The sequence below is a fragment of the Nonomuraea sp. NPDC049695 genome (genome assembly GCF_040674955.1).
GTDB lineage: Bacteria > Actinomycetota > Actinomycetes > Streptosporangiales > Streptosporangiaceae > Nonomuraea > Nonomuraea helvata.
This window is the reverse complement of record NZ_JBFANV010000037.1, coordinates 1-98,064: the sequence shown is the minus strand read 5'-3', so window position 1 is coordinate 98,064 and position 98,064 is coordinate 1. Positions and strand designations below refer to the sequence as shown.

The 98,064-nt window shown below is 70.9% G+C and carries 93 protein-coding genes and 1 pseudogene; 45 read left to right on the top strand and 49 right to left on the bottom strand.

The features are described from left to right. Positions 1-160: 160 nt before the first annotated feature. From AB0J64_RS29315 to AB0J64_RS29305, 3 genes are all read left to right on the top strand, one after another. A complete protein-coding gene (locus AB0J64_RS29315) occupies positions 161-1,297 on the top strand; it encodes a histidine kinase (RefSeq protein ID WP_364033578.1) in 1,137 nt (378 codons plus the stop codon). Then, positions 1,294-1,950: a response regulator transcription factor gene (locus tag AB0J64_RS29310; protein ID WP_364033575.1), complete on the top strand. Its 657-nt coding sequence runs from the start codon at positions 1,294-1,296 to the stop codon at positions 1,948-1,950. The genes AB0J64_RS29315 and AB0J64_RS29310 overlap by 4 nt, the downstream gene beginning before the upstream one ends. 78 nt (positions 1,951-2,028) lie before the next feature. Continuing rightward, complete coding sequence (locus AB0J64_RS29305) at positions 2,029-2,418, top strand: hypothetical protein (RefSeq protein ID WP_364033572.1); 390 nt, start codon at positions 2,029-2,031, stop codon at positions 2,416-2,418. Positions 2,419-2,495: 77 nt separating this feature from the next. On the opposite strand, the gene AB0J64_RS29300 is transcribed toward AB0J64_RS29305, so the two are convergent. Both AB0J64_RS29300 and AB0J64_RS29295 read right to left on the bottom strand, forming a co-directional pair. Next, the gene (locus tag AB0J64_RS29300; protein WP_364033569.1) at positions 2,496-2,759 is read right to left on the bottom strand and encodes a DUF2306 domain-containing protein; all 264 of its coding nucleotides are present in this window, start codon (positions 2,757-2,759) and stop codon (positions 2,496-2,498) included. Positions 2,760-3,147: 388 nt separating this feature from the next. Next, entirely contained in the window at positions 3,148-3,807 is a 660-nt protein-coding gene (locus tag AB0J64_RS29295; protein ID WP_364033566.1) for a rhomboid family intramembrane serine protease, read from the bottom strand. A gap of 66 nt (positions 3,808-3,873) precedes the next feature. Here AB0J64_RS29295 and AB0J64_RS29290 point away from each other — a divergent pair, with 66 nt between their 5' ends. After that, positions 3,874-4,521: a carboxymuconolactone decarboxylase family protein gene (locus tag AB0J64_RS29290; RefSeq protein WP_364033564.1), complete on the top strand. Its 648-nt coding sequence runs from the start codon at positions 3,874-3,876 to the stop codon at positions 4,519-4,521. Positions 4,522-4,599: 78 nt separating this feature from the next. Here the strand turns inward: AB0J64_RS29290 and AB0J64_RS29285 are convergent, their stop codons facing one another. The 6 genes and pseudogenes from AB0J64_RS29285 to AB0J64_RS29260 form a co-directional block, all read right to left on the bottom strand. Next, positions 4,600-5,592, bottom strand: a complete 993-nt coding sequence (locus tag AB0J64_RS29285; RefSeq protein ID WP_364033584.1) for a LacI family DNA-binding transcriptional regulator — start codon at positions 5,590-5,592, stop codon at positions 4,600-4,602. Between the two features lie 38 nt (positions 5,593-5,630). Beyond that, positions 5,631-6,452 carry a carbohydrate ABC transporter permease gene (locus AB0J64_RS29280; protein ID WP_364033561.1) on the bottom strand — a complete coding sequence of 274 codons (822 nt, stop codon included), beginning with the start codon at positions 6,450-6,452 and terminating at the stop codon, positions 5,631-5,633. Then, positions 6,449-7,381, bottom strand: a complete 933-nt coding sequence (locus AB0J64_RS29275; RefSeq protein ID WP_364033558.1) for a sugar ABC transporter permease — start codon at positions 7,379-7,381, stop codon at positions 6,449-6,451. Before AB0J64_RS29275 ends, AB0J64_RS29280 begins: the two co-directional genes overlap by 4 nt. A 1-nt stretch (position 7,382) precedes the next feature. Beyond that, complete coding sequence (locus AB0J64_RS29270; RefSeq protein WP_364033556.1) at positions 7,383-8,618, bottom strand: extracellular solute-binding protein; 1,236 nt, start codon at positions 8,616-8,618, stop codon at positions 7,383-7,385. Positions 8,619-8,638: 20 nt separating this feature from the next. Beyond that, positions 8,639-9,562 carry a family 43 glycosylhydrolase gene (locus tag AB0J64_RS29265; RefSeq protein ID WP_364033553.1) on the bottom strand — a complete coding sequence of 308 codons (924 nt, stop codon included), beginning with the start codon at positions 9,560-9,562 and terminating at the stop codon, positions 8,639-8,641. Positions 9,563-9,722: 160 nt separating this feature from the next. After that, positions 9,723-10,064 (bottom strand): annotated as a pseudogene (locus AB0J64_RS29260) (hypothetical protein); the annotation flags it as partial. On the opposite strand from AB0J64_RS29260, the gene AB0J64_RS29255 reads away from it, so the two are divergent. Further along, complete coding sequence (locus tag AB0J64_RS29255; RefSeq protein WP_364033550.1) at positions 9,965-10,963, top strand: IS3 family transposase; 999 nt, start codon at positions 9,965-9,967, stop codon at positions 10,961-10,963. The pseudogene AB0J64_RS29260 and the gene AB0J64_RS29255 overlap by 100 nt on opposite strands. A 422-nt stretch (positions 10,964-11,385) precedes the next feature. Here AB0J64_RS29255 and AB0J64_RS29250 read toward each other — a convergent pair whose 3' ends face one another. Then, entirely contained in the window at positions 11,386-11,997 is a 612-nt protein-coding gene (locus tag AB0J64_RS29250) for an NAD(P)H-binding protein (protein ID WP_192787231.1), read from the bottom strand. Between the two features lie 135 nt (positions 11,998-12,132). On the opposite strand from AB0J64_RS29250, the gene AB0J64_RS29245 reads away from it, so the two are divergent. Then, the gene (locus AB0J64_RS29245) at positions 12,133-12,798 is read left to right on the top strand and encodes a TetR/AcrR family transcriptional regulator (RefSeq protein ID WP_364033547.1); all 666 of its coding nucleotides are present in this window, start codon (positions 12,133-12,135) and stop codon (positions 12,796-12,798) included. 126 nt (positions 12,799-12,924) lie between these two features. Here AB0J64_RS29245 and AB0J64_RS29240 read toward each other — a convergent pair whose 3' ends face one another. Both AB0J64_RS29240 and AB0J64_RS29235 read right to left on the bottom strand, forming a co-directional pair. After that, positions 12,925-13,539, bottom strand: a complete 615-nt coding sequence (locus AB0J64_RS29240) for a TetR/AcrR family transcriptional regulator (RefSeq protein WP_364033544.1) — start codon at positions 13,537-13,539, stop codon at positions 12,925-12,927. Continuing rightward, complete coding sequence (locus AB0J64_RS29235) at positions 13,539-14,387, bottom strand: oxidoreductase (protein WP_364033541.1); 849 nt, start codon at positions 14,385-14,387, stop codon at positions 13,539-13,541. The genes AB0J64_RS29240 and AB0J64_RS29235 overlap by 1 nt, the downstream gene beginning before the upstream one ends. Before the next feature lie 60 nt (positions 14,388-14,447). On the opposite strand from AB0J64_RS29235, the gene AB0J64_RS29230 reads away from it, so the two are divergent. Next, positions 14,448-15,314: a hypothetical protein gene (locus AB0J64_RS29230; RefSeq protein WP_364033538.1), complete on the top strand. Its 867-nt coding sequence runs from the start codon at positions 14,448-14,450 to the stop codon at positions 15,312-15,314. A gap of 89 nt (positions 15,315-15,403) precedes the next feature. Here AB0J64_RS29230 and AB0J64_RS29225 read toward each other — a convergent pair whose 3' ends face one another. The 4 genes from AB0J64_RS29225 to AB0J64_RS29210 all read right to left on the bottom strand — a co-directional run bounded on the left by AB0J64_RS29225 (position 15,404) and on the right by AB0J64_RS29210 (position 20,189). After that, positions 15,404-15,526, bottom strand: coding sequence for a hypothetical protein (locus tag AB0J64_RS29225; protein ID WP_364033535.1), 123 nt, complete (start codon positions 15,524-15,526; stop codon positions 15,404-15,406). Between the two features lie 463 nt (positions 15,527-15,989). Beyond that, positions 15,990-16,928, bottom strand: a complete 939-nt coding sequence (locus AB0J64_RS29220) for an alpha/beta hydrolase (RefSeq protein WP_364033532.1) — start codon at positions 16,926-16,928, stop codon at positions 15,990-15,992. A 112-nt stretch (positions 16,929-17,040) separates the two neighbouring features. After that, a complete protein-coding gene (fumC, locus tag AB0J64_RS29215; protein ID WP_364033529.1) occupies positions 17,041-18,519 on the bottom strand; it encodes a class II fumarate hydratase in 1,479 nt (492 codons plus the stop codon). Beyond that, positions 18,516-20,189, bottom strand: coding sequence for an NAD-dependent malic enzyme (locus tag AB0J64_RS29210; RefSeq protein WP_364033526.1), 1,674 nt, complete (start codon positions 20,187-20,189; stop codon positions 18,516-18,518). The genes fumC and AB0J64_RS29210 overlap by 4 nt, the downstream gene beginning before the upstream one ends. 914 nt (positions 20,190-21,103) lie before the next feature. Here AB0J64_RS29210 and AB0J64_RS29205 point away from each other — a divergent pair. After that, positions 21,104-22,063, top strand: a complete 960-nt coding sequence (locus AB0J64_RS29205) for an ankyrin repeat domain-containing protein (RefSeq protein ID WP_364033523.1) — start codon at positions 21,104-21,106, stop codon at positions 22,061-22,063. 148 nt (positions 22,064-22,211) lie between these two features. On the opposite strand, the gene AB0J64_RS29200 is transcribed toward AB0J64_RS29205, so the two are convergent. Together AB0J64_RS29200 and AB0J64_RS29195 are read right to left on the bottom strand one after the other, a co-directional pair. Continuing rightward, complete coding sequence (locus AB0J64_RS29200) at positions 22,212-23,258, bottom strand: substrate-binding domain-containing protein (RefSeq protein ID WP_364033520.1); 1,047 nt, start codon at positions 23,256-23,258, stop codon at positions 22,212-22,214. Then, positions 23,242-25,665 carry a glycoside hydrolase family 3 N-terminal domain-containing protein gene (locus AB0J64_RS29195; RefSeq protein WP_364033517.1) on the bottom strand — a complete coding sequence of 808 codons (2,424 nt, stop codon included), beginning with the start codon at positions 25,663-25,665 and terminating at the stop codon, positions 23,242-23,244. The genes AB0J64_RS29200 and AB0J64_RS29195 overlap by 17 nt, the downstream gene beginning before the upstream one ends. Before the next feature lie 360 nt (positions 25,666-26,025). On the opposite strand from AB0J64_RS29195, the gene AB0J64_RS29190 reads away from it, so the two are divergent. From AB0J64_RS29190 to AB0J64_RS29180, 3 genes are read left to right on the top strand one after another with little or no spacing between them, the layout of a single operon-like run. Continuing rightward, a complete protein-coding gene (locus AB0J64_RS29190) occupies positions 26,026-27,390 on the top strand; it encodes an extracellular solute-binding protein (RefSeq protein WP_364033514.1) in 1,365 nt (454 codons plus the stop codon). Positions 27,391-27,425: 35 nt separating this feature from the next. Beyond that, on the top strand, positions 27,426-28,313 hold the full coding sequence (locus AB0J64_RS29185) for a sugar ABC transporter permease (protein WP_364033581.1): 888 nt from the start codon (positions 27,426-27,428) through the stop codon (positions 28,311-28,313). A 1-nt stretch (position 28,314) separates the two neighbouring features. Further along, entirely contained in the window at positions 28,315-29,205 is an 891-nt protein-coding gene (locus AB0J64_RS29180) for a carbohydrate ABC transporter permease (protein WP_364033511.1), read from the top strand. A gap of 72 nt (positions 29,206-29,277) precedes the next feature. On the opposite strand, the gene AB0J64_RS29175 is transcribed toward AB0J64_RS29180, so the two are convergent. Next, positions 29,278-30,231 carry a LysR family transcriptional regulator gene (locus AB0J64_RS29175; protein ID WP_364033508.1) on the bottom strand — a complete coding sequence of 318 codons (954 nt, stop codon included), beginning with the start codon at positions 30,229-30,231 and terminating at the stop codon, positions 29,278-29,280. A 70-nt stretch (positions 30,232-30,301) separates the two neighbouring features. Here AB0J64_RS29175 and AB0J64_RS29170 point away from each other — a divergent pair, with 70 nt between their 5' ends. Beyond that, positions 30,302-31,189, top strand: a complete 888-nt coding sequence (locus AB0J64_RS29170) for an NAD(P)H-binding protein (RefSeq protein WP_364033505.1) — start codon at positions 30,302-30,304, stop codon at positions 31,187-31,189. A gap of 12 nt (positions 31,190-31,201) precedes the next feature. Here the strand turns inward: AB0J64_RS29170 and AB0J64_RS29165 are convergent, their stop codons facing one another. After that, positions 31,202-31,561 (bottom strand): hypothetical protein, encoded by a 360-nt coding sequence (locus AB0J64_RS29165; RefSeq protein WP_364033502.1) that lies wholly within the window; start codon positions 31,559-31,561, stop codon positions 31,202-31,204. 136 nt (positions 31,562-31,697) lie between these two features. Between AB0J64_RS29165 and AB0J64_RS29160 the strand changes: the two genes are divergently transcribed. Both AB0J64_RS29160 and AB0J64_RS29155 read left to right on the top strand, forming a co-directional pair. Beyond that, complete coding sequence (locus AB0J64_RS29160; RefSeq protein WP_364033499.1) at positions 31,698-32,612, top strand: hypothetical protein; 915 nt, start codon at positions 31,698-31,700, stop codon at positions 32,610-32,612. After that, positions 32,609-33,703 (top strand): hypothetical protein, encoded by a 1,095-nt coding sequence (locus AB0J64_RS29155; RefSeq protein ID WP_364033496.1) that lies wholly within the window; start codon positions 32,609-32,611, stop codon positions 33,701-33,703. The genes AB0J64_RS29160 and AB0J64_RS29155 overlap by 4 nt, the downstream gene beginning before the upstream one ends. A gap of 6 nt (positions 33,704-33,709) precedes the next feature. Here AB0J64_RS29155 and AB0J64_RS29150 read toward each other — a convergent pair whose 3' ends face one another. Further along, on the bottom strand, positions 33,710-34,150 hold the full coding sequence (locus AB0J64_RS29150) for an Lrp/AsnC family transcriptional regulator (RefSeq protein WP_364033493.1): 441 nt from the start codon (positions 34,148-34,150) through the stop codon (positions 33,710-33,712). Between the two features lie 234 nt (positions 34,151-34,384). Between AB0J64_RS29150 and AB0J64_RS29145 the strand changes: the two genes are divergently transcribed. Next, on the top strand, positions 34,385-34,525 hold the full coding sequence (locus tag AB0J64_RS29145) for a hypothetical protein (protein WP_364033489.1): 141 nt from the start codon (positions 34,385-34,387) through the stop codon (positions 34,523-34,525). Continuing rightward, entirely contained in the window at positions 34,518-34,844 is a 327-nt protein-coding gene (locus AB0J64_RS29140; RefSeq protein ID WP_364033486.1) for an AzlD domain-containing protein, read from the top strand. Before AB0J64_RS29145 ends, AB0J64_RS29140 begins: the two co-directional genes overlap by 8 nt. A gap of 24 nt (positions 34,845-34,868) precedes the next feature. Here the strand turns inward: AB0J64_RS29140 and AB0J64_RS29135 are convergent, their stop codons facing one another. After that, positions 34,869-35,048: a hypothetical protein gene (locus tag AB0J64_RS29135; protein WP_364033484.1), complete on the bottom strand. Its 180-nt coding sequence runs from the start codon at positions 35,046-35,048 to the stop codon at positions 34,869-34,871. Positions 35,049-35,156: 108 nt separating this feature from the next. Here AB0J64_RS29135 and AB0J64_RS29130 point away from each other — a divergent pair, with 108 nt between their 5' ends. Then, positions 35,157-35,630, top strand: coding sequence for a MarR family transcriptional regulator (locus AB0J64_RS29130; protein ID WP_364033481.1), 474 nt, complete (start codon positions 35,157-35,159; stop codon positions 35,628-35,630). Positions 35,631-35,636: 6 nt separating this feature from the next. Here AB0J64_RS29130 and AB0J64_RS29125 read toward each other — a convergent pair whose 3' ends face one another. Continuing rightward, on the bottom strand, positions 35,637-36,152 hold the full coding sequence (locus AB0J64_RS29125; protein ID WP_364033478.1) for an XdhC family protein: 516 nt from the start codon (positions 36,150-36,152) through the stop codon (positions 35,637-35,639). A gap of 92 nt (positions 36,153-36,244) precedes the next feature. Then, positions 36,245-36,979: a dienelactone hydrolase family protein gene (locus AB0J64_RS29120; RefSeq protein WP_364033475.1), complete on the bottom strand. Its 735-nt coding sequence runs from the start codon at positions 36,977-36,979 to the stop codon at positions 36,245-36,247. Between the two features lie 234 nt (positions 36,980-37,213). Between AB0J64_RS29120 and AB0J64_RS29115 the strand changes: the two genes are divergently transcribed. Next, a complete protein-coding gene (locus AB0J64_RS29115) occupies positions 37,214-38,260 on the top strand; it encodes a glycosyl hydrolase 53 family protein (protein WP_364033472.1) in 1,047 nt (348 codons plus the stop codon). 16 nt (positions 38,261-38,276) lie between these two features. Continuing rightward, entirely contained in the window at positions 38,277-40,805 is a 2,529-nt protein-coding gene (locus tag AB0J64_RS29110) for a sugar-binding domain-containing protein (RefSeq protein WP_364033469.1), read from the top strand. 51 nt (positions 40,806-40,856) lie between these two features. Here the strand turns inward: AB0J64_RS29110 and AB0J64_RS29105 are convergent, their stop codons facing one another. The 6 genes from AB0J64_RS29105 to AB0J64_RS29080 all read right to left on the bottom strand — a co-directional run bounded on the left by AB0J64_RS29105 (position 40,857) and on the right by AB0J64_RS29080 (position 48,648). Continuing rightward, positions 40,857-42,554, bottom strand: a complete 1,698-nt coding sequence (locus tag AB0J64_RS29105) for a CBM35 domain-containing protein (protein ID WP_364033466.1) — start codon at positions 42,552-42,554, stop codon at positions 40,857-40,859. A 4-nt stretch (positions 42,555-42,558) separates the two neighbouring features. After that, entirely contained in the window at positions 42,559-44,445 is a 1,887-nt protein-coding gene (locus AB0J64_RS29100) for a beta-L-arabinofuranosidase domain-containing protein (RefSeq protein ID WP_364033463.1), read from the bottom strand. Between the two features lie 28 nt (positions 44,446-44,473). Continuing rightward, positions 44,474-45,280 carry a carbohydrate ABC transporter permease gene (locus AB0J64_RS29095; RefSeq protein WP_364033460.1) on the bottom strand — a complete coding sequence of 269 codons (807 nt, stop codon included), beginning with the start codon at positions 45,278-45,280 and terminating at the stop codon, positions 44,474-44,476. Beyond that, positions 45,277-46,254, bottom strand: a complete 978-nt coding sequence (locus tag AB0J64_RS29090; RefSeq protein WP_364033457.1) for a sugar ABC transporter permease — start codon at positions 46,252-46,254, stop codon at positions 45,277-45,279. The genes AB0J64_RS29095 and AB0J64_RS29090 overlap by 4 nt, the downstream gene beginning before the upstream one ends. Before the next feature lie 4 nt (positions 46,255-46,258). Next, on the bottom strand, positions 46,259-47,527 hold the full coding sequence (locus tag AB0J64_RS29085; protein WP_364033454.1) for an extracellular solute-binding protein: 1,269 nt from the start codon (positions 47,525-47,527) through the stop codon (positions 46,259-46,261). An 83-nt stretch (positions 47,528-47,610) separates the two neighbouring features. After that, positions 47,611-48,648, bottom strand: a complete 1,038-nt coding sequence (locus AB0J64_RS29080) for a LacI family DNA-binding transcriptional regulator (protein WP_364033451.1) — start codon at positions 48,646-48,648, stop codon at positions 47,611-47,613. A 364-nt stretch (positions 48,649-49,012) separates the two neighbouring features. Between AB0J64_RS29080 and AB0J64_RS29075 the strand changes: the two genes are divergently transcribed. Beyond that, complete coding sequence (locus AB0J64_RS29075) at positions 49,013-49,372, top strand: hypothetical protein (RefSeq protein WP_364033448.1); 360 nt, start codon at positions 49,013-49,015, stop codon at positions 49,370-49,372. Here AB0J64_RS29075 and AB0J64_RS29070 read toward each other — a convergent pair. Then, the gene (locus AB0J64_RS29070) at positions 49,366-50,850 is read right to left on the bottom strand and encodes an MFS transporter (protein WP_364033445.1); all 1,485 of its coding nucleotides are present in this window, start codon (positions 50,848-50,850) and stop codon (positions 49,366-49,368) included. The two genes, AB0J64_RS29075 and AB0J64_RS29070, sit on opposite strands and share 7 nt — an antisense overlap. A 61-nt stretch (positions 50,851-50,911) precedes the next feature. Here AB0J64_RS29070 and AB0J64_RS29065 point away from each other — a divergent pair, with 61 nt between their 5' ends. The 3 genes from AB0J64_RS29065 to AB0J64_RS29055 all read left to right on the top strand — a co-directional run bounded on the left by AB0J64_RS29065 (position 50,912) and on the right by AB0J64_RS29055 (position 53,496). Continuing rightward, positions 50,912-51,883: a WYL domain-containing protein gene (locus tag AB0J64_RS29065; protein ID WP_364033442.1), complete on the top strand. Its 972-nt coding sequence runs from the start codon at positions 50,912-50,914 to the stop codon at positions 51,881-51,883. Positions 51,884-52,298: 415 nt separating this feature from the next. Then, positions 52,299-52,652, top strand: a complete 354-nt coding sequence (locus AB0J64_RS29060; RefSeq protein ID WP_364033439.1) for a hypothetical protein — start codon at positions 52,299-52,301, stop codon at positions 52,650-52,652. 52 nt (positions 52,653-52,704) lie between these two features. After that, a complete protein-coding gene (locus AB0J64_RS29055; RefSeq protein ID WP_364033436.1) occupies positions 52,705-53,496 on the top strand; it encodes an SAM-dependent methyltransferase in 792 nt (263 codons plus the stop codon). A 9-nt stretch (positions 53,497-53,505) separates the two neighbouring features. Here the strand turns inward: AB0J64_RS29055 and AB0J64_RS29050 are convergent, their stop codons facing one another. Next, complete coding sequence (locus AB0J64_RS29050) at positions 53,506-54,807, bottom strand: protein kinase (RefSeq protein ID WP_364033433.1); 1,302 nt, start codon at positions 54,805-54,807, stop codon at positions 53,506-53,508. Positions 54,808-54,963: 156 nt separating this feature from the next. On the opposite strand from AB0J64_RS29050, the gene AB0J64_RS29045 reads away from it, so the two are divergent. Both AB0J64_RS29045 and AB0J64_RS29040 read left to right on the top strand, forming a co-directional pair. Continuing rightward, positions 54,964-55,938 carry a pirin family protein gene (locus AB0J64_RS29045; RefSeq protein ID WP_364033430.1) on the top strand — a complete coding sequence of 325 codons (975 nt, stop codon included), beginning with the start codon at positions 54,964-54,966 and terminating at the stop codon, positions 55,936-55,938. 1 nt (position 55,939) lies between these two features. Then, positions 55,940-56,260 (top strand): tetratricopeptide repeat protein, encoded by a 321-nt coding sequence (locus tag AB0J64_RS29040; protein WP_364033427.1) that lies wholly within the window; start codon positions 55,940-55,942, stop codon positions 56,258-56,260. Between the two features lie 9 nt (positions 56,261-56,269). Here the strand turns inward: AB0J64_RS29040 and AB0J64_RS29035 are convergent, their stop codons facing one another. After that, positions 56,270-58,984, bottom strand: a complete 2,715-nt coding sequence (locus AB0J64_RS29035; RefSeq protein WP_364033424.1) for a LuxR family transcriptional regulator — start codon at positions 58,982-58,984, stop codon at positions 56,270-56,272. Between the two features lie 63 nt (positions 58,985-59,047). On the opposite strand from AB0J64_RS29035, the gene AB0J64_RS29030 reads away from it, so the two are divergent. From AB0J64_RS29030 to AB0J64_RS29005, 6 genes are all read left to right on the top strand, one after another. After that, positions 59,048-59,776: an ABC transporter ATP-binding protein gene (locus AB0J64_RS29030; protein WP_364033421.1), complete on the top strand. Its 729-nt coding sequence runs from the start codon at positions 59,048-59,050 to the stop codon at positions 59,774-59,776. After that, positions 59,770-62,304, top strand: coding sequence for an FtsX-like permease family protein (locus tag AB0J64_RS29025; RefSeq protein WP_364033418.1), 2,535 nt, complete (start codon positions 59,770-59,772; stop codon positions 62,302-62,304). Before AB0J64_RS29030 ends, AB0J64_RS29025 begins: the two co-directional genes overlap by 7 nt. 61 nt (positions 62,305-62,365) lie before the next feature. Next, complete coding sequence (locus AB0J64_RS29020) at positions 62,366-63,142, top strand: SDR family oxidoreductase (RefSeq protein ID WP_364033415.1); 777 nt, start codon at positions 62,366-62,368, stop codon at positions 63,140-63,142. A gap of 202 nt (positions 63,143-63,344) precedes the next feature. Beyond that, positions 63,345-66,134, top strand: coding sequence for an FAD-binding and (Fe-S)-binding domain-containing protein (locus AB0J64_RS29015; protein ID WP_364033412.1), 2,790 nt, complete (start codon positions 63,345-63,347; stop codon positions 66,132-66,134). Positions 66,135-66,192: 58 nt separating this feature from the next. Next, a complete protein-coding gene (locus AB0J64_RS29010; protein WP_364033409.1) occupies positions 66,193-66,705 on the top strand; it encodes a SigE family RNA polymerase sigma factor in 513 nt (170 codons plus the stop codon). Beyond that, on the top strand, positions 66,702-67,895 hold the full coding sequence (locus AB0J64_RS29005) for a hypothetical protein (protein ID WP_364033407.1): 1,194 nt from the start codon (positions 66,702-66,704) through the stop codon (positions 67,893-67,895). The genes AB0J64_RS29010 and AB0J64_RS29005 overlap by 4 nt, the downstream gene beginning before the upstream one ends. A 163-nt stretch (positions 67,896-68,058) precedes the next feature. On the opposite strand, the gene AB0J64_RS29000 is transcribed toward AB0J64_RS29005, so the two are convergent. Next, complete coding sequence (locus tag AB0J64_RS29000; protein ID WP_364033404.1) at positions 68,059-68,778, bottom strand: phosphotransferase; 720 nt, start codon at positions 68,776-68,778, stop codon at positions 68,059-68,061. 66 nt (positions 68,779-68,844) lie between these two features. On the opposite strand from AB0J64_RS29000, the gene AB0J64_RS28995 reads away from it, so the two are divergent. From AB0J64_RS28995 to AB0J64_RS28980, 4 genes are read left to right on the top strand one after another with little or no spacing between them, the layout of a single operon-like run. Continuing rightward, positions 68,845-69,372: a PadR family transcriptional regulator gene (locus AB0J64_RS28995; protein ID WP_364033401.1), complete on the top strand. Its 528-nt coding sequence runs from the start codon at positions 68,845-68,847 to the stop codon at positions 69,370-69,372. Further along, on the top strand, positions 69,369-70,061 hold the full coding sequence (locus AB0J64_RS28990) for an ABC transporter ATP-binding protein (RefSeq protein WP_364033398.1): 693 nt from the start codon (positions 69,369-69,371) through the stop codon (positions 70,059-70,061). The genes AB0J64_RS28995 and AB0J64_RS28990 overlap by 4 nt, the downstream gene beginning before the upstream one ends. Then, entirely contained in the window at positions 70,058-72,271 is a 2,214-nt protein-coding gene (locus AB0J64_RS28985) for an FtsX-like permease family protein (protein WP_364033395.1), read from the top strand. Before AB0J64_RS28990 ends, AB0J64_RS28985 begins: the two co-directional genes overlap by 4 nt. Before the next feature lie 7 nt (positions 72,272-72,278). Beyond that, positions 72,279-74,591, top strand: a complete 2,313-nt coding sequence (locus tag AB0J64_RS28980; protein WP_364033392.1) for a penicillin acylase family protein — start codon at positions 72,279-72,281, stop codon at positions 74,589-74,591. Between the two features lie 12 nt (positions 74,592-74,603). Here the strand turns inward: AB0J64_RS28980 and AB0J64_RS28975 are convergent, their stop codons facing one another. Then, a complete protein-coding gene (locus AB0J64_RS28975) occupies positions 74,604-76,094 on the bottom strand; it encodes an FAD-dependent monooxygenase (protein WP_364033389.1) in 1,491 nt (496 codons plus the stop codon). Positions 76,095-76,169: 75 nt separating this feature from the next. Between AB0J64_RS28975 and AB0J64_RS28970 the strand changes: the two genes are divergently transcribed. From AB0J64_RS28970 to AB0J64_RS28950, 5 genes are all read left to right on the top strand, one after another. Beyond that, positions 76,170-76,781: a TetR/AcrR family transcriptional regulator gene (locus AB0J64_RS28970; RefSeq protein WP_364033386.1), complete on the top strand. Its 612-nt coding sequence runs from the start codon at positions 76,170-76,172 to the stop codon at positions 76,779-76,781. 183 nt (positions 76,782-76,964) lie between these two features. After that, positions 76,965-77,399: a hypothetical protein gene (locus tag AB0J64_RS28965; RefSeq protein WP_364033383.1), complete on the top strand. Its 435-nt coding sequence runs from the start codon at positions 76,965-76,967 to the stop codon at positions 77,397-77,399. Continuing rightward, positions 77,396-78,625 carry a divalent metal cation transporter gene (locus tag AB0J64_RS28960; protein WP_364033380.1) on the top strand — a complete coding sequence of 410 codons (1,230 nt, stop codon included), beginning with the start codon at positions 77,396-77,398 and terminating at the stop codon, positions 78,623-78,625. Before AB0J64_RS28965 ends, AB0J64_RS28960 begins: the two co-directional genes overlap by 4 nt. Beyond that, positions 78,622-78,999 carry a hypothetical protein gene (locus AB0J64_RS28955; protein WP_364033377.1) on the top strand — a complete coding sequence of 126 codons (378 nt, stop codon included), beginning with the start codon at positions 78,622-78,624 and terminating at the stop codon, positions 78,997-78,999. The genes AB0J64_RS28960 and AB0J64_RS28955 overlap by 4 nt, the downstream gene beginning before the upstream one ends. Continuing rightward, positions 78,986-79,345, top strand: coding sequence for a hypothetical protein (locus tag AB0J64_RS28950; RefSeq protein WP_364033374.1), 360 nt, complete (start codon positions 78,986-78,988; stop codon positions 79,343-79,345). The genes AB0J64_RS28955 and AB0J64_RS28950 overlap by 14 nt, the downstream gene beginning before the upstream one ends. An 81-nt stretch (positions 79,346-79,426) precedes the next feature. Here the strand turns inward: AB0J64_RS28950 and AB0J64_RS28945 are convergent, their stop codons facing one another. Further along, entirely contained in the window at positions 79,427-79,990 is a 564-nt protein-coding gene (locus AB0J64_RS28945) for a hemerythrin domain-containing protein (protein WP_364033371.1), read from the bottom strand. Between the two features lie 140 nt (positions 79,991-80,130). On the opposite strand from AB0J64_RS28945, the gene AB0J64_RS28940 reads away from it, so the two are divergent. Further along, entirely contained in the window at positions 80,131-80,556 is a 426-nt protein-coding gene (locus AB0J64_RS28940; protein ID WP_364033368.1) for a nuclear transport factor 2 family protein, read from the top strand. Between the two features lie 28 nt (positions 80,557-80,584). Here the strand turns inward: AB0J64_RS28940 and AB0J64_RS28935 are convergent, their stop codons facing one another. The 4 genes from AB0J64_RS28935 to AB0J64_RS28920 all read right to left on the bottom strand — a co-directional run bounded on the left by AB0J64_RS28935 (position 80,585) and on the right by AB0J64_RS28920 (position 84,998). Then, complete coding sequence (locus tag AB0J64_RS28935) at positions 80,585-81,562, bottom strand: sugar-binding transcriptional regulator (protein ID WP_364033366.1); 978 nt, start codon at positions 81,560-81,562, stop codon at positions 80,585-80,587. A gap of 103 nt (positions 81,563-81,665) precedes the next feature. Continuing rightward, positions 81,666-83,168, bottom strand: a complete 1,503-nt coding sequence (locus AB0J64_RS28930; protein ID WP_364033363.1) for an FGGY family carbohydrate kinase — start codon at positions 83,166-83,168, stop codon at positions 81,666-81,668. Then, positions 83,161-84,114 carry a transketolase C-terminal domain-containing protein gene (locus AB0J64_RS28925; RefSeq protein ID WP_364033360.1) on the bottom strand — a complete coding sequence of 318 codons (954 nt, stop codon included), beginning with the start codon at positions 84,112-84,114 and terminating at the stop codon, positions 83,161-83,163. The genes AB0J64_RS28930 and AB0J64_RS28925 overlap by 8 nt, the downstream gene beginning before the upstream one ends. Then, the gene (locus AB0J64_RS28920) at positions 84,111-84,998 is read right to left on the bottom strand and encodes a transketolase (RefSeq protein WP_364033357.1); all 888 of its coding nucleotides are present in this window, start codon (positions 84,996-84,998) and stop codon (positions 84,111-84,113) included. The genes AB0J64_RS28925 and AB0J64_RS28920 overlap by 4 nt, the downstream gene beginning before the upstream one ends. A 195-nt stretch (positions 84,999-85,193) precedes the next feature. Here AB0J64_RS28920 and AB0J64_RS28915 point away from each other — a divergent pair, with 195 nt between their 5' ends. Then, positions 85,194-86,186 carry a sugar phosphate isomerase/epimerase family protein gene (locus AB0J64_RS28915; RefSeq protein ID WP_364033354.1) on the top strand — a complete coding sequence of 331 codons (993 nt, stop codon included), beginning with the start codon at positions 85,194-85,196 and terminating at the stop codon, positions 86,184-86,186. Continuing rightward, a complete protein-coding gene (locus AB0J64_RS28910) occupies positions 86,186-87,730 on the top strand; it encodes a DUF4038 domain-containing protein (RefSeq protein ID WP_364033351.1) in 1,545 nt (514 codons plus the stop codon). The genes AB0J64_RS28915 and AB0J64_RS28910 overlap by 1 nt, the downstream gene beginning before the upstream one ends. Before the next feature lie 55 nt (positions 87,731-87,785). Here AB0J64_RS28910 and AB0J64_RS28905 read toward each other — a convergent pair whose 3' ends face one another. The 3 genes from AB0J64_RS28905 to AB0J64_RS28895 form a co-directional block, all read right to left on the bottom strand. Then, the gene (locus tag AB0J64_RS28905) at positions 87,786-88,415 is read right to left on the bottom strand and encodes a Rid family hydrolase (RefSeq protein WP_364033348.1); all 630 of its coding nucleotides are present in this window, start codon (positions 88,413-88,415) and stop codon (positions 87,786-87,788) included. A 14-nt stretch (positions 88,416-88,429) separates the two neighbouring features. Further along, positions 88,430-90,016: a flavin monoamine oxidase family protein gene (locus AB0J64_RS28900; RefSeq protein ID WP_364033345.1), complete on the bottom strand. Its 1,587-nt coding sequence runs from the start codon at positions 90,014-90,016 to the stop codon at positions 88,430-88,432. Positions 90,017-90,134: 118 nt separating this feature from the next. Then, the gene (locus AB0J64_RS28895; RefSeq protein WP_364033342.1) at positions 90,135-91,118 is read right to left on the bottom strand and encodes a DMT family transporter; all 984 of its coding nucleotides are present in this window, start codon (positions 91,116-91,118) and stop codon (positions 90,135-90,137) included. Between AB0J64_RS28895 and AB0J64_RS28890 the strand changes: the two genes are divergently transcribed. Both AB0J64_RS28890 and AB0J64_RS28885 read left to right on the top strand, forming a co-directional pair. Next, positions 91,117-91,260, top strand: a complete 144-nt coding sequence (locus AB0J64_RS28890; protein ID WP_364033339.1) for a hypothetical protein — start codon at positions 91,117-91,119, stop codon at positions 91,258-91,260. The two genes, AB0J64_RS28895 and AB0J64_RS28890, sit on opposite strands and share 2 nt — an antisense overlap. Continuing rightward, complete coding sequence (locus tag AB0J64_RS28885; RefSeq protein ID WP_364033336.1) at positions 91,257-92,096, top strand: AraC family transcriptional regulator; 840 nt, start codon at positions 91,257-91,259, stop codon at positions 92,094-92,096. The genes AB0J64_RS28890 and AB0J64_RS28885 overlap by 4 nt, the downstream gene beginning before the upstream one ends. 39 nt (positions 92,097-92,135) lie before the next feature. Here AB0J64_RS28885 and AB0J64_RS28880 read toward each other — a convergent pair whose 3' ends face one another. The 7 genes from AB0J64_RS28880 to AB0J64_RS28850 form a co-directional block, all read right to left on the bottom strand. Next, the gene (locus AB0J64_RS28880) at positions 92,136-93,137 is read right to left on the bottom strand and encodes a substrate-binding domain-containing protein (protein WP_364033333.1); all 1,002 of its coding nucleotides are present in this window, start codon (positions 93,135-93,137) and stop codon (positions 92,136-92,138) included. Between the two features lie 11 nt (positions 93,138-93,148). After that, positions 93,149-94,144 (bottom strand): ABC transporter permease, encoded by a 996-nt coding sequence (locus AB0J64_RS28875; RefSeq protein ID WP_364033330.1) that lies wholly within the window; start codon positions 94,142-94,144, stop codon positions 93,149-93,151. Next, positions 94,141-95,634 (bottom strand): sugar ABC transporter ATP-binding protein, encoded by a 1,494-nt coding sequence (locus tag AB0J64_RS28870; RefSeq protein ID WP_364033327.1) that lies wholly within the window; start codon positions 95,632-95,634, stop codon positions 94,141-94,143. Before AB0J64_RS28870 ends, AB0J64_RS28875 begins: the two co-directional genes overlap by 4 nt. Positions 95,635-95,647: 13 nt before the next feature. Continuing rightward, a complete protein-coding gene (gene rbsD / locus AB0J64_RS28865; protein WP_364033324.1) occupies positions 95,648-96,052 on the bottom strand; it encodes a D-ribose pyranase in 405 nt (134 codons plus the stop codon). Continuing rightward, a complete protein-coding gene (locus AB0J64_RS28860; RefSeq protein WP_364033321.1) occupies positions 96,049-96,990 on the bottom strand; it encodes a ribokinase in 942 nt (313 codons plus the stop codon). Before AB0J64_RS28860 ends, rbsD begins: the two co-directional genes overlap by 4 nt. Before the next feature lie 77 nt (positions 96,991-97,067). Beyond that, positions 97,068-97,889: an aldehyde dehydrogenase family protein gene (locus AB0J64_RS28855; protein ID WP_364033318.1), complete on the bottom strand. Its 822-nt coding sequence runs from the start codon at positions 97,887-97,889 to the stop codon at positions 97,068-97,070. Beyond that, positions 97,882-98,064 (bottom strand): aldehyde dehydrogenase family protein (locus AB0J64_RS28850; protein ID WP_364033315.1); only part of this gene is annotated, 183 nt, incomplete at its 5' end. The genes AB0J64_RS28850 and AB0J64_RS28855, both read right to left, overlap by 8 nt.

Genomic DNA, 98,064 nt, shown 5'->3' with positions numbered 1-98,064 from the left:
GCGGCACGACGGCTCGTACGGCGTCGTCGTGCCCGCCTCGGTCACCTTGGTGATGGCCATGGGCGCGCAGTACGTGCCGCGCGCCACCTGGTCCTGCACCGTCCGCGCCCGTGCCGTCGCATCTACCCTTGCGCCATCGCCCCCGAAGAGAAGGTCCGATATGGCCGTCCCCTTTCCGCAGCGTGCGCCCGCTCCGGTCCGCCACTCTGCCAGGCTGCTCGATCTGGCGCTGGCCCTCATCACCGTCGTCGGCGTCGTCACCGGTGTCATGGCGGCCGAGGTCCACGAGTCACCGTGGCAGGGGCTGATCCCCCTCGCGCTGTTCCTCGGCGGGCTCCTGCTGTTCAGGCGTCGCCTGCCGATGACCGTCCTGCTCCTGTCGATCGCCGCGATCTTCCTCTACCGCTTGAACAGCCACTTCGAAGGCGGCTGGATATGGCCGGCGTCGGCCGCCTACTTCAGCGCCGCCTGTACGCCGCGCGTACGGTGGGTGGCGCTCGTCGGCGTCGCCCAGCTCGTCTACGCCGCCGCCGACTTCTGGTGGGTCCTGCAGAGGAACGTGCCCCGCTTCGTCATCCACATCGCCGGCGAGGCGCTGCTGCTGGCGATGCTCATCGGCGCGGGGCTGGTGTGCGCCGCCGTCATGCGATGGCGCGGGCAGCTGCGGGAGACCGACAGCCGCGCCCGGGCGGCCGAGGAACGGCTCCAGGTCTCGCGCGAGGTGCACGACATCGTCGCCCACACCCTGGCGGTCGTCGGCGTCCAGCTGAACGTCGCCGCCGACGCCCTCGAGGAGGACCCCGCCGAGGCCGCCGCCGCGCTGCGCGTGGCCAAGGACGTCAGGAACCGCGCGATGGCCGACCTCTCCTCTCTCATCGGCGTCCTGCGCGACCGGGCCGACGGCGCCGCGCCTCAGCCCGATCTCGCCGCCCTCGGCGCGCTCGTCGCGGACGCCCGCGCCGCCGGCCTGCAGGTGACCCTCGACGAGCGCGGCGACCCCTCGGCCGTCCCCGCCGCTCCGGCCGTGGCCGTCTACCGGATCGTCCAGGAGACGCTCACCAACGCACTGAAGCATTCGGGGGCGGCCAAGGCCCAGGTCACGATCGCCTGCGGGCCGAGCTCGGTCGTCGTCGAGGTCACGGACGACGGCCGGGGGTGCGGCGAGATCGTCGAGAGGCACGGCCTGGCCGGCATGCGGGAACGGGTGAGCGCACTCGGGGGAACGCTCACCGTGGATTCGGGGCCGGGCGCCTTCTCGGTCCGAGCCGAGATCCCTGTGGCAGGCTCGCCCGTATGACGATCAACGTGCTCCTCGCCGACGACCAGGCACTGGTACGGGCCGGCTTCCGCAGCCTGCTGGCCCGCTCCCGGGACGTCGCCGTCGTCGGCGAGGCGGCCACGGGCGACGAGGCCGTGCGGCTGGCCGCCGGTACGCGCCCCGACGTCGTCCTCATGGACATCCGGATGCCCGGGATGGACGGCATCACCGCCACCCGCCACATCGTGTCCGGCACCGGCTGCCGGGTGATCATCCTGACCACGTTCGACACCGACGAGCACGTCTTCGACGCGCTGTGCGCCGGCGCCAGCGGCTTCCTCACGAAAGAGGTCGAGCCGAGCGAACTGCGCCGCGCGGTCGCCGCCGTCGCGGCCGGCGACGCGCTGCTGTCGCCCGGCGTCACCCGCCGGGTGGTGGAGCAGTTCGCCCATCGGCAGGGGCCGGCCCCGGTCGCCCGGCAGCGGCTGACCGCCCTCACCTCCAGGGAGTTGGAGGTGGTGCGGCTGGTCGCGCTCGGCCTGTCCAACGACGAGATCGCCGAACGCCTCACGATCAGCCCGTTCACCGCCAAGACCCACATCACCAGGGCCATCTCCAAGGTGGAGGTACGCGACCGCGTCCAGCTGGTCATCCTGGCCTACGAGAGCGGCCTGGTCCGGCCCGGCGGCTGAAGCCCGCCAAATTTCTCTGAACTTTGCCGGCGAACTCATCGTCATTTCCTACGGAAAACATCACCGACAGGGGGCAAAGTGAGAAAACTGCTGCTCATCACCGCCATTGCCGGACTGGGTGTCACCGTCATGGGATCGACCGCCGCGTCGGCCACCGCGCGCGACGACTACCCCGGCGCGCATGTCGCCAACAGTCACGGGGACTGGCTGGCCGAGGCCCAGTTGTCCAAGCACCACAACAGGATCATCATTTGTGACCGCAGCACCGACCACCGGTACGCGATGGCCAAGGTGCGGTACCAGGGCCACACCTACCAGTACGCCAACTACTACAAGAACCAGGACTGCATCGAGCAGAAGACCATCAACATGCCGCATGGCACGATCGAACTATGGGCCTGCGTGAGCAAGCCGTACAAGGTGAAATTCGCCTACTGCGGGCCCAAGCAGACGATAGTCAGGAAGTGACATCGACGGGTCGCCGGTCCATTCCGGCGACCCGTTCTCCGCTTTTCCGATAAACGCAGCTTGAACACTCGCTGCCTTTATCGCGGAGAGCGCCGGCGGATGACCCATTCGGCGACGGCGAGGTTGATGATCCAGCCCATGCCGTGGAATATCGCCCGGTTCACCCCTTCGGGCGCGGCCCCCGTGGCGAGGACCCAGAGGAGCTGGGTCACCGCCTGGGTGCCCGCCCCCATGCCGATCGCGTAGCCGCGGATCATCCAGGCGCGGTGCCGGGCGACGTCGCGCCGCAGGATCGCGGCGAAGCCGAGCACGATGCAGCCGGCCATCGCCGAGCCGAACACCAGCCGGAACCCGGCCAGCAGCCCGGTGCCACGTGGGCCTGCGGCGGCGGAACCCGGGTGCGAACTGGAAGGCTCCCAGGACGCTGTAGACGGTGACGCCGGCGATGTGCAGCATCACGGGCACGGGGGCGGCGAGGAAACGCGCGTCATCCGGCATGATGCCGGCGCCCAGGGTCAGCTCGGTCATGCGGACGGCACCCACCACCACCGGGATGGAGCTGAGAGCGAGCAGCCCGGCCGGGATGAGCCGGCCCGCCCTCGTGTCGGTCATGTCTCGATGGTGGCGACGGCGGCGGGCCGGGACATCGGCGGAACGGCTCGCGCAGGTTCGGCCTCTCAGCCACCGGCGAGGTCGTACTTTCGGCCACGCCCCCGCCGGACGCGCGGCTCAGAGCCCGAGATCGTCCAGTTCCTTCAGCAGCGCGGCCCTGGTGTCCTGCTGCGGGGCGGCCGGCGCCGGCCGGGGAGGCTTGCGGTCGCGGAACAGCCAGCCGCCCGCCACGCCGCCGACGAAGCCGAACACGTGAGCCTGCCAGCCGATGCCCTCCTGGGGCAGCAGCCCGGCGAACGTGTAGGCGAAGCACAGGGCCATGACCACGCCCACCACGATGTCGATCAGATGCCGGTCGAACGCGCCGCGCACCAGGATGTAGCCGAAGTAGCCGAAGACGACGCCGCTCGCGCCCGCGCCGATGCTCTGCGGGCTGGCGGTGAACCATTCGCCGAGGCCGCTGACCACGATGATGAGCCCCGTGACGCTGAAGAACTTGGCGACGCCCCGATAGGCGGACAGGAAGCCGAAGATGAACAGCGGCCCCGAGTTGGCCTCGATGTGCTCCCAGCTCCAGTGCAGGAACGCCGACGGGACGATGTCGCCCAGCCGTGCCAGGTTCCATGGCTGGACGCCGTACTGATAGCTGAGCGCGTAGCCCGACAACCAGTTGGGGATCTGTACGATCCAGATGATGGCCAGGAACCCGACCATCACCCAGAACGCCTTGCGCGCCTCCGCGACCATGATCTCGGCGGTACGACCCTTGGCCTCCACCCCGGCTCCTCCTCGACAGGTCCCACGTACTGCACCGGGAACCAGTATCAGGACGGAAGGTCACGAATGCAGCAGCATGACGATCAGGATGAGCGTGAGGGCGCCGTGCACGGACGGATCCCCTGGCACGACCCGCGTGCCCTGACCGCGGACCAGCGCGCGCTGTACGACGAGATGGCGTCAGGGCCGCGCGCCGCGGGTCCGTTCCGGTTGACGGACCCGGAGGGCCGTCTGGAGGGCCCGTTCAACGCGATGCTCATCGCCCCGGGCGTCGGCGGGCCCCTGCAGCGGCTGGGCGCGGCGATCCGGTACGCGACGGACCTGCCGGACCGGTGGCGCGAGATCGCGATCCTGGAGGTGGCGGTCGCGCGCCGCAGCGACTTCGAGTGGTACGCGCACGAACACGTGGGCCGCAACGCGGGCCTGACCGCGGAGGAGCTGTCCGCGCTGCGCTCGGGGGCGGACGCCGAGACGTTCGACGAGGCCGAGCGGACCGTGCGCGCCGCCTGCCGGGCCCTCGTCCTGCGCCGCGGCCTCGACGACGACCTCTACGCCCGTGCCGAGGCCGCCCTCGGCACGGCACGCCTGTACGAGCTGGTCGTCCTGGTCGGCTACTACGACACGCTGGCGCTGTCGCTGGCCACGTTCCGCACACCGCTGCCACCGGGCGAGCCACCGGTCTTCGGTCAGGGTCCGCCGTCCCAGGCCCTGTGATCGAAGCCGTGCTGCCCGGTGTGGAGCGTGGCACGCTCGCCGGCGCGTGCGGGAGCGCTTCAAGACGAATGAGAGCGTCTATCCGCCGGTCGATTGGCGGGCGACGAGGGAGAAGCGGCTGATGAACTCGCGGGCGACCTGCTTCTTCTTGCCCTTCTCCGCGATCCGCCCGACCAGGAACCCGACGGCCGTGCCGGCCATGAGGGAATGGTCGGGGTCGATCGACGACAGCGAGGGCACGGTGTAGGAGCTTTCGGAGATGTTGTCGAAGCCGATGACCTTGACGTCCTGCGGGACGCGCAGCCCGCTGTCGGCCAGGCCGCGCAGGGCCCCGATCGCGACCGTGTCGGTCACGCAGAACACGCCGTCGAAGGCGACCCCGGAGTCGGCCAGCCGCCGTGCGGCCACCGCCCCGTGCTCCATGGTCAGCTGCTCGATCGGAGCCACGAGCTCCGGGTCGTACGGGATGCCGGCCTCGTCGAGGGCTTTGCGGTAACCGTCGCAGCGCAGGCTGGAGACGTCGACCTCGCCGTTCTGCAGGCCGTCGATGAGCGCGACGCGGCGGCAGCCCCGCTCGATGAGGTGCGCGGTCGCCGCCCGCGCACCCTCGACGTTGGGCATGGCCACGTGGTCCACCGGCCCGTCGAAGATCCGCTCCCCCAGGATGACCATGGGGTACTCGACCTTGAGCAGATCGGTGTCGGCCGGCCCGAGCCCGACCGTGCTGAGGATGAGGCCGTCGTAGAGCCGGTTGCGGGACAGGGCGAGCGCGGCGAGCTCACCCTCGCGCGAGGCGCCGGTCTGCTCGATGGCCACCTTGAGATCACGCTTGGCCGCCTCCGCGATGATCTCGGCGGCGAGCTGCCCGTAGTAGGGCCGGTCGACCTCCGGGACGGCCAGCCCGATCAGCCCGGTCCGCCCGGTGCGCAGGTTGCGCGCCGCCACGTTGACGCGGTAGTCGAGCTCGGCGATGGCCCGCAGCACGCGCTCGCGCGTCTCGCTCTTGACGTGCGGATGGTCGTTGATGACATGGGAAACGGTCATGGCAGAGACCCCGGCGGCTTTCGCCACGTCCTGTATTGTCACCACCTCGACATCCTTTCACGGGCTCAGCCCTTGACACTGCCCCGCAGGAGCCCGTTGACGATGTGACGCTGCATCGCGATGAAGAAGATCACGACGGGGATCAGCACGATCACGCTGAGCGTCATGAACGCCGGCCAGTCCACGCTGTACTGTCCGACGGCCTTGTAGACCTGCAGGACCAGGGTCTGCTTCTCGGGCGAGCTGATGAACACGTTGGGCGTGATGAAGTCGTTCCAGATCCACATGGTCTGGAACACGCCGACCGTGATGAGGATGGGCCTGATGAGGGGCAGCACGATCCGCCAGTAGATCTGCCACGGCCCTGCTCCGTCGATGCGCGCCGCCTCGAAGATCGAGATCGGCAGCGACCGCAGGTAGCCCTGGATGAGGAAGTAGCAGAAGATCGAGCCGGCCGCGTACAGGAGGATGAGCCCCTCGAGGCTGTCCACCAGCCGCAGCCCCACGAGCAGCCGGTAGACCGGGATCAGCGTGGCCTGCCCCGGCACCAGGAACGCGATCACGAGCAGCACCGCGGCCACCCGGTTGACCAGGGTCTTGCGCAGCAGCATCGCGTACGCCGCCATCGAGCCGATGACCAGCATGATCACGATGGAGACGACGGTGACGTACAGCGTGTTGAGGAAGGCCTGCAGGATCGGCGTGTTCTCGAAGACCCGCACGTAGTTGTCGAGATACAGGCTCGTCGGCGGCGCGAGCGGCGAGGCCGACGTCTCCTGCTGCGTCTTGAAGGTGTTGACGACGATGTAGTAGAACGGCACGCCGACCACCGCGGCGGCCAGGATCATGAACAGCGGAAGGAGCGGCGAGGAACGTTTCTCCCTCATGAGACACGTCCTTCGAGGCGGCGGGACAGGACGAGCTGGACGGCCACGATCGCGCCCACGATCAGCATGAAGACGACCGCCAGCGCGGAGGCCTGTCCGAACTTGGCCTGCGCGATGCCGCTCTGGATGATCGACTGGGTGATGGTGAAGGTGGCGTAGCCCGGGCCGCCCTTGGTGAGGGTGTAGGGCAGGTCGTAGACCTTCAGGCCGCCGGTCATCAGCAGCAGCGAGCTGACGGTGACGGCCGGCGCGAGCAGCGGCAGCGTGAGCCGGAAGAACGCCTGTCGCGGCGAGGCGCCGTCCACCCGCGCGGCCTCGTAGTAGTCGTCGGGGATCGACTGCAGGTACGCCAGGTAGAGGATCGCGTGCCAGCCGGTGGAGGACCAGACGGCCACCATGATGACCGACAGCTGGGCCAAGGTGCCGTTCGACAGCCACGGGACAGGGCCGAGACCGCCGACCGCGTCGAGAGTCCAGTTGATCGCCCCCGAGCCGAGCGGCGACAGGATGAACCCCCACACCAGCCCGAGGATCGCGATGCTGGGGATGGCGGGGAAGAAGAAGACGGCCCGCACCACGTTCCTGCCGAAGAAGCGCCGGTTGAGCAGCACGGCGAGCGGGATCGCCAGCACCGTGACGATCACCGTGGTGCCGATCGCGTACATCAGCGTGAACCCGAGCCCGGCCAGCATGGACGGGTCGGAGAAGATCTTCCGGTAGTTCTCCAGCCCGACGAAGTTGACGTCCAGCGAGTAGCCGTTGAAGTCGGTGACGCTGAAGTAGAGCGACTGCGCCAGCGGGATCGCGAACAGCACCGCGAACACGATCCCGATCGGCACCAGGAACGCCTGCAGGCGCAGCCCTTCCAGCCTCTTCGGCGCCATCACCCAGGCCAGGGCGGGGGGCAGTCGTCGATCGAGCGTGGCCATGTCAGCCCTGCGACTTCAGCCGGTTGTCCAGCGCGGCGGCCACGGCCGCGGGCTGGGCCTTCCCCTGGATCATGAGCTGGAGCTGCGCCACGGCCTCGGTGTTGAGCGCGTCCTGGTCCCGCGGCCAGGCGATCTGCGGCAGGTAGAAGAGGCCCTCCTTGAGCGCCTTGAGGTTGGGCTCGAGCACCTTGTCGATCGTGGGGGTGAAGTCCGAGGTCGTGGTCATGGCGGCCGTCTGCTTGTTGAACAGCGCGACGCCGTCCTTGCTGCCGAGGTACGTCAGGAACGCCTCGGCCTCCTTCTCGTGCTCGGTCTTGGCGTTGATGGCGAAGCCGGGCGAGGCCGCGCCGGACCAGAACGGCTTGCCGTCGGGGGTCGGCACGGCGGCGAAGGCCATGTTCAGGTTGGGCGCCTTCTCCCGCAGCGTGGGGACGTTCCACGGGCCCGCGGCCATCATCGCGACGCGGCCGTTGGCGAACTCGTCCACGATCTGGTCGCCGCTCAGGCCGACGACGTCCTTGGTCATCACGCCGGTGGTGAACAGCTGGTTGTAGGTGGTCAGCGGCCCGGTCCACAGGTCGCCGAACGTCTTCTTGCCCGCGAAGATCTGGGCGTCCACGTCGCCGCCCTGCTCGGCGTTGGCATGGCCGACCAGGGCGCCGAGGGTGCCCGGAAGGCCCGTCGCCGACTCGAGGTACGGCGTGACGCCGGCCGCCTTGAGCTTCTGGCACAGGGCCAGGAAGTCGGCCCACTTCGTGGGGACCTCGCTCGCGCCCGCCTTGGCCAGCAGGTCCTTGTTGTAGAGGATGCCGCCGGCCCACGACGACGTGGACATGCCGTAGGCCTTGCCGTCCTTGGAGTAGGTCGCGGTGTTGAACTTGGACATGTTCGCCATGAACGGCTTGCCGGTCAGGTCCTTGACGAAGCCGCCCTGGATGAGGTTCGTCTTGTTCTCAGCCGCGATCATGAACACGTCCGCCCCGGTGCCGGAGACCAGCCGGGTCTGGAGCGTGGAGATGTACTCGGCGACCGGCGGGGCGGTGGAGAACTCGACCTTGACCGTGGGGTTCCGCTTCTCGAACTCCGCGATGAGCGGCTTCATGGTCTGCTCGTTCTCCCAGGAGAAGAACTTGAGCGTGGTCTTCCCGCCGCTGCCGCCGTCTCCTCCGGATCCGCATCCGGCCAGTGCGAGGGCGGCCGCCGCGAGCATCGCGACCGATTTTCTGAGCAGGGACATCGCTCACCTCTTTGAGCTCGTTACCGTGGGGGGATGGGCGCGCGGACCGGGGTCCGCGCGTGGATGACCGGTTCGAGATCGCCGTCCGGGCGGTGAACGAGCCAGTCGAACACGATCTCCCGGTGGATTCCGTCTCCATCGGGGATCGCGAAGCGGTGGTAGGCGACGATCCAGTCGTCGGTGCCGGGCACGCGCAGGATCGCGTGGTGGCCGGTGGCGAGGATGCCCCGCTCCGGCTGCTTCTCGATGAGGATCCCGCGGTCCTCCCAGGGGCCGAGCGGACCCGTGCCGACGGCGTAGCGGACGCGGTAGTCGGGCTCGCGGGTGTCGTTCTCGGACCAGGACAGGTAGTAGCGGTCGTGGTGGCGGTGCACGGTGGCCGCCTCCCGGAAACCGGTCGGCACCCAGGAGACGACCTCGGCCGGATCGAAGGACATGAGGTCGTCGTTCAGCGGAACGCCGTGGGCGACGCTGTTGCCCCAGTACAGGTACGTCACGCCGTCGTCATCGGTGAACACCGACGGGTCGATGGCGGTGCCCGGGTAGTCGCCCGCCGCCACCAGCGGACGGCCCAGGTCCTCGAAGGGGCCGGCCGGAGCGGTGGCGCGGGCCACGCCGATGTTCTGCTCCGCGGTGTAGTAGAGGTAGAAGGCTCCGTCGCGCTCGAGGATCGCCGGCGCCCAGGCGTGACGCCCGGCCCAGGAGACGTCGGAGCCGAGCCGGAGCACCTCGCCCTCGTCACGCCATTCGACCAGGTCGGCCGAGGAGTACGCCGAGAAGCTCGTCGATCCCCAGCCGGGGTGGCCGTCGGTCGTCGGATAGAGCCAGTAGCGGCCACCCGCCGCCATCAGGGAGGGATCGGCCAGCCGGCGGCCCAGGGGCGAGGGAGGTTCAGTGGACGGCGTGCCGTCCACTGCGGCTCGGGCCCGGGCGTCATGAGACATGGACGTGTCCACTCCTTGGACGAATGTCGCTTTTATCGATACAAACTTGTATCGATAAAAATCACGGCTTGTCAATACCTCGTTACCGGATCCTCATCAGGAGGGGGCGGGACCGGTGAACCGTCCAGGAGACCGCATCCGACATCGAAGCTTCAGCGGCTCAAGGTGTGCTCTGATCGTGGGTCTCGCCATGATCGGTGTCCGGCGCCATGGCCTGGGTACGCGCCTCCGCGACCTGCCGCATGATGCGGCGGGCCCCGCACGCCTCGGCTGTGGCGTACGCCTCTGCGGCCAGCGCCACCGCGTCGTCCCGTCGCCCTTGCGCGGCGGCGATGTAGATCAGCCCTACCTGGTTGGCGGCGACAGCGGCCAGGAGCCCGAGCTCCCGGCACAGCCGTACCGATGCCTCCAGATGCTCCCGGGCGGCGTCCAGCCGGCCTGCGGCATGGTCGGCGATCCCCAGGTGCCGGAGCACTTCCCACTGGACGTGTCGGCCGCCTTCTTCGCGGGCGAGACTCGGTGAGAGCTCGCTTCGAGCTCATCGACGCGGAGAAGGCCAACCACACCGTCGCGGCGATGTGCGCATGGCTGGGGGTGTCCCGGCCGGGCTACTACGAATGGCGCGGCCGGCCCGCCTCGGCGACCGCTCGCCGGCGTGAGCACCTCAAGCAGCTCATCACTGCCGTCTTCGAGGCATCGCACGAGACCTACGGTTACCGGCGGGTGAACCGCGCGCTGGCCCGCCGCGGCGAGGAATGCTCGGCCGAGCTGGTCCGGCTGCTCATGCGTGAACTCGGCCTGGTCCCGGTGCAGGCACGAGCCTTCACGCCGACCACGACCGAGCAGGGTGACTTCCGCGGCATCCCCGACCTGGTGCGGCGGGACTTCACCGCGCCCCGGCCTGGCCTCAAGCTGGTCGGCGACGTCACCTACATCCCCACCTGGGAAGGCTTCCTCTACCTCGCCACGGTGATCGACTGTCACAGCAAGGCCGTCGTCGGCTGGGCGATGGCCGACCACTACCGGACCGAACTGGTCGTCCAGGCCATCCGCAACGCCGCGCACACAATCACGATCGAGCCGGGTGCGATCTTCCATGCTGATCGCGGTTCGAACTACACCTCCGACGCCTTCGGCCAGGTGCTTGCCGAACTGGGAATGCGCCGCTCGGTCGGCCGCACGGGCGTGTGTTTCGATAACGCGATGGCCGAATCGTTCTTCTCCGCGTTGAAGAACGAATGGCTGAAGCGGTACGTGTTCACCACCCGTGCCAAGGCGAAACAGCAGGTCATCCGCTACATCGAGGGCTTCTACAATCTACGACGGCTCCATTCCGGCGTCGAGTACCGGCCGCCGCTGGAGGTCCTCAACGAGTACTACGAACAACTCATAGCCGCATAGAGTCACATCGCAAGTTCCGCTGTCCGGAACGATCACGGCCCCTCAGCATCCAACGCCCGGCCGATCCGGTCATCGTTGAGCAACTCCGGCTCTACGCCGAACGCCTCGCCCACCGCCCAGGAGCGCGTCCAGTCCTGAACGTGCACCACGGGGCGGGCGAGGTCAGCCGGTTGGCCACCAGCACCTCGATCACCTGACCGTGCGTCAGCTCCGCGACATCAAGCACCGGACAGGCGGCATCCACCAGCTCCGGATCCGTAACCGCGAGCAAAACCCCGCGATCACCGGCAACGCTCCGAGCATCTTCTCGACACTGGCCTGGCCCCACTGCGCACGCTGTTTCACCAGCCATGTCATACCGTGACGACGATCATCACAGCAACCCGCAGATCTTCAAACGACTTCACCTGCGGAAATCGTGGCTAGCTGAGGGGTACGGCGATTCCGCTGCCGTGCTTGTTCGTCTCCGCCTCGTCCAGCAGCAGGGAGGCCAGCGTGGCTCGGGAGATCCGGGGCGGGAGCAGGGGGCGCCGCAGTTCCGCCAAAGGCACGATGCGGCCGGCGGAACTGAGGGGGCCGTCGGTGACGTCCGGGGCGTGGAAGACCGTGGCGCCGGCGGCGAGCGCGATCTGGTCGGCCTCGGCCTTCTCGGCCAGTTCCGAGCCGACGAACATCCGCATCACCCCCGCGTAGATCAGCCCCCCCGACCGGCTTGACACGCCCGAGCCCAGTGCGCCGAGCCACACCGTGCGGACGCCGGCCGCCGCGAGCACCCTGGCTCCGGCGACCAGTGCGCCCGGACCGTCGCCCTTGGCGATGCCGATGGCGGAGACGGTCACGTCGACGTCGGCCAGGTCGGGGAAGCTCCGCGGGTCGGTGACATCCGCCTTGCGGACCTCGACCTGCCGCGGCGCGGGCACGGCGAACGCGGCCGGCGTCCGGACCAGTCCCACGACGTCGTGCCCCCGCTCCAGCGCTTGACGCACGAGCGTGCCGCCGGTCCGCCCCGACGCTCCCAGTATGGCGATGCGCATGATGATCCATCCCTTGACTGAACAACTGTTGGCGACATAACTAAACAACTGTTGGTTATTACTGTCAAGGCGAGACCCGGCTGTACGGTGAACCCCTGCTGCTCAGTCGTTCAGCCCGGTCAGAAGGGAGCCAAGGTGTCGCCGCAGGAGCAGTCCGCTCCCCGTCGCCGTAATCCGCGCGGGCAGGGACAGATACTCAAGGCCCAACTCGTGGACGCCGCGGCAAAGCTGCTGTCCACCCTCGACCAGCCGGAGACGCTGACCCTGCGACAGGTCGCACGCGAGGTCGGGGTGGCACCGGCCAGCATCTACAGCCACTTCCCCGACCTGAGCGCGCTGGTCCAGCACGTGCTGCGACTGCGCTACGCGGAGTTGGCGCGCCTGATGGACCAAGCCGCGCAGTCCGCCCCGAACCCGCTGGCCGACCTCGCCGCCCGGTGCGCCGCCTACGTACGCTGGGGAGTCGACCAGCCCGGCCACTACCGCACCCTTTTCGGCGGGCGCATGCCGGACGACCTGATCCTGGGGTCAGCGCACGGCGCCGGAGCCGAACCACTCAAGGCCGTCACGGCCTCCCTGGCAGCGGCCGCCGAGGGGGGGCACAGGCCGCCCTCGACGGAGCAGCAATGGCAGGCGGGCCTCCTACTCTGGACCGGGCTGCACGGCCTGGTCAGCCTCTACAACGACCACGGAGACCTTCCCTGGCCGCCCCTGGACCACCTAATCGCCGATCTGCTCAGCCTGCACACAGCCCGCCCGGCGGCCGAGATCATGCCCCTCCTGCCTCCCGCAGGGGGATGACCCTGGTTTGTCGAGGCCGGCTGGCGGCCCACCTGCTGGGCGACGCGAAAAGGTGTCCACTTCGCGGAGGCAAGGCTCGACCCGGACTTCATGGTTCCGCGCCTCACCGCGTCCATGGCAGATACCTCACGTGATCAGGCCAGCGCTGGTCAGCCAGATGTGTTCGCATGTCGCCGACGCCTCTTGGAGCTTCTCGCGGGATTCCTGTGAAGCGTGGTAGAAGGTCCGCTCGATCATCCAGCACAGGGCGCGTGCCATCGCCGAAGCCTGGTCCGGTGCAGCGCCGGCCTGGATGCCGGCGTGTTCCAGGACGGCGGTGATGGCCGCGATGAACAGGTCAGCCGTGTGCTTCCACAGTTCACCGATCTCCGGCACGGTCAACGACAGGTCGATCGCTGTGCGCATGACAGGGCCGTGTTCGTTCCACAGCTCGACCGTGCGCTGCATGGCTGCTGCGATGGCCTGGCGCGGCTCCTCCGCTTGCGCGGTGACCCTGGACCGCTCCCACAAGTGCTCAACGGTCCGGGCCACGAGTGCCGTGACCACTTCTTGCTTGGAGCCGAAGTAGAAGTACAGGGCCCCGCGTGTGATGCCAGCGCCCTGGGCGATGTCGCCGACGGTCATGGCATCGTAGCCCTTGTGTGCCAGCAGAGCTTCGCAGGTGTCCAGAATGGCCCGCTCCCGGACATCCCCCTTGCGCTCGGTGGTACGACGGCTGCGCGCGGAATGGTGGCCGGGCATCAGAGCTGAGCGCCCTCGGCGAAGTCGGTCGTACGCGAGAGTGTCTCCCACGCGCGGATGTCCTCGTCCACGGCCGCGCGCGCGGCGGTGACCAGCCGCAGCGCGTCCGAGCCCAGGACGAGGTGGGCCGGCGGCTGCTCGACCGTCGTGATGTGCACGACCGCTTCCCCCGCCTTGGCCGGATTGCCCAGCTGGTTCCCGCTGGCCTTCTGCCGCGCTTCGCGGATGGGGGTGAACAACTCGTCGTAGTCGTCCACGGTCCGCGCGACACGTGCCATGGACCGTCCGGCCCAGTCTGTGCGGAAGGAGCCGGGCTCGATCGCCGTCACATGGATTCCGAACTGCGCGACTTCCTTGCCCAGCGCCTCCAGGATTCCCTCCAGGGCGAACTTGCTGCCGCAGTAGGCGGACATGCCGGGCACGGCCATGAGCCCGCCCATGGAGGTGACGGCCATCAGGTGTCCGCGGCGGCGGCGGCGCATGTGGGGCAGCGCCGCCTGCAGGGTGGCCACCGCCCCGAACACGTTCACCTCGAACTGCCGTCGCACCTCGGCCAGCGGGGTTTCCTCGAAGGTTCCCTCCAGGCCGTAGCCGGCGTTGGCGACGACGACGTCCAGAGGGCCGACGCTCCGCTCAACCTCCGCGACCGCGCCGGAGACGGCGTCACCGTCCGTCACGTCCAGGATACGGCCGTGAGCGTGCCCGGGCCTGAGCTCTTCGAAGGCCCGCAGGTCCTTCTCGGAGCGGACGGTGCCGATGACGGTGTGCCCGGCGGCCAGGGCGGCTTGGGCGAAAGCGCGCCCCAGGCCCGTACTGACGCCGGTGATGAGCCAGTTCTGCTTCTCCATTGTTCCTCCAGAGAGGTCTCGCGAGGAGCCGGGTCGCCCTCTTCAGTAAAAGTCTACACCGTGTCGATTTTTATCGTTACCGCGTCGATTCTGGCAGCGCTCACGGAATGGAACCCCCAGGCCATCCGCGTGCCGCGCGCCCCGAAGGTGCCGCTGTGGCCGGGCCCCATCCCCTCACTCGGCGACCGGTCACGTGCCGGCGCTGACTCCCCGTGCCCATTTCTGAGAGGTGCCCATGACCCCGAGCCAGCCTCCCCAGGCGCCAGCCGCTGCCGCGAGCGGGCCATCGGCATCGCGCTGACCGGTGTCGGCCTGGCCCTGATGGCGCTGTTCGTCTCCGTCGACGGCGGCTATCTGTCCGTCCTGGCCGGCCTGCTCGCCCTGGGCTTCGGCTCGGGTCTGGCGATGACGCCGTCCACGGAGGCCATCACCAGCTCACTGTCGCGCGAGAAGCAGGGCGTCGCCTCCGCCCTCAACGACGTCACCCGCGAGTTCGGCACCGCACTGGGCGTCGCGCTGCTGGGCGCGCTGCTGTCGGCCGGCTACCGCAGCTCCATCGACGGCAAGCTTCAGGGCATCCCGCAGGGTACCGCGGACACCGCGCGCGACGGCATCGCCAACGCCCTGGAGGCCGCACCCAGCGCAGGCCCGCGCGCGCAGGACCTGGTCCACGCCGCCCAGCAGTCCTTCGTTGACGGATGGCAACAGGCCATGTGGGTGGGCACCGCCGTCATGGGTGCCCTGTTCGTCTACATCGCCCTGCGCGGACCGAAGAAACCGGCCCCGTGGCCGCGGACGAGGCAGAGGTCACCGAGAGCGTCGCCGCCCGATGATCCCGTAGAGGATCGGACAGACGGGCGCGCAGACCGTGCATGCCGTGGAAGGGCGCCAAGCCGCGCGGCGCCTGCCACCACGGCGACCAGCTAGGGGCGGTCCAGGTGCCGAGCGGGCCGTGCAGGCAGGGCCGTCGGCGCCGAGCCGGAGGGCTGCGCCCTTGTGCTGGTGCGGTCCGGGGATCACCAGGGGCCGCCGTCGAGCTGGGCGGGGACGCGGCCGGTCCGCAGTTCCTGTAGGTCGGGGATGTGGTTGTCGAGGGTGCCGGGGCTGACGCCGAGGAGCTTGGCGCCTTGCTCGGTCACTCGTCTCTGGACACCTCAGCGCGGTACTTCCGAGCCGGAACCGCCGAGACCGCCGCCGTCGTCGAGCGAGTCTTCGACCAGTAGGAGGCACCGCGACCTACCTTGCGGCTGGGGTCACGTTCGGGAGAACACCGCCACGCCAGTGTCATCTACGATCAACTGCCTGCACCTCGAGTTCGGCCCTGCGGGCTTTGATCAGCTCACGAAGGTCGGGTTCGGCATCCTGGGCCACCTGACGCACCTCCCGCCCGGATCGTACGGACAGGCATCCCGCGCACGCCGGGGAACCGGTGTCCGCGGTCACCAAAACGGCAGACGATCTTGAGTTCCGACAACCGCCCGCAACCAGCACGAATGCACGATCGACGACTCACACCAGCCCAGTGACCAGCGACTTCAAGATGGTGGATCTTCAATGAGACGCGGCCTGGGGCGGTGCGCAGTCGGGCAGGTTTGACTGGTGTCAGTCGCCGTCGAGGATGAAATCGGCTATAGCGGCAGCGACGGCTTCGGGCTGCTCATCGGGGATGAAGTGTCCAGCGTCGGGCACGACGACTCCGGTGACGTCGTCGGCCCATGGGCTGATGGAGGCCGCCATGTCCGGGATGGAGCCATGGCTGCTGGAGATTCCGAGGATGGGCACAGTCAGGTGCTGCCGCTTGAGCGCCTCGTGGTTCTTGCGCGCCGACTCGGCGGCGTCTCGGTAGTAGGCGAGGGAAGCGCGGAGGCCACCGTCGACGGCGACGGCCGCCGCGTAGTGGTCGAGCTCGGCGTCGTCGAACGTGTCGGGAGAGAGGGCCTTCATTTTCAGGAACCAGCCGACGTAGTCCCGTTCGCGGCCGGCAAGCAGCGTCTCGGGCAGGTCGGGCACAAGGTGGAACGCGAAATGCCAGGTCTTCCACGCCCGATCCGGGTCGGTGGGAATCGCTTCGGGGAGGGTGATGCCGGGAATTCCGGCGTCGAGCAAAGCGACCCCGCGCAGTTGGCTCTCGAATTTGAGCGCGAGGGAGAAAGCGACCCAGGCACCGATGTCGTGGGCGACCAGCCAGTAAGTCGACACTCCGAGAGCCTTCACGGCGGCGTGGACGTGCGCTGCGACCGTGTGCGTGTCGTAGCTGCGCTCTGGACGCTCGGAGTGGCCCTGACCCGGCAGGTCGATCGCGATGACGTGGAACTGGCCGGCGAGGCTGGGCATGACCTTTCGCCATGCCCACCAGGTTTGCGGGAATCCGGCGAGCAGGACAACGGCCGGGCCGGTCGGCTGTCCGCCTTCGACGGCATGAAGGCGGACGCCGTCCGCGTCGACCCAGCGGTGTGTGAATCCCGCCAGGTCGTGCAGGGGCAGGTCGCGGACAGGGTTGCTTTCGCAGATCTGCCCAGCGCTGGTCGCAGGGTCAGTCACGGAGATCCTCCATCGGTGTTAGGTGTGCTGTTCGGAGCTTCGCCCGAGGGTTAGGCCCACGAGCGCAGTGCAGATGACCAGAGCGGTCAGCGTGGTGCTCGACATCCGGGCCCTACGGCGATCGATGATGCGGGCGGGCCATGGCGGCTGGGTTGGCGATGCGGTCGAAGTCGTCGGCGCTGATAGAGCCGGAGTCCAGTGCGGCCTCACGCAGGGTGGTGCCCTCCTCGTCGGCCTTGTGCGCGATGGCCGAGGCCTTGTCGTAGCCGATGACTGGGGAGAGGGCGGTGACCAGCATGAGGGACCGGTCGACATAGGAGTCGATTTGGTCGCGGTGGAGCTGGGCGCCCTCGATGCAGTACTGGCGCAGGTTGGCGCAGGCGTCGGTGAGGATGGTGGCCGCGTGCAGGAAGTTGTTGATGATGACCGGGCGCATGGCGTTGAGCTCGAAGTTGCCCTGCGAGGCGGCGAAGGCGACGGCAGCGTCCTCGGAGAGAACCTGGAGGCAGACCATGACCATCGCCTCGCACTGGGTCGGATTGACCTTGCCCGGCATGATCGAGGATCCCGGCTCGTTGGCCGGGAGGATCAGTTCGCCCAGGCCGCAGCGGGGCCCTGAGGCCAGCCACCGGATGTCATTGGCGATCTTCATCAGCGGCACGGCAAGGGCACGCAGGCCGGAGGAGGCGCTGGCCATGGCATCCAGGCCGCCCTGGGCGGCGAACTTATTCTCCGCGGTGCGGAAGGGATAGCCGGTCGCGGCGGCGATCTCGCTGGCGATCTGCTCGCCGAAACCGGGTGGGGCGTTCAGTCCGGTACCGACTGCGGTGCCGCCCGCGGCGAGCTCGTACAGGCCCTCGGCGGAGGCGGTGACTCGGTCGACGGCTTGCGTCAGTTGGTGGGCGTAGCCGGACCACTCCTGCCCGACGGTGAGCGGGACCGCGTCCTCCAGATGGGTGCGGCCGATTTTCACCACGTCGCGCCACTGCTCCGCCTTGACCTCGATCGCCCGCTGAAGCGCCTGCACGCTGGGCAGCAGGTGCTCGTGGACCGCCTTGACCGCGGCGACGTGCATGGCGGTGGGGAAGGTGTCGTTGGAGGACTGCCCCATGTTGACGTGGTCGTTGGGGTGGATCGGGGACTTGCTGCCCAGCTCGCCGCCGACCAGCTGGATCGCTCGGTTGCTGATCACCTCGTTGGTGTTCATGTTGGACTGCGTCCCGGACCCGGTCTGCCACACATACAGCGGGAAGTGGTCGTCGAGCTTGCCCGCGATGACCTCGTCAGCGACCTTTTCGATCAGGTCGGCCTTCCAAGCAGGCAGCCGCCCGGCCCGCCCGTTGAGGATCGCGGCCGCCTTCTTCACGTAGCCGTAGGCGTGGTAGACCGCTTTGGGCATCCGGTCGTCCCCGATGGAGAAGTGGATCAGGGACCGCTGTGTCTGGGCACCCCAGTACCGGTCCGCCGGTACGTCGATCGCGCCCATCGAGTCCGTCTCCCGCCGGGTTCCGGTCGCGTCCAGACCAATGGGCACGTCGAGAACCTCCGGGGTGTCCTCGTCCTTGCCCGCGCCCGACTGCCGCGCGGTCATGCCGTCGCTCCGTTGCCGTAGACGGGCTCCCACATGGCCTGGCGGACGGCTTGGCCGGGATCGGCCGGCTCGCTGGTGGCGACGCCCTCGCTGGCCGCCGTTTCGACCACCGCCGCTGCGGTGATCGCGGAGGAGTTGCGCAGGTTCTCCACCGGCGGCAGCAGGGAGGCGCCCGGTGCGCTGACGTCGACCTGGTCGGCCACCGCCCGGGCAGCTGCGAGCAGCATCCCATCGGTCACCCTCGATGCGCCGGAAACGATCGTTCCCAGGCCCAGCCCGGGATACAGCAGCGCGTTGTTGGCCTGCGCGATCTCGTAGGTCACCCCGTCGTGCTCGACGGGTGGGACGGGGATGCCGACGGCGACCAGGGCCTTGCCCTTCGACCAGGCGATGACGTCGGCCGGCATGGCCTCGATACGCGAGGTCGGGTTGGACAGCGGGAGGATGATCGGACGCTCGGTGCCTTCGGCCATGGCCTCGACGACCTCGCGGGTGAACGCCCCGTGCACAGTGGAGGTGCCCAGCAGGATCGTCGGCTTGACCTGCTTGACGGTTTCCAGCAGGGAGATCCCGCCGTCGTCCTTCCTCCAGTCGGCGACCTCCGAAGGATCGCGCGCGTAGGACTGCTGGAAGTCACGCAGGTCACTTGTGCTGCGGGTGAGCAGGCCCGGCTTGTCGATCAGCCAGACCTGGGCCGTGGCCTGCTGGCGGCTCCTACCGTCACGAACCATGGCATCGCGCAGTTGGTCGGCGATGCCCACCCCGGCGGTGCCCGCGCCGAAGACCACCACCTTCTGCTCTCGCATCGGCACATCGCTGACCTTGATGGCCGACAGGGCTGCGGCCAGGGTGATCGCACCGGTGCCCTGCATGTCGTCGTTGAAGATTCGGTAGCCGCCGTAGGTCTCCAGGATCCGCCGGGCATTGCTGGGGCCGAAGTCCTCGAAGTGCAGCAGCGCATGTGGGAACATCGCCGAAGCCGTCCGCAGGTACGTCTCGATGAACGCGTCGTAGTCGGCGCCCCGGACCCTGGCGTGCCGGTTGCCCAGGTACAGCGGATCCTTCAGCAGCGCCTCGCGGTCCGTTCCCACATCCAGTGACACGGGGATGACGCGGGCCGGGTCGATGCCGGCTGCCGCGGAGTAGACCGCCAGCTTGCCGACCGCGATCTGAATGCCGCCCACGCCCCAGTCGCCGATGCCCAGGATCTGCTCCGCGTCGCTGCACACGATCAGGTCCACGTCCTCGGGCCCGAGTTGGAGCGTGGCGAAGGCCTTCTCGATGTCCTCGGTCCGGTCGATGGACAAGAAGACGCCGCGCGGGCGGCGGTACTCATGGGAGTACTTCTCGATCGCCTCGCCCACCGTGGGGTCGTACACGACCGGCAACAACTCCACCAGGTGATCGGTGAGCACCTTGTAGTACAGGGTCTCGTTGCGGTCGTGCAGCTGCTCCAGATACACGTTCTTGCCTAGGGCACCGTCCTGAGCCTGCAGCTGCCGGTACGCGCGCTGCGCCTGCTGCTCCAGCGTCAGCACCGCGGACGGCAGGCGCCCGGTCAGGCCCAGCTCGTCCCGGTCCGCTTGCGTGAACCCCACGCCCCGGTTGCGGAGTGGATCAGTCAGGACGCGTGGAGTAGCCGGAGTCCGCGCGGTGTGCTTGGCCATCATGGCTCTCCTCATGTGGAGCGTCATCTAGTTACCACCGTACGCAGGCACCTATCCCGGCCCTACGCTCGGGTCGCCGCAACCCGGGGAAGGTAACCGAGAGTTACGTCCGGGTTCGTCGCGCAGCGATCACGACTGGGGTCTGCTGTGAGATCAAGAGGGCCCGAGTATGCGGTGAAGACGGGGGACATAGCGTGAGATCCCGGGGCCTGGCCGATCGGGTACGGCCGCATCCTGTAGAGCTGGTCCGCGGTCTCGGCAAGGCCCCTCCCGTGCCCGGCGGGCCCCGGCTTGAAGGCTCCGGCGCTGGGCGATGGTCAGTCTTGGCCCTGCAGCCTCCGGGCCCGCACTGGCCGCAGGTCCTGCGTCTGGCTGCGCGCCGCCGCCGCGGCGCGTAGTTCCTTTTCAGGTCGGGTGACCTGACGGCGTTGATAGCCGGAGTCGGCAGAGGGGCGGTGAGTCGCTGGGCCGGTGGCCGGGGTCCGAGCCGGGAGACGGAGGCGTGTCTTCGGGCGACCTATCAGATCGTTCGCCTGCTGGAACGTGAGCACGACGCGGAGGCGGTACGTTCCTGGTTCGCCGAGGTGAGGCCGGAGCTGGATGGCCGGCGGCCCGCCAGGGCGTTGAGCCAGGGCTGGTTCACACGAGTTCTGGCTGCCGCGCAGGCCTTGCCGAGACCCGCTGATTGGTGCGGCGGAGTGGTCCGTCGTTCGGGGTTCGCCCATGGCGTTAGGTACCCCCGGCGTCGGCTCGGCTCTCGCAGACCGTGGGGCGGCGTCTGCCTGGTCGTGGGTGGTGAACAGGCGAAGGAGGCGTCCGGCGTATCCGCGCACGGCCCCTCAGGCCATACGACCTGCCTTGCGCTGGTTTGGCTGGCGGCCGGTAGACGACGAGATGGCAAGCCAGGTTCGAGCCTCATGGTGATCTTGGGCTGGTCGGATGCTCGATGCGCCGGGCTATCCTTTGCCACCATGACAATGTCCGGTGGCGCCTCGGCCAGGCGGGACACGGTCGCGTACTTCGACGTCCCGCTGCCCGCCCGTGACGCCGACAGCGAGTGGTTGGGGACCGACTGGCGCGCCCTCATCGTCGGTGAAGCCGGCGATCGGCTCTACTACGGGGCAAACGGAGTGTCGCTTCACCGCACGGTGGTGGTGCGGCACGAGGGTAGACACGCGGCGCTCGCCGACCCGCTCAGCTGCAACCTGCCACGAGTCAATGGAGACGACTCCGACTACTACCTCGTCCTGAGAGTGCGCGCGGTCCTCGACGACGAGGTATGGGGACGCTTGCCTTGGTCCCACCTTGGCCCCGGTGACGTGTTCTTCGCCTGGGACAAGTACTACGAGCTGGCGCACAGTCGCGAGCCCGGAGCCACTGAAGATATGGTCTACGGCGGCGACTGGGGCGATCTTCAGCTCATCATCGATCGCTACGATCCTCACCCAGCTGGGCCGCGCCCACTGCCTGCTGCTACGGATCCCATGCTGTTCCGGGCCATCGACTGGAAAGACGTTGATTTGGTCCGGCGCCTGCTCGACGCCGGAGCCGACGCTCAAGCTCGATTGGGGGGCACGTATCCGCTGCTTGCGGCCCTCGGTGGGCCGGTCGAGATTGTGGAGGCGCTACTTGCGGCAGGAGCCGCTGTCAACGGACCGGCCGACGCCGTCGGGTGGTCACCACTGCACGGCGCGCTGCTGACGCCACGGCTGGATGTCGTCGCGGTGCTTCTCCGCCACGGCGCCGACCCAGACCTCCGAAGCGACCCTCACGAGACACCCCGAGAGCTGGCCGAGCGACTGGGTTGGGCGCCGGTGCTCAACGATGCCCGCGCCGACAACGACGCCTCGACCTTCGATCGTCGCCACCAGCAGTGACCTCGACTCGGCGTATGGATCAGCGCCGGGTACTCACACCTACTCGAGCTGGACTACGCGCGCAGGGAGAGGCGTCTAGGCGACGCGGTAGGTCAGACGCCGTCCGCCGACCGGCGCTGCCGTCCGCCGTGCGGCCGGGAGACGCCGCTCAGGCATGCTCCGCGCACGCCACGTCCGCCGCGGAGGCGCGGACGATCAACTCGGTGGCCAGCTCGACGTGGTGGGAGTCGATCTTCTCGCCGTCCGCCAGGCGCAGCGCCGTACGCAGCGCCACGCCGCCCATCTCGCGCAGCGGCTGGCGGACGGTGGTCAGCGGCGGGGAGGTCATCCGGGCGATCTGGGTGTCGTCGAAGCCCACGATGCTCAGGTCCTCCGGAACGCGCAGGCCCCGCGCCCTGGCGGCCTCCATGACGCCGAGCGCCACCTCGTCGCAGCCGGCGAAGATCGCGGTCGGCGGCTCCGGCAGGTCGAGCACGGCCGCGCCGTGGTCCATGCCGTCCTGGTAGCGGAAGCGGCCGAAGCGAGTGTAGCCGGGCGGCACCGGCACGCCCTCGGCCTCCATGGCGGCACGGTAGCCGTGCAGCCGGGCCTGGTTGCAGGTCGCGGTGGCCGGGCCGCCGATGTAGGCGATGCGGCGGTGCCCGAGGGACAGCAGGTGCTGGGTGGCGGCCAGCCCGCCGGCGAAGTTGGTCGAGCCGATGCTGGTCACCTGGTCGTGCTGCAGGTTGAGCGGGTCGATCACGACCAGGGGCAGCTGGACGCGGGACAGGGCCCGCAGTTGCCTGTCGTTCAGCTGCTCGCACGTGACGGCGATCAGCGCCCGGCGCCCGGCGGCGACCAGGTCGCGGGCCCACGAGGCCGGGTGGTCGACCGTCTTCCTGACGCTGACGACGACCCCGACGCCCAGCTCGGCACCGGCCGAGACGACACCCTGGACGATCTCCGTGGAGTAGGCGTTCAGGTCGCTGTCGAACTGCACCTCGACCGTGCACATCGCGACGGCCCCGTTGGCGGCCGGGCCCCGGCGCGGCGACGGCGCCATGTAGTCGTGCTCCCGCAGCAGCGACTCCACCAGGGAACGCGTGGCCGGCGCCACGTCGCTGCGGCCGTTGAGCACCTTGGACACGGTCGCCACCGACACGCCGGCCGAGGCCGCGACCGTGGCCAGCGTGGCACGTCTAGGACTGGCCGGCATCGCTTCCCTCCTGCTCTGAGCCCTCCGGGACCTCCGAGACCGTCACGGGGGTGACGAGGCGCCGGTCGTGGCCGACGACCCGGACCGGGCCGGTCAGCCGGACCGTGCCCCAGCATGGCAGGTCGGCCGCCGACGTGCCGACGAACACCTCGATCTCCCCCGGCTCCACGATGCGCCTCAGATCGCGTCCGGTGAAGGCCGTCCGGTCGGCGTGCACCTGGAAGGTCACGCGGGCGCTCGCCCCGGGCTCCAGCCGGACCCTGGCGAACCCGGTCAGCTGCCGGACCGGCCGGGTGACCTGGGCGACGACGTCGTGCAGGTAGAGCTGGACGACCTCCTCGCCGGCCCGCCCGCCGGTGTTGCGCACGCGGACCGACACGGCGAACTCGCCGTCCGTGGGCACCTCGGCGGCGTCGACGCGCAGGTCGCCGAGCTCGAAGGTGGTGTAGGAGGCGCCGTACCCGAACGGGAACAGCGGGGTCGGGTCGAGGTTGCTGATGCCCTGACTGTTGGTGCCCAGCGGCGGCTGCAGGTAGGTGCCCGGCTGCCCGCCGTGCCCGCGCGGGATCTGCACCGGCAGCCTGCCCGAGGGCTGGACCCGCCCGGACAGCACGCCGGCGATGGCCGCGCCGCCCTCCTCCCCCGGCATGAACGCCTGGACGAGCGCGGCGGCACCGGCGTGGGCCGCGCCCAGCGCGTACGGGCGGCCGGAGACCACGACCACCACGACCGGCGTGCCCGTGGCGGCGAGCTCGGCCAGCAGGTCCTCCTGGACGCCGGGCAGCCGCAGGTCGTCGGCGTCGCAGCCCTCCCCCGAGGTCCCGTGGCCGAACAGCCCGGCGAGGTCGCCCACGGCCACCACGCACAGGTCCGCCTCGCGTGCCGCGGCGGCCGCGGCCGCGAAGCCGGAGCGGTCCTCGCCCTGCACGTCACAGCCCCGCTCATGGACGAGCTCGGTGTCCGGCAGCTCGGCCCGCAGCGCGTCGAGGAGGCTGGGCGCCTCGACGCCGAGCCCGAGCCCGGGGTGCCGGGGCAGCACGTGGTTGGGGAAGGCGTAGCAGCCCATGAAGGTACGCGGGTCGTCGGCGCACGGCCCGACGACCGCCACCCGCCGCAGCCCTGGCCTCAGCGGCAGCGCGGTCCCGGCGTCGAGCAGCACGATCGACCGCTCGGCCAGCTCGCGCGCCAGCGCCCGGTTGCCCGGCGAGTCGAGGTCGGTGTCGGCGGCCGCCGACACGGACTTCTCGGGCGTCCAGTCCGGGTCGAGCAGCCCCAGCTGGACCTTCTGGGTGAGCAGGCGGCGCACCGCCCGGTCGATCAGCGACTCGGGGAGCTCGCCGCCACGCACCCGCTCGACCAGGTGCTGCCCGAAGCCGAGGGTGTCCGGCAGCTCGACGTCGATCCCGGCGATCAGCGCCTGCGCGCCCGCCTCAAGGGTGTCGGCGGCGACGTGGTGCATGGTCGCGAGGAACGGGACGGCCCAGTAGTCCGACACGACCGTCCCGGTGAAGCCCCACTCCTCGCGCAGCACCTCGGTCAGCAGCCAGGGGTCCGCCCCGGCGGGCACGCCGTCCACGTCGGAGTAGGAGTTCATCACCGAGCGCGCCCCGCCGAGCGCGATGGCCGTCTCGAACGTCGGCAGGATCATGTCCATCAGCTCGCGCCGCCCCATCGGGACCGGCCCGTGGTTGCGCGCGGCCCGCGAGGCCGAGTATCCGGCGAAGTGCTTGAGCGTGGCGATGATGCCGGCGTTCTCCAGTCCGCGCACGTAGGCGGCGCCGAGCATCGAGACGAGGTACGGGTCCTCGCCCATCGTCTCCTCGACCCGGCCCCACCGGTAGTCGCGCACCACGTCCAGGACCGGCGACAGGCCCTGGTGCACGCCCACGGCGGCCATGTCGCGCCCGATCGCGGCCGACATCCGCTCCACCAGCTCGGGATCGAACGTCGCGCCCCACGCGATGGCCGCGGGATAGACGGTCGCCCCGTACGTGGTGAACCCGGTCAGGCACTCCTCGTGGACGATGGCCGGGATCCCGAACCTGGACCGCCCGGTCACCTCCCGCTGCAGCCTGACCACCTCGGCGGCGCCCTCCTGCGGAGTCACGGGAGCGCTGCCGTGCACCCGGGTCAGGTGGCCGAGCCCGTGCCTGATCGCCTCGTCGAAGGGGACCGTGCCCGAGGCCGCGAACACGTCCTGCATCGGCGCCACGTTCACCGTCTCGGCGTCCTCGATCGGCTCGTGCTGCATGTCGTTGCCGATCCACCGGCTGCCGAGCTGGCCGACCTTCTCCTCCAGGGTCATCTCCGCAAGGAGCGCGTCGACCCTGTCGGACACGGGGAGTGCCGGGTCCTGCCACGGATGAAGCACACCGTCCACCGCGGGCGTCCGATCTAGAGCCGTCATCTGCTGCTCTCCTTCAAGGCGATGTCCACCGTGAGTTTTCGAAAATGTTTCGAGGTCGTGAGCGATTCGCGACCGACCTGTGAGCAGGACCTCCTCGGCGTCAGACCACCAGTTGAACGCCGCGCCTGAGTACTCTACACACGCCCTGGCCGGATGGGCAGATTTTGCAGGTACGGCGGTCTTGACAGGCACATAGCCGAAACCTAGATTGACGGACCACGCGGTATGTCGCAAATGTTTCGACAGGCTAACTCAACAGAAGCGAAATAACGGGGCCGGCTCCACGGCCCCCCGCCACCACACCTCACGATCAACGAGCCGCGCGGCCCATCCCCCCGGCGTTCAGTTACGGAGATCAGCGTGGAGACCAGGACATCCTCTCGCCGCACCTTCCTCACCCTCTCCATGGGCGTTCCCCTGGGAGCCGCCCTGGCCGCCTGCGGCAGCTCCGGGCCCACCCAAGCGGGCGCGGGTGGCGGCAGCGGCAGCACCAGTGGCGGTGGCGGCGGTGGGGGCAAGGCCACCTACTGGTACCTCACCGGCCAGCCGAACGAGGGCGTGCGCACCCGTGCGGCGGAGCGCTTCAACAAGGCCAACCCGAGCAGCCAGCTGGCGACGACGACCTTCCAGAACGACGCGTTCAAGACGAAGATCAAGACCGCGATCGGCGCGGGCGAGGCACCCACCATCATCTGGGGCTGGGGCGGCGGCGGTCTGCGCAGCTACGTGCAGGCGGGCCAGGTCGACGACCTCACCTCCTGGTTCGACCAGAACGCGGCCTACAAGGACCGGCTCTTCCCGTCCTCCTTGGGCGCGGCCACGGTCGACGGCAAGATCTACGCGGTGCCGGTCGAGTGCGTGACGCCGATCGTCCTCTATTACAACAAGAAGGTCTTCGAGAAGGTCGGCGCGCAGCCCCCGCAGGAGTGGGGCGACATCATGGACCTGGTCAAGAAGTTCAACGCCGCAGGCGTCGCGCCGTTCTCCCTCGGCGGGCAGTCGCGCTGGACGAACATGATGTGGCTGGAGTTCCTCTTCGACCGCATCGGCGGCCCCGAGGTGTTCAAGGCCATCTACGACGGCGAGAAGAACGCCTGGAACAACCCGGCCGCCATCGAGGGCCTGACCAAGATGCAGGAGCTCATCAAGGCGAACGGCTTCGTCAAGGGCTTCTCGTCCATCACCGCCGACTCCAACGCCGACCAGGCGCTGCTCTACACCGGCAAGGCCGCGATGATGCTGCACGGCGGCTGGACGTACGGGTCGATGAAGACCGACGGCGGCGACTTCGTCACCGGCGGCAGCCTCGGCTACATGAACTTCCCGGCCGTGCAGGGCGGCAAGGGCGACCCCAGCGACACCGTGGGCAACCCGGCCCAGTACATGTCGATCTCCTCCAAGGCGACGGCCGAGGCGAAGGAGATCGCCAAGAAGTTCTTCCTCACCGAGATGAACTCCGACGCCCAGTCCAAGGACTGGGTCGGCATCACCCAGGTGCCGATCGTCAAGGGCGTGGACGCGCAGTTCGGCTCCGGCGCGGACGCGCCGTGGCAGAAGTTCGTCTACGACACCGCCGCCAACGCCAAGTCCTTCCAGCAGTCCTGGGACCAGGCGCTCAGCCCGACCGCGGCCGAGGTCCTGCTGGACAACATCGCCAAGCTGTTCCAGCTGTCGATCTCGCCGCAGCAGTTCGCCACGAACCTCAACGAGGTCATCGGCAAGTGACCGTCCCCCCTGTCCCCGCCAGGGGGAGCGCGTCCCTGACCGCCGCGCCGGGCGGCCAGGGACGCGGCCTGGCCTGGCTGGCCGTGCCGGCCCTGCTGCTCTTCGTCGCGTTCGCCGTGATCCCGCTCATCGGGGTCTTCGTGCTCAGCTTCACCTCCTGGGACGGGCTCGGCGAGATCCGCCCGGCCGGCTTCGACAGCTGGCGGGCCGTTCTCAGCGATCCCGGCCTCCCGCACGCGCTGTGGGTGACGTTCCTGGTCATCGCCCTGTCGTGGGCGGTGCAGACTCCGGCGAGCATCCTGCTCGGCACGTTCCTGGCCGGCTTCCAGCGCTACCGCGCGGTGCTCTCGGTGGTGTACTTCATCCCGCTCCTGCTCAGCTCGGCCGCCATCGCGATCACGTACAAGGCGCTGCTCGACCCGAACTTCGGGCTCGGCGCCGGACTGGGGATCCCGATCCTCGTGCAGGACTGGCTCGGCGAACCGGTCCTCGCCTTCAGCGTCGTGATCTTCGTGGTGTCGTGGCAGTTCATCCCGTTCCACTCGCTGATCTACCAGGGCGGCGTGCGCCAGATCCCGCGCTCGATGTACGAGGCCGCCGAGATCGACGGCGCCGGCCGAGTGCGCATGTTCTTCAGCATCACCCTGCCCCAGCTCAAGTACACGATCATCACGTCCTCGACCCTGATGGTCGTGGGCTCGCTGGTCTTCTTCGACCTGATCTTCGTGCTCACCGCGGGCGGCCCCGGTGACGCCACCCGGGTGCTCGCGCTGGAGATGTACAAGAGGGGCTTCCAGGCCAACCTGATGGGCCCGGCGAGCGCGATCGCCGTCATCCTCGTCCTGGTGGGCCTGGTGCTGGCACTGCTGCTGCGCCGGCTCGGCGGCCGCAACTCGAGCCACAGCCAGCTGGAAGGGGCCTGACATGGCGACGACCCTCGCGAAGGACTCCTCGCAGGCCGCGGCGAAGCACGACACCGCCCACCCCAAAGGGGTGACGCGCCGCCCCAACTGGCTGGGCGGCGCGATCGCCTGGCTCTGGCTGGCGGTCGTGGTCGTGCCGATCTACTGGATCATCATCACCAGCTTCAAGTCGCAGAGCAACTACTACGCCGAGAACCCTCTCGTGCCGCCGTCCGAGCCCACGCTGGCCAACTACCAGATGGTCATCGAGTCGGACTTCATCCGGTACTTCATCAACAGCGTCATCGTCACGGTCGGCGCGGTCGTGCCCGCCGTGGCGGTGTCGTTCATGGCGGCGTACGCGATCGTCCGCAGCGGCAGGGGGCGGTTCCTGCGCTGGTCGAACTCGACGTTCCTCATGGGCCTGGCCATCCCGCACCAGGCGACGGTCATCCCGATCTATCTGATCATCATCAAGCTCCACCTCTACGACACGCTGCTGGCGCTGATCCTGCCGTCGATCGCGTTCGCGATCCCGCTGTCGGTGCTGGTGCTGTCGAACTTCATCAGGGACGTGCCCAAGGAGCTGTTCGAGTCGATGCGGCTGGACGGCGCGAGCGAGATGGGCACGCTCTGGAACCTGGCGCTGCCTCTCACCAGACCGGCCGTGGTGACGGTGACCATCTACAACGCGCTGACGATCTGGAACGGCTTCCTGCTGCCGCTGATCCTCACGCAGAGCCCCGAGCAGCGCACGCTGCCGCTGGCCCTGTGGACCTTCCAGGGCCAGTACAGCATCAACGTGCCCGCGGTGCTCGCCTCCGTCGTCCTGACCTCGCTGCCCATCCTGATCCTGTACGTGGTGGGCCGCCGCCAGCTGCTGGCCGGCCTGACCGCCGGGTTCGGCAAGTGACGGCCGCCTGAGAATCCCGGCCGCCCGAGGGAAATCCCACCCTCGGGCGGCCGTCTCGCCTTTCGCGGTGTTTCAGCTGGCCGCCTTCTGAGATGTTTCCGCTCCCGCCTGAGCGGTTTCCGCGACCGAAACGGCCGCGCGTACGAAGGCGGCGACCGCGGCCGAGCGCATGTCCTGTGGCCAGGCGACGGCCAGGGTGGCCGGCTCGAGGTCGCTGACCGGCCGATAGGCGATCTCGGGCCACGCGTAGCGGCGCGTCACCCAGGCGGGGAGGAGGCAGACGATGTCGCCCAGCTCGATCAGCCTGAAGGCCTGTGTCAGGTCCGTGGCCACCTGCCGGCTCCCGGCGACGAGCCCGCGGTGCGCCGTCCGCGGCGGCTCCCCTGTGCTGCCTGTGCTGTCGATCGCGGCGGCGGACAGGTCCTGGTCGGCGGGCGTTCCGTCGGGGAGCTTCCTGCCGGCCAGGTCGGCCAGCCGCAGGCATGACCGTGCGGCCAGCGGATCGGTCGCCGCCAGGGCGGCCAGGCGAGGCTCGGTGAGCAGCGGCTCGACGTCCAGGCCGCGCTCGTCGAAGGGACTGACCAGCAGCCCGACGTCGGCTCGCCCGTCACGCAGCGCCTGCGCCTGCTCGCCCCGCCCGCCCAGCACCAGCTCCACCGCGATCGCCGCTTGCTCGTGCTGGTAGGCGGAGAGGATCTGCGGCAGCAGTCCGCCGTCGTTGTCCGCTTTGAGCGCGAGCCGGAGCCGCGGCGCGGCCTGGCCGGCGTGCCGGGCCCGACGGCCGGCCGCGGAGACCGCGTCGAGCGCGGTCCGGGCATCCCGCAGGAAGCCCTCCCCGGCCGTCGTGAGCGTGACGTGGCGCGTGGTGCGCTCGAACAACCGCACGCCCAGGTGGCGTTCCAGCTCGCGGATGGCACGGGAGAGCGGGGGCTGCGCCATGCCCAGGCGCTCGGCGGCGCGGCCGAAGTGGAGCTCCTCCGCGACCGCGACGAAGTACCGGAGCTGTCGAACCTCCAGGTCATTCATACCTGCAGAGTATCAATGGCGATCGGATCGGTCCTTCAGGTGCGGCGTCGGAGCCGCTTGACTGAGCCACATGATCGTCATCACCACTCCCACCGGCCAGATCGGCCGGCAGGTTCTCGACAACCTCCTGGACAGCGCCGAGGCGATCCGCGTGATCGCGCGCGATCCCTCCCGCCTCGCCCCGCGCGTACGCGAACGGGTCGAGGTCGTGCCGGGCCCGCACAACGACCTCGGCGTCCTCACCGAGGCGTTCGCCGGCGCCGACTCCGTCTTCTGGGTCCTGCCCCCCGACCCCAGGGCCGCGAGCGTCGAGGGCCACTGCCTGAGCTTCACCCAGCCGCTGTGCGAGGCCCTTGTGAGTCAGGGCGTCCGGCGTGTCGTCGGCGTCTCGACCCTGGGCCGCGGGGTGGCCGAGAACGCCGGGCAGATATCCGCGGCGCTGGCCATGGACGAGCTGATCGAGAAGACCGGCGTCAGCTACCGGGCCCTGGAGATGCCGGGCTTCATGGAGAACATGCTCCGGCAGATCGAGCCGATCAGGAGCCAGGGCGCGTTCTTCCTGCCGATGTCGGGGGATCGCAAGCTCCCGTCCTGCGCCACCCGCGACATCGCGGCCGTCGCGGCCGAGCTGCTGCTCGACGACTCCTGGAGCGGGCAGGAAGGCGTCCCGGTCCTCGGGCCCGAAGACCTGTCCGCCCACGACATGGCGGAGATCATGTCGGAGGTGCTGGAGAGACCGGTCCGTTTCCAGCAGGTCCCCGGCGACGCCTACAAGGCCACCCTCATGGGGCACGGGATGAGCGAGGCCTGGGCCCAGGGCATGATCGACATGTCCGCCGAGGTGGAGCGGGGCATCTACGACGGCGCCCGGTCACGCGCCCCGCGCCCCACCACGCCCACCAGCTTCCGCCAATGGTGTGAGGAGGTGCTCAAGCCGGCGTTCTCGCAGTCACCGTGACGGCACCGCCCCTCACCGGGAGGCCAGCCACCGCCAGCGCGGCAGCTCCAGGACGATGGTGACCAGGGCCAGTACGGACACCAGGGCGGCGGCGAACACGTGCCACGCGGCCCACGCCGCCGCCACCGCGGCCACGAGTTGCACAAGAACCAGCAGGATCGTCACCGGGCCCGGGACCGCGACGATCACGTTGCGCTTGTCGCCCGGCGTGGACAGCAGCGTCGGCAGCCCGATCAGCACCACGACCGACAGCACGGCCAGCAGCACGGAGTGGGGGGCGAGCGCCCATGGGGTCGCGACCCAGGCGATCAGCTCGGTGGCGAACCGGAACGCGGACGCGACACGGTCGTCCGGGCGCGGAGCGGAGGACATGTGCGTAATGTACCGTTCCCGCCCACGTGTCCCCGAAGCAGCCGTCCCTTGAGTAGGGGGTTACTCTTGTGCCCCCTACCTGGGGGGCCGATTCTGAGGCTGCGGAAGGAAACGGCGACGTTCCCCAGGGGGATTCATGACGCCTTCGCGGACACGCATCCTCATCATGGCCGGCATCCTCGGCCTCGTGGCGGTCCTCGGGATCGCCTGGCTGGCCGGCGTCGCCACGAGCGGCGGCACGGAGCCGGTGGCGGACACCGGGACGAACGCGCCCACGGGCGACGCCGACGCCCCGGATGGCTCCACGGACACGCCGGACGGCTCGACCGGCGAGGACGCGCCCGGCCGGGACACGGGCGACGACACGGGCGACGACAACGCCGAGCAGCCCAACGGCGGCGGCTCCACACCGCAGGCGTCGCGCAACACCCGTCGCGGCGTCCACTGGAACGGCGTGCGCCTCGACGGCTCCCCCGGCGACGACGGATGCATCACGATCATCAACAAGACCTCCACCGTCGGGACGATCGAGTCCGTCTCCTTCACCGTGGAGTCGGGCCCCGGCCGCGCCACCGCCCGATCGGCCCCCGGCCACTGCGAACCCACCGGCGACCCCCTCTGCCAGGGCGTCACACTGAGGCCCGGCTCCCAGTGCCTCGCCGGGGCGATCATCACGGGTGACGCCTCGGACAAGCCGTACGTCATCCAGGCCGTGGTCCGCTTCCGGTACGTGTGCGTCAACGTCGAGGACGCGCCCTGCGACGAGGTCCGCGACTGGGGCGGCCGGCCGCCGACGGCGGAGGCGCCGGTGGTGGTGACCGGCACGACGGCCAACAACGTCCCCCGGTTCGAGTTCTACGTCGGCGGCTCCGACACCTCGGACAATGGAGACGGTTCGAGCACCTCCCCTGAGCCGGAGCCGGACGGCACGGGCACCTCCACCGAGGACTCGGGCTCCTCGGAGGAGGACTCGGGCACGCAGGACGACGGGTCCGGCACCTCGGACGACGGCGCGACCGGCGCGGACCCGGCCACGACTCCGGAGGGATGATGACGCCTGCCGCGCCCGAGCCCACCCCGGCAGCGCAAGGGCAGACGCCGCCCGCCCAAGGGCCCGTGCCGACGCCCGTGCCCGCGAGCGGAACCGCGGCCGGGCACCCCGCCGCGGACGGCACGACGACGCCCGACGGACACGAGACGAGCAGCGGACACGAGACCAGAAGCGGACACGAGACGCGCCGCGAGCAGGAGACAAGCGGCGAGCAGGAGGCGGCGGGTGGGCAGGAGGCGATCTCCGCGCGGGTCCGGAAGCTCGCCGAGGCCGTGGGACCCACCACGCTGGCGACCGCGCTGCTCATCTACTTCGGCTACCTGGCCACCCGCGCCCGCTTCGAGTTCTTCGGCGTCTCCCTGGACATGACGGGCCTGTCCAACCAGAGCCTGCTGCTCTACGGCCTCGAGGTCGTGTACGTGCCGGCCGCGCTGATCTGCCTCGGCGCGCTGCTGGTCATCGGCGTCCACGCCGCCGTGTCCTGGCAGCTCGCCCGCCACCCCGGAGACGTCGCCAACACGTTCCTGGCCGCCGGCATCGCGCTCGTCGGCCTGCTGCTGATCGGCCGCGCGATGATCGGCATCTTCCTCCAGGATCCCAGCACCAGCGTCGAGATCGGGCCGACCCCGTTCGCCCTGGCGTTCGGTCCCGCCACTCTGGTGTACGGGATCCACGTCCACGGCAAGAACCGCGGCCGCCCGCTCATGTCACCACGCCTGGCCAGGAACGGCGTGCTGAGCGCGCTGGGCCTGGCCGTCGCGGGCCTGTTCTGGGCCTCGACCCAGGTCGCCTTCGCCTTCGGCACCGGTCTCGGCGAGGAGGACGCGCAGCAACTGGGCCGGCGCGCCGAGGTCATCCTCGACGTGAAGGAACCGCTGCAGGACCTCCCTGCCGGCATCACGCACATCACCCTCACCGCGACCGGCAAGGACCCGAGCTTCGCCCACCGCTACCGCGGCTTCCGGCTGCTCCTCGCCTCCGGCGGCCGGCTCTTCCTGGTCCCCCCGAAGTGGCAGCAGGGCCGCGACCAGACGATCGTGGTCCCGTACGACAACAGCATCCGCATCCAGCTCATCCCGCAGCAGCCGTGACCCCGCCTACAGGGCCGGCTTGACGTTCTTCATGGTGAAGTGCGAGGTGATGCCCCTGACGCGCGGGATGGTCATGACGTGCTGGCTGAGGAAGGTCTCGTAGGCGGCCAGGTCGGCGACGGCCACGCGTACGAAGTAGTCGGGGCTGCCGAACAGGCGGCGCAGCTCAAGGACCTCCTCGGCCTGCGCCAGGGCCTGCTCGAAGCGCTCGACCGTCTCCGCGTCCTGGGCGTCGAGGGTGAGGTCGATCAGGACCTCGAAGGAGCGGCCCACGGCGGCGGGGTCGATGACGGCCCGGTAGCCGCGGATGACGCCCTCGGCCTCCAACCGCTGGACGCGCCGCAGGCACGGCCCGGTGGTGAGGCCGACCCGGCCGGCCAACTCGACGTTCGTCAGCCGCCCGTCCCGCTCCAGCTCGGCGATGATTGCTCTGTCGATCGCATCCATGAAAGAAGATTGCACCACAGCCAGCATCATGAGCAATATTCGCAACCACATGTCGCGCGTTCCGCGAGACCATGGTGGGGTGCGACATGACGTTCCGACCCTGATGACCGCCCCGGCTCCGGCCCGGGCCGCGGCCACCCGCCGCCGGTAGATCGCCGCGGGGGTGCGCGACTCACCCTGGACGCGTTCCGCTCCCGCCGCGAGATCCCCTCGGCGCTGCTGGCGGGGGCGAGCGTGGCGGTCGCCCTCGTCCTCACCCCGGGCGTCGCCATGTTCACCGCGCTGCTGCTCTGCGTCGCCCTGCTGCTGGCCCGCCACGCGCTCACCGCCCGCCGGGCCGCCCCGCAACCTGTCCGGGAGGCCGCCGATGCCTAGCACCGCCTACCTCGTCGCGGTCCTGGCGATCGTCTTCACGATCACCCTCGCCCTGCGCGCCGCCCCCTTCGCGGTGCTGCGCACGCTGCGCACCTCGGCGATCGTGCAGCGGCTGTCGGCGTGGATGCCGGTGGGCATCCTGGCGATCCTCGCCGTGACGGCCCTGCACGGCACCATCGCCGCCGAGCCGCAGGCGACGCTGTACGCGCTCCTCGCCGTCGCCGTCACCGCGGGCGTCCACCTCGCCTTCGGCCGCCGCACGATCCTGAGCGTCGGGATCGGCACCGCCGTCTACGTCGTCCTCGTCAACGCCTTCTGACGTCCGTACGCGCCCGCGGCGTCATCAGGAGTAGAAGTGCATGGCGATGGCCAGCCCGACCACGTGCGTGAGCACCACGATGACGATCAGAGAGATGAAGATGAACTTGGCCGGGCCGTGCTCGAAGTGTTTGCCCTCCTTCAAGGGACGCAGCTCGGCCTGACGCTCGGCGATGCGATCCTCCAGCGGCTTGCGGTGAAACACGAAGACATCCCTCCAGGGCCGGCCCCAGGCGATTTGCCTGGCAACTATTTGTAGGCTATTAGTTTGTACACAAAGTAAGTTACCAGGCGCAGCGGGAGGTGCCTGCACATGGAGCCTGTGAGAGAGGCAACAGATCTTCTGGCGCTGGACCGGCAGGTGTGCTTCGCCCTGAGCATCGCCTCGCGCAGCGTGATCGGCCTGTACCGGCCGCTGCTCCAGCCCATGGGGCTGACCCACCCGCAATACCTGGCCATGCTCGCGCTCTGGCAGCACGAGCCCCTGTCGGTCAAGGAGCTGGGCGAGCTGCTGCGGCTCGACCCGGGCACCCTGTCGCCCCTGCTCAAGCGGCTGCAGGCCCTCGGCTACATCCACCGCGAACGCAACAGCAAGGACGAACGCTCCCTGGCCGTGACCCTCACCCCCGCCGGCAGAGAGCTGAGAGCGCAGGCGGAGAAGATCCCGCCCGCCATCGTGGCCCGTCTCGGCATGGACATCGACGAGCTACAGGGCCTGCACCAGATGCTGATGCGGGTGATCGCGGCGACACGTGGCGCCGACGACCCCGAGCCGCAGGACGACTGAGAACCCCTAGAAGAGGAAGCCGCCGGGGCGGCCGTTGCGGTCGGCGATCAGGCCGGCCAGGGTGGCGACGGCGATCTCCGGTGGCGTGCGCGAGCCGATGTTGAGCCCGATGGGCCGGTGCACCCGGGCGATCTCCTCCGGCGGCACGCCGAGGTCGGCCAGCGCCCGCACGTGCGGTGCCACGTGGCGGGCGCTGCCCATGATGCCGATCCACCGGACAGGGAACTTGAGCACGTCGCGGAGAACCGGCCCGATCTCCTCGCGGTGATGGTCGGTGAGCACCACATCGGCCGCGGCGTCGAGATAGTCGCCGAGCTCGGTCACCACGGTGAACCCGCCGACGCGGCGCTCAGGGTCGGGCTCCAGGAGGATCGGGCGGAAGCCGAGCTCGGCCCCGAACCTCAGCAGGCAGTCGGCCACCGGAGAGGCGAAGACGGCGACCAGCGTCCGCCCGGCGAGCTCGCCAGGAGCCTCGTGATGGGCCACCTCACACGCCGGGTCCTCGTCATGGGTGTGGGTCATATCCGCAGTCTGACATGACCGCACCCGCGAGGTCAGGTTCGCGGGGCGCGGTGAAGCCGCCTCCGATCGCGTGAGGACGGCAACGCGGCGCCCTAGGCGTGGTTCGCGACGTGTTCGTCGAAGAAGTCGAAGGTACGCTGCCACGCGTCGTCCGCCGCGGCGCGGACGAGGCCGTGACGCAGCGGGAACAGCGCGAGTTTCGCGACGGGGTGGTGGCCGTCGGTCATGAAGGAGTGCCCGGCGTCCGGATAGATCTCGACGTCGTGCTCGATGCCGAGCGCCCGCATGTGCTCCTGCAGCCGCCTGCCGTGCGGCCCGAAGCCTTGGTCACGGCCGCCGTAGGAGCCCACGACCGGGCACACCGACCGCAACTCCTCCCTGTCAGGGGGAACCGCGCCGTAGTTTACCGACGCGGCTCGCACGCCGGGCGGCGCGCTCGCCGCGTACGCGAGGGCGAACCCGCCGCCCATGCAGAATCCGATCACCCCGAGCCGATCACCGTCGACGTCCTCGCGGCCGGCCAGCCATTGCCGGGTCGCGTCGATGTCGGCGGCCGGCCGGCCCGGCTTGCCGGTGACGAACTGGTGCATCGCCCGCGACAGACACCCGATCCTGGTGCCGTGGCTGTACAGATCCGGCAGGATCGCCGCATAGCCATGCTCGGCGAACAGGTCCACCACATCCAGCATGTCCGGTTCGACGCCATAGATTTCGTGTAACACCACGACCCCCGGCCATCCGGCCGCGGGCGCGGTCCCGTCAGGCAGTGCCAACGTCCCCGCCAGTGAACTGGCGTCGGGCAGCGAAATGCGCACATCTTCTCTCATCAGCACTCCTTGGCCGCTTTCCTCAACGAAACGCAACGTAGCGAAGTTCGAGCGCCCCCGGCGCATGAAATTTTCACCGCGCGCGCCGTCGGCCTCCCTGGTCAGCCGCGCGTTCCCGCCACATCACCGGTGAGCGTTCTTGACGCTCCCCAGACAGGTTCTTACGGTTAAACCGTTTTAACCCTCCCTGTTACCGCTAACACAGCCGCCAGGCCCGGCGAAGGGAACTCGCTCATGGCAGAGATGCGCACATCCGTACCCGCCGAGCTGAGCAGGCGCGCCGTGCTCCTCGGCACGGCCGCCACCGCCGGCGCCCTCGCGCTGGGCGTGGGCACCGGCACGCGGGAGGCAGGAGCGGCGAGCTTCGTCAAGGGCGCCGACATCAGCTGGATGCCCCAGATGGAGGCGCAGGGCCGCACCTGGCGCAACAGCGCGGGGGCCACGCAGGACCTGTTCACCATCCTCAAGGGGTACGGCATCACCGCGATCCGCCTGCGGACCTGGGTCAACCCCTCGAGCGACCCGGTGGCCGGGCACTGCGGCATCGATGAGACCGCCGCGATGGCCGTACGCTGCAAGAACGCGGGGCTGGCCGTGCTCGTCGACTATCACTTCGGCGACACCTGGAACTCGGTCGGCGTGCAGAACCCGCCCGCGGCGTGGGCCTCGATGAGCTACAGCCAGATGCTCGACGCGATGTACGACTACGTCTTCCACACGATGAACGTGCTCAAGTACAACAACGTCACCCCGGCATGGGTGCAGATCGGCAACGAGACCAACTCGGGCATCTGCAAGCCGGTCGGCAGCATCAGCCGGCCCGCCCAGATGACCGGCTTGCTCAACGCCGCGTACGACATGGTCAAGCAGGTCTTCCCGAGCACGCCGGTGCTGGTGCACCTGGCCCAGCCGCAGAACCTCGGCAGCATCCAGAACTTCCTCAACGCCTACCGCGACAATGGCGGCAGGTGGGACATCACCGGGCTCTCCTCCTACGCCCAGGGCTCCAACGTCTCGCCGGTGCTGGCCAACATGCACACCATCCAGACCTCCTATGGCAAGCCGGTCATGCACGTCGAGTACGGCGGGCCGCTGAACAAGCCGGCCCAGGTACGCGACTCGCTGCGGGCCTTCATCACCGGCCTGAAGAGCTTCGGCGGCCTGGGCACCTTCTACTGGGAGCCGGAGGTCTACTCGCCGTTCGCCACGTACGGCAGCGGGGCGTGGGATCCCGCCACCCTTCGCCCGACCGCGGCCATGGACGGATTCCTCAATGTCTGACTCAGGACAGCCGGCAGTGCGGCGAAGGACGGTGCTGGCCGCCGCCGGCGCCCTTGCCCTGGGCGCGGCGGGCCTCACCACGGCCGGCGAGGCGGCGGGCGCGACGGCGAGCAGCCGGGTGGTCCACAACCTCAACCCGGACTGGCGCTTCATCAAGCAGGACGTGGCGAACGCGCACACGACCTCGTTCGACGACTCCGCCTGGGCGACCGTGAGCGTCCCGCACACCTTCAACGACGTGGACTCCTTCGACAACTACATCACCAGTTCCGGGGAGTCCGCCGTGGCGATGCAGCCGGTCTGGTACCGGAAACGTTTTACCTTGCCGGCCGGGCAGGCCGGGCAGAAGGTGCTGCTGGAGTTCGAGGGCGTCCGGCAGGCGGCCACGGTGTACGTCAACGGCACCCAGGTCGGCCTGTACGAATACGGTGTCACGCCGTTCGGCTTCGACATCACCGCCCAGGTGCGCTTCGGCGCCGAGAACGTCATCGCGATCAAGGCCGACAACACCAAATGGCGGCCCGAGCAGGCCACCGGCACGGCGTTCCAGTGGGACACCCGCGACTTCAACCCCACCTACGGCGGGCTGACCCGCAACGTGCGCATGTACGTGCTGCCCAAGACGTACTTCACGCTGCCGCTCTACACGAATCTGCGGACCGTGGGTACCTACGTCTACCCGAGCGCCGTGAACGTCTCCGGCGCGACGGCGACCGTCAACGTCGAGGCCCAGGTCAGGAACGAGCTGACCACCGCCCGCACCGTCACCGTCTCCGCGAACGTCATCCAGGCCGACGGCCAGGTACGCGCGACCATCCCCGGGTCGCCGGTCACCCTGGCCGCCGGGCAGACGCAGATCGTCAAGCTGTCGCAGCGGATCAGCCAGCTGCGCTTCTGGCAGCCCGGCAGGCCGTATCTCTACACCGTGGAGGTCGTCCTGTCCGAGGGCGACACGGTGATCGACGCGTACCCGATCGTCACCGGCTTCCGCAAGACCGAGTTCAGGGGCGGCGCCACCAGCGGTGGCGTCTACATCAACGACAACCCTGTCTTCCTGACCGGGTACGCCGTCCGCGCCACCAACGAGTGGGCCGCGATCGGCGCGGCCGTACCGGAGTGGATGACGCACCTCGACGGCGAGATGATCCGCGACAGCAACGCCAACCTGATCCGCTGGATGCACGTCGCCGCCACGCCGGCGAACATCCGCATGACCGACCGGTACGGCATCGTGTCCGTCCAGCCCGCCGGGGACAAGGAGTCCGACGTCACCGGACGCCAGTGGGACCAGCGGGTCGAGCTCATGCGGGACGTGCTCGTCTACTTCCGCAACAGCCCCAGCATCCTGTTCTGGGAGGCCGGCAACAACTGGATCACCGCCGAGCACATGCGCCAGATGACCGACCTGCGCAAGACCTGGGACCCGAACGGCGGGCGGGCGATGGGCTGCCGGGCCATCTCCGACGACGCCGCCTACGGCGGGACGGCGGCGGTGGACGCCGCCGAGTACGTCGGCACCATGCTCAACCGGCACTATTCGGTCTACGCCCGCGACCGCAAGCCCATCATCGAGTGCGAATACACGCGTGACGAGGCGCCGCGGCGCGTCTGGGACAACTACTCTCCCCCGGACTTCGGCTACGTGACCGGGCCGGACGTGACCTACCACCTCACGTCCGAGGACTTCGCCGGACCGCACGCCGCCGCCACCCGCTACGAGTTCTGGGGGCAGCGCATCCAGGGCCCCGGCGACCGCCGCTACTCCGGCGCCGCCGCCCTCATCTGGGCCGACTCCAACCAGCACGGCCGCCAGTACAACTGGGAGTGCGCCCGCCTGTCCGGCCGGGTCGACGCGGTCCGCATCCCCAAGGAGTCGCTGCACACCTACCGCGTCATGCAGAGCCCGACCCCGGACATCCACGTCATCGGGCACTGGACGTATCCCGCCGGCACCGTCAAGACCGTGTACGTCATGGCCTCCGCGCACGTGCGCCGGGTCCGGTTACTCGTCAACGGCACCCCGGTGGGCGACGACACCTCCGCGACCCAGGACTTCCTGTACTCCTTCTCCGGTGTCGCCTGGCAGTCCGGCACGATCACCGCCGTCGGCTACGACGCGGCCGGCCAGGAGGTCGTCCGCGCCTCCAAGACCACCGCCGGTGCCGCCACCGCGCTCAAGCTGACGCCGCGCACCGCGCCCGGCGGGCTGCGCGCGGACGGCAGCGACATCGCCTTCTTCGACGTCGAGGCGGTGGACGCGCAGGGCCGCCGGATGCCCACCCACCAGGCCCGCGTCGACTTCACCCTCACCGGCCCCGCCACCTTCCTGGGCGGCTTCAACCCCGGCAAGCCGGGCAGCGTCCACAAGCCGTACCTGGACACCGAGGCGGGCGTCAACCGGGTCTTCGTCCGGGCCGCCCGCACGCCGGGGACCATCACCCTGCGTGCCACCGCGGCCGGCCTGACGGCCGCCACCGCGAGCGTCACCTCGAGCGCGTTCACCGTGAGCGACGGCCTGACCACCCAGATGCCCGCCACGTACTGACGAGGCCATCGCGGCGATCCGGCGCGGTGGCGCCGGATCGCCAGGGTCAGGTCAGGTGAGCTGGATGTAGTCGAGTTCGGCGTATCCCGTGCCGCCCGCGAAGTACGGCGAGCCCTTGGCCAGGCGGATCACGTTGTAGCCGGCCTTGAGGGTGACGGTGGTGCTGACCGTGGCGCCGAACTGCCCCCACCCCGAGGTGGGCGGGTAGCTGACAGTGGTCCACGAGCCGCCGTTGTAGGCCAGCCCCTGGGTCGCCGTGGCGCCGGTGCCGTTGGCGTACCCGATGGTCATCGTGTACGAGCGCGCGGTGGGCACGTTCACCACGAAGTCGACGTAGCTGTCGGTGCGCGGCGTGCCCGAGTTGTCGATCCGGCCGACGTAGCCGCCGTCCGACGCGCTGGAGGCGCTCAGCCGCTGGGCGCGGAACACGGAGGCGTTCTCGGCCTCGTACCGCTGCTGGTAGGAGGGCACCCCACTGGCCGGCTCGACGGTGAGCTGGTAGCCGCTGGTGGCCACCATGTTGGGCACGGACACGCTGAGCTGCCCGCCGCTGACCGTCCGGGTCGTCGTGGAGATCGTGGTGGGCGCGGTGACGGCGGTGAAGCGGCCGCTGGCCGGGGTGGACGAGAGGGTGACGCGGACGCTTGAGCCGAGCGCGCCGAGGCCCGTGAGGTTGACGGTGTTGGTGCCGGACTCGTTGCCGAACACCACGTTGACGGTCTTGCGGGTGCCGTCGTAGGAGGCGAACCCGTCCAGCCCGGTCTGCGTGGTCGACGTCGTCGTCACCATGTTCCCGGCCATGTCGCCGTACCACTTGTACAGCCACCAGGTGCCGGTGGGCTGGTTGTTGTTGACGACCAGGCCGTTCATGGTGCCGTACTCGTACCAGAAGGCCCGGTGCGCGGACTCCACGCCGCCGCGCTCGAACTTGGCGACGTAGCTGGCGATCCGGCCGGGGACGTCCACCTCGCTGGTGGCGGCGTACTCGTTGATGGAGATGCGGCGCGGGCTGATGCCGAGCGAGGCCTCCAGGTTGCGGTAGTCGGCGATGTCGCCGGCGATCCTGGCGGGGTCCACCAGCTCGTGCCAGCAGATGATGTCGGGCAGCGTGCCGGTGTTCTTGGCGTTGGTGAGGAACGACTGCATCCACGAGCGGTTGTAGGTGGCGGTGCTGGGGCCGACGACGGGCGTCAGCGTGTCGAGCGCGCGCACCGCGCGGTACGTGCGCACCCAGCCGTCGTTGAAGGCGCCCGCGGCGGAGGTGTTCCACGTCCAGTCGGGCTCGTTCCAGAGCTCCCAGCCGAGGACGTTCGTGACCGTCGTGGCCGACAGCCGGGCGTTGACCATGGTGTTGACCTTGGCCAGCCAGTCGTTCCAGCTCACCCACCTGTACGGGAAGTCAGGGTAGATGTCCGGCATCCGGATGAACTCGCCCGCCCCGACCCGGGTGGCCTGCGGCGCCACCAGCAGGGAGTCGCCGCCGGGCGGCTGGCCGTTGGGGCGCTGGCCGACGCCGGGCGCGGGCTGGGTGAGGGAGCTCACCTTGATCGGGAGGAGGGTGGAGTCGGCCGGGCGGGAGTTCTCGGCCAGGCCGTACAGGCCGCCGGAGGCGACGTGGGTGACCGGCCTGAACGGCTGCGCGACGTTGACGTTCAGCGTCGCGCCCGCCGCCGCGGCCGGGTGTGCGGTGGTCACCAGGGCGGTGGCCGTGGTGACCAGGGCTAAGGCGAGCACTCGGATTCGGGACATCGTGTCACTCCTTTTCGATGGGCAACCAGATGCGCATGCTCGACGGGCCGCGATGGGCCCATGAGTGGTACGGCCGCAGCGGCACGTCGATCCACTCGACGTCCGCCGCGGAGGCAGCCGTGGCACGGGAGTACGCCCACGGCCGGTCGGGGGGTGCGGCCAGGCGGCCGCGGACCCGGGCGCCGCCGGGCTCGGCACGCGGGCCGGACAGCGGGTCGATCGCCAGGGCGTCGAGCCCGCCGGGGTGCGGGAGGTCGTGCGACTCGGCGCACAGGACCTCGGGGCCGCGTTCGACGGCGACGCAGCCGCGTACGGCGTCGATGCGGGGGTCCGGCCAGGTGAAGCGGGGCTCCATCGGGAGTTCGAGCGTGATGACCTCGCCCGCCCGGAAGGCCCGCCGCACCGTGGCCATGCCGGGCTCGACCGCTCGCGCCCGCCCCTCGTCGGCGAGCGTGGCCCCGGCGGCCCAGGCGGGGACCCGCAGGGCGAGCGTCCAGAGCCCGTCGTCCAGGATCCGGACGCGGACGGTTCCGCTCTCCGGGTAGGCGGTCTCGACCTCCACCGCTGCCCGCCGCCCGTCCGGCAGCTCGGCGCGGATGGTCGAGGGCGCGTACTGGTGGATCTGCAGGCCGTCGTCGTCGGCGGTGGCGAGGTAGCCCTGGAGGCCGGCCAGGGTGCGGGCGACGTTCGTGGGGCAGCAGGAGACGTCGAACCAGGCGGCCCTGACGCCGGCCTCGGCGCGCGGGCTGACCTCGTCCGCGTCCGCCGGCCTGCCCGGGGCCCGCTGGTGGAGGGGGTTGGCGTAGAAGAACGCCCGGCCGTCGGGGCTCGGGGAGGTCGCGACGACGTTGTAGAGCGTGCGCTCGATGAGGTCGGTGTAGCGGACGTCGCCGGTGGCGAGGTGCAGGCGCCAGGAGACCATGATCGAGGCGACGCCGGCGCACGTCTCGCAGTAGGCCCGGTCCGGCGGCAGCTCCCAGTCCTCGCCGAAGCCCTCGTCCTGGTGGCGCGAGCCCATGCCGCCCGTGATGTAGGTGCGGCGCGCGACCGAGCGCTCCCACTGCCGCTCCACGGCACGCAGCAGCTCGTCGTCGCCGCGCTCGACGGCCACGTCCACGGCCGCGGCGCTCAGGTAGAGCGCGCGGACGGCGTGGCCGCGCCACACGTCGGCCTCCCGGATCGGGATGTCGTCCTGGAAGTACGCGCGCCCCAGCGGGATGTCCCCGAGCGTGCCGTGCCCGCGGCGGTCGAGGAAGAGGCGGGCCTGCTCGACGTAGCGCTCCTCCCCCAGTGCCCGGCCGAACTCGGCGAGGCCGACCTCGATCTCCGGGTGCCCGCAGATCCCGGGCACGCCGTCCGGGCCGAAGGCCCGGCACACGTGGTCGGCGGCCCGCCGCGCGACCCGTACCAGCTCGTCCTCGCCGTACGTGCGCAGCCGGGCCACCGCGGCCTGCAGGAGGTGGCCGGTGTTGTAGAGCTCGTGGCCCATCTCCAGGTCGCTGTAGCGCGGCTGCTGCTCGCCGTGCCCGAAGCAGGTGTTGAGGTACCCGTCCGGGTCCTGGGCGCGGGCGACGCGCGCGGTGAGCCGCTTGATCGCCGCCTCCGCCTCCGGGTCGGAGGTACGGCCCCACTCCCAGGACAGGGCCTCCAGCAGCTTGTAGACCTCCGAGTCGGAGAACGACCAGCCGGGACGGTCGGGCGAGGTCGTCCCGTCGGCGACCCGGTCGAAGTTGGCCAGCCAGCCGAGGCGCTCCATCCACGACTCGCAGTGTGCGAGTGTGGCCGTGGCGTTCACGGCCTGCCGGCTCCCCCAGAACCCTCCGGTGATGGAGACCTGCGCGAGCCCGAGAGGGCGCACCCGGCCCTGCGACGGCAGCACGGGGCTGGTCATGTGGTGAACCTTTCGACGAACGGGTGTTTCAGTCCTTCACGGCGCCCGCGGTGACCCCGGCGGCGATGTAGCGCTGCGCGAGGACCAGGAGGAAGGCCGCGGGGATGGACGCGATCACGGCGGTCGCCATGATCGAGTTCCACTCTGTGGTGTTGTTGCCGATGTAGCGGAAGATGCCGAGCGTGATCGGGATCACGTCGCTGTTGCGGTTGAGGGTCGAGGCGAAGATGAAGTCCGACCACGCCCACAGGAACGCGAAGAGCGAGACCGTGATCACCGAGTTGCGGCTCAGCGGCAGGATGATCGACCGGAACGTGCGCCAGGTGCTCGCCCCGTCGATCTGCGCCGCGGCCATGAGCTCGCCGGGGATGCTCGCCATGAACGCCCGGAAGAGCAGCACCCCGAACGGCACGGCCAGCGTCGAGTCGGCGACGATCAGGCCCGGCACGGTGTTGAGCATCCCGAGCCTGATGTAGATCGCGTAGAAGCCCATGGCCATGACGACGCCGGGGATCATCTGCGCGACGAGGAGCAGGAAGTCCATCCCACGCGCGCCCGGTGGGCGCAGCCTGGCCAGCGAGAATCCCGCCGGAAGGGCCACGACCAGCGTGAGCGCGACGGTGCCGAGGCCGATGAACAGGCTCGTGGCCAGGGCCGGCAGCTGCTGGGCGAACGCGGCCGCGTACCCCTCGAACGTGGGGTTCCACGGGAACCAGTGCGGCGGGTCCGCGCGCATGTCGCCCGTCCTGGTGAGGGAGACGTTGAACATCCAGTAGACCGGGAAGAGCATCAGCCCGACGAGCACGACGCCCACCGCGGTCTTCCATTTGTTCATGAAGATCCCTCCTTGCGCTGGAGACGCACGTGCAGGAGTCCCGCGGCGAAGGCGATGAGGATGAGCAGGTTGCCGACGGCCGCCGCCGGCGAGAAGTCGGGCTGGCCGGTGCCGAACGCCTCGCGGTACGACCAGATGGCCAGCGTCGTCGAGGCGTCCGCCGGCCCGCCCTTCGTCATGATCCAGATGATGTCGACGACCTTGAGCGTGTAGATCAGGCCGAGCAGCAGCGTGATCGCCGACACCGGGCGCAGCAGCGGGAAGGTGATGCGCCAGAACCGCTGCCACCCGTTCGCCCCGTCCAGGCCGGCGGCCTCGTACAGGTCGGGCGGGATGTTCTGCAGCCCGGCGTACAGGATGACCAGGTTGAACGGGATGCCGAGCCAGATGTTGGCGATGGTGACGGCCAGCAGCGAGGTGCCGGGCGAGGTGAGCCAGTTGATCTGGCCGATCCCGAACGCCTGCAGGGCCGCGTTGACGATGCCGTTGTCGCTGTTGAGCATCCACGACCAGGTCGAGGCGGAGACGATCAGCGGCAGCAGCCACGGCACGAGGAACATCGCGCGCAGCACCGCGGACAGGCGGAAGTTGCGGTGGAAGAAGACCGCGAGCGCCAGGCCGAGCGCGTACTGGGCGGCGATGGAGACCAGGGTGAACACGGCCGTGTTGCGCAGCGCCCGGACGAACGTGTCGTCGGACAGGATGTCCGCGTAGTTGTCCAGCCCCGTGAACTCGGCGTCGCCCCGCACGAACGCCCGGGGCGTGTAGTCGTGCACGCTGAGGTCGATGTTGCGGTAGAGCGGGTAGGCGTAGAAGACGGCCAGGTAGATCACGAGCGGTGCGAGGAACGCGAGAGCCGTCCACTTCCCCGACCGCCGCCGGGGAGCCGCGTGGACCGCTCCGCGCGCCATGACCGCTTCGGTGCCTTCGGTGGCTTCGGTGGCTTCGGTGGCTTTGGTGCGGAGGGAGGTCATCGGATCAGCTGCCGGTGGCCTGCTTCGCCTGCGCCTGCGCCTGCTTGAGCGCGTCGGCGGGGGTGGCCGCGCCGCTCAGCGCCTTCTGCACCCCGGTCCACAGCGCCTCGGAGATCTTCGGGTACTTGGTGCCGAGGTTGTCGCTGGTCCGGCCCTTGGCCGAGCGCACGGCGTCGACCCACGGCTTCAGCTCCGGCTCCTTGGCGAGGATCGCCTGCTGCCCCTCGGCGGTGGAGGGGATGTAGTACGCGAACGTCGTACCGGTCTCCACCAGGCCCTCCGGCGTCGTCATGCACTCGAGGATCTTCTTGGTGACGTCGTAGCGCTTGGTGTCCTTCTGCACCGGGACCGTGATGAACTCGCCGCCCGTGGGCGTGGCGGCGGTGCCGCCGTCCTTGCCGGGGATCTGCACGATCCCGGTGGGGAAGCCCGCCTTCTTGGCGCTGTTGATCTGCCAGGTGCCGTTCTCGGCGAACGCGAACTCCCCGGTCAGGAACTGCTCCCAGGTGGTGTTCTGGGAGTTGCTGATGACGGAGTTGGGCGCGGTGCCGTCCTTGACCCACTTCGTCCACAGGTCGAGGGCCGCCACGGCTTGGGGCGAGTCGAGCTGGGTGAGCTGCGCGCCGGAGCCCCAGAACCACGGCAGGAACTGGAACGAGCCCTCCTCCGTGCCGATGGCCGAGAACGTGATCGGCTTCTTGCCCGCGGCCTTGACCTTCTTCAGCGCCGCGTCGAGCGAGGCCCAGTCCTTGATCGACTTGGGGTCGACGCCGGCCGCGTCGAGGATCTTCTTGTTGTAGTAGAGCGCGAGGGTGTTCGCGCCGATGGGGATGCCGTACGTCTTGCCGTCCAGCTCGCCGGCGGCGATGAGGTTCTTGTCGAACCTCGCCGTGTCGAGGCCGAAGTCGGACATCGCGGTGAGCATCCCGGCGTCGGCGAGCGTCGAGACGGCGGGGTTGTCGAGGAGGATGACGTCCGGCGCGTTGCCCTCCTGGCCGGCGAGCAGGGCCTGGTTGGTCAGCGCGGTGGTGTCGTACGCGGTGCGCTTGATGGTGACGCCGGCCTGCTGCCCGCAGGAGTCGACCCGCTTCGCCCAGGCGGAGGACGCGTCGTGCTGCGGGTACGGGTCCCACCACGTGTACGCGCCGCCTCCGCTCGCGCCGCCGTCCGTGGGGGCGGTGGCGGTGGCGCCGCCCTGGGGGGCGGACGCGCAGGCGGCCAGAGCGGACAGTGCCAGGACGGCGGTTCCGAAGACCGCCGCCCTCGTGGACATCGACGGACGGTTCATCGATCTCACTCCAATGTTAGCGCTCACAATGAGCGCGACCGGAAGGTGTCGGAGGGTCGGGCCCGCTGCTAGCGGGCGTTCGGGCGAGGTGCTCCCGGAGGTGCGGTGCTGCCCCGGGAGATGAGTTCGGGAGAGATGAAGCGCACCACGAACGGCTCGTCGCGCGCCGCCGGCGACTCCACGCGGCGGACGAGCTGGCGCACCGCCATGGACCCGAGGCGGTCGGGCGCGCTCTCGATGAACGAATAGGGCAGGGAGAAGGTCGCGGCGAACTCGGCGGAGTAGCGCCCGATGACCGACAGGTCCTCGGGCACGCGCAGCCCTCGCTCGTGGGCGACGGAGGGCAGCGCCGCCGTGGCCGCCTCGTTGTTGACCATCAGGCCGGTCGCCGACGGGTAGGCGTCGAGCAGCGCGTTGAGCAGGCGGCCGACGGCCGGCTGGCGGGACTCGCCGTACACCGCGTGCAGCGTGACGCCGAGCTGCCGGGCCCGTTCGAGCGCGGCGTCGCGGAGGCGCCACACGTACGCGCCGCCCCGCTCGACCACGTGCTCGGGCTGCGAGATCAGGATGAGCTCGCGGTGGCCGAGGCGGTGGAGGTGGTCCACCATCACCCTGCCGGCCTCCTCGAAGTCGAGGTCGAACACGTCCAGCCCGGAGCAGTCGCCCGGCAGGCCGACCAGGGCGCCCGGCTGCGGCGCCGCCCGCAGGATGGGCAGCCTCTGGTCGTCCTGCGCGATGTTCATGAGGACGACACCGTCGACCATGCGGGAGTCGGTGATGCGCCGCAGCGCCCGCGCGCCGTCGGCCTCGGTGACCAGCAGCGTGTCGTAGCCCAGGTCGCGGGCGGTGTCGGTGACACCCACGATGTACTGCATCATCGCGGGCGCGAACTCGTCTTCGTGGAACTGGGCGAGCAGACCGAGGACCTTGGTCTGGGACGTGGCGAGCGCGCGGGCGCCTGCGTTCGGCGTGTACGCGAGCGCCTCGGCGGCCGCCAGAACGCGCCGGCGCACCTCCTCCGAGATGGGCCGCTTGCCCGACAGCGCGTACGACGCCGTGCTGCGGCTCACCCCGGCCTCCCGGGCCACGTCTCCGATCGTCGCCACACTCACCTCCTGTAGTTGAACCGGTTCGACAGTGACGTTGCGAATGCCCTCACATCGTCGACCGGACGGCGCCCTTGTCCTGGTGTTGGGGCAAGGCCGACCCGGACCGGGGCGGGAAGCTCTCGCCCTGCGGCCGCCGAAGTAAGCGAACCGGTTCAACGATGTGGCTCGACTGTCGCGCCGCCAGGCAGCAGGCGTCAAGGGCGAGGGCAACCGGCGATACCAAATCGTGACATGCCGGAAACACGATAGATCGACCCATTGACGCACGGAGCGCGGCTACGTAACCTCAGCGAAACCCTCAGTTGCGTTGCCGTGCCCTCCCTGAGATTTGTTAACGCTCACACCTCCCAGGGACATCGTGATGACCTTTCCGAGCATCACCCAGGCCATGCGAGCCGGATTACTCCCGGCCGCCCTCACCATGGCGTTGACCACGGGCGTCGCGAATGCGGCGACCGCGGACCCGCCCGCTCCCGTGCTCGTCTACGCGTTCGACGCGGACGACCTCTCCACCGGCACGATCACCGACTCCTCCGGCAACGGCCTGGACGGAACGCTGGTCAACGGCTCCACCGCGTCGCTGGTGGACGGCGCGGGAGGAGGCCGCGCCCTGAACCTGCCCGGCGGCGCGCCGACCTCCGACGCCGCTGACCAGCAAGAACGCTGCCGAAGGCTAAACGGCAAGCTGAGCGGTGCGGTTCTCCCCACACGGGTTCACTGATTGACGTGCTCGGCCGCGGCCTTCGGGAGCGCGAGCATCACGAGTGCCGCCACGACGTAGAGCACCGCGGAGACGACGAGGACGATGCTGAGCGCGTGACCGTAGTCGGCCAGTCCCGGTGTGCCGGTCGTCGATCCGGTGACGGCGGTGAAGAAGACCGTGCCGAGAACGGCGATGCCGATGGCGCCGCCGATCTGGTTGACGGTGGAGAGCACGCCGCCCGCGGCGCCCGCGTTGCGTCCGGGGATGCCGGCGAGGACGACGTTGACGAGGATGGGGGCGGCAAGACCGAGCCCTAGGCCGCCGATGAAAAGAGCGAGGGCAAGGTGCCAGTATCCGGGATCGTTGCCGTCCCTGATGATCGCCCACAGGACGAGCTGGGATGCCGCGATGGTGAGCGAGCCGATGATCAGCAGGGCTCTCCCGGCCTTGGCGGCGAGAGCGACGCCGAGCCCTGAGGTGATGATGGAGCCGAGCGCGTAAGGCAGGATCACCAGGCCGGTCTCCCACGCGGTGCGGTCTGTGCCGTTCTGGAGGTAGACCGACAGGGTGAGGAAGAACGACCCGATGCCGCCGAAGAAGAGCACGGACGCGCTCAGGCCGATCGCGAAGGCGCGGATTCGGAGCAGAGCCGGATCGAAGACGGGTTCGTTACCGCGTCCGGTGAGACGGCGCTCGTAGGCGAGGAAGATCGCCAGCACGACGATTCCGGCGGCGAGGAGGGCGTAACTGGCCCAGGTCCATCCCCAGGTCTCGGTCTGGATGATCGGCAGGAGCAGGAGCAGGATGCCTGAGGCCGCGAGCAGCGCGCCCAGGAGGTCCAGCCGCGCGGTCGAGGTGGAGCGGGACTCCGGCAGAACCTTCGCGCCGATGATGAGCGCCAGGATCGAGACAGGCACGTTGATCCAGAAGATTGTGCGCCATCCCAGATCGAACAGGTCGCCGTCAACGAGCAGCCCACCCAGCAGTGGGCCGGCGACCGACGCGAGACCCTGGACCGCCCCATAGGCGCCGAACGCCTTGGCACGCTCGCCCGGAGCGAACGATGCCCGGATGATCCCGAACACCTGCGGAACCATGATCCCTGCGGTCAGTCCCTGCGCGGCGCGCATGCCGATGAGCATTCCCGGATCGGCGGCCAGCGCGCAGAGTGCGGAGGTGAGCATGAACCCGGCCAGCCCGATCATGAACAGGCGCTTGCGGCCGTACTGGTCACCGAGCCGTCCGCCGGTGATCAGGCCCGCACCCAGGGCGAGGACGTAGGCGGCGATCGTCCACTGGATCTGAGCGTCGCTGGCCCCCAGGTCTTGGGCTATCGCCGGGGCCGCGACGGTGACGATCGTCGCGTCGACAAGGTCCATGAAGGAGCCGAAGAGCACCACCAGGAGCGCCGCGCTCGCGCCCGCGCCGGAGATGAGTGCCGCGGAAGCGGCGGGTGCATGCGTGCCCTCTTGAGGAGGGCTCTGTGAAGCGGTCATGCAGGCCACAATGGCAGGTATAGTTGCCATCGAGTGGCCGCTTTATGTGAGGGGATGAGCGATGGCTGCCACCTCCGCGCGGACGCTCAAGCTGCTGTCGATCTTCGGGATCGGCGCGACCCTGACCGCTGAGGAGCTCGCCACCAGGCTCGGGACGTCTGTGCGGACCGTGCGACGCGACATCGACACACTCAGAGAGCTCGGGTACGAGATCGAGGCCGTGCGCGGCGCGGGCGGAGGTTACCGGCTCGGCCGCGCCACCCGGTTGGCGCCGGTCGTCTTCGACGAGGACCAGGCTGTCGCGGTGGCCGTCGCGCTCCAGACCGTCCCCACGATCCTGTCCGGCATCCGCGAGAACTCGGCCCGCGCCCTCGCCACGCTGCAGCAGGCGATGCCCGCCCGCAGCCGTATCCACGCCGAAGCGTTCACCGTGTCCGCAGCGCGCAACTACTGGGAGTTCCCCGCAGCGCCCATCGACGCCGAGATCATCGGCGTCATCGGTGGCGCGATCAACCGACAGCACATCGTTCGCGTGGACTACACCGGCGAGGACGAACCGACGACGCTCACGCTGGAACCGCACGACCTCGTCGTGTGGGCGGCACGCTGGTACCTCGTCGCGTTCGAACCGGACGCGGACCGATGGCGCGCGATGCGAATCGACCGCCTCGAACCACGCATGCCCACGGGGAGAACCTTCGACCGCCGCGACGTCCCGCACAGCGATCCGGTCGCATTCGTCATGAGCACGCACGACCGCGGCGACACCCCGGCGGAATGGCCATGCCGCGGGTCGGCGCTCGTCGCACTACCTGCGCCCGTCGTCGCCCAGTTCGCCCCCGGCGGATCGACGGTCGAGCACGACACCGACTCCAGCTGCCGACTCACGCTCGGTGCGTGGTCATGGGCAGGGCTGGCAGGACTGCTCCTGACTTTCGACGCCGACGTCACGGACATCGAACCGGCAGAGCTCAGGCAGGCGCTACGCTCCTTGCGCAGTCGCATCGACGAAGGACTCAGGCGCGCTATGTGAGTTCACTGGGATGTGTCGAGGCTGGGGACCGCTACACGGATAGGTGACAGCGCCACGGGTTAAACGACAAGTTCAGAGCTACATTCGGCCACACTCAAACACCAACAGCCGCGAACTCCCGCCGGCGCGGGCACTCTGACGGCGTCCTCACCTTAGCTGTGGGAGCGGTCGTACGAGGCGGAGGACGCGAAGTACACCCTCCCTCTACGAGGCTGAGCTGGCCGACCTGCGCGGGACCCGCCCGTCGTACGAGGGCGGGCACAAGGGCGACATCTCGGGCTCCGGGGTCGTCGCGGTCGGCCGCGGCGCTTCGGCCACCTTCGGGGTCTACTCCGCTCGGGACGCCGCGGCCGCTCTCGATCCGAGGCTGCTCGGGTCCGGCAGGTTCGGGACACCGCTCGTCGACCGCCTCGAGGTGCGGTCGGCCGCTACCGGCACGTACGCCATGCGCATCCGCTACTCCAACCCGGAGCAGTCGGCCGCCACGCACTACAACCCGGACCCGCTCGCCAGGCACGCCGACATCTCGGTGAACGGCGCCACTCCGCAGCGCGTCATGTTCCCGCACACGTTCCACGAGAACAACTTCTGGGAGCTGACGGTCCCGGTGCGGCTGAAGCGGGGCGAGAACAGCGTGGAGTTCTCGGCGGCGGAACTGCCCGACTTCGACGGCACCACCTACGCGTCGGAGACCTTTCCCGGAGTGCTCCTGCGCTCGCAGTACGCTCCCCTGATCGACAAGATCACGGTGGCTCCGTACAGCGGCTGATCCATGCGGAACCGCCCGTGGGCTGATCGGGAAGATCGTATACGCTTCCGGAATGGACGCCGACCCCAGGATCGACCGTACGAAGCCGCATTCCGCCCGGGTCTGGAACCACCTGCTCGGCGGAGAGGACAACTACCCCGTGGACCGCGAGGCCGGGGACGCTCTCCTGCGCATGTTCCCCGATTTCGCGCAGGTGGCCAGGCTCCAGCGGGAGTTCCTCCGGCGAGCGGTGACGTACCTCGTCACCGAGGCGGGCATCAGGCAGTTCCTCGACATCGGCGCGGGTCTGCCCACCGCCGACAACACGCACGAGGTGGCGCAGCGCATCGCGCCCGAGTCCCGCATCGTCTACGTCGACAACGACCCGCTGGTGCTCGTGCACGCCCGCGCCCTGCTCTCCGGCAGCCCGGAGGGCATGACCGACTACGTCGACGCCGACGTGCGCGAGCCCGGCACCGTCCTCGCGGCAGCGGCCAAGACGCTGGACTTCGCCCGGCCGATCGGCCTGATGATGCTCAGCATCGCCGGTCAGGTGCCCGATTACGGTGTCGCCACCGATCTCGTCCGCCGCTATGTCGCGGCGCTGCCGTCCGGCAGCCACCTGGCGCTGTCCGACGGCGTCGACGTCAACCCGGCGCTGGTGGAGGCGGTGAGCTTCTACAACGAGCGGGCCGCCTTCCCCTACACGCTGCGCAGCCCCGAGCAGCTGGCCGGCTATTTCGAGGGGCTCGAGCTCGTGGAGCCGGGCGTGGTGTCCACGCCGCTCTGGCGGCGGCCGTCCGGGTCACCGCAGCCTCAGGCCACCACGGTCCACGCGGTCTGCGGTGTGGGCCGCAAACCGTAACGAGCGCACTCAACAGGTCTGGGGCCAGCAGGTGAAGGGGTTGTCCATCGTGGACGGCTGCCACTGCGTGGGAGCGGGTGGCGGGGCGGTGGTTGTCTCTTTTGTCGGTTCGGGGGCGCTTCCCGAGCTCGGGTCGGGTGTCGAGCGCACGCCGGACTCGTTGTCCACCGACGTGGTCACGGGGTGCTTGGTGCGCGTCCGCTTGGCGGTGGGCGCCGACGTCTTGGGGCGGGGCGTCTGACTGAGTGCCGGGGGTATCGTCCGCCGTGCCGTGATCTTCGTCTGTGACGGCAGCGTGGGCTGGGCCGTGCCGGACGAGACCGGCGGCTGGGAGGCCGGGCTGCTCTCCGGGGCCGAGCTCACCGGCTGGCCGCCCGTGTTGAGCAGCACGCCGCCCGCGACGATCAGCGCCGCCGCCGCACTGCCCGCGAACGTCAGCATCACCGTACGGCGCCGCCCGCGCGCCGGAGGAGACGGGGGCGGCGCCGGAGGAGGCGCCGGCGTCGTGGCCGCCGAGGTCAGCCGGGCGACCAGGTCGTCGGCGCTCGGCCGCCTGGCCGGATCCTTGGACAGGGCGGCGGTGACGAGCTCGAGCAGCGTCCCGCTGAGCCCGGAGATGTCCGGTTCCTGGTTGAGGATGCGGTTGATCACCGCCGCGGTGGAGTCGGCGCCGAACGCGGACCGGCCCGAGGCGGCGAACACCACGGTCCCGCCCCACGCGAAGATGTCGGCCGCCGCCGTCACCGGCACCCCGCCGAGTTGCTCCGGCGCGAGGTAGGCTGGCGTCCCCATCACCGATCCGGACGAGGTGGTGCCCGGGGCGTCCAGAGCGCGGGCGACCCCGAAGTCGATCACGACGGGGCCCTCCGGCCCCATCAGGATGTTGCCGGGCTTGAAGTCCCCGTGCCGGATGCCGGCGCGGTGGATGGCGGCCAGCGCGGTGGCGGTGCTGATGACCAGCCGGTCGAGCGCGGCGCCGCGCCGCGGCCCTTCCAGGGTGACGAGGTCGTGCAGCGAGGGCCCCGGCACGTACTCGCTGACGATGTACGGCTGCTGGCCCGCGATGTCGGCGTGGAGCACGGGCGCGGTGGAGAACCTTGCCACCCGCTGGGCAAGCTGCACCTCGCGCAGGAACCTGCTCCGCGCGCCGGGGTCGGTCAGCAGGCCGCGGTGCAGGAGCTTGACGGCGACCAGCTCCCCGGTCTCCGCCCGCCCGAGATAGACGACGCCCTGGCCGCCCTCGCCGATGCGGGCGAGCATGTCGTACGGACCCAACCGCCGCGGATCGTCCGCCACCAACGGCTGGTTCACCGTAAACCCCCAATAGATCAACAGACAGTGCAGAAACCTACCAGTGGGCGTGTTGGGATGTCCCCCACTTGCGATCAAGGTAGGCCGGGGAATGCCCGGCGGCGTTCACGTGTTGTGGCGAGCAACCAGTTGAAGTTTCAACAACCAGGAGGGGTCATGCCCGCCATCACCGCCGACACCCTGACGCTGCCGCGCGTCGCCGTACCGGACCCGGCCACCGTCGTGCGGCGGCCCGTGAGGTCGGTGACGACCGCGCCCAGCGGGTTCGAGGGCGAGGGCTTCCCGGTACGGCGCGCGTTCGCCGGCGTGCCGCAGTCCGCGCTGGACCCGTTCATCCACATGGACCAGATGGGTGAGGTCGAGTACGCGCCCGGCGAGCCCAAGGGCACCCCCTGGCACCCGCACCGCGGCTTCGAGACCGTCACCTACATCATCGACGGCATCTTCGAGCACCAGGACTCCAACGGCGGCGGCGGCACGATCACCGACGGCGACACCCAGTGGATGACCGCGGGTTCGGGCCTGCTGCACATCGAGAAGCCGCCGGAGCACCTGGTGGTCTCGGGCGGGCTGTTCCACGGCGTCCAGCTCTGGGTCAACCTGCCTCGCGCCCACAAGTTCCACGTGCCCCGCTACCAGGACATCCGCGGCCGCCAGACGGCGCTGCTCGCCTCGGCCGACGGCGGCGCGCTGCTGCGGGTGATCGCCGGCGACCTGGACGGGCACGGCGGTCCCGGCGTCACGTTCACGCCGATCACGATGGTGCACGCGACCGTGAGCCCCGGCGCGCGGCTGGAGCTGCCGTGGAACCCGGGCTTCAACGCCCTCGCGTACGTGCTGGCCGGGCAGGGCTTCGCCGGTGACGAGCGCAGGCCGGTCCGCAAGGGCCAGCTGGCCGTCTTCGGCCAGGGCGGGGCGCTCACCGTCGCCGCCGACACGGCTCAGCCGCAGGCCGAGCCGAACCTGGAGGTGCTGCTGCTCGGCGGGCAGCCCATCCGCGAGCCGGTCGTCCACTACGGCCCCTTCGTGATGAACACCCGCGCCGAGATCCTTCAGGCGATGGAGGACTACCAGGCCGGCCGCCTGGGCGTCGTCCCCGCCGGACGCGTCCCGCACACCGGAGAGGAGTGACATGCCGATCGAGAGGCTTGCCGAGGAGTACGAGCGGGGTCGCCTGTTCTTCGACTCGGAGGACTACATCGGGGCCGCGCGCATCCTGGCCCAGGTGGTGGCCGCGGCGCCGGACAACCTGTCGGCCCGGCTGCTGCTGGCCCGCGCCTACTACCACTCGGCCCAGCTCCGCCGGGCCGAGGCCGAGCTCCGGGTGATCCTGGAGCGCGATCCGGCGGAGGGGTACGCCTGCCTGCTGCTCGGCCGTACGCTGCAGCGCCAGAACCGGCCGAAGGACGCCGAGCCGTACCTGCGGCTCCACGCCGCCATGACCGGCGCGTGAGATGCCCGATCAGCCCAGCTCGAGGCCGGCGAGCTGGGCCCGGCTCGTCACGTTGAGCTTGGGGAAGGCCCGGTAGAGGTGGTAGCTGACGGTCTTGGGGCTGAGGAAGAGGCGCGCCCCGATCTCCTTGTTGGTGCGGCCCGCCGCGGCCAGGCGGACGATCTGCAGCTCCTGCGGGGACAGGACGCCCTGCGGGGAGGCGGCGGACCGGGCCTCGGCCGCGACGGCGGACAGAGCGGTGTCGCCGGCGGCGCGCAGCTCGCTTCTGGCACGCTCGGCCCAGGGCCGGGCGTCCAGGCGCTCGAAGGTCTCGAGCGCGGCACGCAGGTGGGCGCGGGCGGCGCTCTTGTGCCGATCCCTGCGCAGGCGCTCGCCGTAGACCAGCGCGGTGCGCGCCGCCTCCCAGGGGTGGCCTGCGCCTGTGTGCAGCCGTACGGCGGCACGGAAATGATCGTGTGCCCGATCGCCGTCGGGTTCGAGCAGGGCCAGGCAGCGGTGCAGGACGGCCTCGGCCCAGGCCAGGCCGGAGGCCCGCGCCCAGGACTCGTAGCGGTGTAGCGCCCCGTCGGCGGGCAGGCCGAGCCGGGCCGCGGCCTCGATCTGGTCGGGGGCGAAGTGAACGGCCTGGAACTGGTGGCGCACCGGACCGGCCATGGCCGCCTCCAGCCGGTCCAGCGCCTCGGCGAAGCGGCCCTGGCCCAGGTCGAGCAGGGCCTGCGCCCACTGTGCCCAGGCCAGGCCGTTGACGATGCCGTTGGCGTCGTAGTGCGCGTGCGAGGCGGCGGCCAGCTCGGCGCAGCGGCCCGCCTCACCTCGTACGGCGGCGATCCAGGCGAGCATGCCCTGCATGCAACCGGCCCGGCTCGGCCTGCCGGTCTCGGCGGTCAGCCGCAGTCCCTCGCTCGCGGTGGCCGTGGCGTCCGTGAACCTGCCGAGGAAGATCTCGCTGGTGGCGAGCGTGATGTGGAGCACGGCGAGCTTGCTGATCTCGCCGTTGGCCCGGCATTCGTCGGCGGCCGCCCGCGCGATCTCCCCCGCGGCCTGGAAGTCACCGACCTGGAGGGCGAAGTAGGAGGCGTTGATGCGGCGTGAGTGCATCTCCGGGGTGATCCGGCTGCCCCTGGCCACCAGCTCGCGCATGATCGGCAGCGCGGCGGCGGGGCCGTCGGTCAGCAGCGACGCGGACCCCAGAGCGGCCTGCCTGGCGAGGTCGAGGTCGTCCTCCGGGCGCAGGTCCAGCGCGCGCAGGCGGGCGGCGGCCTCGACGAGCCCGTCGGCGTCGCCGAGACGGTTGGCGTTGCGTGCCGCCTCGACCAGCATCAGAGCGGCGGCGGCGCGGTCGTCGCCGGCCACGTCCGCCGCGCCTTTGAGCAGCAGCTCGTGGGCCCGCCGCGGGGCGCCCTGGCCGAAGGCGATCCTGGCCCGCAGGGTGGGCAGCGTGGCGCGGGCCGAGGCGTCCGGCACGAGGGCGGTGGCGGCGTCGATGAGGTGCTGGGCCCGCTGGAGCCGGCCTTCCTCGGTGGCGTCCACGGCGGCCGAGAGCAGCCGCCGCCCCTTGAGCTCCGAGTCCTCGCTCAGCTCGGCGGCCCGCTCGAACGCGGCGGAGGCGCTGACGTTCGCGCCGCGCGCCCTGGCCCGGTGGGCGGTCTCCTCCAGCGCTCGCGCGGCCGTCTCGTCCGGGCCCGTCGCGGCGGCGGCCAGGTGCCAGGCCCGCCGGTCGGGCTGACCGGCCAGCAGCCCGGCCAGGATCCGGTGCGCCTCCAGACGCAGGTCGTACGTGCTGAGCTGGAAGACCGCCGCGCGCATGAGCGGATGGGCGAAACTCACGTGCCGCCCGGCGATCCTGACCAGCCCGGAACGCTCGGCCGCTCCGAGAGCGGCGGGTTCGATGCCGAGTGCGGCGCAGGCGTTCGTGATCACGTCCAGGTCGCCGCCGTCCGCCAGCGCGGTGACCAGCAGCGCGGTCCGGGCGTCCTGGGGCAGGCGGCCGACGCGGGCGGCGTAGGCCAGCCGCAGGCGTTCCGGCAGCGGCAGCGGGCTGTGGTCGTAGGCCGGCAGATCGGCGGTGCGCGGCAGTTCGAGCAGGGCGAGCGGGTTGCCCGCGCCCTCCTTGATGATCTTCAGGCGTGTCGCGCCGGTGAGCTCGGGCGCGGCGTCGGCGAGCACCTGGGCGGCGCTGCGGTCGTCCAGGCCGGCCAGCCGCCGCTCCGGCAGGCCCGCCGGGTCGAAGCCGTCGCGCGCGCCGAACAGGAGGACGACGCCCTCCGCGTGCAGCCGGTGCGCGGCGAAGCGCAACGCGCGCGCCGACGCCTGGTCCAGCCAGTGCGCATCGTCGACCAGGCAGAGCAGGGGCCGCTCCTCGGCCAGCTCCGCCAGCAGCGACAGCACCGCCACGCCGACGTGGAACCGGTCGTCGGCTCTCGCCGGGGCCAGCCCCAGAGCGCCCGCCAGCGCCGCCGCCTGGGGCTCGGGCAGCGCGCCGAGGCGGTCGAGCCCGCCGCGCAGGAGCAGGTGGAGCGAGGCGTACGGGATGTCCGCCTCGGTCTCGATGCCCAGGCCGCGCAGCACCTCCATGTCCCCCGCGCGTTCCTCGGCGTACGCCAGCAGCGAGGTCTTGCCGATCCCCGGCTCGCCCTTGATCACCAGGACGCCGGAGCGGCCGTCGCGCGCCTGGTCGAGCAGCACGTCGATGGCTCTCTGATCAGACTCCCGGCCCCGAAGCACGGGACGAATCCTAGTCATTCGTCCGGTACCCCACAGATGTCCGCCCCCATAGCGTCGTCGCCCATGAATCCCATGCAAGCGGTCGACCTGACCTCGGTCACCAAACACTACGCACACGGCGTCACGGCGCTCGACGACGTGTCGATCGGCTTCGGCGCCGGCACGTTCACCGCCGTGATGGGGCCGTCAGGGTCGGGCAAGTCGACGTTGCTGCAGTGCGCCGCCGGGCTGGACCGGCCGGACACGGGGCGGGTGATCGTGGACGGCCGGGACCTGGCGACGCTCGGCGACAGGAAGCTGACGCTGCTGCGGCGCGATCGGATCGGGTTCGTGTTCCAGTCCTTCAACCTGCTGCCGTCGCTCACCGCCGCCCAGAACGTCGCCCTGCCGCTGCGCCTGGCCGGCCGCCGGCCCGACGCCCAGCAGGTGCGCCAGAGCCTGGCCGCCGTGGGCCTGGCCGAGCGCGCGAACCACCGGCCCGCCGAGATGTCCGGCGGCCAGCAGCAGCGCGTCGCCATCGCCCGCGCCCTGGTCACCCGGCCCGCCGTGCTCTTCGCCGACGAGCCCACCGGCGCCCTGGACGCCAACACCAGCCGCGAGGTGCTGCGCCTGATGCGCGACCTGGTCGACCGGCAGGCACAGACGATCATCATGGTCACCCACGACCCGGTGGCGGCCTCCCACGCCGACCGCGTGGTGTTCCTGGCCGACGGCCGGGTCTTCGGCGAGCTCCACGACCCCTCCGCCGAGCAGATCGCGACCCGGATGCTGCAGCTGGAGGCGTCGTGCTGAGGATCGCCTGGTCCACGCTGCGCACCCGGTGGCTCTCCTTCGCCGGCACGTTCGTCGCCCTGGCGCTCGGCGCGGCCCTGATGGCGGCGCTCGGGCAGGTGCTGGCCTCCAGTGTCTCCTCGCCCGACCGGGGCCCGCAGCGGTACGCCGCCGCGCCCGTCGTGGTCGTGCCCGACGAGCGGCTCACGGTGCGGAGCCCGTTCGGCCAGAGCAGCGCCCCGCTGGCCGAGCCGCGGGGGCTGGCTCCCGAACTGGCCGCCCGCCTGCCCGGGGCCGTGGTGGACCGGGTCTTCCCCGCGCAGCTCGCCGGGGGCCCGCCCGCCGTCGGCCGTCCCTGGTCCGCGGCCCGTACGGCGCCGCAGCGGTTGTCCGCGGGAAGGGCGCCCGCGGCGGACGACGAGATCATCGTCACCGGCGGCGCCCAGGTGGGCCGGCGGGTGCGGGTGGTGACCGCCGCGGGGGCCCGGCCGTACCGGGTGGTGGGGATCGCCTCGGCGGGGCCGCAGCCCACGGTGTTCTTCACCGACGAACGCGCCGCCGCGCTGTCGCCGCGCATCGACGCGCTGGCCCTGTGGCGGCCCGCCACCGAGGTACGCGCCACCCTGGGCTCGGCCGCCGAGCCGGAGACCGCCCTCGACCCGGAAGCCGACTCCGAGACGGACTCGCCGGCCACGTCACCGCCCGTCCCGGGCGAAAGCGGGAGCCCGGCGGTCTCCAGCAAGGTCAGGGTGCTGACCGGGCAGGACCGGGCGCTGCTCGACCCGTCCCGCGAGGCCGACGAGCGGGCACGGAACAACGCCAACACGATCGCCGGCATCGCCGCGGGTTTCGCGGGATTCATCGCCATCTTCGTGGTCTCCTCCACCTTCGCCTTCGCGGTCGGCCAGCGGCAGCGCGAGTTCGCCCTGCTCCGCACCATCGGCGCGACCGCCGGCCAGGTCAGGCGCATGGTGTACGGCGAGGCCCTGCTGATCGCGCTCGCCGCCTCGGCGCTCGGCGCGTCGATCGGCCCGCTGGCCACCCGGCCGATCCTGGACCGGCTGAGCGCCCTCGGGATGGCCCCCGCCTGGCTCGTGCCCTCGACATCCTCGGCGCCCTCGTACGTGGCCTTCGGCACGGGTGTGCTGGTCGCCGTGCTCGGCGTGGTCGTCGCCGCCCGGCGGGCGGGCCGGGTGCGGCCCGCGGAGGCGCTGCGCGAGGCGGCGGTGGAGCCGAAGAGCATGACGATCGGGCGCTGGATCGCCGGAGGCGGGCTGCTCGCCACCGCGGTCGTCAGCATGCTCGTCAACGCCGTCACCGACCCGGACGGCGCGACCAACAACAAGACGTTCATGCCCATCGTCATGCTGCTCATCGCCTCCGTCGGACTGCTCGCCCCGGTCTTCGTCCGGCCGGTCACGAACCTGCTCGCCGCCCCGCTCGGACGGCTGCGCGGCGCGGGCGGCCTCGTGGTCCCCGCCGGCGCCGTCGTCTCGACGCGGCGTACCGCCGCCACGGCCGCGCCGGTCCTGGTCACCGTGGCGCTGGCCGCGACGCTGCTCGGCGGCGCGGCGATGACCGACGCCACCAAGTCGGCGATGCAGACCGCCCCCGTACGCGCCGACTACCTGGTGCTGCCCGCGGGCACGGGCGGGCTGGACCGGCAGCTCGTCGAACGCCTGCGCGCCGTCCCCGGCGCCGACGTCACCACCGTGACCTCGACCAGCCTCTACACGCTCGAAGGCGAGGGCACCCAGCTCATCGAGCGGCCCGCCGAGGCCGTGAACCCGGCCACGCTCACGACCGCGCTGTCGGTGCCCGTGACCGCCGGATCGCTCGCGGAGCTGCGGGACGACACGATCGCGGTCTCCCCCACCTGGGAGCTGGGCCTGGGGCAGCGGGTGAGGATGTGGCGGGCGGACGGCAGCCAGGTCAGCCTGACGGTCGTCGCGCTGCTCGGCACCGGCTCCGCCGCGGACTCGTACGTCACGCCGGCGCACGCCCTCTCGGCCCTGCCCTCCGCCGCCTACGTGAAGCTGCGCCCCGGCGCCTCCGCCACCGAGGTCGGCAAGGCGTTGGAGCAGGCCGCCAAGGGACACAACGCCCGCGCCGTGACCAAGGCCGCCTGGACCGCGACCGCCGCCGACCGTCGCGCCTCCGCCAGCCGCCTCGGCCTGCTGGCCGTGCTCGCCATCATGCTGAGCTACACCGTGATCGCCCTGGTCAACACGTTGCTGATGGCGGCCCCCGACCGGGCGCCGGAGCACGGCGCGCTGCGGCTGCTCGGCGCGACCAAGGCCCAGCTCCTGCGGTACGTCATGGCGGAGGCCCTGCTGGTGGTGGCCGTGGGCGTGGTCCTGGCCGTGATGGCCACCGCGCTCGGGCTGCTCGGGCTGTACGCCGCGCTGGTGCAGCTGGCCGGTCCCGTCGCGGTCGACGTGCCGTGGCAGCCTGTCACCGGGGTGATCGCCCTCTGCGCGGTGCTCGCCGTACTGGCGGCCGTCCTGCCCGCGAGCCGGACCAAGGGGGTGGCGATCCCCCGGGCCTGAGCCGGACCTCGTGCGGCACATCGGCTGCAATCGTCAAGCAAGCACTTGGTAGAGTAAGGGAGTGCTGCTGGACGGTGAAGTCGCGATCGTCACCGGGGCGGGTCCCGGGCTGGGGCGGACCCTGGCGAGGATGCTGAGCGAGGAGGGTGCCAGGGTCGTCGTGGCCGCCCGCGGCGCGGCCACCCTCGAGCAGACCGCCGCCGAGGTGCCGGGCGCGCTCGCCGTACCCGCCGATGTGACCCGGATCGACGACGTACGGCGGCTCGCCGGCACCGTGATCGACCGGTTCGGCCGGGTGGACGTGCTGGTCAACGCCGCCTTCCCCGGGTCGCACCGCAGGAACGTGCTCGACATGACCGCCGGCGACCTCGAGGCGTGGCGCCGGGCCGTCGAGACCGGCGGCTACGGCACCCTGCTGGCCTGCAGGTTCATCGCACCGCACATGGTGGCGCAGGGCTCCGGCTCGATCGTGAACATCACCTCCATGTCCTCCCGTACGGGCTACGCGGGGCGCAGCGACTACGCCGCCGGCAAGGCCGCCGCGCACCTGCTGTCCCACTGCCTCGCCGACGAGCTCGGGCCGTACGGGGTGCGGGTGAACTGCGTCGCGCCCGGCTGGATCGCCAGCGAGGTGCTCGACGAGTGGATGCGGACGCGGGCCGCGGCGGAGGGCGTGACGTTCGAGGAGATCCGCGCGCGCGACGTCTCGGCGATGGCGCTGCGCCGCATCGCCACGGAGGAGGACGTGGCCCGCGCCGTGATCTACCTCGCCTCCCACCACGCGAAGGCGATCACCGGCGCCACCATCGACGTCAACGGCGGCCAGCTCTTCACGTGACCGGCCCACTCCCGGCCGGGTCGGCGATCCCGTGATCACGGAGCCGCTCGACCACGGTGAGCAGCGCCGACCCCCGTGACCTGGGGCTCAAGGACTGCACCGCGGTGGGTATCCTGGGCGGTTGGCCCCGCCCTGGCCGGGGGCCGGACCGGGTCCTAAGATCCACATCGACCCGCGGCGATGACTTCAAGGGAGCTCCAGCGTGACTGATCCTGACTCGCGGCGGCTGGGCGCGCCCGACCAGGCGACCCTGGCCGCGGTGGAGGCCGCCGTGCCCGGCATCGCCCGCACCCGGGCGAGCGACCGGCTCGGCATGGCGCACGACGCCTCCCACTACCTGCTCACCCCGCAGGCCGTGCTGGTGCCCGAGAGCGCCGCGCAGGTGGCGGCGCTGATGCGCGCCGGCCTGCCGCTGACCTTCCGTTCGGGCGGCACCAGCCTGAGCGGGCAGGGCGTGAGCGAGCACCTGCTGGTCGACACCCGCCGGCACTTCCGCGGCATCGAGGTGCTCGACGGCGGGGCGCGGGTGCGGGTGCAGCCCGGGGCGGTGCTGCGGCAGGTCAACGCCAGGCTCGCCCCGTACGGCCGCAAGCTCGGCCCCGATCCGGCCAGCGAGTCGGCGTGCACGATCGGCGGGGTCGTCGCGAACAACTCCAGCGGCATGACCTGCGGCACGCACGCCAACACGTACCGGACGCTGGAGTCGATGACCGTCGTGCTGCCCAGCGGCACCGTCATCGACACCGGGGCCCCCGACGCCGACGAGCGCCTGCGCGCCCTGGAGCCCGAGCTCACCAAGGGCCTGGAGCGGCTGCGCGACCGCGTCCGCGGCAACCCCGACTCGGTGCGCCGCGTCACCGCCCAGTTCTCGCTCAAGAACACCATGGGCTACGGCCTCAACAGCTTCCTCGACCACGACTCGCCCGCGCAGATCCTCGCCCACCTGATCATCGGCAGCGAGGGCACGCTGGGGTTCGTCGCCGAGGCGGTGCTGCGTACGGTCCCCGCCCACCCGGTGGCCGCCACCGGCCTGCTCGTCTTCCCCGGCCTGCGCCAGGCGATGGCGGCGATGCCCGAGCTGGTCGCCGCCGAGCCCGCCGCCGTCGAGCTGCTGGACGCCGAGTCCCTGCGGGTGGCCCAGACTGACCCGAAGGCCGACGACGTGCTCCGCACGCTCGCCGTTCAGGAGCACGCCGCGCTGCTGATCGAATGGCAGGAGTCCGGCGCCGATCTGCTCACCGAGCGCGAACACGCGGCCGAGCGCGCGTTCGCGGGTCTGCGGCTCGCGGCCCCTGCCCGCCTGAGCAGGGACGCCGGCGGCCGGGCCGCGCTGTGGCACATCCGCAAGGGCCTGTACGCCTCCGTCGCCGGCGCCCGCCCCAGCGGCACCACCGCCCTCCTGGAGGACGTCGCCGTCCCGGTGCCCGCTCTGGCCGACCTCTGCGACGAGCTGACCGACCTGTTCGCCAAGCACCGGTACGAGCGCAGCGTCATCTTCGGCCACGCCAAGGACGGCAACCTGCACTTCATGCTCAACGAGCGCTTCGACACGGACCTGCGGCGCTACGCCGACTTCACCGAGGACATGGTCGAGGCCGTCCTCGGCCGGGGCGGCACGCTCAAGGCCGAGCACGGCACCGGCCGCGTCATGGCCCCCTTCGTGCGCCGCCAGTACGGCGACGAGCTGTACGCGGTGATGTGCGAGGTCAAGCGCCTGTGCGATCCCGCGGGCACCCTCAACCCCGGCGTTCTCCTCACCGACCGGGACGACGCCCACCTGCGCGACCTCAAGGCCGTCGTCACCGTCGAGCCCGAGGTCGACCGGTGCGTCGAGTGCGGCTACTGCGAGCCCGTCTGCCCGAGCCGCGACCTCACCACCACCCCGCGCCAGCGCATCGTGCTGCGCCGCGAACTGGCCGCCGCCCACGAGGCGGGCGACCACGCGCTCGCCCGCCGGCTGGAGGAGGAGTACGGCTACGACGCCGTGGACACCTGCGCGGTGGACGGCATGTGCGCCACCGCCTGCCCCGTTCTCATCAACACCGGCGACCTCACCAAACGCCTGCGGGCCGAGCGGCACGGGCGCCTGGCGCAGAAGGGCTGGAAGACCGCCGCCCGCCACTGGGACGGCATCACCCGGGCGATGAACCTGGCCCTGGACACCGCGGCCGCCGCCCCGCCCCGGCTCTCCGAGAGCGCCAGCCGCGCCGCCCGCTCGGTCGCGGGCCCCGACACGGCACCCCAGTGGACCCGCGACCTGCCCCGTGGCGGCACGCGCCGACGCCCCGCCCCGGTGACCGGTGCCGACGCCGTCTACCTCCCGTCCTGCCTGAACACGCTGTTCGCCCCCGCCGACGGCGGCCCCGGCGTCATGACCGCGTTCCGGCGCCTGGCCGAACGCGCCGGCCTGCGGCTGCACGTCCCGGAGGGGATCGGGAGCCTGTGCTGCGGCACGCCCTGGTCGTCGAAGGGCTACACCGACGGCCACGAGGCGATGGGCCGCCGCGTCAGCGACAGCCTGCTCGCGGCCACCGACGGCGGCCGCGTCCCGGTCGTCAGCGACGCCGCCTCCTGCACCGAGGGCTACGGACATCTCGTCCCCGGCCTCCAGGTGATCGACGCGGTCGCCTTCACCGCCGAGCACATCCTGCCCCGGCTGCCGGACGCCCGCCGCCTGCCCTCCCTGGCCCTGCACCCCACCTGCTCCTCCACCCGGCTCGGCCTGGACGCCGCCATCACCCGGATCGCCCAGGCGATAGCGGAGCAGGTCGTCGTCCCCGACGGCTGGCAGTGCTGCGCCTTCGCCGGCGACCGCGGCCTGCTCCACCCGGAGCTGACCGCCTCGGCCACCCGCGCAGAAGCCGCGTCCGTGGCGGCCGGGGACTTCGCCGCGCACGCCTCGGTCAACCGCACCTGCGAGCTCGGCCTGACCCGTGCCACCGGCCGGCCGTACCACCATCTGCTCGAGCTCCTCGATCAGGTCACCACATGACGGCATAGTTCTCCGCCTCCTCCGCGTCCTTGCTTGGTGACACAGGCAAGGAGGCCGGGTGGATCCAGATCGTGAAGCGGAGTTCCGGACGTTCGTCGTCGAACGCTCGGCGGCCCTGTTCCGCACCGCCTACCTGCTGACCGGGGACCGGCACTCCGCCGAGGACCTCGTGCAGTCGGCGCTGGCCAAGACGGCCGCGAAACTGGCCAGGCTGCGCGATCCCGCCGCCGTCGAGGGCTACGTCCGCCGCGCCATGTACCACGAACAGGTGAGCTGGTGGCGGCGGCGCTCCAAGGCGGCCGAGGTGTCCACCGACCACCTGCCCGACCTGGCCGACGACGGGCACGCCGATGTGGCGGACCTGCGGCTGGTGATGCGCTCGGCGCTCGCCCGGCTGACGCCTCGCCAGCGGGCCGTCCTCGTGCTCCGTTACTTCGAGGACCTGCCGGAGAGCGAGATCGCCAAGGTGCTCGGCATCAGCGTGGGGACGGTGCGGAGCCAGACCCACAGGTCGCTGGAACGGCTGAAGAAGGTCGCCCCCGAGTTGAGGACCATGAGGGAGCCGGCGTGAACATCGAAGAACTGCTCCGCGAGACGCTCGCCAACATGTCGCGCGAGGAGGAACCCCCGCCGCCGAGCCGGTTCCTGCGCGCACGGCCGGCACGCCGGCGCGCCTGGCGGCCGGTGGCAGCGGCCGCCGGGGTGGCCGTGCTCGTCGCCGCCACCACGGTGGTGATCCAGCGGGCCGTGCCGAACACGTCGGACGGCCCGGTGGCCTCCGACACGAGCCGTCCCGTGCCGGTGTCGGAGTTGTGGCCGCGCGCCACGCACCTCCTGCCGAAGAAGCTGCCGAACGGCCTCACCTACCGCGCGGAGGCGTTCCTCGACGAACGCACGCTGCTGGTCAGGACCGGCGAGGGCGACACGGCCTGGTGGTCGTACGACGTCCGCTCCGGCACCGTGAAGCGGCTGATCGCGTTCGTGCCGCCACCCAGGACGGACTACACCTCGCCCGTCGTGATCGGTGGCGGGCGACTGGTCTGGTACACGGTGTCCTGGGGGACGGTCAAAGGCCTCCTCGACATCTGGACGGCCCCGGTGACGGGAGGCAATGCCCACAAGGTCACCTCAATCCGCCAGACCATGAAATATGGCGACATCGACCTGATGACCGTCGTGGACGACAAGGTGGTCTGGTCGCGCGGCCTCAAAGGCGGCCTCTACCAGGCCCCGCTCTCCGGCGGCAAGCCGGCCTCGATCCCCGGCACCAAGCGGTACCACCTGCTCCAATGGCCTTGGGCGGCCACTTCCAAGCGCGGGCGCGGCGACCGGTATGACACTCGGCCCACCTTCCAGCGCCTGGTCAACGTCCTGACCGGAGAGCGACGCGACGCCGGAACGGGCGCCTCGCCGTGCTCGCTCACCTGGTGCGTGAACTACCCGAACGCACAGGCGCTCCACCGTGACGGCTCCGGCCCCCGCACATTGCCCGCCAGGCCGCTTCCTCCGGGGGAACCCGCCCTTGACCGCTTCCTTGTGGTCATGCAGAGCTTGTCCCGAGCCGACAACCGCCTGTTCCTGTACGACCTCAAAACCCGCAGGACCGGCGATCTCGGCATCCGCTTCGAGATCAAGTTGGAGGACAGGACCGCCTCCGACTACATCGAGGCCGTCACCATCGACCACACCACGCGTTACGTGCTCACCTACGACCTCGGCGACAAGCGGGTGGTGATCGATCTCCCCCGCATCCCGGGTTAGAGATCACCCGCCGGGCGGGGCGGTGCTGCCGCGGACGACGAGCCCGGGAGTGGGGGCCTGCACCGCCCGCGGCTCGGGACTCTCGGCCATCACCCGGAGCAGCTCCGTCGCCGTGAACAGGCGCCGCGGCGGTCATACCCGATGACCGCCGCGGCGCCGACTGTCATCGCAGTGCGGCCAGAAGGCGCCTCCGGTGCCGGCGGACGAGGTCGCGATCGGTGGCGGCCCAGGTGACGGCCGCCTCGGCGTGGCGGCGGCGCGCGGGTGTGAGCGCGGGGTCGTCGATGTTCGCCGCCTCCGCGTCGACGATCCGGGTCTGGCTACGCACCATCGCGTCCAGGAGGCGCTCCGGTTCGACGGCGCCGTAGCCGTCGCGCAGCTCACGCAGGTGCCGGGCCTGTTCGTCGATCGGTACGCGGCCCTGTGACTGGATGCACCAGGTCCACGCCATGTAGCCCAGGTCGTCGAGCCGGTCGCCGGGACGGCAGGAGGACCAGTCGATCAAGGCCACCGGCAGGCCCCGCTGGAAGATGGCGTTGAAGGGCCCGGGATCGCCGTGGAGCACGCACTCCCGGCCGGCGGCCAGCGGGTGACCGGCGGTCGCCTCGTGCAACGCGCGTAGCATCCGGCCGCCGGCCGCGTATGCGCCGTCCGCTCGCTGCGTGGGGTGGTCGGTGGTGGTGCCGGGGATGAAGCTCAGGATGTCCCGGCCGCGTTCGTCGATGCCGAGGTGGCGCGGCGCGTGGCGGTAGCCGACGGATTCCAGATGCGTCAGCACCCGGGCGGCGAACGCCGCGCCGGCGTCGCGGGCGCGGCGCACCGTGTCGCCGACCCGCACGACCTCCAGGGCGTTGTTGCCGCCGGTGAGGGGCTCCTCGGTCACGACAACCATGATGCGCCATGCCCCCCTACTCTCGCCGGATATACTCTCGGTGTATATTCTCAGGGCATGAGCGTCCCTCTAGCGCTGCTCGGCCTCCTCGAGCGGCAGCCGAGCCACGGATACGACCTGAAACGCGACTACGACACCTACTTCGGCGGGGGCAAGTCGCTCCCCTTCGGTCAGGTGTACTCCACGCTCGCCCGCCTGACCCGGGACGGCAAGATCACCGCCGGGCAGAGCGAGCCGGGCGACGGCCCCGACCGCAAGCGCTACGCCATCACCCCGATCGGCACGAACGAGGTCGAGTCGTGGCTGGCCGAGCCGGTCGCGGCCGAGCCGTATCTGCAGACGGTGTTCTTCACCAAGGTCGTGCTGGCGCTGATGCTGGGCCGCGACGCGGCGGGCTACCTGGACGCCCAGCGCGCGACGCATCTGCGGCGCATGCGGGAGCTGACCGAGATCAGGCGCGAGGGCACGCTGGTGGACACGCTCCTCGCCGACCATGCCCTGTTCCGTCTCGAGGCCGACCTGCGGTGGATCGACGTCACCCAGGCCCGGCTGGAGGCGCTGGCGGAGACGGTGCGCGGTCGATGATCGTCAACGCTCTGCTGCGGGCCGAGGGGATCAGCCGCTCCTTCGGCAGCACGCCCGCGCTGCGGGAGGCCAGCCTGTCGGTGACCGCGGGTGAGGTGCTGGCCATCATGGGGCCGAGCGGCTCCGGCAAGTCGACGCTGCTGCACTGCCTGGCCGGGATCTTCACCCCGGACAGCGGCGAGGTCTGGTTCGACGGGCGGCGGCTGGACACGCTGGACGACGGCCACCGCAGCGAGCTGCGGCGCACCGCCTTCGGGTTCGTCTTCCAGTTCGGCCAGCTGGTGCCCGAGCTGACCGTGACCGACAACGTGGCGCTGCCGCTGCTGCTCAGCCGCGCCAGGCGCAAGGACGCCTACACGCGGGCCGCCTCCTGGCTGGAGCGGCTGGAGCTGGCCGGCCTGGGCGGCCGGCGTACCGCGGAGCTGTCCGGCGGGCAGGCGCAGCGGGTGGCCATCGCCAGAGCGCTGGTGACGCGGCCGCGGGTGGTCTTCGCCGACGAGCCGACCGGCGCGCTCGACTCGCTCACCGGCGAGCACGTGATGGACCTGCTGGTGGGCCTGGCCCGCGAGGAGGGCGCCGCCGTGATCGTGGTGACGCACGACGCCCGGGTCGCCGCCTGCGCCGACCGGGAGGTCGTCGTGCGCGACGGCAAGGTGACCGACCCGTACGCCGGCGGGATCGTCCGATGATCTCGCTGGGGCTGCGGTTGTCGCTGCGCAGCGGCAGGGAGACGGCGGCCCGGCTCGCGCTGATCGTGGCCGGGGTGGCGGTCGCCGTCGCGGTCCTGTTGGCCACGCTGTCGCTGTTCAACGCCTTCCAGGCCACCAACGACCGCCCCTGCTGGGAGTGCACGCAAGGCACGGCGCCCAGCGGCTGGGCCCTGGACGCCACCGCCGACGGCGGGCTGTGGAACCTCCGCGAGGACTACTACGCGGGCCGGACGATCAAGAGGCTCGACGCCGCCGCGCTCGGAGCCCGGGCGCCGGTCATCCCCGGCCTGGCGAGCATGCCCGCACCCGGCCGGTACTACGCCTCGCCTGCGCTGGCCGGACTGCTGGACTCGGCGCCGCGCGAGCAGCTCGCCGACCGCTTCCCGGGAGAGCGGGCGGGCCTGATCGGCCCTGCGGCGCTGTCCGGGCCCGACGAGCTGGCCATCGTGGTGGGACGGACGCCGCAGGAGGTCGCCGCCGTGATCGGCACCCGGCAGGTCGACGCGGTCGCCACCGAGCCCGCGGTCGACGACAGCGCGGAGGTCTACCAGTTCGGGTTCGGCATCGCCGCGATCGGGCTGATCGTCCCGCTGCTCGTGCTGGTGGGCACCGCCACCCGGCTGGCCGCCACCCGCCGCGAGGGGCGCTTCGCGGCGATCAGGCTGGTCGGCGCCACCTCCCGGCAGATCAACATCCTCGCCGCGGTGGACGCCGCGCTGGGCGCGCTGCTCGGCGCGCTGGCCGGCGTGGTGCTCTTCCAGCTCGTACGCCCGGCCGTGGCCGAGGTGCGGATCACCGGTTCGCGCTTCTTCCCCGAGCTGGCCGTCCCGAGCCCCTGGCAGTACGCGGCCGTGCTCGCCTGCGTGCCGCTCGTCTCGGCCGGCGCCGCCCTGTGGTCGCTGCGCCGGGTGCGGATCTCACCGCTCGGCGTGGCCAGGAAGGCCGCCCCGCCACCGCCGAGGGCGTGGCGGGTGATCCCGCTGCTGGCCGGGCTGGGGCTGTTCGCGGGGCCGGCGTTCAAGGAGGGCAAACCCGACGCCCTGCTGGCCGATGCCGGGATCGCGCTCATCATGGTCGGGCTCGTGCTGGCCGGGCCGTGGCTGACGATGCTGGCCGCCCGCCTGACCGCCCGGCTGACCCGTGGCGCGGCGACGCTGCTGGCCGCGCAGCGCCTGGCCGCCGACCCGAAGACCGCCTTCAGGTCGGTGAGCGGGCTGGTGCTGGCGGTGTTCATCGGCACGACGATCGCGGCCCTCGTCCCCACGGTCGTCAAGGGCCAGCAGGCCGTGGCCGGCGGCACGCTCAACGGCGTGCTGGGCGCCACGCTCTACCGGCCGGGCATCGAGGGCCTGTCACCGCGCGCCGGGGCGGACCTGCTGGCCCGGCTGCGCGCCGACCCCGGCGTGGACGTGCTGCCGATCTACGCCAGGGCGGACCTGGAGAACGTCCGCCCGACGCCTGACGGCCCGCCACCGGCGACCTCCGTCGTCGAGTGCTCGGGCCTGGCCCGATTCCCCGTGATCGGCCGGTGCCCTGCGGGCGCGCAGGCCGTGATGGGCCGTTTCGACCGGATCGTCGGCGCCGACAACCCTCTCACCATCGACAGGCTCCTGCCGCTGGCGGGACCCGCCAGCCAGTCCGCTTCCGCCACGGGGCTCGAGCTGAGAGCCGTCATGGTCCGCACGGGCGACACGGCGACGCTGGAGCGGCTGCGTACGCTGCTGGCCGGCTACACCGCCGAAGCCCCGATGACCTTCGCCGAGATCGCCCAGGTCAGAGCGGACCTGTACACCCGGGCGGAGAGCATCGCGCTGGCCATGGTGGCGCTCACCCTGGTCGCCGGCGCCTGCAGCCTCGTGGTGGCGGTCGGCGGCGGCCTGGTGGAGCGCAGGCAGCCGTTCACCCTGCTGCGGCTGACCGGCACGCCCATCCGCACCCTGGCCGCGGTGGTGCTGCTGGAGTCGGCGCTGCCGCTCGTGCTGGCCGCCGCGCTCGCCGCCGGCGCCGGCTTCGGCGTGGCCGAGCCGATGATCGACCAGCTCGCGATGAAGGGCGCCTCCCTGGCGATGCCCGGGCCCGTCTACTTCGCCTCCCTGGGCGGCGGCCTGGCCGCCTCCCTCCTGGTGATCCTCACGGCCCTGCCGCTGCTCAGGCGCATGACCGCCCCCGACAACGCGCGTTTCGAATAGGAGCCCGATGACGCTCAAGCTGAGAGCGGCCGCGCTGATCGCGCTGGCCCTGGTCGCCGCCGTCGTGGTGGCGGTACGCCCCGACGCACCGGCCCTGGCGGCGGACGGCCGCTACTCCGCCGAGATCCGCCGCACCGAGTACGGCCTCCCCCACGTGTCCGCCAAGGACTACGGCGGGCTCGGATTCGGGTACGGCTACGCCTTCGCGCAGGACAACCTCTGCGTGCTGGCCTCCTGGGTGGTGACCCTGCGGGGCGAGCGGTCCAGGTACTTCGGCCCCAAGGCGCAGTCCGACGACCCGGCCCGGCCGGTCGCCAACCTGGTCAGCGACGTCTACTACAAGAGCGTCGCCGACTCCGGCGTCGTGCGCCGGCTGCTGAGCCAGCCGCCGCCGGTGGGCCCGAGCGACGAGCTGCGCCGGCTCGTCGACGGCTACGTCGCCGGGTACAACCGCTACCTGGAGCAGACCGGGGCCACGAACCTGCCGGACCCCACCTGCCGGGGCAAGAGCTGGGTCGGCCCCATCACCGCCACCGACATCTGGAACAACATCCTCGACCTCGACCGCATGGCGAGCAGCTCCCAGCTCAAGGAGTACATCGTCGGGGAGGCCGAGGCCGAGGGGGCGCCGCCTGGGCCCGCCCCGGGCAGCAACGGCTGGGCGCTCGGCCGCCGCGCGACCCGTGACGGCCACGGCATGCTGCTGGCCGACCCGCACTTCCCCTGGAACGGGATCCGACGCTTCTACCAGGTGCAGCTGACCATCCCCGGCGTGCTCGACGTCTCCGGCGGCAGCCTGTACGGCATGCCGGTCGTCCAGATCGGCCACAACGCGACCATGGCCTGGACCCACACCGTCTCCCACGCCCAGCGCTTCACGCTCTACCGGCTCGACCTCGTGGACCCCACGAGCTACCGCGTGGACGGCCGGACCGAGCCGATGGGCCGCCAGCAGGTGCAGGTCGCCCTGCAGGACGGCACCGTCGTGGACCACACGCTCCTCACCTCACGCTACGGCCCGGTGCTGGCCGCGGGTCACACCGACAAGGTCGCCTACGCGCTGGCCGACGCCAACGCCGCCAACCTGCGCGCGGCCGACGAGTGGCTGGCGATGGCGAAGTCGCGGAACCTCGCCGAGCTGACGGCCGCCCAGGCCGCGCACCAGGGCATGCCTTTCGTCCACACGCTCGCCACCGACGCCGGCGGGAGCGCCTACTTCGCCGACGCCTCGGTGGTCCCCCACGTCACCGACGCCCAGGCGGAGCGCTGCGCCAAGCCGTCGCCCCTCCCGGGCCTGGAGGAGTACGTCCTGGACGGCTCGACCTCCGCGTGCCTGTGGGGCAAGGACCGCGACGCCGTCGTCCCCGGCATCTTCGGGCCGGCGAGCCAGCCGAGGCTGACCCGCGCCGACTACGTGGCCAACTCCAACAACACCTCCTGGATGACGAACCCGTCGGCGCCGCTGACCGGCTACCCGCTCGTGTGGGGCAAGGCGCGCACCGACCTGGAGCCGCGCCCCCGCGTCAGCCTGGACATGATCGCCCAGCGGCTGTCCGGGACCGACGGGCTCGGCGCTCCCGGCTTCACCTTGGAGACGTTGCAGGCGACCTCGCAGGGCAAGCGCAACTACACCTTCGAGCTCATGCGCCCGGACCTGCTGAAGCTGTGCCGTACCGGCTCGGAGCTGACCACCTCCGACGGCGAGCGGGTCGACGTGGGCGAGGCCTGCCGGACGCTGGCCGCCTGGGACGGGCGGGCCACGCTGGACGCCAAGGGGGCCATCCTGTGGCGCGAGTTCTTCACCCGGCTCGAGCGTCCGACCAAGCCGGGAGACCCCGTGTTCAGCCCGTGGCGAGTGCCGTTCGATCCCGCGCAGCCGCTGACCACCCCGCGGGGGCTCAAGCACGACGACCCGGTGGTGCGGCAGGCCCTGGCCGAGGCCGTGCTCTCCTTCCAGACCAACCACATCCCCCTGACCCTCACCCCCGGCCAGGCGCAGCGTTACTCCTCGATCCCGATTCCCGGCTGCACCGAGGGCGAGGGCTGCTTCGACCGGGTGCGCATGCGCGGCCGGCTCGGCGCCGACGGCCGCTACCCGGAGGTGGACACCGGTTCGAGCTTCATGATGGCCGTCGAGCTCACCCCGGACGGTCCCCGTACGCGCACCATCCTCACCTATTCGCTCTCCACCGACCCCGGCTCGCCCCACCACACCGACCAGACGGCCCTGTTCTCGCGCGGCCAGTGGGTCACCGAGCGTTTCACCGAGGCCGAGATCGCCGCCGACCCGAAGCTGACCACGACCACGGTGCGCGGGTGAGGCACACCGCCCTCAGGCGGGCGGCAGCCAGGCGCGCAGGGCGGCCGTCAGGGTGACCGTGTCGGCGGGCCCCGGGCCGGACGCCCACGCGACCGTCCCGTCCGGCCGGATCAGCGCGGACGCCAGATCGTCGCGGTCCCGTACGGTCGCCTCGGCCACGTCCAGCGCCCCGCGCCACGGCTGCGCCGCCTCGGCGGCCTCGGGCTGCGACGGCGCGTGAACGAGGAGCGGCCGCCCGGACCCGCACAGCTCCGAGAGCGTGCGGGTCCCGCCCGTGCCCGTCACCAGCCGCAGGTCCGGACAGGCGCGACCGGCCAGCGGGTGGGTGGCGGGGTACGGGAGCTCGTACCGGGCGCCGAGCCCGCTCAGCATCCGGCCGAAGTAGCGGTTGACCTCCGGGAGGTCGAGCAGGTCGGACACGATGTCCCGCATGGCCGCCACGTGCGCCCCGGGCAGCAGCAGCGCGGACTGGGCGCGCGTGTTGTGCAGGACGGCCGCGCCGACGGGGTGGCGTTCCGCGGTGTAGGTGTCGAGCAGGCCCTCCGGCGCGCGCCCGGTGACCGTGGCGGCGAGCTTCCAGCCCAGGTTGACGGCGTCCATGAGGCCGAGGTTGAGCCCCTGGCCGCCGTTCGGCGAGTGGACGTGCGCGGCGTCGCCCGCCAGCAGCACCCTGCCGATCCGGTAGGTGGCCGCCTGGCGCGCGCCGTCGGTGAACCGCAGCCCGCCGCGCACCTCCGGGAGCTCGACGTCCACGCCCGTCACCCGGAACAGGCTCGCGCGCATCTCCTCGGCGGTCAGCGGCAGCCCGCGATCCTCGGGAAAGCCGTCGAACTCGACCGTCGCCACCATGCCGGGCGCCCGCATCAGCATGCCCGTGGGGGTCCAGCCCGGTTCGGGGAGCTTGTCGAGGCCGGGGGCGTCGGTCAGGACCCGCCGTACGACGCTCGTGGGCTCCGTGCCGGGGAAGTCGAACCCGGCCAGCTTGCGTACGGCCGAACGTCCCCCGTCGCAGCCGACCAGGTACGGCGCGGACAAGCGCCGCTCTCCGGCCGGGGTGCCGACGGTGACGGTGACGCCGGAGTCGTCCTGGGTCAGCGCGATCACCTCGTGGGCACGCAGGACGGATGGCTCGCGAGTCAGCGAGGTGAGGTGTCCGGCGAGGAGGCGTTCGAGGTCCGGCTGCCAGATCAGCGTGCCGGCCCGGTCCGGCTCCTCCTGCAGGGCAGGGTCGATCTTGAAGATCTGGGCGAAGTGGCCCTTCTCACTGCCGTGGTCGCGCGCCTTGTCGGCGAGACCTTGCTCCTGGTGCGCCGCCAGGGCCGCGCCCAGCCCACGGCGGCGCAGCGCCTCGGTGGCCAGTGCTCCGATCCCGCGGGCCTTGGGCTCGGTGCCCGGCTCGGCGAGCCGTTCCAGCACCAGCGGCCTGGCTCCGGCGAGCCGTAACTCGGCGGCGAGCAGCAGCCCCACCGGGCCGGCTCCGACCACGATGACGTCGGCGTCCATTGTCGCTCCTCGAAACTAGACTAGACCGTCTCGTCTCGTAGACTAGACCACAACCTCAGAAAGTGGGTACAGACCATGACCGACCACCGCCCGCGCCGCTCCCCCGTCAAGCGCCGGGCCATCCTCGACGCCGCGATCAAGGTGTTCACGGACCAGGGGTACGCCCGGGCGAGCGTGGACGCGATCGCCGCGGTGGCGGGGGTGGGCAAGCAGACGGTGTACAGCCATTTCGGGGACAAGGAGCAGCTGTTCCTCGCCGCGATCCAGGAGGCCAGGTCGGCGGTGGGCGCCACGTCGGCCGAACCTCCCGTCGCCTTCAGCGGCGACCCCCGGGAGGACCTCGCCGTGCTCGGCGAGCGGATTCTCGACATCGCGCTCTCGCCCCGCGTGTCCGCGATGCACCGGCTGACCATCGCGGAGGTGGCACACCACCCGGAGCTGCAGCGCACGTGGCGGGAGAGCTCGGCGTCAGCGGACCGCGACGTGGTCGGCTACCTGCGCGAATGCGACGACGACGGTCGGCTGCGGGTCCCCGATCCGGACAAGGCGGCCCGCCAGTTCGCGCATCTGGTGATCACCGAGGGCCGGGTCGAGACGGCGTACGGGATGCTGCCGCTGCGGCCCGAACGGCGCCGCGCCATCGCCGCCGACGCCGCCGACCTCATCGTCCGCGCCCACCACCCCTGAACCGGACAGCGCGCACCCTCCCGGGCTTTACCGGCACCTGTCCGGACCTGGCCGGATGCCTAAACGGTCTTGACCAGGGCAGGGGCTTCCCATGATGGACGAAGGTCTTGTCCTGCTGGCGGCGTGGGGGCAGTACCTGGCTCTGCTGGGCGTGCTCGCGTACGTGGTGCTGCGGCGGCGTGCATGAGGAAAGCATGGCCGGCGGTGCTGGCGGGTGTACTGGTGGTGGCGGGCTGTTCGAGCCCGGCGTGGGACGATCGTGACTACGAGCTGAAGGCGGCCTCGTCGGCGGAGGCGGTCGGCTCGACGGTCGAGGTGGTGCGGCTGGCCGTGGGCGGCGACGGGCGGCTGACCCGGCCGTACCTGAAGGTGCTGCTGACGAACGCGGCCGAGCAGGTGCAGGGGGTCAACGACCAGTTCGGCGGCGTGCAGCCGCCGACCGAGCGGGCCGAGCAGCTGGGCGAGCAGTTGCTGAAGGTCACCGAGCAGGCCGAGAAGGTCGTCTCGGGGCTGCTGGTGGAGGTCAGGCGCGATCGCGTGAAAGATCCGTCCGCGGCGGTACGTGAGCTGGCGCAGCTCGGCGAGAGCCTGCGGCACTTCCAGGATGTGCACGAATGAAGAAGCTCCTGGGCATCACGCTGGGCATCCTTACCGCGATCGGCGGTTTCGTGGACATCGGCGACCTGGTCGCCAACGCCCTGGTGGGCTCGCGCTTCGGCATGTCACTGGCATGGGTGGTGCTGCTGGGCGTCGTGGGCATCTGCGTCTTCGCCGAGATGTCCGGCCGGATCGCGGCCGTCTCGGGGCGGGCGGTGTTCGACCTGGTACGCGAGCGGCTCGGCCCGAGGGCGGGGCTGGCGAACCTGGGCGCGTCGTTCTTCATCCTCGGGATGACGGTCGCGGCGGAGATCGGCGGCGCGGCGCTGGCCCTGGAGCTGGCGACCGGCGTCAACTACCTGCTGTGCGTGCCGGCCGTGGCGTTCGCGGCGTGGCTGGTGATGTGGCGGGTGCGGTTCGAGACGCTGGAGCGGGTCTTCGGGCTGGCCGGGCTGGCGCTGGTGATCTTCGTCGTCGCGCTGTGGCAGCTCGGGCCCGACTGGGCGCAGCTGTGGCACCAGGCCAGCCATCCCGTCCCGCCGCAGGACGAGGGGGTGCCCACCTACTTCTACTACGCGATCGCGCTGCTGGGCGGGGCGATGACGCCGTACGAGGTGTTCTTCTTCTCCTCCGGCGGGGTGGAGGAGAAGTGGACCCGCCGCGATCTGTCGGTCTCGCGGGCGAACGTGCTGATCGGGTTCCCGCTCGGCGGGCTGCTGTCGCTGGCCATCGCGGCGTGCGCGGCCACGGTGCTGCTGCCGGCGCACGTGCAGGTGGACTCCCTCGACCAGATGGTGCTGCCGGTCGCCCTCGGGGCCGGCCAGGTGGGGCTGGCGCTGGTGATCCTGGGCGTGTTCGCGGCCACGTTCGGCGCGACGCTCGAGGTGGCGCTGTCGTCCGGGTACTCCCTGAGCCAGTACTTCGGCTGGCAGTGGGGCAAGTTCGTCCGGCCCCGGGAGGCGGCCCGCTTCCACGCCACCATCCTCGTGGTGATGATCGTGGCGACGGCGCTGATCCTGACCACCATCGACCCGATCATGGTGACCGAGTACTCGCTGGTGTTCTCGGCGGCGGCGCTGCCGCTGACGTACCTGCCGGTCCTGATGATCGCCAACGACCGGGACTACATGGAGGACAAAGTAAACGGTGTCTTCTCCAACACCCTGGGCACGATATTCATGATCCTTCTTGTCGCGGTGTCGATCGCCGCCATCCCGCTCATGCTGGCCACGAAGGCGGGCCAATGACCAGGGCCCGCGTGCTCCACGCGCAGCTGCACCTGCTGGACCGCCAGGTCGTGCACGACCGCGACGGCCGCCTGGTGTGCAAGGTCGACGATCTGGAGCTGGACTTCGACGACCAGGGCCGCCCGTACGTCACCGCCATCCTGATGGGGCCGCTCGCGCTCGGCCCGCGCGTGGGAGGGGTGTTCGGCAGGCTCATGGTGGGCGCCGCCCGCCTGCTGGGCGCGCAGGCCCCGCCCCGCATCCCCATGGCGGACGTCAGCCGCGTCGCCAGCGCCGTGCACGTCGGCGGCGACCTGGAACGCCCCGCGCTCGAACGCTGGGTCCGCACCCGCTTCATCGAACCCATCCCAGGAGCCCGGCATGAGGCTGAGTGACCTTCTCGGCAGCCCGGTCCGCGACAGCTCGGGCGAGGTCGTCGGACAGGTCGCCGACGTGCGGCTGGTGCAGGACGGGCCGCTGCTGCGGCAGGTCCAGCACGCCTTCCGCGTCGCCGGCCTGATCGTCGTCGCCCGTCACACGGGACGCCTGTTCGGCTACGAGCGCGGCCCGGCCATCAAGGGTCCCTGGCTGGTCAGGGCCGTGGTACGGGCGCTGCACCGCCACACGCGTTATGTTCCGTGGGAGCAGGTCGACCGGATCGACGGCGCCGACATCCTGCTACGCGTGCCCAAGCGCGACCTGGCCCACGTGTCCGAGCTGTACGCGGAGAGAATTTCCTGACGCGGCCGCCCTGTTCGGTCACCGGCCGCTTGCGCGGATCCCGCCTGATCGACAGGCGGGTTCCGCGCGTCCGGCCGGCCGCTAGGAACGTCCCCGGCCGCTGAGGGCGTCGCGGACGCGATCCACCAGGCCGGCCCCCGGCGCGAGCAGCTTGTTCGCCGGCGGGGTGTCAGGCGCCGACGGGTGCGGCCTGGTCGGGGCCAGTTTCTTGGCGCGCTGCACCTTGTCACCCAGCTCGACCAGCTGCTCGGGCGGGCAGGCGGCGCGCAGCTTCGGGAAGAGGTCGCCCTCCTCCTCTTGGAGGTGGTGGCGGATCTGGCGCATCAGGAGCTCGGTGGTGGGCCAGAAGTCGTCGTCGCGCGGCTCCAGCGCCTCCAGCCGCTTCATCGTCTCCTCGGCCTCGGAGTGCTCGTTGATCTCGTGGTCGGCGATCTCGTCTCCGCCGGGCACGTGCTTGCGTACGGCCGGATAAAGGTACTCCTCCTCGGCGACCGAGTGCCGCACCAGCTCGATGACCACTTGCTCGGCCAGCGTCTTGGCCTCGTCGCTGATGCCGCCCTTCATGTGCTCGAGCTTGGTGAACATCTGCTCGACCTCGCGGTGGTCGGTGACCAGAACCGCGATCACATCCTGCTGCGTGTCCACACGGACTCCCCTCGTTTCGCCATTGCGGTGGGGATGTCCCGTTCCCCCAGGCAGCCGGCGAAACCTGCCCGGCCGGGACGGCCTTGTCCAGAGATACCGTATGCTGTACGGTACATCGTACGGTTTAAGAGAGGGGAAGCATGTATCAGCCGAGCGGCGAGGAACTGAAGAGCATCGAGACCTGGTTCGCCGAGTACGACGCGCTGGCCGAGCAGGGCGCGATCGAGGAGCTGGCCGACCTGGCCGTCTTCCCGATGAACCTGGCCACCGACGTGCCCGACGGCTACGCGGCCGTACGGCAGTGGACCCGGGCGGAGTACATCGAGGCGATGAAGGAGGCCATGGGCGGCGGCACGGCGGGGCTGGATCTCGAGTCGAAGAGGACGCCGCGCTTCATCAGCCCGAACCTCGTGGTCGTGGAGACCGAGGCGACGATGACGGTCGCGGACCGAAGGGAGAGCATGCACTACGCCGATCTGCTGGTGCGCACCGAGGACGGCTGGGCCTTCCAGACCATGGTCCAGGGCGGCTGGGGATACGGCTGGCCGGCCGCGAAACGCGGCTGACCAGCGGCAGCCGCGTTGAGCCGGCGGCTCAGCCGGCGCAGAGGAGGCGGGCCACGCGCAGGTCGGTGATGAGGATGTTGATCCAGCCCCCTTCGACGGCGGCCTTGATGGCGGAGAGCTTGCGCATCCCGCCCGCCACACCGACCCGCCGTCCGACCGCGCGGAAGGTGGGTGCGTCGATGCCGATGACCCGCTGGTCGAAGCCGGAGTCGACGGGTTTGCCCGCGGCGTCGAAGAAGTGCAGGCACACGTCCCCGACCGCGCCGAGGGCCCGCAGCTCCTCCTGGTCGGCCTGGCTGACGGCGTTGCCGCTGCTGAGCAGCAACGGCGACGGCTCAAGGCTGCCGATGCCGACCAGCACGACGGTCAGGTCGTTCCACTGGGCCTGGACGTCGATCACGGTGGGGTCCTGCAGCAGCGCGTCGCGGATCGGCGTGGTCGCGACCACGCCGGGAAGGGGCACGAAGACGGGCCGGGCGTAGGTGAGGTTGGCCAGGCGGGCCACCAGCCGGGTGGCGTGCACCTGGGCCTCGGGGCTGCCGACGCCGCCGACGAGCTGGATGACGCGGTCGGCGACCTGGGAGTTCTTCTGCGGCATGCGTTCGACGGTGGCCAGCAGCGTCTCGCTCCACGAGGAGATGCCGATCACGTCGCCTCCCGTGAAGGTGACGCTGAGGTAGCTGGCCGCCGCCGAGGCGAGCGGCGGGATGACGTCGTCCTGATGGTCTTCGACGTCCACGACCACGGCGTCGCGCAGGCCGTAGCGCCGCTGCAGCTCCTCCTCCAGCTCGGTGTGCACGCCTTCCGGCAGCGTGACCACCGTGCGCACCATGCCTCGTGTGACCGCCTCCTTGAGCAGGCGGGACACACGGGGCTGGGAGATGTTGAGCGTGGCGGCGATCTCGGGCTGGCGCATGTCCTGCTCGTGGTACATGCGGGCCACCCTGGCCAGGAGCCGGAGGTGATCCTTGGTCGTATCGCGCGTCCCTCCCGGATTGGGGGCCACCGCGCACCACCTTCCTCTCGGCGCCTCCGCCGACTTTCTATTCACGCCTGGACGATTGATTCAGCTTATTGCGCGTCCGCCCTGGCGGCATTCGCCGGGGAGGTCATTTTCTGGCGCGGTGGACGGCCGCGTGCCAGGCGGCCTTCCTGCGCGCGCGCTCGGCCTCGTCGATGTCCGGCTGGAACGTCTCGGCGGGCCGGTGCCGCGCCTCCAGCTGCTCAAGGGTCCAGAGCTCGGCCGCGAGTCCGGCGGCGTCCGCGACACCGAGCGCGGACAGGTCGTGCTCGGCGGACCGGGCCACGGCCCGGCCGCTGACGTCGGCCTGGAGCTGCATCAGGCGGGCGCTGCGGATGAGGCCGCCGTCGGCCATGAGGACGCTTACGTGCCCGACGGCCTGGTCGATCGCCGCTACCACGTCCTCGACCTGGAAGGCGACGGCCTCCAGGGCGGCGGCCACGAGCTCGGCGCGCCGGGTGCCCAGGGTCAGGCCGGTGACGACGGGGGTGGCGTCCGGGTCCCACCACGGGGCGCCGAGACCGCCGAAGGCCGGGACGAAGTGCACGCCGGCCGGGCCGGCGTTCTCGGCCTCGGCCAGCAGCACGTCGGCGCCGACGCCGAACAGCTCGGCCAGCCAGCTGATGGTCCGGCCGGTCGCGCGGATGTTGCCCTCGACGGCGTCCGCCGGCCCGGCCCCGAGGTCCCAGGCGATGCTGCGGCAGAGTCCCGGCACGTCGCCGGGGCCGGCGGGCAGGTGGCCGGGGTCGTGGCGGGGGCCGGGGTCGTAGCGGGGGCCGCCGATCGCCATCACCGACGAGCCGGTGCCGTACGTGGCCTTGACGACGCCGGACCGCCATCCCCCATGCGCGAACATGGCGGCGTGCGAGTCGCCCATGACGGCCAGCACCGGCACGCCGTCGGGCAGCGGCGCCAGGTCCCGGACCCCGGGGAAGGGGCCGGAGGAGGCGACCACCCGCGGCAGGACCTCGCGCGGCACGCCGAAGAGGTCGAGCAGCCGCTGGTCCCAGTCCCGGGTCGCCAGGTCGAGCAGCTGAGTGCGGGAGGCGTTGCCGACCTCGACGACGTGCTCGCCGCCGAAGCGGCTGAGCAGCCAGGAGTCCACGGTGCCCAGGCAGAGCTCCCCCGCGCGGCTGCGCCGCCGGTCCGGGTCGTACGTGTCGAGCAGCCAGCGCGCCTTGAGCGCGGAGAACATGGGGTCCAGCGGCATCCCGCTCACCGACCGCACCAGCTCGGCCGCCCCGGTGGCGGCCAGCTCGCGGCACCGGGCGGCGGTGCGCTGGTCCTGCCAGCTGATCAGCGGCCCGGCGGGCTCGCCGGTGCGGCGCTCCCACAGCACCAGCGACTCGCGCTGGTTGCTGAACCCTACCCCGGCGACCCGGTCGGCCTGCGCGGGATCCACGCAGGCGGCGACCGCGCGCCGCACGCTCTGCCAGAGCTCCTCGGCGGACTGCTCCACCCAGCCGGGGCCGGGCCGGCTCTCGGCGACCGGTACGGCGGCGCGCGAGACGACCCGTCCCCCGGCGTCGACGAGCAGCGCCTTGGTCGAGCCGGTGCCCTGGTCGACGGCCAGGACGAGCGGGCTAGCCATGGCGCTTCAGGTCCTTCACGGCGGCGACGATGCCGTCGGCGGAGAGCCCGAAGTGGTCGAGCAGGAAGGCCGCCTCGCCGGTGGGGGCGAACACGCGGGGCACGCCGAGGATCCGCATCGGGACGGGGTGGCGGGTGACGACGGCGGCGGCGACCGCCGCGCCGAGGCCGCCGCTGATGGTGGCCTCCTCGGCGGTGACGATCCCGCCGGTCTCGCGCGCGGCCGCGACGACGGCCTCCTCGTCCAGCGGGTCGAGGAAGGGCATGTTGAGCACGCGTACGGAGATGCCCTCCTCGCGCAGGCGGGCCGCCGCCTGCAGGGCGCGGGAGGTCAGGGAGCCGATCGCGATCACCGTGACGTCGTCGCCGTCCTGGACCAGCACCGCCCGGCGCGGCTCGAAGGGCGCGTCGTCGGGCGTGACCACGGGCACCTTGAAGCGCGGGATCCGCACGTACGAGGGACGGCCGGAGGCCGCCGCCCACCGCACGGCGGCACGGGTCTGCACGGGATCGGCCGGGACGATCACGTCGAGGTTCGCGACCGCGCGCATCCACGACAGGTCCTCGATCGAGTGGTGGGTGGGCCCCAGCTCGCCGTAGGCCATGCCGGGGCTCTGGCCGCAGAGCACCACGTGCGCCTCGCTGTAGGCGACGTCGGCCTTGATCTGCTCCAGGGCACGGCCGGTCAGGAACGGCGCCGCCGCGCACACGAACGGGATCTTGCCCGCGTTCGCCAGCCCCGCGGCCACCCCGACGAGGTCCTGCTCGGCGATGCCGACGTTGATCAGCCGTTCGGGGTACCGCTCGCGGAAGCCGACGAGGTTGCTGGAGCCGACGGAGTCGTTGCACACGGCCACGATCCGCTCGTCCCGCTCGGCCAGGGCCAGGAGCTCCGCGGCGAAGTCCTGGCGGCAGTCGAACACGGCCTGCTGCTCGGTGAGGGTCATCGCGCCAGCTCCGCGAGCGCCGCCTCGACCTGCTCGGGGCTGGGCACCTTGTGGTGCCACTCCACCCGGTCCTCCATGAACGACACACCCTTCCCCTTGATCGTGTTGGCGATGACGGCGACCGGGCGGCCGGTGGACGAACCGCTCATCGCCTGCAGCAGCGCGAGGTGATCGTGCCCGTCGACCTCGCGGACCTCCCAGCCGAAGCTGCGCCACTTGTCGTCCAGCGCGCCCAGGGCGTTGGTCTCCTCCGTCCTGGCGCCCTGCTGCAGCCGGTTGCGGTCGACGATCGCCGTCAACGACGAAAGGCCATGGTGGGCGGCGGCCATGGCGGCCTCCCAGTTGCTGCCTTCCTGCAGCTCACCGTCCCCGAGGACCACGAACGTACGCCAGTTCGCCCGGTCGAGCCTGGCCGCCAGCGCGCATCCGGTGGCCACCGGCAGGCCGTGCCCGAGAGCGCCGGTGTTGGTCTCGACACCGGGAACCTTGATGCGGTTGGGGTGACCGTTCAGCGCCGACAGCGGCGCCATGAACGTGTCCAGCTCCGCCACCGGGAAGAATCCGCAGTGGGCCAAAGTGGCGTAGAGAGCGGCCGCGCAATGCCCTTTGCTCAGGACGAATCGGTCGCGCCCAGGCCACTGCGGGCGTTCCGGATCGATCGCCAGCACGCCGTAGAAACAGGTGACCAGGATGTCGGTCACCGACAGGTCGCCACCGATGTGCCCCATGCGGGCCCGGTCGATCATCCTGACGACGCTCCGGCGTACCTCGGTGGCCAGGCGGTCCAGCTCTGCCGCGGCGGCGTGCCGGTCGGCCGCGCGAATGCGCCCGGCCAGCTCCCGGTAGGCGGCCGACTGCGCCGGATCGGAAGGCAGCAACGACATCACCGCTCCGCCGTATATTGAATATCCATTCCATCATGATTAGGCATATTTCGAAGCTAAGGCGCGCCTCGGACCTCTGTCAATGAGGTGCCATGCTGCTTCTTGACGGCCGCGTGCCGCCGACGTTACATTCCGCTTGAATAGCCAGCCATGGATGAATAGAAATTCATGGACAGGGATGGGAGAAAGACCCGCATGACGGCAGAACCTCTCTTCGGCGCAGGTCTGTGGCACTTCGGGCAGTTCCGCGACCGGTACGCCACCGACGGGTACGGCCCGCCCGTCTCCACGCTGGAGGCGATCGACCGCGCCGGCCAGGTCGGCAGCCTGTCCGTGGTCGACATCAACCACCCGTTCAACCCGGCCGACCTCGACGTGGATCTGCTGGAGGAGCGCCTCAAGGCCAACGGGCTGCGGGCCATCGCGCTGACGCCGGAGATCTACACCAGGAAGTTCGCCCGGGGCGGCTTCACCAATCCCGATCCCGAGATCCGGCGCGCGGCCATCGAGCTGGTGAGCGAGTCCGCCGATCTTGCCCGCCGCCTCGGCTGCGACTACGTCAAGCTCTGGCCGGGCCAGGACGGCTGGGACTACCCCTTCCAGGCCGACTACAAGGCGCTGTGGCGGATGTCCATCGACGCCGTGCGCGAGCTGGCCCAGCGCCACCCCGACCTGCGCTTCGCCATCGAGTACAAGCCGCGCGAGCCGCGCAACCGCATGACCTTCTCCTCGGCCGCCCGCACCCTGCTGGCCATCGAGAAGATGGACGTGCCCAACGTCGGGATCCTGCTGGACTTCGGCCACTCCCTGTACGGTCTCGAGTCCCCCGCCGACGCGGCCCAGCTCATCCTCGAGCACGACCGCCTGTTCGCCATCGACGTCAACGACAACTTCCGCGGCTGGGACGACGACATGGTCGTCGGCTCCATCCACCTGGTGGAGACCTTCGAGTTCTTCCACACCCTGCGCCAGGCGAACTGGCAGGGCGTCTGGCAGCTCGACCAGTTCCCCTTCCGCGAGGACGCGGTGGAGGCGGCCCGGGCCGGGATCGAGGTCATGCGGACGATCTGGCGGGCGCTGCAGGTCCTCGACGTGGACGCCCTCGCCGAGGCGCAGGCCCGCCAGGACGCGCTGGCCGCGCAGCGCATCGCCCGCAAGGCGCTGCTCGCGGCCCAGGTGGACGGCTGATGGGGGAGGTCACGCGCGTCGCCGGAGCCTGGCGCGAGGCGGAGATCACCCTCACCGCCTCGGCCGACATCCCCGACGCCTACACCGCTGTCGACGTCTGGGCCGATTTCATCCACGACAGCGGGCTCACCCTGCGCCGGCCCGCGTTCTACGACGGCGGCCGTACCTGGCGGGTCCGCTTCAGCTCGCCGCTGCCGCACGGCCGGTGGCACTGGAGCGCCGGCGCGTCCCTCGACGACCCAGGCCTTCGCGGCGTGAGCGGGATCGTCGAGGTCGAGCCCGCCGAGCCGGGGGCACACCGGTTCCGGCGGCACGGCTTCTGGAGGATGTCGCCGGGCGGGCGCAGCCTCGTCCACGCCGACGGCACTCCCGCGATCCTCGTCGCCGACACCGCCTGGGCCCTGCCCTGGCGGGCCACCGAGGAGCAGGTACGCGTCTACGCGGCCGACCGGCACGCCAAGGGCTTCAACGCGGTGCTGCTCATGTCCGTCCAACCCGACATGCGCGCCGTGGGCCCGCGCGACCGTGAGGCCGACGAGGGCTTCGACGTCGCCTTCGAGGACCTGCCCACCGGCCACGTCAACGACCTCAACCCCGCCTACTTCCAGTACCTGGACCGGCTCCTGGACATCCTGGTGGAGCACGAGATCGTGCCCGTCCTGCAGCCGGTCTTCCAGGGCTTCGGCTGGAAGGGCCTCGACGTGGCCGGCACCGTCGTACCGGCCGCCGAGTACGCCCGCTACTGCCGCTACCTGGTGGCCCGCTACGGCGCCCGCCCGGCGATCTACCTGGTGGGGGCCGACGGCTCCGGCCTCGAGCCGCAGGTCCCGGCCGGCGGCGCCGAGGTCCACGCCTGGGACTGCTACGCCCAGCCCACCGGCATCCACTACCGCCCGCACGCCGACAACCGCGCCTGGCAGGACGCCGACTGGCTGGACTTCCAGTGGTGCCAGACCGGCCACCGAGGCGAGCACGTCCCCGAACGCGTCGCCGACATGTGGCGCAACGCCCCGGTCAGAGCCGTCGCGAACGGCGAGCCGACCTACGAACAGACCCGCTCCCGTGACAACGCCGCCGGCTGGTGGCAGGGCCACGAGGCGTGGAGCAACCTGTGCGCCGGAGGCACCATGGGCGTCGTGTACGGCGCCGCCAACATCTGGCAGTGGAAGCTGCACGAGGACGAGCCGGGCCACTCGGCGTACTTCCTGGCGCCGTCCGGCGGCTGGCGCGACTCCCTGGCCTTCGAGGGCTCCGCGTACGTCGGGCTCCTCGGCAAGATCCTGGACGGGCTGCCCACCACCGACATGGAGCCGGACTGGCAGACCTTCATCAGCCCGCGTGCCCTGCGCGTGCCCGGCCGCCTGCACCTGATCTACCAGGAGAACGGCGCCCCGCTCCGCACGATGCGCGAGGAAGGGCTGCCTACGCGTTATCGCATCATCGACCCGCGGACCGGACGCACCCTGGAGCAGGGACCGCGCGAGCCCGGACAGCAGATCGGCGAGGAATGCCGGGAGCCCCGGGTGGTCGTCTTCCACGACTGAACACGCGGTGACAGGCCGCCGAGCTCCGGCTCGACGGCCCGCTCCAGCGGGGCGGTCAGTGCTTGTACGCGGCGACCACCTCCACCTCGACGAGCCAGCCCGCGACCGGGAGGTTGGCGATCTCGATCGTCACGCGGGATGGGCGGGCCGGGTTGACCTCCATGGGCGGGGCGGGCGGGGCCGTGCCGAGCGGGACGGGTACGGCCTGGCCGGTGGCCAGGTCCGTGTTGGCGAAGAACTGGCGGTACGCGCGGTTCCAGCCGGTGAAGTCGGCCGCCTCGGCTCCCGGAGCCTTCTCCAGGTAGGCGCGCATGGAGATGACGTCGGCGAGGCCCAGGCCGGCCGCGGCGAGGTTGGCCTTGATGCGCTTGAGCACGTTGAGGGCCTGGGCCTCGGTGACGGTGACGCCCTGGGGCAGGGTTCCGCCGGAGAGGTCGACGTAGCGTTCGGGAGAGTCGGCGGGGGCCGCGGGGTTGGCCGCCGCCGGCCCAAGGCCGCTGGCGGTGTACGTGGCCACCAGTTTTCCGAGCGCCACTCCGTCGGCGATCACAGGATTGGCGTTGCCCGCGGGGAGGAACGGCTTGACCTCCTGCGGCCGGGGCGACCAGGTGGGGGTGGCGGCAGCCGCGCTCGTGCCGAGGACGAGGACGACGGCCGCGGGGAGAGCAACAGTGCGGATCTTCATGCGGTGGTGTCCTCTCAAGAGGTGCTCAGGACGCGCTGGTGCAGCTCGGTGACGACCTTGCGGGCGGACTCCAGGGCTCCCGCCTGCCAGGCGATCAGGTAGCTCAGCCAGTCTCCCGCGAAGTACACGCGCCCGGCGGGTTTGCCGAGGAGTTGGTACGCGCCCTGTCGGGACGGCCAGCTCACCCACGCGCCCTCGATGTGCGGCTGGAGTTTCCAGGCGATGGACACCGACGACGCCAGTTCGTCGCGATATTTCGCGCCATGGAGCTTCATGCCCTGCTCGATCGCGCGGCGCTCGCGCTCGGCGGGCTTCAGCGCGGCATACGCGTCGGCCTGGGCGCCGAAGTTGTAGTAGCCGACGACCATGCCGCGCGCCGTCCCGTACCCGTAGGAGGGATACCAGATCGTGGCCAGATCGAGGTCGGTGGCGGTGACGCCGCCGTAGATGTCCTCGTCGGTCTCCCACCAGCGGCGGCGGTACTCCAGACCGATCTTGCCGGCGTTCGCGACGGTCGGGGTGGCGAGGGCGGCCTGGACCTCCGCGCCGAGGTTGTGCGCGGTCTTGGCGAGGATGTGCGGGGGCATCGCCGCGACGCACAGATCTGCCTTGATCTTCTGGGTACGGCCGTGGCGGTCCTGAAACTCCACCTCCACGCCGTCCTGCAGATCGGTGATCTTGGTCACCTTGGCCCGCAGCCGGATCCGCTGCCGCCCGATCTTGTCGGCGAAGGCCCGTGGGATCGCGTCCATGCCGCCCACCGGCTGGAACATCAGCATCGCCTGTTCGTAGCCGAACTCGAACGCGAACCGCTGCCCGACGCCGCTCGCCAGCACCTCCGACAGCGACGGCACCGGCCCGAGAACCGTACCCTCCTGCTCGGCCGCGCCCGGGTTCACGCTGTGGCCGCGGCGGGAGGTTCCGGAGTACTTGAATCCGCTCGCCTTGTCGCCCACCGCCCCGAAGCTCGACAGAAAGGCGATCAGCCGCTCTTTGTCCTGCGCGGTGAGGGCGGCGTCCAGCGCCCCCGCGTCGGTCGCCCGCGACAGCAGCTCCGAGACGTACCCGAACACGTCGGCCTTGGCGGTACGCCAGCGGACGGGGGCCGACATGTTCTGGTGGTAGATGTACGCCTGGGCGTTGGAGTTGGTGAAGACCTCCAGGTCCACGCCGAGCTCGCGGCAGTAGTCCATGGTGACCATCCACTGCGCCAACCGGGCCGGGCCCGCGTTGAGGTAGAGGCCGTCACTGAAGCGCGCGACCTGCGTGGAGCCGTCGAGCTCGGTCACGCGGTCGCCGCCACGAACGGTCCAGTTCCGGCCGCCGACCCGGTCGAGCGCCTCCAGGATCGTGCAGTCGTAGCCCGCCTTGCCCAGCTCGTACGCCGTGGCGAGGCCGGCTATCCCCGCGCCGAGGATCACCACCTTCTTCGCGGACCGCCCGGTGAGCGAGAAGTCGGACGGCTGTGGCGGGCCGAAGGTTCCCTTCGTGGCCGCCTCGGCGGACGGCGCAAGCCCGAGCGCGCCCATGGTCGCGAAGAGCGCGCCTGCCCCGCCGGAAACACCGACGGCGGACAGGAAATCGCGTCTGCTGTACCCCAACACTTACCTCCAAGGTTCTGCTGGAGGTAAGTGTTGGGACGCTTTGTTGCCGATCATCCTGGCTTGTGTTGTTTGTGAGTTTCAAGCCGATCATCGTTGTTTGTGGTGAAAGTGAGCTTCAAGCGTCTCCTGTGCCCTGCGCAGTGGGCGCGGGTTCCGGCGTGGCGGCGCGGCGCCGCGCCGGGAGCCTGCCCTGGGTGACGGCGAGGACGGCGCCGACCAGGAGGACGGCCGCGCCCGCCGCCTGCACCGTACCGAACGATTCGCCCAGGAACACGGCGGAGCAGGCGGTCCCGATGACGGGCACGAGGAACATCATGATGGACGCCGAGGCCGGGCCCACGGCGCCGATGCCCCGGTAGTAGAGCAGGTTCGCCACGGCGGTCGGGCCGAGCGCCACGAAGGCGACGTTCAGCCAGACGTAGGCGGGCACGTCCTGCCAGGCGACCTCGACGGCCGACGGCGCGCTGTAGATCGCCAGCAGGATCGACCCGCTCAACGTCGCGTACGTCGTCGCCTTGAGCGGGTCGATGCCGGCCAGCACCCGCCGACCGGACAGCGTGAACGCCGCCCAGCAGCAGGCGCTGAGCAGGAAGAGCAGATCCCCCACGAGCCGGCCCTGGCCCGCGCCCGCCTCCCCGCCCGAGCCCACGAAGAAGATCACGGCGCCGGCCGCACCGGTCGCCAGCCCCGCCACCCGCGCCGCCGACGCCTTCTCCCGGCCCGCGATCAGCAGGAAGGACGTGGTCAGCACGGGACTCATGACGGGGACGATGGTGCTCCCGTCGATCGCCGGGGCCAGCGACAGCCCCCAGAAGAAGAACAGGTTGTACACGAAGACACCGAGCACGCCCGCCCCTGCCGCCCTCGCCCAGTCACGCGGCGACGTCCGCTGACGGCCGCCGGCCTGCCGGGAGAGCTTCAGGGCGACCAGCAGCGCCAGCGCGCCACCGCCGAACCGCAACGTCGCGACCACGGAATGGGGCAGGTGGTCGACGATCACCTTCGAGCTGCTGAAGCCGCTCCCCCACAGCAGCATCGTCGTGGCCAGCAGGAGGTACGGCCGGCTCCCTACCGGGCCACTCGATACAGTGCTTGACATGGGGTTCCCTCCGCAACACGACTTCCCGCGCCCGGCGGCCGAGCAGGCGGACGCGGCGGCAGCGATCATCCTGCGCCCGAGGCGGCACCACGGTCTTGTACGTTCGTGCGCCGCCGAAGGCCGCGGGCGGGTGACGGCATGACCGGCAGGACCGCGCGGGAGTGGGCCAGCTACTGGCGCTCGCCGGAGATGCCGCTGGAGGCCATGTACGCGCGGTTTCTGCGCCACCGCTACCACCGGCACAGCCACGAGACCTACTCCTTCGGCGTCACCGAGTTCGGCGCGCAGACCTTCACCTGCCGGGGTGCGGAGCACACGAGCGCGGCAGGGATGGTGATGGCGTTCAACCCCGACGAGGTGCACGACGGACACGCGGCCCACGAGCTGGGCTTCACGTACCGGATCGTCCACATCGGCCAGGAGCTGATCGCCGACGCGCTCGCGGACATGGGCGGTCGCCCCGCCGGGCTGCCCCTGTTCGCCACCCCGGTCCTCAACTCGCCGGTGCTCGCGACGCGGCTGCGCGAGCTGCACACCGCGCTGCTGCACGGCGCCGGCCCACTCGAGCGCGACGAGCTGCTCTCCTCCGCCGTCGCCGCCCTGGTGAGCCTCGCCGCGCGTACGCCGCCCCGGCCGCCCGCCGCCCTCGGCACGCCCGCCGTCGCGCACCTCGCCGCGAAGGCGCGCGAGCTGATCCACGACCGCTACGCCGATCCGATCGGCGCCGACGACCTCGCCGCCTGGACCGGTTCCAGCCGGTACGCCGTCTACCGGGCGTTCCGGAGCGCCTATGGGCTGGCGCCGAGTGAGTACCAGCGCCAGCTGCGGCTGCGCGCCGCTCGCCGCCTGCTCGCCCAGGGGCACCCCGCCGCCCGGGTCGCGAGCGAGTCAGGGTTCACCGACCAGGCCCACCTCACCCGCTGGTTCACCCGCTCGTACGGCGTCACGCCCACCCAGTACCGGCTGGCGAGAACGTAGAAACGCCTGCTCGGGCGAGCCCCGAGCAGGCGGTCACTCCTACTTGAGGCTGTCCGGGACCCCGGACTTGTCGCCGAGGCCGACGAGGTAGTCCGCGTACTCCTTCACGTTGTCCTTCTTGACCAGCTTGCCCTGCAGCGTCTCGTCGGCCTGCACCTGCTTGCCACCCAGGACGTCGGCGGCCAGAGAGACGACCTTCTGCCCGAGCGCGAACGGCGACTCGGCGTTCGTGGCGTACATCTCGCCCGCCGCGACAGCGGCCAGGGCGTCGGCGATGCCGTCGTTGCCGACGACCTTGACCTTGCCCACCAGGTTGCGGGCCTTGAGGGCGGACAGCACGCCCATGGCCATCTCGTCGTTGGCCGCGTACACGCCGTCGATGTCGGGGTTGGCCTGCAGCACGTTCGTCATCACGTTCAGGGCCTTGGACCGGTCGAAGTCGGCCGCCTGCGTGGCGACGACCTTGATGTCCTTGTGCGTGGCGATCTGCTGCTGGAAGCCCTTGCTGCGGTCCTGGGCCACGTTGGTGCCGAGAATGCCCTGGATCTCGACGACCTTGCCCTTGCCGCCGACGGCCTCGGCCAGCGCGTCGGCCGCGTTCTTGCCTGCCTGAACGGCGTCGTAGCCGACGAACGTGGCCAGCTTGCCGCCGGACGGCTTGCGGTCGAACGCCATGACGGGGATGTTCGCCGAGTTGGCCTGGGTGACGGAGCTGATGGCGGACTGACTGCCCACCGGGTCGAGGATGAGGATGCCGGTCTGCTTGGAGATGGCGGTCGTCGCCTGGTTGAGGAAGGTGGCGTCGGAGTTGTCGGCGTTCTGTACGTTCAGGGTGATGCCGCTCTTGGCGGCCTGAGCCTCGGCACCGTCCTTCACGCTGATGAAGAACGGGTTGCCGAGCGTGCTCATGATGATCGTGGCGTCCTTCTTGCCGGACGCCTGGGCGGCGCCCGTGGCGGTCTCCTCGCCGCCTCGGCTGCAGGCGGTCAGGGAGACGGCGGCCAGGATCGCGACGGCGACGAGTTTACGGGGAGTGCGCATGGGTCTTTCCTTCAGATGTGCTGGGCGAGTTCTGGGGTGCGTACGGGGGATTCGGACTTGCGTGGGACGAGCCTGCGCAGGACGTCCACGTTGCGGTCGAGGAAGACGGCCAGGAGAATGACCAGGCCCTTCACGACGTCCTGCAGGAACGGGGAGACGTCGAGCAGGTTCATCCCGTTGTCGATGACGCCGAGGACGAGCGCGCCGACGAGGGTGCCGAGCAGGGTGCCGCGGCCGCCGGCCAGGCTGGTGCCGCCGATGATGACGGCCGCGATCGCGTCCAGTTCCAGGCCCGCGCCGGCGGTCGGCTGTGCCGTGGAGAGGCGGGCGGTGATGATGAACCCCGCCAGGGACGCCAGCACGCCGCTGATGACGAAGGCGAGGATCTTGACGCGGTGGACCCTGATGCCGGACAGCCGCGCGGCCTCGACGTTGTCGCCGGTGGCGTAGACGTACCGGCCGAAGCGGGTGCGCGCCAGGACGAACCCGAAGACACCGAACGCCACCAGCATGATCCACACCGGCACGGGCACGCCCGCGAACCTGGCCTGCCCGATCCCCTGGAAGTCGTAGTCCGTCACCGGGACGGGGTTGCCCGAGGTGACATGCAGGGTGAGCCCGGCGAACACCGACATCGTGGCCAGCGTCGCGATGAACGACGGCATCCGGGTCCTGGTCACGAGCAGGCCGTTGATCAGCCCGATGGCCACGCCGGTGGCCAGGCCCGCGGCCAGCGCGGCGATCAGGCCGTACTTGCCGAGCGTCAGGGCGGTGACGACGGCGGAGAAGCCGAGCGCCGAGCCCACGGACAGGTCGATCTCGGCCAGGATGATCACGTACGTCTGCCCGGCCGCGAGCAGCGCGGCCACGGAGGTCGCGAGCGCGACGTTGAGCAGGTTCGTGGGGGTGAGGAAGACCGGCGAGGCCACCGAGAGGACGATCCCTACCAGGAGGAGCATCCACACCGCGCGCAGCCGGCCCGCGACGGTCTTGAGCTTCGAGGTCATGCGGCACCTACCAGTGCGTGCTTGAGGATGGACTGCTCGTCGAGGTCGTCGCCGGTCAGCTCGGCGACGAGCCGTCCCTCGCGCATCACGACCACGCGGTCGGACATGGCGACGAGTTCCGGCAGGTCGGAGCTCACGAGCAGGACGGCGACGCCGTCCGCGGTGAGCCGGTTGATGATCCGGTAGATCTCGGTCTTGGCACCGACGTCCACGCCACGGGTGGGCTCGTCCATGAGCAGCACCCGCGGCCTGGTCATCACCCATTTGGCGAACAGGGCCTTCTGCTGGTTGCCGCCGGACAGGGAGCTCACCGCGACGGACGGCGAGGCCGCGCGCACCCGCAGCTCGGAGATGACCGCGCCGGTGGCCGCGCGCTCCTTGCCGCGCCGTACGACACCGCTCCCGGGGCTGAACTCGCGCAGCGAGGCCAGCGACACGTTCGACTCGACCGACTGGCCCATGCACAGGCCCTCCGCCTGCCGGTCGGGCGACAGGTAGGCGATGCGGCTGCCGATCGCGTCCTGGACGCCCGCGACGCGTACGCCGGAGCCGTCCACGAGCACGGAACCGCCGGTCAGCGGCTGGAGGCCGAACAGCGCGCGCAGCAGGTCGCTGCGCCCGCAGCCGACCACGCCGCCGATGCCGACCACCTCGCCCGCCCTGACCTGGAGATCGACGTCGTGGAAGCGGGCGCCGCTCCCGCCACGCACCTCCAGGACGACCTCGTCTCCGGCGTTGCGTTCCTTGGGGTAGAAGTCGTCCACGGCGTCGCCGACCATCCCCGTGACGACCTCGGCCGGGGTGAGCCGCTCGGTGGGGGCGTCGAGCGTGACCCGGCCGTCGCGCAGCACGACGATGCGGTCCGACAAGGCGAAGACCTCGTCCAGCCGGTGGCTGATGTAGATCACCGAGACGCCGGCCTCGCGCAGCCGGTTCACCTGGGCGAAGAGCTGCTCCGACTCCTGCTCGTCGAGCGCCGCCGTCGGCTCGTCCAGGATGATCAGCCGCAGCTCGTGCGTCATGGCCTTGGCGATCTCGAGCATCTGCCGCTCGGCCACGCTCAGCTCGCTGACCTGGCGATGCACGTCGATCTCCATGCCCAGGCGGCGCAGCGCCTGCCTGGCCTCGGCGGCCATGCGCTGCTTGGAGACGAACAGGCGGCCGAAGGCGCGCTCGCGGTCCAGCACGTACATGTTCTCGGCCACGCTGAGGTGCGGGAACAGGTTCTGCTGGAACTCCTGATAGATGACCTCGATGCCCTGCGCCATCGCGGCCTGCGGGTCCTTGAGGACCGTCGCGGTCCCGTCGATCAGCAGCCGCCCGGAGTCGGGCTGGTGCGCGCCGGAGATCACCCGGGTGAGCGTGGATTTGCCCGCCCCGTTCTCCCCGACGAGCGCCACGACCTCGCCGGGGCCGACGTCGAAGCTGACGCCCCGCAGGACGCTGTTGTCGCCGAAGGACTTGCGCACATCGGCCAGCTGGAGATGCATGCCAGGCCCCCGATCAGTAGACGACGCCCGCGGTGAGCAGGACGTTGGCGTACGGAGTGAACTCGCCGGAGCGCACGGCCGCCCTGGCCCCGGCGGTGGCCTGCTTGAACTCGGTGTGCGGCAGGAACTCCAGCGTCAGGCCGAGCCGGTCGAACCGCTCCTTGATCGCGGCAAGCATGTCCGGGCTGTGCTGCTTGATCTCCTCGGACAGCAGCACGCCCTCCACGGCCACCTCGTCGAGCACCGCGTCCAGCAGGTCAAGGAATCGGGGCAGATTCTCCCTTACGGCCAGGTCCACGCGTTCCACGTCGCGCGGGATGGGGAGGCCCGCGTCGGTGACGACGATCGTGTCCGTGTGGCCGAGCTCGGAGATCACGCGGGCGAGCTGGGCGTTCAGCGTTCCCTGGTTGCGCCTCATCGGGGGGCTCCTTCCATAGAGGTGTTGATCAAGGGCTCGACCTCGTCCCTTCCGGGGAGCGAGGGGCTCGCTCCCGCCTTGGTGGTGGCCAGGGCGCCGGCCGCCATGCCGTACTGGATGGCGGTGTCCACGTCGAGCCCGGCGGCGAGGGCTCCGCCGAAGAAGCCGGTGAACGCGTCGCCGGCCGCCGTGGTGTCCACGGGCGTCACGGCGTATGCGGGGAAGTGGCGGGTGCGCTCCTTCGTGACCGACAGGGCGCCGCCCGCGCCGAGGGTGATGATCGCGTGGCCCACGCCGCGCTCCAGGAACCAGGCCGCCGCCCGCCCCGCCGACTCCAGGTCGGTGACCTGCACGCCGGTCAGCACGGTGGCCTCGCTCTCGTTCGGGGTCACGATGTCGAGGTACGGCCACACGTCGTCCGGCAGCTCCTGGGCGGGCGCCGGGTCCAGGACCACCGTCAGCCCGGCCGCCGCGCCCGCCCGCGCCGCGTGGCAGGCGACCTCCGTCCGGATCTCGAGCTGGAGCAGCAGGACGCCGACCCGGTCGCGGACGCGTTCGACGCTCTCCGTGACCATCGCCTCGTCGAGGGAGGCGTTGGCGAGCGGCGTGATGACGATGTCGTTCTCGCCCGACGCGTCCACGCGGATGTGGGCGACGCCCGTGCGGCCCTCGACCGTGCGGACCTCGGTGAGCGTGACGCCGTGCGTCTCCAGGCCGGACAGCACGATGTCGCGGAACGGGTCCTGGCCCACGCAGGCGACCATCCAGGTCGGCGCGCCGGAGTGGGCCGCGGACACGGCTTGGTTCGCGCCCTTGCCGCCGAGTACGAGGGTGAAGTCGTCGCCGAGCACGGTCTCACCGCGCCGCGGCAGCCGCCGGCTGAACGCCGTGACGTCCGCGGTGATGCTCCCGACGACGAGAACACCGGTGGGTTCCATGGGGGTTCCTCCAGATTCGGGGATGGGGGACCCGAGGGCACGGCCCATCTGCCGTGTCCTTGCGGGTGCGGGGCCGATCAGATCCCGGCGGGGTGCCAGACCGTCTTGGTCTCCATGAACGCGGTCATGCGTCTCGTTCCTTGGTCGTTGTCCGCTGCGAGCACACGCTTGAAGTTCTCGGCCGCCGCCTGCGCGCAGGCCAGCGCCAGGTCGGGGGCTCCCACGCCGGTGAGGTCGAGCCCGTTCACGTCCATGTGCGCCGCCAGCCAGGGCGCCAGTTCGGCCTGGTGCCCGGTGAGGATGTTGACGACGCCGCCCGGCAGGTCGGAGGTCGCCAGCACTTCGGCGAACGTGATCGCGGGCAGCGGCGCCCGTTCCGAGGCGACCACGACGCAGGTGTTGCCGGTGACGATCACGGGCGCGACGGCGGAGACGAGGCCGAGCAGGGGGTCGGCGGGCGCGACGACCGCCACCACTCCGGCCGGTTCGGGCGAGGACAGGTTGAAGTACGGCCCCGCCACCGGGTTGGCCGATCCGCGCACCGCGGCGATCTTGTCGGCCCAGCCCGCGTACCAGACCAGCCGGTCCACCGCGGCGTCGGTCTGCTCCATCGCCTGCTTGCGCGGGCCGCCGATCTCGTCGGCGAACTGCGCACGGCGGCCCTCCAGCATCTCCGCAACGCGGTAGAGAATCTGCCCCCTGTTGTACGGCGTGGCACCAGACCAGCCGGGGAACGCCTTGCGCGCGGCCACCACGGCGTCGCGGGCGTCCTTGCGCGAAGCTCTGGCGGCGTGCTCCGTTCTCGTCACCGGGTAGGACCTCCCGCTCTCCGAGCGCGGGAACGCTCCACCGATGAAGAGCTTGTACGTTTTACGCACGGTCAATCGTCGATCAGACATCGAGGTATGCCTCCAGGCCGTGCAGCCCGCCCTCGCGGCCGTAACCGGATTCCTTGTAGCCGCCGAACGGCGAGGCGGGATCGAACTTGTTGAACGTGTTGGCCCAGACGACCCCGGCCCGCAGCCTGTCGGCCATCCACAGGATGCGCGAGCCCTTCTCGGTCCAGATGCCGGC

What these genes read in the sequence shown, in the direction of transcription:
- AB0J64_RS28860 (WP_364033321.1), bottom strand. Translation starts at nt 96,990, where the DNA reads ATGGAACCCACCGGTGTTCTCGTCGTCGGGAGCATCACCGCGGACGTC.
- AB0J64_RS29040 (WP_364033427.1), top strand. Translation starts at nt 55,940, where the DNA reads ATGCCGATCGAGAGGCTTGCCGAGGAGTACGAGCGGGGTCGCCTGTTC.
- AB0J64_RS29315 (WP_364033578.1), top strand. Translation starts at nt 161, where the DNA reads ATGGCCGTCCCCTTTCCGCAGCGTGCGCCCGCTCCGGTCCGCCACTCT.
- AB0J64_RS29105 (WP_364033466.1), bottom strand. Translation starts at nt 42,554, where the DNA reads ATGTCCCGAATCCGAGTGCTCGCCTTAGCCCTGGTCACCACGGCCACC.
- AB0J64_RS28985 (WP_364033395.1), top strand. Translation starts at nt 70,058, where the DNA reads ATGATCTCGCTGGGGCTGCGGTTGTCGCTGCGCAGCGGCAGGGAGACG.
- AB0J64_RS29160 (WP_364033499.1), top strand. Translation starts at nt 31,698, where the DNA reads ATGACGCCTTCGCGGACACGCATCCTCATCATGGCCGGCATCCTCGGC.
- AB0J64_RS28870 (WP_364033327.1), bottom strand. Translation starts at nt 95,634, where the DNA reads ATGCATCTCCAGCTGGCCGATGTGCGCAAGTCCTTCGGCGACAACAGC.
- fumC (WP_364033529.1), bottom strand. Translation starts at nt 18,519, where the DNA reads ATGACCGCGCGGCAGTCGGGCGCGGGCAAGGACGAGGACACCCCGGAG.
- AB0J64_RS28980 (WP_364033392.1), top strand. Translation starts at nt 72,279, where the DNA reads ATGACGCTCAAGCTGAGAGCGGCCGCGCTGATCGCGCTGGCCCTGGTC.
- AB0J64_RS28920 (WP_364033357.1), bottom strand. Translation starts at nt 84,998, where the DNA reads ATGTCGTTGCTGCCTTCCGATCCGGCGCAGTCGGCCGCCTACCGGGAG.
- rbsD (WP_364033324.1), bottom strand. Translation starts at nt 96,052, where the DNA reads ATGAGGCGCAACCAGGGAACGCTGAACGCCCAGCTCGCCCGCGTGATC.
- AB0J64_RS29065 (WP_364033442.1), top strand. Translation starts at nt 50,912, where the DNA reads ATGGCTGCCACCTCCGCGCGGACGCTCAAGCTGCTGTCGATCTTCGGG.
- AB0J64_RS28875 (WP_364033330.1), bottom strand. Translation starts at nt 94,144, where the DNA reads ATGACCTCGAAGCTCAAGACCGTCGCGGGCCGGCTGCGCGCGGTGTGG.
- AB0J64_RS29175 (WP_364033508.1), bottom strand. Translation starts at nt 30,231, where the DNA reads ATGAATGACCTGGAGGTTCGACAGCTCCGGTACTTCGTCGCGGTCGCG.
- AB0J64_RS29095 (WP_364033460.1), bottom strand. Translation starts at nt 45,280, where the DNA reads ATGAACAAATGGAAGACCGCGGTGGGCGTCGTGCTCGTCGGGCTGATG.
- AB0J64_RS28940 (WP_364033368.1), top strand. Translation starts at nt 80,131, where the DNA reads ATGTATCAGCCGAGCGGCGAGGAACTGAAGAGCATCGAGACCTGGTTC.
- AB0J64_RS28990 (WP_364033398.1), top strand. Translation starts at nt 69,369, where the DNA reads ATGATCGTCAACGCTCTGCTGCGGGCCGAGGGGATCAGCCGCTCCTTC.
- AB0J64_RS29270 (WP_364033556.1), bottom strand. Translation starts at nt 8,618, where the DNA reads ATGTCCCTGCTCAGAAAATCGGTCGCGATGCTCGCGGCGGCCGCCCTC.
- AB0J64_RS29290 (WP_364033564.1), top strand. Translation starts at nt 3,874, where the DNA reads ATGCAGCAGCATGACGATCAGGATGAGCGTGAGGGCGCCGTGCACGGA.
- AB0J64_RS28890 (WP_364033339.1), top strand. Translation starts at nt 91,117, where the DNA reads ATGGGGTTCCCTCCGCAACACGACTTCCCGCGCCCGGCGGCCGAGCAG.
- AB0J64_RS28995 (WP_364033401.1), top strand. Translation starts at nt 68,845, where the DNA reads ATGAGCGTCCCTCTAGCGCTGCTCGGCCTCCTCGAGCGGCAGCCGAGC.
- AB0J64_RS29240 (WP_364033544.1), bottom strand. Translation starts at nt 13,539, where the DNA reads ATGCCCGGCCACCATTCCGCGCGCAGCCGTCGTACCACCGAGCGCAAG.
- AB0J64_RS28960 (WP_364033380.1), top strand. Translation starts at nt 77,396, where the DNA reads ATGAAGAAGCTCCTGGGCATCACGCTGGGCATCCTTACCGCGATCGGC.
- AB0J64_RS28930 (WP_364033363.1), bottom strand. Translation starts at nt 83,168, where the DNA reads ATGGCTAGCCCGCTCGTCCTGGCCGTCGACCAGGGCACCGGCTCGACC.
- AB0J64_RS28955 (WP_364033377.1), top strand. Translation starts at nt 78,622, where the DNA reads ATGACCAGGGCCCGCGTGCTCCACGCGCAGCTGCACCTGCTGGACCGC.
- AB0J64_RS29115 (WP_364033472.1), top strand. Translation starts at nt 37,214, where the DNA reads ATGGCAGAGATGCGCACATCCGTACCCGCCGAGCTGAGCAGGCGCGCC.
- AB0J64_RS29100 (WP_364033463.1), bottom strand. Translation starts at nt 44,445, where the DNA reads ATGACCAGCCCCGTGCTGCCGTCGCAGGGCCGGGTGCGCCCTCTCGGG.
- AB0J64_RS29125 (WP_364033478.1), bottom strand. Translation starts at nt 36,152, where the DNA reads ATGACCCACACCCATGACGAGGACCCGGCGTGTGAGGTGGCCCATCAC.
- AB0J64_RS28855 (WP_364033318.1), bottom strand. Translation starts at nt 97,889, where the DNA reads ATGTCTGATCGACGATTGACCGTGCGTAAAACGTACAAGCTCTTCATC.
- AB0J64_RS28970 (WP_364033386.1), top strand. Translation starts at nt 76,170, where the DNA reads ATGACCGACCACCGCCCGCGCCGCTCCCCCGTCAAGCGCCGGGCCATC.
- AB0J64_RS29085 (WP_364033454.1), bottom strand. Translation starts at nt 47,527, where the DNA reads ATGTCCACGAGGGCGGCGGTCTTCGGAACCGCCGTCCTGGCACTGTCC.
- AB0J64_RS29195 (WP_364033517.1), bottom strand. Translation starts at nt 25,665, where the DNA reads ATGACGGCTCTAGATCGGACGCCCGCGGTGGACGGTGTGCTTCATCCG.
- AB0J64_RS29155 (WP_364033496.1), top strand. Translation starts at nt 32,609, where the DNA reads ATGATGACGCCTGCCGCGCCCGAGCCCACCCCGGCAGCGCAAGGGCAG.
- AB0J64_RS29165 (WP_364033502.1), bottom strand. Translation starts at nt 31,561, where the DNA reads ATGTCCTCCGCTCCGCGCCCGGACGACCGTGTCGCGTCCGCGTTCCGG.
- AB0J64_RS29265 (WP_364033553.1), bottom strand. Translation starts at nt 9,562, where the DNA reads ATGTCTCATGACGCCCGGGCCCGAGCCGCAGTGGACGGCACGCCGTCC.
- AB0J64_RS29030 (WP_364033421.1), top strand. Translation starts at nt 59,048, where the DNA reads ATGAATCCCATGCAAGCGGTCGACCTGACCTCGGTCACCAAACACTAC.
- AB0J64_RS28950 (WP_364033374.1), top strand. Translation starts at nt 78,986, where the DNA reads ATGAGGCTGAGTGACCTTCTCGGCAGCCCGGTCCGCGACAGCTCGGGC.
- AB0J64_RS29205 (WP_364033523.1), top strand. Translation starts at nt 21,104, where the DNA reads ATGGTGATCTTGGGCTGGTCGGATGCTCGATGCGCCGGGCTATCCTTT.
- AB0J64_RS29250 (WP_192787231.1), bottom strand. Translation starts at nt 11,997, where the DNA reads ATGCGCATCGCCATACTGGGAGCGTCGGGGCGGACCGGCGGCACGCTC.
- AB0J64_RS29170 (WP_364033505.1), top strand. Translation starts at nt 30,302, where the DNA reads ATGATCGTCATCACCACTCCCACCGGCCAGATCGGCCGGCAGGTTCTC.
- AB0J64_RS29275 (WP_364033558.1), bottom strand. Translation starts at nt 7,381, where the DNA reads ATGGCCACGCTCGATCGACGACTGCCCCCCGCCCTGGCCTGGGTGATG.
- AB0J64_RS28965 (WP_364033383.1), top strand. Translation starts at nt 76,965, where the DNA reads ATGAGGAAAGCATGGCCGGCGGTGCTGGCGGGTGTACTGGTGGTGGCG.
- AB0J64_RS29255 (WP_364033550.1), top strand. Translation starts at nt 9,965, where the DNA reads ATGCCTCCAGATGCTCCCGGGCGGCGTCCAGCCGGCCTGCGGCATGGT.
- AB0J64_RS28910 (WP_364033351.1), top strand. Translation starts at nt 86,186, where the DNA reads ATGGGGGAGGTCACGCGCGTCGCCGGAGCCTGGCGCGAGGCGGAGATC.
- AB0J64_RS28975 (WP_364033389.1), bottom strand. Translation starts at nt 76,094, where the DNA reads ATGGACGCCGACGTCATCGTGGTCGGAGCCGGCCCGGTGGGGCTGCTG.
- AB0J64_RS29045 (WP_364033430.1), top strand. Translation starts at nt 54,964, where the DNA reads ATGCCCGCCATCACCGCCGACACCCTGACGCTGCCGCGCGTCGCCGTA.
- AB0J64_RS28915 (WP_364033354.1), top strand. Translation starts at nt 85,194, where the DNA reads ATGACGGCAGAACCTCTCTTCGGCGCAGGTCTGTGGCACTTCGGGCAG.
- AB0J64_RS29130 (WP_364033481.1), top strand. Translation starts at nt 35,157, where the DNA reads ATGGAGCCTGTGAGAGAGGCAACAGATCTTCTGGCGCTGGACCGGCAG.
- AB0J64_RS28925 (WP_364033360.1), bottom strand. Translation starts at nt 84,114, where the DNA reads ATGACCCTCACCGAGCAGCAGGCCGTGTTCGACTGCCGCCAGGACTTC.
- AB0J64_RS29200 (WP_364033520.1), bottom strand. Translation starts at nt 23,258, where the DNA reads ATGCCGGCCAGTCCTAGACGTGCCACGCTGGCCACGGTCGCGGCCTCG.
- AB0J64_RS29310 (WP_364033575.1), top strand. Translation starts at nt 1,294, where the DNA reads ATGACGATCAACGTGCTCCTCGCCGACGACCAGGCACTGGTACGGGCC.
- AB0J64_RS28895 (WP_364033342.1), bottom strand. Translation starts at nt 91,118, where the DNA reads ATGTCAAGCACTGTATCGAGTGGCCCGGTAGGGAGCCGGCCGTACCTC.
- AB0J64_RS29180 (WP_364033511.1), top strand. Translation starts at nt 28,315, where the DNA reads ATGGCGACGACCCTCGCGAAGGACTCCTCGCAGGCCGCGGCGAAGCAC.
- AB0J64_RS28880 (WP_364033333.1), bottom strand. Translation starts at nt 93,137, where the DNA reads ATGCGCACTCCCCGTAAACTCGTCGCCGTCGCGATCCTGGCCGCCGTC.
- AB0J64_RS28885 (WP_364033336.1), top strand. Translation starts at nt 91,257, where the DNA reads ATGACCGGCAGGACCGCGCGGGAGTGGGCCAGCTACTGGCGCTCGCCG.
- AB0J64_RS29120 (WP_364033475.1), bottom strand. Translation starts at nt 36,979, where the DNA reads ATGAGAGAAGATGTGCGCATTTCGCTGCCCGACGCCAGTTCACTGGCG.
- AB0J64_RS29090 (WP_364033457.1), bottom strand. Translation starts at nt 46,254, where the DNA reads ATGACCTCCCTCCGCACCAAAGCCACCGAAGCCACCGAAGCCACCGAA.
- AB0J64_RS29235 (WP_364033541.1), bottom strand. Translation starts at nt 14,387, where the DNA reads ATGGAGAAGCAGAACTGGCTCATCACCGGCGTCAGTACGGGCCTGGGG.
- AB0J64_RS29055 (WP_364033436.1), top strand. Translation starts at nt 52,705, where the DNA reads ATGGACGCCGACCCCAGGATCGACCGTACGAAGCCGCATTCCGCCCGG.
- AB0J64_RS28905 (WP_364033348.1), bottom strand. Translation starts at nt 88,415, where the DNA reads ATGAAGATCCGCACTGTTGCTCTCCCCGCGGCCGTCGTCCTCGTCCTC.
- AB0J64_RS29140 (WP_364033486.1), top strand. Translation starts at nt 34,518, where the DNA reads ATGCCTAGCACCGCCTACCTCGTCGCGGTCCTGGCGATCGTCTTCACG.
- AB0J64_RS29210 (WP_364033526.1), bottom strand. Translation starts at nt 20,189, where the DNA reads ATGATGGCCAAGCACACCGCGCGGACTCCGGCTACTCCACGCGTCCTG.
- AB0J64_RS29075 (WP_364033448.1), top strand. Translation starts at nt 49,013, where the DNA reads ATGACCTTTCCGAGCATCACCCAGGCCATGCGAGCCGGATTACTCCCG.
- AB0J64_RS29070 (WP_364033445.1), bottom strand. Translation starts at nt 50,850, where the DNA reads ATGACCGCTTCACAGAGCCCTCCTCAAGAGGGCACGCATGCACCCGCC.
- AB0J64_RS29150 (WP_364033493.1), bottom strand. Translation starts at nt 34,150, where the DNA reads ATGGATGCGATCGACAGAGCAATCATCGCCGAGCTGGAGCGGGACGGG.
- AB0J64_RS29280 (WP_364033561.1), bottom strand. Translation starts at nt 6,452, where the DNA reads ATGAGGGAGAAACGTTCCTCGCCGCTCCTTCCGCTGTTCATGATCCTG.